We start from the raw sequence: 115,343 nt of genomic DNA on the forward strand, positions 1-115,343 counted from the left end.
CGCCGAATGAATGTCGGCAAAGGCCTTTTCCGACTCGTCCAGCAAAATCAGCAACAGCGGAATACCCATGCCGGCAGCCGCCAGGGCCAGCAGCAGGGCATTGACCTCGCCATTGGCAGCGAAGGCCAGGGTGTAAGCCACGCCCAGGCTCATCAGCCAGGTGTTGCCGATGAAGTAGCCCACTACCGTGCCGCCAAATACATGCTTGCCGTTGCGGGCGAAGCGCGAGTAGTCGGCAATCAGCGGCAACCACGACAGCGGCATGGCAATGACGATGTCGAAGCCTACCGCCAGCGACATCGAGCCGTCCCCGGCGCGGTTCCACAGATCAGCCAGGTCAGCTTTGGCGAACAGGTTCCAGGTCAGCCAGACGCAAGCACCCAGCAGCAACCAGATACCCCAGGCGCGCAGCACCTTGCGCACGAAGGCCAGTGGCCCGCTCACTGCCAGCAAGGTGGCCAGGGCACCGAAGCACAGGGTCCACAGCATCGGGCTGTTCCAGGCACTGTCTTCGCCGAAGGCGCGCGCACCCAGCAGGCTGGCGGCATCGCGCATGACAATGATCTCGAACGCGCCCCAGCCGACCAGTTGCAGCAGGTTGAGCAGCGCCGGCAGGCGCGCGCCGTGGCTGCCCAGGCTGAGTTTCAGGGTTCCCATGGCCGACAGGCCGGTGTCGCTGCCGATCACACCGGCAGCCCCCAGCAACAGCACGCCCACACCGGTGCCCAGTGCGATGGCCAGCACTGCGCCCGCCAGGCCCAGACCGGGTGCCAGCATGGCGCCGACCTGCAGCACCATCAGGCCGATGCCGAGGGAGAACCACAGCGAGAACAGGTCGCGGGCACCGAAGATGCGCTGGTGGGTGGGGACCGGGTGGTCGGGGGAGAACTGGCTGGGGGTGGTCATGCTTGTTGGCACTCGGCAAGGTATTGGATTGGACGCGGTCGGTGTAGGAGCGGCCTTGTGTCGCGAAAGGGCCGCATAGCGGCCCCGGCAAACTCAACTGCGAAGCTGAAAACCTGGGGCCGCTTTGCGGCCCATCGCGACACAAGGCCGCTCCTACAGGGGGCAGCGCTGCGACTTAGACTTTGTGGTACAGCTGGCTGCCTTCCTGGCGGAACCGCTCGGCCTGCTCGCGCATGCCTTCTTCGACCGACACGTCCACGGTCTCGATCCTGGCGGCGTATTCACGCACTTCCTGGGTGATCTTCATCGAGCAGAACTTCGGCCCGCACATCGAGCAGAAGTGCGCGACCTTGGCCGATTCCTTCGGCAGGGTCTCGTCGTGGAAGGCACGGGCAGTATCCGGGTCCAGGCCCAGGTTGAACTGGTCTTCCCAACGGAACTCGAAGCGCGCCTTGGACAAGGCGTTGTCACGAATCTGCGCGCCCGGGTGGCCCTTGGCAAGGTCGGCGGCGTGCGCGGCGATCTTGTAGGTGATGATGCCGGTTTTCACGTCGTCCTTGTTCGGCAGGCCCAGGTGCTCCTTGGGCGTGACGTAGCAGAGCATGGCGCAACCGAACCAGCCGATCATCGCCGCACCAATGCCCGAGGTGATGTGGTCGTAACCCGGTGCAATGTCGGTGGTCAGCGGGCCGAGGGTGTAGAACGGCGCCTCGTCGCAGCACTCCAGCTGCTTGTCCATGTTCTCCTTGATCAACTGCATCGGTACGTGGCCTGGGCCTTCGATCATGCACTGCACATCGTGCTTCCAGGCGATCTTGGTCAGCTCGCCGAGGGTTTCCAGCTCACCGAACTGCGCGGCGTCGTTGGCGTCGGCAATCGAGCCAGGGCGCAGGCCGTCACCCAGCGAGAAGCTGACGTCGTAGGCCTTCATGATTTCGCAGATCTCGTCGAAGTGCGTGTACAGGAAGTTTTCCTTGTGGTGCGCCAGGCACCACTTGGCCATGATCGAGCCACCACGGCTGACGATGCCGGTAACACGTTTGGCGGTCAGCGGCACATAGCGCAGCAGCACGCCGGCGTGGATGGTGAAGTAGTCCACGCCCTGTTCGGCCTGCTCGATCAGGGTGTCGCGGAACAGCTCCCAGGTCAGGTCTTCGGCCACGCCGTTGACCTTTTCCAGCGCCTGGTAGATTGGCACGGTACCGATCGGCACCGGCGAGTTGCGGATGATCCACTCGCGGGTTTCGTGGATGTGCTTGCCGGTGGACAGGTCCATGACCGTGTCCGAACCCCAGCGGATGCCCCAGGTCAGCTTGGCCACTTCTTCCTCGATCGAGGAACCCAGGGCGCTGTTGCCGATGTTGCCGTTGATCTTCACCAGGAAGTTGCGGCCGATGATCATCGGCTCCACTTCCGGGTGGTTGATGTTGGCCGGGATGATCGCGCGGCCACGGGCGATTTCCTGGCGGACGAATTCGGGGGTGATTTCTTTCGGGATGTTGGCGCCGAAGCTGTGGCCGGCGTGCTGCTCTTTCAGCAGGCCGGCGGCGCGGGCCTCTTGCAGCTTCATGTTTTCGCGGATGGCCACGTATTCCATCTCGGCGGTGATGATGCCCTGGCGGGCATAGTGCATCTGCGAGACGTTGGCGCCGGCCTTGGCGCGGCGCGGGTTGCGCACGTGGGCAAAGCGCAGCTTGGCCAGTTCGGCATCGTTCAGGCGCTGCTGGCCGAAATCGGAGCTCAGGCCGTCCAGGCGCTCGGTGTCACCACGGGCGTCGATCCACGCCGAACGCACATCGGCCAGGCCCTTGCGCACGTCGATGATCACGTTGGGGTCGGTGTACGGGCCAGAGGTGTCGTAGACCAGCACCGGGGCATTGGTTTCGCCACCGAAATCGGTCGGGGTGTCGTCCAGGCTGATTTCACGCATGGGCACGCGGATGTCCGGGCGCGAGCCTTCGACATACACCTTGCGCGAACGCGGGAACGGTTGCACGGACTGCTGATCGACTTGTGCCGATTCGCTGAGGTTGATCGCTTTTTCTTGTTTGGTCATCACAGGCTCTCCAGACGGCTTCCTAGCAGTGGAATGTCGGGGTGAACCTGAATGGCGCGGACGCACCCATGATGGGTGCAGTGCCGGATATGGGGGTGCCTGAAGCTGCATGCAGCTGCGACATTCCCGGACCTGGCACAAGAGGCTCCCCGGGAAGGCGAGCAATCTTGTTCCCTACGCAGGCGCTAACCTGATCAGGTTCAACGGGATCCGCACCTCTGCGATCTCAGCCTTTGCTTCAAGGCACCCCGACAAGAACATGCGCAGTCTAGACTGGAGTGGTCGGCAAAGCCAAGCGGGTAAATGCGCGGTTGATGAAAGGCACACCAGGCGATTGTTGCCGGGGGCGCATGGCACTACACTGGCCCGTCATCCGATACTCAACAGTTCAGTAATTAAATTTCGTACAAGGATTGCCTCTATGCTGCGCAAACTCTCACTGGCGATAGCCGTGTCTTGTGCGTCCAACGGAGTGGTCTGGGCAGCGGACGTGCCCCCGACAGTGAAGACCGACCTGGTCAGCGTCTACCAGGAAGCGGTGGACAACAACGCCGACCTGGCCGCCGCCCGCGCCGATTACGGCGCCCGCCGCGAAGTGGTGCCACAGGCCCGCGCCGGGTTGCTGCCCAACCTGTCGGCTGGCGCCGAGATGATGAACACCCGCACCAAGCTGGACGAGCCTTCCATCACCTCCAATCGCAGCGGTAACTCATGGAGCGCGACGCTGGCCCAGCCCATCTTCCGCGCCGACCGCTGGTTCCAGTTGCAGGCAGCCGAGGCTGTCAACGAACAGGCGGCGCTGGAGCTGTCGGCCACTGAACAGAACCTGATCCTGCAAACTGCGCAGAACTACTTCGCCGTGCTGCGTGCCCAGGACAACCTGGCCGCCACCAAGGCCGAAGAGGCCGCGTTCAAGCGCCAGCTCGACCAGTCCAACGAGCGTTTCGATGTGGGCCTGTCGGACAAGACCGACGTGCTGCAGTCCCAGGCCAGCTACGACACGGCCCGGGCCAACCGGATCATTGCCGAGCGCCAGGTACAGGATGCCTTTGAAGCACTGGTCACCCTGACCAACCGTGAATACACCTCGATTCAAGGTGTGGTGCACAGCCTGCCGGTGCAGGTGCCAACGCCCAACGACGCCAAGGCCTGGGTCGAAACTGCCGGGCGCCAGAACCTCAACCTGCTGGCCACCAACTACGCGGTGTCCGCCGCTGAAGAAACCCTGCGCCAGCGCAAGGCCGGCCATGCGCCAACCCTGGATGCAGTGGCCAAGTACCAGAAGGGTGACAACGACAGCCTCGGTTTCACCAACCCGGCGCCGCAGCAGAACGTGCGTTATGGTGGCGACGTCGAGCAGACCAGCGTCGGCCTGCAACTGAACATCCCGATCTACAGCGGCGGCCTGACCAGCTCGCAAGTACGCGAGGCTTACCAGCGCCTGAGCCAAAGCGAGCAGCAGCGCGAAAGCCTGCGCCGCCAGGTGGTGGAAAACACCCGCAACCTGCACCGCGCGGTGAACACCGACGTAGAACAGGTGCAGGCGCGCAAGCAGTCGATCATCTCCAACCAGAGTGCGTTGGAAGCCACTGAAATCGGTTACCAGGTGGGTACCCGCAACATCGTCGACGTGCTCGATGCCCAGCGCCAGCTGTACACCTCGGTGAGGGATTACAACAACAGCCGCTATGACTACATCCTCGACAACCTGAGCCTGAAGCAGGCGGCCGGCACCTTGAGCCCACAGGACCTGGCGGACCTCAAGCGCTACCTGAAGCCGGACTACAACCCGGACAAGGACTTCCTGCCACCGGACCTGGCGGCAGCCGCCGCCAAGAACTTCGAGCGTCGTCCTTGAACTCAGGGAGCACGCGGACAGTGTAGGAGCGGCCTTGTGTCGCGAAAGGGCCGCACAGCGGCCCCGGCAATCTTGCAGTTATGCGAAGATCCCGGGGGCGCTTCGCCCCCCTTTCGCGACACAAGGCCGCTCCTACAGGGATCGCATCGCTGCGAAGATCAGCGGATAAGCGCACCCAGCCCATCGAGCAAACGCTGCAATGCTCCCTGATTGGCCCGCATCACCGCCCTGCCCGCCTCACCCATGCGCTGCGCATCCTGAGGCAGCTCGACCAGCCTACGCACCGCCCCGGCCAACCCATCGGCATCGTCCACCTGCTGCAACGCCCCCGCCTCACGCAGCATCGCGCTGATCTCAAGGAAGTTGAACACATGCGGCCCCATCAGCACCGGCAACGCCAGCGCTGCCGGCTCCAGCGGGTTATGCCCACCCGTCGCCACCAGGCTGCCACCGACAAAGGCAATGTCGGCCAGCGCATACAGGAACAACAACTCACCCATCGTATCGCCAAGCAATACCTGGGTTTGCGCATCGACGGGCGTGCCAGCAGAGCGCCGCACGGTAGCGAATTGCTCGCTGCACAGCACATGTACCGCATTGAATCGCTCGGGATGGCGCGGCACCAGGATCAGCAACGCATCGCCATGCACCTGTAACAACTGCCGGTGCGCCTGCAAAATCAGCGCATCCTCGCCTTCATGGGTACTGGCCGCAATCCACACCGGGCGCTGCTCAGCCCCCCATTGCGCACGCAGTGCCTGGGCGCGCGGAAGCAGTTGCTCATCAATCTTCAGGTCGAACTTGATCGAACCGGTGACCTGCACGCACTCAGCGCGCGCGCCCAAATCACGGAAACGCTGGGCCTCGGTTTCGGTCTGCACGGCAATCAGGCTCATCTCCGCCAGCATTGGCCGTGTCAGCTTGGCAAAGCGCCCATAGCCACGGGCCGAGCGCTCGGACAACCGCGCATTGGCCAGCGCCACCGGGATGCCGCGTTTGGCACACTGGTGAATGTGATTGGGCCACAACTCGGTTTCCATGATGATGCCCAGCGTTGGCTGCACATGGTCGAGAAAACGCCCGGCCGCCCAGGGCAGGTCGTAGGGCAGGTAGCAATGCTGCACGCGCGGTTCGTCGGCGAACATGGCGCGAATGCGCTCTGAACCGGTCGGCGTCATGCAGGTAAGGGTAATTGGCAGGCCCGGGTAGGCCTTGAGCAAGGCACGCACCATCGGCGCTGCTGCGATGCTTTCGCCCACCGACACTGCGTGCACCCAAATGCCACCCTGGCGCATGGCCGGCAGCTTGAAGGCAAAGCGCTCGCCGATGCGTTGGCCATAGGCCGGCGCCTTGCGTGCGCGCAGGTACAGGCGCAGCGCAACCAGCGGCAGGCCCAGGTGAAACAGCAAGGTATAGAGTGTTCTGTTCATCGGTGTAGAGTGTACAAGGAATCGAAATGAAAGAGGCGTTTGCTAAATGTCAATTTGACGGACCTTCCCCTAACTCATCTGCACCGCCAGCACCTTCACCGCACCTGGCATTTCTGACAGTTTCGCATGACTGTGATCTCGGCTAAACATGCTCAAGCCCTCAATGGAGCATGACAAATGATCACCACTCTACCGTCCAAAGAGCTTACCACCCTCAAAAACACTTCATCGCCGCACAACTACACAATGTATGGTTACTGCCCCCCAAACAACATTTCGCCGCTACTAAAATATGCAGGCGAAGCCTGGCACCCGTCACTGCAATGCTATCTTCTGGGAAACGGCTATCGCGCTTACTCCCCCACACTTATGCGTTTCTTATCACCCGATCGATTGAGTCCATTTGGAAAAGGGGGCATAAACAGTTATTGCTACTGCAGTGGTGATCCAATCAACTATATAGACCCCACAGGAAGGGCGAGAAAGATGCGCCTATATTTAACAAGAAAACAGCAACAGCGCGAAAGAGCACGCGCCCTGCAGGAACAAGAAAGATTTGCAGCCGCCCGCGATAAAGTCTTTAGGCAACCGTCCAACATAGATGCAATAGTTTCGCATCTTCCTGGCGCAGACGGGGCAAATTTTATCGGCGCACTGCCGAGAGAGCTCAACAGGGACATTTCACTTCCCCTGCTCCATAGAGATATCAATACAATAAAAACGAGACAACAAGACGTAGACAAACTGAGCCCACTGGGATTCGAACTAGACTTTCAAGTTGCAACGCGCAACCTCAGAGTACCTGAGGCCCTCCACATATTATACGACGCATGCGATGAGATCCGAAAAGGCGCTATTTACAATAAAGATTTCATCACTAAGTGGTACCACGAAATGCGAAATCGCTACGATCCAAAAAAGAGATCAATCATTCCGCGTAGACATTCGCTCTGACCTCCAACTGCAGCATCTTAAAGCCGATACGCCTACCCGATCGCACGCAAGTGCTCTGCAAAGCGCTCGGCCAGCCACTGCGCAGCAGGCCCCAGTGGCTCATCACGGCGCCAGGCCAGTTCTGCCACCAGGGCCGGCGGGCGCCACTCGCTGTCCAGTTCGACCATGTGCGCCTGATACGTCGGGTACTGCACCACATGCCGCGGCAGCCAGGCCCAGCCCAGGCCGCGCATCAGCAGTTCGGCCATGGCGTAGAAACTGTCGGCACGCCACACCTGCGGGCTGACCGCTTCGCCACCGGGGTAACCGCTTTGCTGTGGCGTGATGAGGAGTTGCCGGTGGCGGGCCAGTTGCTGGCGGGTGACCCGGCCTTCACCTGCAAGCGGATGGCCGACGGCGCACACCGTGACCATCTCCACACTGCCCAGGGCGCGCCGCTCCAGTGATGCCGGCATGCTTTCGTGGTGGAAGAACAGGCCCAGGTCGGCGCGGCGCTCCACCAACTTGCGCGCCACATCACCTTGCGCACCACTGGCCAGTTGCACCTCCAGAAACGGAAAGCGGCTGGCCAGTTCGTCGAGGCTATCGATCACCGGCTGATAAGGCATGGCTTCGTCCTGCGCCACCCGCAGCAAAGCCTCCTGCCCGCGCATCAACGCAAGGGCGCGGCCATCCAGGCGTTCGCACTGGCGCAGCAGTTCGCGGGCATCTTCCAGCAATGCACTGCCGTTTTCGGTCAGCTTCGGCTGCCGGCCACTGCTGCGCTCGAACAGGGTGACCCCCAGGTCGGTTTCAAGCAGGGCAATCGCGCTGCTGATGGCCGACTGCGCCTTGCGCTGCTCGCGGGCCACGGCAGAAAACGAGCGCAGTTCAGCGACGCGCAGGAAGGTGCGCAGTTGCTCAAGGTTCCATTGCTCGGCCATCAACCTATCTCCCTTACTGATAGGTAATGACTTTACCCCATCCAGGTAGCGTCTAGAATGCCCGACCAGTTACCGGAGGATCCTGCCATGAATGCCTACACCTACCTCGCCATCGCCATCTGCGCCGAAGTCATTGCCACCGCTTCGATGAAAGCAGTGAAGGGCCTGAGCACGCCATTGCCGTTGCTGCTGATGGTGGTTGGCTATGGCATCGCGTTCTGGATGCTGACCCTGGTGGTGCGCAGCATTCCGGTGGGCATTGCCTATGCCATCTGGTCGGGGCTGGGGATCGTGCTGATCAGTGTGGCCGCGCTGGTGATCTACGGGCAGAAGCTGGATGTACCGGCGATGCTGGGTATGGCCATGATCGTGGGTGGCGTGGTGGTGATTCAGCTGTTCTCCAAGACTGCCGGGCATTGATGATTGCGTCGCGTCAGGGCGGCTGGGCGCTTGCCTTGATTTTTGTGGTGTTGCGTAGATCGAGCGCCGCCCGCGCGGCGCATCGCGAGCAAGCTCGCTCCTACATTTGTCTCGGGCCAGTAACGCCTGTTCCAGCGCGCGCGACCGCCTTGTTTGCCCAACACGATATCGAGGTGAACACCAAGGGGCTGCGCGCCTCTGCCTCAGGAATAACTGGCCCGAAACAAATGTAGGAGCGAGCTTGCTCGCGATGCGCCGCGCGGGCGGCGCTCGGTTTCAAAGGCGCTGAAGACCTCAAGGCATGCACCTGTTTCGCAAAACCCACACCTGCCCGACGCTGTATACTTGCCAGCTGTCCCAGTCTTCGAGGTACCGCCATGCCATCTGCCATTTCCACTGACGTGCTGATCGTCGGCGCCGGGGTCGCAGGCCTCTGGCTCAATGCCCGCCTGCGCCGCCTGGGGTATTCGACAGTGCTGGTGGAACGCGCCAGCCTTGGCGGCGAGCAGACCATCAAGTCTCAAGGCATCATTCACGGCGGTACCAAGTACGCCCTGCAAGGTGCCCTCACCGGTGCTTCGGAAGCCATCGCCGACATGCCGCGCCGCTGGCGCGAAGCCTTGAGCGGTAGCGGCGAGCTGAACCTGAGCAACACCCGTCTGCTGTCCGAGGCCCACTACCTGTGGTCGCCAGGCACCCTGGCCGGCAACCTCACCAGCTTCTTCGCGAGCAAGGCCGTGCGCGGCCGGGTCGACCAGGTAAAAGGCGAGCAACTGCCGCCCGCCCTGCAAGACCGCGCCTTCAAGGGCAAGGTCTATCGCCTGGCCGAACTGGTCATCGACGTACCAAGCCTGCTGGCCAACCTGGCCGACCTGGCGGGCAACAGCCTGCTGGCCGGGGAACGCATCGAGCCGCTGCGCGAAAGCGACGAACTGGTCGGCCTGCGCGTCGATGGCCGCGACATCCGCGCCCAGCGTATCGTGCTCAGCGCCGGTGCCGGCACCGAGAACCTGCTGCATGCCTTGGGCCTGAAGCAGCCGGCGATGCAAACCCGCCCGCTGCACATGGTCATGGCCAAGGGCCCTGACCTCAAGCCGCTGTATGCACACTGCCTGGGCGGCGGCCCCAAGCCACGGGTAACAGTGACGACTCACCCGGCTGCTGATGGCCAATGGGTCTGGTACCTGGGCGGTGATCTGGCCGAAGCCGATGGCGTGGCACGTGAGCCGGCAGCACAGATTGCGGCGGCGCAGAAGGAAATAGCCAACCTGTTGCCGTGGGTGGACCAAAGCCAGGTCCGTTGGGCCACCTTGCGCGTCGACCGCGCCGAACCCGCGCAATCCGGCCTGGTGCGCCCGGACAACGCCTTCCTCGCCGACCAGCAACGCCTGTTGGTGGGCTGGCCGACCAAGCTGGCCCTGGCGCCAGACTTCAGCGACCGGGTCATCAGCCACCTGGCGCGCGACGGCATCCGCCCACAGGCGCAAGCCGACCTGGCCGGCCTGCCACGACCACCGCTGGGTGTTCCTGCCTGGGAGCAACTGCTGCCATGACACTGCCCACCCTGCACGACTTCCACCGCCCGCTGGGCAGCACCGGTTTCAAGGTTTCACCGCTGGGCCTGGGTACGGTCAAACTGGGCCGCGATCAAGGCGTGAAGTACCCCACCGGCTTCACCATCCCCGGTGACGACGAAGCCCGCCTGCTGCTGGCCCAGGCCCGCGAGCTGGGCATCAACCTGATCGACACCGCCCCGGCGTATGGCCGCAGCGAAGAACGCCTCGGCCCCCTACTGCGCGGTCAACGCGACGAGTGGGTGATCGTGAGCAAGGTCGGTGAAGAATTCGACAACGGCCAGTCGCACTTCGACTTCAGTGCCGCCCACACCCGTCGCTCGGTGGAGCGCAGCCTGCGTCGCCTGGAGACCGACCGCATCGAACTGGTGCTGGTGCATTCCGACGGCAATGACCTGGCGATCCTCGAACAGCAGGAGGTCTACCAGACCCTGGCTCAGCTGAAGCAGGAGGGCAAGATCCTCGGCTTCGGCCTGTCCGGCAAGACCGTGGCCGGCGGCCTGAAAGCACTGGAACAGGGCGACTGCGCCATGGTCACCTACAACCTCAACGAGCAGGCAGAACGCCCGGTGCTGGACTACGCTGCCGAACACGGCAAGGCCATCCTGGTAAAGAAGGCCCTGGCCAGTGGACATGTCTGCCTGGCCCCGGGGGTTGACCCGGTGCAGGCCAGCTTCGAACTGCTGTTCGCCCACCCGGGCGTCAGCAGTGCTATCGTCGGCACCATCAACCCGCTGCACCTGGCCCACAATGTGGCCACCGTCGCCCGTATCCTGGGCCAGCATTGAGTTACCCCAGGCCCAAGGGCCTGGCGACTGACCCGACGCAAGGAGGAGCCTCGTGGCGCGAACGCTGATCCGTAAGAACCCGAGCAACTTCAAGACACTGCCGCTGCATGTCGAGGCCACGCCCGAAGGGCTGATTTATCAAAGTATCGGCATGCCGCTCAACTTTGCCCAGACCCAGCAACGGCGCAAGGCCATCCAGCTACCCGACACGCAGCACTTCGTGGCCGAACTGGCCAACCTGGGTGTGTCGGTGCGCCTTACCCTGCATTGGCAAAACCGTGATTACTGGGTGCTGGTGCGCCAGCGCCGGCAAGACCGGGGCGATGTGGTGCTGAAACTGATTTCCGGCTATGTACCGGCACAGGAGCTGAACCTGCCGTTGCACACGGCGGTGCAGGAAGTGGCTGAGGAATGCCTGCTGGAAACCCCGGAAGGCTGGCTGGGCGGGCGCTTCAACGATACCTGGCTGCCCGTGCCGTACGCCGCCGCCCTGCACTATCGCGAAACACCGCACTTCCTGCTGACCCCGCAGTCCGGCGCCGCCCGCCCCGTGCACTGCGGCAACCTGATGCTGCTGGAGCGGCCACGGGCCTATGTGCACTTGCCCACCGCCTCGCTGCAACTGATCTACGACATGCGCCTGCAGGTGCCCCGTGAAGCCAAGAAACTGAGCCTGTTCCATGTCGATGAGCGACTGGAGAGCGGCCAACTGGTGGCGCGACTCAACCGCAAACGGCCAGACCTGTACCTGATGCCGTTGAAGGACGGCCAACCGCTGGCGGAGCTGTATACGCTGAAAAAGGATGAGCTGGTGCCGGCGAGTACGCGTGGGCTGTACCTGGCAGAGAGCTTTGCCCGGCAGGAAGGCTGGGTGGTGAAGGACGAGCGAGTGCGCTGGAAGGACTGGGTGAAGCAACAGGGGTTGGTGGAGCCCAAGCCGTTGCGGGCATCGCACTTGCAGCGGTTTGGTGACAAAGCGCGGGCGCTGCTGGAGCGGGCGCGTACCTCACTGAACAAATGAAAATCCGGAGCCTGCGCGGCTCCTGTGGGAGCGGGTTCACCCGCGAACACCGGCGTAGCCGGTGCCATGCACCGAGTCGCATTCTTCGCGGGTGAACCCGCTCCCACAGAGGCCGCCAAAGCGGCCCTAGGCCCCATTCAGTTCTTGCGAATCTTCTCGACAATCGCCGTGGTCGAGCTGTTCTCGACCAGCCCCAGCACCTTCACGGTACCGCCATAGGCCTTGACGATATCGGCGCCCACCACCTGGTCGATGCCATAGTCCCCACCCTTGACCAGCACATCCGGCTTGACCTGGCTCAGCAGGTTTTCCGGCGTGCCCTCAGGGAAGCTGATCACCCAGTCCACCGCCCCCAGACCGGCCAGAACGGCCATGCGCCGGTCGACGCTGTTGATCGGCCGGCCAGGCCCTTTCAGGCGGCTGACCGAGGCATCGTCGTTGACCGCGACGATCAGGCGATCGCCCTGGGCCCGCGCCTGCTCAAGGTAGGTGACATGCCCGGCATGCAGAATGTCGAAGCAGCCATTGGTGAAGACGATTTTTTCTTTGTGCGCCCGCGCATCATCGATGGCCAGCAGCAGCTGCTCGAGGCCCAGCACACCGCGCTCGGAGCCTTCCTCACGCTGGATGGCCCGGCGCAGTTCGGGGGCGCTGATCGCCGCCGTACCCAGCTTGCCAACCACGATGCCTGCCGCCAGGTTGGCCAGCGCCACCGCGTGGGGCAGGTCCTCGCCAGCCGCAATAGCCGCCGCAAGGGTGGAGATGACAGTATCACCGGCACCGGTCACATCGAACACTTCACGCGCCCGCGCCGGCAGGTGCAGCGCTGGCTGCCCCGTGCGCAGCAGGGTCATGCCGTGTTCACCACGGGTGACCAACAAGGCGCCCAGGTCCAGGTCCTGCAGCAGTTGCACGCCTTTGGCAACCAGCTCGGCCTCATCGGCACAACGGCCAACGATGGTCTCGAACTCGCTGAGGTTCGGGGTAATCAGGCTGGCACCGCGGTAGATGGAAAAATCCTTGCCCTTGGGGTCGGCCAGCACCGGAATCCCCTTGGCTCGCGCCGCCTGGATCAGGCTCTGGTGGTTTTTCAGTGCGCCCTTGCCGTAGTCGGAAAGAACCAGCACCTTGACGCCTTCGAGCAAGCTGTCGACTTCCGCGCCCAGCGACAGCGGGTCGGTGGCGAACGGCTCTTCGAAATCGATACGCAGCAACTGCTGGTGACGGCTCATGACCCGCAGCTTGACGATGGTCGGCTGGTGCGCGATGCGCTGGAACACCGAACGCACACCGGCAGCCTGCAGGCTGTTGGCCAGGCTATCGGCAGCTTCATCTTGGCCGGTGACGCCGATCAGCGAAGCCGGCGCGCCCAGCGCAGCAATGTTCAAGGCAACGTTGGCCGCACCGCCTGGGCGATCTTCGATCTGATCGACCTTCACCACCGGCACTGGCGCTTCAGGCGAAATACGCGAAGTACCGCCATGCCAGTAGCGGTCGAGCATGACATCGCCGACCACCAGTACCGGGGCTTGATCGAAACGCGGCATGGACAACTTCATGGGCAACCCATATGGAAATAATGAACAGGGGCAGGATATTAGCACAGGGTAGACGACGGCTTTATGGCCAGATCGTCCCCGGAAAATTCCCGTGACAATCGGGGCCGTTAAGGCCCCGATCAGGGAGGCCTCAGGTGATATCGGCCTTGACCGGCTCATCCAGGCCCATGGCATGCAGGCGGGCATAATGGCCATTAGCCGCAAGCAGCTCGGCATGGGTGCCACGCTCCACCAGGCGCCCCTGGTCCATGACCAGGATCTGATCGGCCTTCTCGATGGTCGACAGGCGGTGGGCGATCACCAGCGTGGTGCGGCCTTGCATCACATGGTCCAGGGCGGCCTGGATGTGCCGCTCGGACTCGGTATCCAGTGCCGAAGTGGCTTCGTCGAGGATCAGCAGCGGTGCGTTTTTCAGCAGCGCCCGGGCAATCGCCAGGCGCTGGCGTTGGCCACCGGAAAGCAGCACGCCGTTCTCACCCACTTCGGTATCGAAGCCCTTCGGCAACCGGTCGACGAACTCCTTGGCGTAGGCGTCGGCTGCAGCGGCTTCGATATCTGCGCGCGGGGCGCCAGCCAGGTCGCCGTATGCGATGTTGTTGGCCACGGTGTCGTTGAACAGGGTGACGTGCTGAGTCACCTGCGAAACATGGCGGCGCAGGTTGCGCAGACGATAGTTCTCGATTTCCACGCCATCGAGCAGAATCTGCCCTTGGTCGTGGTGATAGAAGCGCGGGATCAGCGCGGCCAGGGTCGACTTGCCGCTGCCGGAACGGCCCACCAGGGCGATCATTTGCCCTGGCTCGGCGACAAAGCTGATGTCGCTTAGCACTTCGCGCTCGGTACCCGGGTAGGTGAAGCTCAGGTTGCGCACTTCCAGGCGCCCTTCCACCCGCTCCTTCTCGACAGTACCGGTGTCCAGCTCAGGTTCTTCGTCCAGTTGCTCGAAGATGCTTTCTGCACCGGCCAGGCCCTTCTGGATGGTCGAGCTGACTTCCGAAAGCTGGCGAATCGGCTTGGGCAGGAGGCCGGCGGCGGTGATATAGGCAACCAGGTCGCCAGCCGTGGACTCACCGCGCAGGAACAGTACCAGGAACATGAGCGCGGCCATGGCGCTGTAGATCACCAGCTGCAGCATCGGCGTGTAGAGCGAGCCGGTCTTGGTCATGCGCAATTGCTTGTCGGTGTTGCTCTGGCTGGCCTTGCTGAAACGCTGTTCTTCATAGGCCTCGCCACCAAAGCTGCGCACCACGCGGTAACCCTGGATGGTTTCCGAGGCAACGTGGGTGACATCACCCATGGCCACCTGGATCTTCTTGCTCTGTTTGCGGAACTTCTTGCTGGCAACGCTGACCATCACCGCAATTACCGGCAGGATGGCGACCATCACCAAGGTCAGGTGCCAGTTCATCCACAGCAGGTAGGCGAACAGGAACACCACGGTCAGGCCTTCGCGGATCACCACCTTGATGGCGTCGGTCGCCGCGCCGGTGACCATGGTCACGTTGAAGGTAATGCGCGAAATCAGGTGCCCGGAGTTATGGCTGTCGAAGTAGCGGTTGGGCAACACCAGCAGCTTGTTGAACAACTCCACCCGCAAGTCATGCACCAGGCACAAGGACACCTTGGCCAGGAAGTAGTTGCCGAGGAACGACCCCAGGCCCTGCCACGCGGCGATCAGGATGATCAGCAACGGCACCGCCTGCAGCAATTGCAGGTCGCGCAGGTAGGGCACGTTGGGGAACAACACCGCTTCGGGGTTGCTCAGCCCATCGACGAAGTATTTGAGGATGCCCGCCAGCATTGGCTGGGTCGAGGCAAAGATCACGAAACCGACAATGCTCAGCAGGAAAATGCCGACATAGGGTTTCACATAGCTCAGCAGCCGGAAGTAGATCTTCAGGCTGGAGGTGTGCTCCGCCGGTCGCGGTGTTTCGGCCATTATCGAGCTCGCTGTTCAGGTTGAACCGGAAATTTTACCACAGGCGCCATTTTCGGCACGCCCCCATGGCAGGATCATGGCAAGGCCGACAGGCAGCCAGCTGATGAACCACTCGGCGCGCGGCGTGCCGGTGAGGCTGGCGGCATCGAACTGCATGGCCAGGGTCGAGTACACCCAGAACCCCAGAAGGATCTTGCCAAACAGCGTGCCGCGCGCACGGACGATTTCGCCCAGGGTGAACAACCACACGATGACCCAGAGCAGCATGCCAGGGATCCCCATTTCCACAGCAACATGGGTGAACATGTTGTGGGTGTGGTCAAAGTGTTTACCCACGGCACTTACGTCGTAGGCAGCCCCCAGCCCCAGGCCGGTCCAGGGGTGTGCGGCAATCATATCGATGACGGCATTGAAGATTTCCGGCCGATAGGACGAACCACGCTTGGCGATCAGGTCGTATACGACGAAGAACGCCAGGCCGGTGGCAACCAGCGCCAGGATGGAAAACACCTGGCTGTGGCGATCGCGGAACCACAGCGGCGCGATCACCACGGTGATCACCAGTGCCAGAATCGCCCCGCGGCTCTGGCTGAGCATGGCAAACGCGCCCAGACAGACCAGCGCCGCCAGCCATAACAGCTGCATGCCACGCTGGCGCGGCGGCTCGTAAAGCAAGAAGAGCACCGCCGAGCCGATGACATAGGCCCCCAGAATCGGGTGCGAGATCTCGCCAATGCCTGCCAGACGGGCCAGCAACGATTTGCCCTGCAAACCGTAGAAATTGATGATCGAGACCAGCGCGGCGAGGGCCAACAGGCCGCTGCCAAGCAGCAACAGCTGACGAATGCGGGCCCCGCCTTGCTGCGCCAGCAGTGGGAATGCCAGCAGGAATACCAGAATGTAGACAAGGCGCTTGATCTCGCGCCCAGGGTCTTCTGCGGGCGACCAGGCCAGGCTCAGCCCGCACCACGCCAACAGCAGCAGCACACTCACCCACAGCGCCGGCTGGCGCCTCCAGGCTTGCACCAGCACTTCACGGGCAGACCACGCCAGTACCAGCGTTGGCAGCCACAAAAACAACACCAGCCCCTGCTGGTAAACCTTGTTGCTCGGTGCCAGGGCAATTGCCGCCAGGAACCAGACCAGACCCAAACCTAACCAGGCCCGTGCCCAGTTTTTTTGATACAACATCCTTTCCCCCGATGAATCTAAGACACCATCCATGGTGCAACAGCATTATTTTCGGCATTATTGCCGGTCATTTTGCTCGCCAGACGACAAGGCTCTATTCATGCAATGCTCCCGGCTCACCCAGGTCGACTTCGATCAGCTGACACAAGGCGCACAGGTGCTTGAGGCAGACAGCCATGGCGCCAAAGTCTACCTGCTCAAGGATGGAAATTTCCTCAAGGTTTTTCGTAGGAAGCGGCTGATTTCATCTGCACTGTTGCGCCCCTACTCGCAGCGCTTCGTCGATAACGCTGCGCGACTGGCACAACTGGGCATCCCTACGCTCGAGGTGATCAGCCAGCACAAGCTCGACCTGCCAGGCCGTACCGCCGTGCTGTATCGCCCGCTGCCCGGGCGCACCCTGCTGCAAATGTCGCGCGATGAAGGGTTCAGCTGGGATACCTACCTGCCGCAGCTGATTCAGCTGGTTCGCCAGCTGCACCACAGCGGCGTGTACTTCCGCTCGCTGCACCTGGGCAACGTGGTGGTTACCCCCGACCAGCGCCTGGGCCTGATCGACGTGGCCGACATGCGTTTCCTGCGCCCGCCGTTGTCGGCACGCATGATTCGTCGCAATGTGCAGCACATGGTGCGCTATATCGAGCGGGAGAACCTGGGTGACCGGTTCCCCCTCGCTGCGTTCGAGGCGGCCCTGCTGGCACGCTGAACGTCAGTTGCGCAGCAAGCTCTGCGAGCCATTGCAGAAGGCCTGCCAGGCTTGCTCCGGCGCCAGCGCCTGACGCTGCCGGGCGGCTAGCGCCTGGGCGTTGAGGGACGTGCATCGTTCGATTGCCTCGGCCCATGCCCCTTCATCGGCTACCGGCAGGTAACCGCCGGTATCCTGCAACTGTTCGCGAAACACTTGCAGGTCGCTGCACACCACCGGCACGTCGGCCATGACCGCCTCCTGCACCACCAGCCCCAGGCCTTCAGAGCGAGAAGGCACCAGTAGCCAATCGAACGCCCGATACAACTGCTGCAGGTCTTCACGGTGACCGCACAGGTGAACGCGCGCGGCCAGGCCCAGTGCATCGATACGCTCTTGCAGCACGGCGTGCAGAGGGCCTTCGCCAATAATGGCCAACTGCAGGTCCGGCTGATGTGTGCTGGCCCGGGCAAACGCCTCGATCAGCATCTCGAAGCCTTTGCTTTCCACCAACCGCCCTACCGCGCCCAGCATCACCCCGGTCGCAGCAGGCAACTGCAGCGCCTGCCTGGCCCTGTCACGGCTCAACAACGGCTCGACGAACGCTAACGGGTCAAGCGCCATGCGCAGGGTCTGCACCGGCCTGCCCAAGTCGTGCTCCAGCGATTCGGCCAGTGTATGCGACACCGCTGCGATGCTCAGGCGCTCGGCGGGGAACATACGCAACAAGCGTACATCGCTACTGTTCAGGCGCGTCTTGCCATGGAACAGCACCTTTGCCCGCACCTGGGGAATGTTCTGCAACAGCGGTAGCACCAGCCGCGCGACACCAATACCGTCGAGCAGCACGACCTCAGCCTTGGCCTCAGCCAGCGCCTTGCGCAAACGCAAGCGCAACCAGGGCCGCAACAGGCGCCACAGGTGCCGCCCTTTAAGCGCACGCAGTGGCATGTGCCACTCCCGGGTCGAGCCAAGACCGCAACACAACCCGCTTCCCAGCAGCAACCAGTTACTGATCCGGGCATCGGTACCTGCGTGCGACAGCACTTGGCGATGCACCTTGTGGATGGACATGTACGGCGTTCCACCCGCCCACATCATATTGACGATGTTCATGGGCCCTCTCCCGCTCATGTCAGGTGGGACAGCGACTTCATTGAACAAAAATGGTGATACCCATGCCGATCAAGGCACCCGTCACCAGCGTCAATGCCAGTTTGATCCGATCACGTTGACGGCGTTTGGCCTTGCGCTCCACTTCGATGGGCAAGGTCACGTGATTACCGAATCCAGTGTGCAATACTGCATCACCCTCCAAGGTGACCGCTGTCAGATTTAACTCAGCGTAGCGTCGGGAAAGCGCCTTCTCTCCAGCATAGGCGGCAAATGGCGCGCAGCGCTGGTAATCACTCAAACGCCGCAGACCGGGGTTGAGCGAAAACGCCTGCCATTCAGCCTTGTCGGACAGCAGCGGGTAGCAAGGCACACCCGCGATCACCTGCCGATCGCCCAAGTGGATGTAAGGGCTGTGGATGGCCAGGTCGTGAGCATGGCTGCGCAGCCATACCTGCAACAGGTTGGGGCTCACATCCAGAATGGCCTGCGAGTCTTCGACAAAGCCTTGGCGATAGAAATGCCAGTCGTCTTCGCAGTGGAAGATGTACGGCGTCTTGACGTGGCTGTAGGCCAGGTCGATAGACGGCAACTGGCCAAGCTTGGGCCGGTTAACGAACACCTTGCAGTGCGGTTTCCAGTGCTCTGGCACAGCGGCATGCACAGCATCGTCACCGGAGTCTTCGGTGATGAATACCTCGCGAATGGGCGCGGTGTTGTAGCGGTCGAAACTCTCAAGGGTATCTTTGAGCAGATCGAACCGCCCACAACTGGTCACGACGAGCGTGACGTCACTCTCATTTGAAAAGCGCACCGGACTCCCTCCGCATTGCGACAAACGGCCTTCAACAACCCGCTCCTGGGCGTGAAAGCTCTTATTTAGATGCCAAGCTTCAGGCGCAGCCGCTGCCATGCAGACAATGGCGGGTGGGGCCTGAGCGCCGGGCGCATGTGGTCGACGATGCTACGTCCAACTGCGGCGAAACTGAAACGCGAAACCGCCAGATGGCGGCCATTTTCTGCAATCTGCCGGGCCAGTTCAGGGTCTGCCCGCAAACGGCGGAGCTTTTCCTGAAGGGTCGGGATGTTGTCATAGAACACCACGTTGTGCATGTCCTGCAGGCCCAGCGCGCGGTTCTCTTCCTCGCCCTGGTCGTATGCCAGCAATACACAGCCACAGGCCATGGCTTCGAAATTCTTGATCATGTATTCGCCCATGCCGACGTCGGCACTGACGAAGAAACGGATACGGTTGAGCGTGTTGCAGTAGTCTTCGCCCGATTTGGTACGGGTAACCAGCAGGTTCTCGACCTGCCCCAATTCGTCCAGCAGCGCCTTGCGGCCGCTGTAGGCCACGCTGTTGACACTGCCGACGAAGGCCAGTTCGATGTCGCGCTCACGCCCTTGGTCGGCCAGCAGTTGCTCGTCATAGCCCTTGGGCACGAATACCGCATCGAAGCCTTCCTGGCGCAGGCGTTCGCTGACCATGTAGCCCGAGCTGATGACCCGCGCCCATGGCAGCTGCCGGTAATGGGCGCTGAACTTGCCGGTGTACTTGCACGGGATGTAGTTCTGGTAGGCATCGTGCTCGAGGATGACCAGGTTCGGCACGGTGCGGATGAAGGCCACCTGGCGAATCTCCTGCTTGAAGCGCAGGAAGAACACGATGCGGTCATAGCGCTCGACCTGCACTTCACGCTTGAAATAGCGTCGCAGGTTGCGCTGGTCATCGCTGGTCAGCCAGCGCAGGTCGCACTCGCAGTTGGCCGCGACGCCGTCGTACAGGCGGTCGAGAATAGCCCGCTGTTCCTTCTGTACCAGAAATAGGACTTTCATAACGTTCCTTGGGCGCTCTGCGCCATCGCGGTCAACCATGGGGCGTGCTTACAGTTCACGCCGCCAGAACAGTTCGTGCCTGCGCACGGCCTTGCGGAAGAACTCGTTCTCCCCGTAAGGCGAGGGCTGCCGCCCGGCCAGCCAGCGTTGCAGCAGGCGGCGCAAGCGGCGCTTGAAGGGGGCCGGTGGCTGCAAGTCGTGCATCATGCCCAGGGCCATGGCCTTGTCGCGCTGCGTGGCCAGGTCCAGCACCAGGCTGCAGGGTGCCCAGGCCTGGGCTGCGCTCAACTGCGGCGGCAAGGCCACGCCGTCGCCACTGTCGCCCATCGGCCAGCGGTCGTTGTCGTGCAGGTGATTGGCGTAGCACAACAAGGTTTGCGGCTGCCAGGCCAGGCCTTGCAGGGCCTCCAGCACGGCCGCCTGGGCGCAGATGTGGTCGGGGTGCGGGTCGAGTTGCGGGTGCGGCATCACCAACACTTCCGGCTTGGCCATTTCCAGCAAGGCCCGCAGGTCGGCCAGCAGGTTGCGCCAGGTTGGCACGCCATCGCGGTCGGCCGGCAGCGGGAACGGGTTGAACTGGCGGAACACGCGGATATCGGCCAGGTCAGCTTCACGGGAAGCAGCCGGCTGATCGGGCGCGGCCTGCATGGCAGGCAGTTGCAGGCAGAAGTAACCCAGCTGCACACAACGTGACTCCGGCACACCCGCCCAGCGCGGCACGGCGATGCTGTCCCAGGCACGCAAGCGGCCCTTCAGGCGGGCAGCCTCGGCTTTTTCCAGGCCCATCTGCTGGTAGTGTTCGGCTTCGATTTCGCCAGCTGTCAGGGTGACCACCCAGGTTTCGTCGGCTTGGCTGTAGAGGCCATATGCAGCCAGCTCGGCGTCATCGGCATGCGGCGCGATCACCATCACACGGCGACGTTGCAACTCGACAGCGGGGGTTATCCACAGGCGCGGCTGGCCTTGCAGCCGACAATGGCGACCGCGCAGGCGCAAGGTACCCGCTTGCAAGGGCACGGCCAGGCCGGTCAGGTTGAGAAAACGTACGCCATCGACACCACGCTCGAACGTTTGCCGGTCAGCCTGCTCAGCAGCGCCCAGCTCTACCCGAGGGTCGAGAAACCGCCCCAGCCAGGAGCTTTTTACCTGCAGCTCGAGCATGAGGGTTTCGTCACCCTGCAGCACGCAATCGGCCTGGAGCTGGCCATCGCGCAGGCTGGCTGGCACTTCCCGCGCCTGCTCACCGAAGTCGTAGGCGTAATCCTCGCCCGGGGCGTAGAACAGATGGTCGGCAAACCAGGCTTCGTGAGCCGCCCAGACCAACGGCAACAGCAGCAATGGCAGCCACCACCAGCTGAAAACACCCAAGGCGACCAACGCAACCAGGCCCGCCAGCAAGCCCAGGCGCTTGTTGCGCCGGTGGCGCTTGAGCAACTGCTGCTTGCGGCTCACGCCTGGTACACCGGCACAGGGTTGCACCAGCGGTCCTTGTACTCGCGGTCGGCACGGCCGAACGAGAACCGCAGTGGCTTGTTGCGCGCACGGGCGTCTTCCCAGGCAGCCTGGGTATTGAGGAAGCTCAGCACGCTGCCCGGGCTGAACGCCTTGGTTTCAGGGTCTACGCCGCCATTGATGTACTCGACGCTGATCCATTCCGGCGCTTCGACGCGGTACACCAGCTGGATGGCAATCGGCTTGCCATCCAGCAGCAGTACCGAGCCGATCAGCAGCGCTTGCAGGCGCTCCAGCACCTGGGCCATGTGCTCGGCACCGGTGGCCGGGAAGCCCCAGCGGCGCTGGAACAGGTCGCAGTACATGCTGGCGATTTCCTGCGCACTGAAGTCGCTGATCGGGCGTACCACGCCACCTGCTTCTTCCAGCAGGCGCAGTTCGCGGCGCTGGTTGTAGCGGAATTTCTTCGACAGGTCTTCAGGGGCGCGGGCCATGGCCAGCTGTTCCTTCTGCGCCTTGAGGCCGCTGAAGCGGCCCTGGTTCAGATCGGACAGGTAGCGCGCGGCATGGCGCAGCGGTGCAGCGGCATCGGCTGCCGCCGGCAGGATGATTTCGGCATTGCCCAGATCGAACAGGGCTTTCTTGCCGGCACGTTTGAGCACATCCTTGGACAGCGCCAGGTGACGACCCCAGGTCGGGATGGCGGCCTTCAGCTCACCCGCCTGATGCCAGCCCAGGTAGCGCACCGGGATCTGTGCCAGGTCTGCCAGCTGTTCGACCACCAGCGGATGAGTGGCAACACTGCCACCAAAGCGCGCCCATGCCTCGGCATAGGCCTTGGCGTCTATAACTTGCCAACCGCGTTCGCGGAAGGCCTGAATTCGATTGAGCATCAAGCCTGCCCCACCAGCGCGCGTACCTGCGGCAACTGCCAGAAGGCCTCACGCACCGCTTGGTCAGAGAAACGTTCACGCAGACGCTGCAGCATGTGCTCGGCACAGGCCTGGCGCTGCTCGCCGTCCAGCACGGCCAGATGCTTCAGCCCCTGCGCCAACTGTGCAGCATCGCCCAGCGGGAACAGCACACCCACACTCTCGACCACTTCGCGAGCCCCGCCGCATGCCGTGGCGAGCACCGGCACACCGGCGACCATGGCTTCGAGCAGGACCATGCCGAACGGCTCATGGTCAGAGCTCAGGGCAAACACGTCGAACGCCTGGAAATAGCGCCGTGCATCCGGCACCTGGCCCAGGAAGTCCACTTGCCCGGCAATGCCCAGCTCGGCGGCCTGGGCCTTGAGCTTGGCCTCCAGCCGGCCCTTGCCGAGAATCGCCAGACGCGCGCCGGCTGGCAGCCCTGGCAACGCCTGAGCAAAACCACGCAAGAGGGTTGCCTGGTCCTTGTCCGGGTGCAGGCGCCCGACATTGCCGACGATCCATGCCTGTGCATCCAGGCCCAAGGTCTGGCGTGCTTCGGCGCGCGGCACCAGTGCCGCTTGCAGGGCGTCGATATCGATGCGGTTGTACAGGGTCTGGATGCGTTCGGCCGGCCACTGCGGCAGGCAGCGGCGCATATCGTCACGCACGGCGTCCGACACGCCCAGCAGGCTCAGGCGCTTGCTGAACAGGTTGGCGAACAGGCGGCGGCCTTTGCGCTCGTAGTCGCCAAAGGCATGGTGCACGCCAATCACCGGCAGGCCGGTACCCAGCAGGGCCACGTAGATCGGCTTGAAGCGGTGGGCAATGCAGAACGCGAAATTGCGCTCGGCCGCGATCCGCCGCAAGGCACGGATGGCGCCGAGCTTCAGGCCACGCACGGCCTTGGAGCTGAACTCCAGGAACAGCACCTCGTCCGACGCGCAGCCCGCCGCTACCTGCGGGTCGGCAGCGCCGGTGAGGAACACCGTGGTGACCTGGTAGCCACGCCCCTGGAACAGGCTGGCGTACTGACGGGCGCAATCCAGGAAAGGCCCGTCATAGCCATGGCAGAACTGCAGGATGCGCGGTTCAGAGCGGCTGGTCATAGGCGGCAGCGCCGTCCTTCACGACCAGGATGTCTTCCATGATCAGGTACTGCAGGTCCGAGCCGAAGAACATGTTCAGGGCATCGGTCGGCGAGCAGATCATCGGCTCACCACGGCGGTTCAGCGAGGTGTTCAGCGACACGCCGTTGCCGGTCAGGTCTTCCAGCGCCTTCATCATGTCGTAGTAGCGTGGGTTGTACTCACGCTTGAGCACCTGGGCACGCGAAGTACCGTCCTCGTGGACCACTTCCGGCACACGGGTTTTCCACTCTTCAGCCACTTCGAAGGTGAAGGTCATGAACGGCGCCGGGTGGTCGACCTTGATCATCTGCGGGGCGACGGTGTCGAGCATCGACGGGCAGAACGGTCTCCAGCGTTCGCGGAACTTGATCTGGTGGTTGATGCGGTCAGCCACGCCTTCAACGCTCGGGCAGCCGATGATCGAACGGCCACCGAGGGCACGCGGGCCGAACTCCATGCGGCCCTGGAACCAGGCCACCGGGTTGCCGTCGACCATGATCCGGGCGATCTGCTGAGGCATGTTCTCCAGCTTGCGCCACTTCGGCTGGTTCGGGTGACGGGCGCAGGCCGCGATCACGTCTTCGTTGGAGTACGACGGGCCGAGGTAGACGTGTTCCATCTTCTCGACCGGTACGCCACGGGCGTGGGAAACATAGGCCGCGGCGCCAACGGCAGTACCGGCGTCGCCAGAGGCCGGCTGGACGAACAGCTCTTTCACATCCGGACGGGCGATGATCTTCTGGTTCAGTTTCACGTTCAGCGCGCAGCCGCCGGCGAAGGCCAGCTTGCCGGTTTCACGCAGGGTATCGCCCAGGTAATGGTCGATCATCTGCAGCGCCAGTTTCTCGAACAGCGCCTGCATGCTGGCCGCGTAATGGATGTACGGCTCGTCGGCGATGTCGCCTTCGCGCTTGGGGCCCAGCCATTCGATCAGCTTCGGCGAGAAGTAGAAGCCCTTGCCCTTCTCTTTATAGCGGCGCAGGCCGATAACGTTGGCATACTCGGTGTTGATCACCAGTTCGCCGTTTTCGAAGCTGGCCAGGCGCGAGAAGTCGTACTTGCTGGCGTCGCCATACGGCGCCATGCCCATGACCTTGAACTCGCCGTCGAGCATTTCGAAGCCGAGGAACTCGGTGATCGCGCCGTACAGGCCACCCAGGGAGTCCGGGTCGAAGAACTCCTTGATCTTGTGGATCTTGCCGTTTTCGCCATAGCCAAAGAAGGTGGTGGCGTACTCGCCTTTACCGTCGATGCCGAGGATGGCGGTTTTTTCCTTGAAGCCCGAGCAGTGGTAGGCACTGGAGGCGTGGGCCAAGTGGTGCTCGACCGGCTCGATCTTGACCTTTTTCGGGTCGAAGCCCAGCTGCTCCAGGCACCAGACGATCTTCTTGCGGTAGCGCTTGTAGCGACGGTTGCCCATCAGGATGGCGTCGAGTGCGCGATCCGGGGCGTACCAGTAGCGCTTGGCATAGTGCCAGCGCGCCTTGCCGAACAGGCTGATCGGGGCGAACGGGATGGCTACCACGTCGACGTCGGACGGCTTGATGCCTGCCTGTTCCAGGCAGAACTTCGCCGACTCGTAGGGCATGCGGTTCTTCGCATGCTTGTCACGCACGAAGCGCTCTTCTTCGGCGGCGGCAATCAGCTTGCCGTCAATGTACAGGGCCGCGGAAGGGTCATGGCTAAGGGCGCCGGACAGGCCAAGGATCGTCAATGCCAAGGGATTAGCCTCTTCATTCGGTAAAAATGCGCCAGCGGCCTCTTGGGCGGGTGGCGGCTAAAGGGCGGGATTATAACGCAAACATGTGCGCAACGCGGCAACCTGTACTGGCCTCATCGCCGGCAAGCCAGCTCCCACAGGTACTGCATCGCCCTTGAAGGCAGCGGTGTACCTGTGGGAGCTGGCTTGCCGGCGATGAGGCCGGTACAGGCAAGCACTATTATTCGGCGATCAGCCAGTCCATGCGGTAGCTGCCGTCGGTCTGCGCCAGCTCCTTGGCCAGCCACGGCAGCAGCTCCTTGAGCTCTTCTTCCAGCCCCCACGGCGGGTTGGCGATGGCCAGACCAGAGCCATTGAGCCCCTGCGGACTGTCCTGATGGTGCACATACAGCTCGACCCGCAGCAGTTTCGGCGCGCCGGTGCTGGTCAGGTCCTGGTAGTAGCGGGTCAGCGAGCGCTGGTCCTTGATCGGGTACCAGATGGCCGCAACAGTCTGGCGCATGCGGCCAATCGCCTCTTTCATGGCATTGGTGCAGCGCTTGAGCTCATCGGCCTGTTCGAACGGCGGGTCGATCAGCATGATCGCGCGTTTTTCCTGCACGGGCAGCAAGGCACGCGGCACATGCCAGCCTTCGCCCAGGTGCACGACCACGCGCGGGTCTTTTTTCATGTTCTCTTTAAGCAGCGGCCCGTCTTCGGGGTGCTTCTCGTTGAGCAGGGCACGGTCTTGCTGGCGCATCAGGCGGCGGGCCAGCTCGGGCGAGCCGGGGTAGTAGCGCAGCTCGCCGTCGGCGTTCAGGCGCTTGATGACGCGCAGGTAATCGGCAGCCATGGCAGGCAGATCGTCACGATTCCACAAGCGGGCAACGCCTTCCAGATACTCGCCGGTACGGGTTGCCTGGTCGCCCTGCAGGTCGTACAGACCAAGCCCTGCGTGGGTATCGATGTAGGCGAACGGCTGCTCCTTGCGCGCCATAAGGGCGATGAGGCGGGTCAGCACGATGTGTTTGAGGACGTCGGCGTGGTTGCCGGCGTGGAAGGCGTGACGATAGTTCATGGCAACTCCTGCGGGGGTGGCAAGTTTACCTTGCCTTGCAGGCGGAGTCAGGCCTTGCTGCTGATCGGTGGCGCCCGCGAAGCAGGCGCCGCCGATTCAACGGGTATTACTTGTCAGCGTGATAAGCCGCATCAGCGGTTTCGAAACGCTTGACCATCGACTGCGACGGGCTGCCCAGCTTGCTCACCAGCACAATGGCGATGCTGGCGAACAGGAAGCCCGGGATGATTTCGTACAACCCGAGGGTGTCGAAGTTCTTCCACAGGATCACGGTCAGCGCACCCACCACGATACCGGCCAGCGCGCCGTTACGGGTCATGCCTTTCCACAGTACCGAAATCAGCACTACCGGGCCGAAGGCCGCACCGAAGCCAGCCCAGGCGTAAGCCACCAGGCCCAGCACGCGGTTTTCCGGGTTGGCGGCCATGGCGATGGCGATCAGCGCAACGGCCAGTACCATCAGGCGGCCGACCCACACCAGCTCACCCTGCGAAGCGTTCTTGCGCAGGAAGGCTTTGTAGAAGTCTTCGGTCAGGGCACTGGAGCACACCAGCAGCTGGCAGCTCAGGGTGCTCATTACTGCCGCCAGAATGGCCGACAGCAACACACCGGCGATCCATGGGTTGAACAGGATCTTGGCCAGCTCGATGAACACACGCTCGTGGTTTTCAGTCACCGGACCCGCCAGGTCAGGGTGCGCCGAGAAGTAGGCGATACCGAAGAAGCCCACGGCACAGGTACCGGCCAGGCACAGGATCATCCAGGTCATGGAGATACGGCGAGCGTTGGCAATCGACTTCACCGAGTCGGCAGCCATGAAGCGCGCCAGGATGTGCGGCTGGCCGAAGTAGCCCAGGCCCCAGCCCATCAACGAGATGATGCCGACGAAGGTCGCGCCCTTGAGCATGTCGAAGTTGGCCGGGTTCACCGCGTCGATGGCGGCGAAGGTGGTGTCGAAGCCACCGGTCGAGATCAGCACGATCACCGGGGTGAGGATGAGCGCGAAGATCATCAGCGACGCTTGCACGGTGTCGGTCCAGCTCACTGCCAGGAAGCCACCCACGAAGGTGTAGGCAATCGTGGCCGCAGCACCTGCCCACAGGGCAGTTTCATACGGCATGCCGAAGGTGCTTTCGAACAGGCGGGCACCGGCAACGATGCCGGAGGCGCAGTAGATGGTGAAGAACACCAGGATGACGATGGCCGAGATGATCCGCAGCAGGCCGCTGTTGTCTTCGAAGCGGCTGGAGAAGTAATCCGGCAGGGTCAGTGCATCACCGTTGTGCTCGGTCTGCACGCGCAGGCGGCCGGCGACGAACAGCCAGTTCAGGTAGGCACCGACGGTAAGGCCGATGGCGATCCAGGCTTCGGAAAGACCAGAGAAGTAGATGGCGCCCGGCAGGCCCATGAGCAGCCAGCCGCTCATGTCGGAAGCGCCAGCGGAAAGCGCGGTCACCACGCTGCCCAGGCTACGACCGCCGAGGATGTAGTCGGAAAGGTTGTTGGTGGAGCGATAGGCGGCGAAGCCGATCAGCACCATTGCCGCGATGTAGATCACGAAGGTGATCGTTAGTGGGTTGCCCATACGTGTGCCCTGGCGTTTGTTTTTATCTCATGCACAACCGCAGCCATGGCGGTTGCACCCAGGCGGCGAATGCTATGCAACAACGCAAAGCGGGTGCAACCCTTTTTCATTTGCAAGTTGCACCTGCCCGTGCATTTTCCGATAAAGCTGCTTTTTTGCTCCTTTTTGGCGCATCAAGCCGTTTTTTTCAGAATAAAAAGCACCGAAAACGTCCCTTTCCATCGTGTGGAAATGACTGTCAGACGAGTTGCACCTTTTACACAAAAAATTCGGGTTGCACCTGGTTGCACCCGAATTGTCCTACAGATACTCTTGACGCCAGCTTAGGCCACAACCGTGGCAATAACGAGGATAAGAAATGGCGACTACCACCCTTGGGGTCAAACTCGACGACCCGACCCGTGAGCGACTCAAAGCAGCTGCGCAGTCCATTGACCGCACGCCGCACTGGTTGATCAAGCAAGCGATCTTCAACTACCTGGAGAAGCTCGAGGGTGGTGCCACCCTGACCGAACTCAACGGTCATGTCAGCAACCTGGCGGACGACGCCGGCGAAGTCCAGGCTGACCACAGCCACCAGTGCTTCCTCGAATTCGCCGAGAGCATCCTGCCGCAGTCGGTGCTGCGCTCGGCAATCACTGCCGCCTACCGCCGCCCCGAGCAGGAAGTGGTGCCGATGCTGCTGGAGCAGGCGCGCCTGAGCGCCCCGCTGGCAGAGGCCACCAACAAGCTGGCCGCCGGCATCGCCGAAAAACTGCGCAACCAGAAGAGCGCTGGCGGCCGTGCCGGTATCGTTCAGGGGTTGCTGCAGGAGTTCTCGCTGTCGTCCCAGGAAGGCGTAGCGCTGATGTGCCTGGCCGAAGCCTTGCTGCGCATCCCCGACAAGGGCACCCGCGACGCACTCATCCGCGACAAGATCAGCACCGGCAACTGGCAGCCGCACCTGGGCAACAGCCCGTCGCTGTTCGTCAACGCCGCCACCTGGGGCCTGCTGCTGACCGGCAAGCTGGTCAGCACCCACAATGAATCCGGCCTGACCTCCTCGCTCACCCGCATTATTGGTAAAAGCGGCGAGCCGATGATCCGCAAGGGCGTCGACATGGCCATGCGCCTGATGGGCGAGCAGTTCGTCACCGGTGAAACCATTGCCGAAGCCCTGGCCAACGCCAGCCGCTTCGAGGCCAAGGGCTTCCGCTATTCCTACGACATGCTCGGCGAAGCGGCACTGACCGAGCACGACGCACAGAAGTACCTGGCGTCCTACGAGCAGGCCATCCACTCGATCGGCAAGGCCTCCCATGGCCGTGGCATCTATGAAGGCCCGGGCATCTCCATCAAGCTGTCGGCGCTGCACCCGCGCTACAGCCGCGCCCAGTACGAGCGCGTGATGGAAGAGCTGTACCCGCGCCTGCTGTCGCTGACCCAGCTGGCCAAGCAGTACGACATCGGCCTGAACATCGACGCCGAAGAGGCCGACCGCCTGGAGCTGTCGCTCGACCTGCTCGAGCGCCTGTGCTTCGAACCGTCGCTGGCCGGCTGGAACGGTATCGGCTTTGTTATCCAGGCCTACCAGAAACGCTGCCCGTACGTGATCGACTACGTCATCGACCTGGCCAAGCGCAGCCGCCACCGCCTGATGATCCGCCTGGTAAAAGGCGCCTACTGGGACAGCGAGATCAAGCGCGCCCAGGTCGAAGGCCTGGAAGGCTACCCGGTCTACACCCGCAAGGTGTACACCGACGTGTCCTACGTGGCCTGCGCCCGCAAGCTGCTGGCCGTGCCGGAAGCCATCTACCCGCAGTTCGCCACCCACAACGCCCACACCCTGTCGGCCATTTACCACATTGCCGGGCAGAACTATTACCCGGGCCAGTACGAGTTCCAGTGCCTGCACGGCATGGGCGAGCCACTGTACGAGCAAGTGGTCGGCAAGGTTGCCGACGGCAAGCTGAACCGCCCGTGCCGCGTGTATGCACCGGTCGGCACCCACGAAACACTGCTGGCCTACCTGGTACGCCGCCTGCTGGAAAACGGCGCCAACACCTCGTTCGTCAACCGCATCGCCGACCACTCGATCTCCATCCAGGAACTGGTTGCCGACCCGGTCGCCAGCATCGAGCGCATGGGCACCCAGGAAGGCAGCATCGGCCTGCCGCACCCGCGTATCCCGCTGCCGCGTGATCTGTATGGCAGCGAGCGCGCCAACTCGGCCGGTATCGACATGGCCAACGAACACCGCCTGGCGTCGCTGTCCTGCGCCATGCTGGCCACCGCTCACAACGACTGGAAAGCCGCCCCGCTGCTGGCCTGCGCGGCCAGCCAAGGTGCCGCCGCACCGGTGCTGAACCCGGCAGACCACCGCGACGTGGTGGGCCATGTACAGGAAGCTACCGTCGCCGATGTCGACAACGCCATCCAGTGCGCACTGAATGCTGCACCGATCTGGCAGGCCACCCCGCCCGCCGAGCGCGCCGCCATTCTGGAGCGCACCGCCGACCTGATGGAGGCCGAAATCCAGCCGCTGATGGGCCTGCTCATCCGCGAGGCGGGCAAAACCTTCGCCAACGCCATCGCCGAAGTGCGTGAAGCCGTGGACTTCCTGCGTTACTACGCGGTGCAGGCCCGCAACGACTTCAGCAACGACGCCCACCGCCCACTGGGCCCGGTGGTATGTATCAGCCCGTGGAACTTCCCGCTGGCGATCTTCAGTGGCCAGGTGGCCGCTGCCCTGGCCGCCGGTAACCCGGTGCTGGCCAAGCCAGCCGAGCAAACCCCACTGATCGCAGCCCAGGCCGTGCGCCTGCTGCTGGAAGCCGGCATCCCTGAAGGCGTGCTGCAACTGCTGCCAGGTCGCGGTGAAACCGTCGGTGCCGGCCTGGTGGGTGATGAGCGCGTCAAAGGCGTGATGTTCACCGGCTCCACCGAGGTGGCCCGCCTGCTGCAGCGCAACGTCGCCGGCCGCCTGGACAACCAGGGCCGCCCGATCCCGCTGATCGCCGAAACCGGTGGCCAGAACGCCATGATCGTCGACTCCTCGGCACTGACCGAACAGGTGGTGATCGACGTGGTGTCCTCGGCCTTCGACAGTGCCGGCCAGCGTTGCTCGGCCCTGCGCGTGCTGTGCCTGCAGGAAGACTCCGCCGACCGCGTAATCGAAATGCTCAAGGGCGCCATGGCCGAAAGCCGCCTGGGCTGCCCGGACCGCCTGGCCGTGGACATTGGCCCGGTGATCGACGCCGAAGCCAAGGCCGGCATCGAGAAGCACATCCAGGGCATGCGCGAGAAAGGCCGCTCGGTCTATCAAGTGGCAATCGCCGATGCCGCCGAAATCAAGCGCGGCACCTTCGTGATGCCAACCTTGATCGAACTGGAAAGCTTCGACGAACTGAAGCGCGAAATCTTCGGCCCGGTGCTGCACGTTGTGCGCTACAACCGTCGCAACCTGGACCAGCTGATCGAGCAGATCAACAACTCCGGCTACGGCCTGACCCTCGGCGTGCACACCCGCATCGACGAGACCATCGCCAAAGTCGTGGAAACCGCCAACGCCGGCAACATGTACGTCAACCGCAACATCGTCGGTGCGGTGGTGGGTGTGCAGCCATTCGGTGGTGAAGGCCTGTCTGGTACCGGCCCGAAAGCCGGCGGTCCGCTGTACCTGTACCGCCTGCTGTCGACCCGCCCGGCCGACGCGATTGGCCGCCACTTCCAGCACCAGGATGGCGAAGGCAAGCCGGACCGTACCCTGCACGATCAGCTGATCAAGCCGCTGCACGGCCTGAAGGCCTGGGCAGAAAGCAACCAGCTGGCCGACCTGGCCGCGCTGTGCAGCCAGTTCGCCAGCCAGTCGCAGAGCGGCATCGCCCGCCTGCTGCCAGGCCCGACCGGCGAGCGCAACAGCTACACCATCCTGCCGCGCGAGCACGTGCTGTGCCTGGCCGACAACGAGGCCGACCTGCTGGCCCAGTTCGCTGCCGTGCTGGCGGTGGGCAGCTCGGCGGTATGGGCTGACGGCGAACCCGGCAAAGCCCTGCGCCAGCGCCTGCCGCGTGAGCTGCAGGCCAAGGTGAAGCTGGTGACGGACTGGAACAAGGATGAAGTGGCGTTCGACGCCGTGATCCACCATGGCGACTCGGACCAGCTGCGTGGCGTTTGCCAGCAGGTGGCCAAGCGCGCCGGGGCAATCGTCGGTGTACACGGGCTGTCCAGCGGGGATCACCAGATTGCACTGGAGCGCTTGGTGATCGAGCGGGCGGTGAGTGTGAACACCGCTGCTGCGGGCGGTAATGCCAGCTTGATGACCATTGGCTGAAGCTGAGGGTTGTTGATAAAGGAGAGCTTCGGCTCTCCTTTTTTATGGGCGCTTGGTTTGAAATGTCTGACGCCTTTATACAACCTGAAAGCAAGCCTTCACGGCCTCATCCCAACTCAGCATCATCCATCAGCGCTTTGGCCATCGCGCTCAAGTTGTGCGCAGCCCATCAACTCCGAGGACAGCTCGCGGGCATTACGGCAAGGCATGCCACACGAGACCAAGGCCCTACCCAGAGCACCGCAATGGCTTGAAGGGGGCTGGGAGTATGTTTGGGAAATGGACTACAAGACAGGGTAGAAATCTGAGATTTTCAGGTTTTTTGAAGGCGTTACACTGGCAAACCCAACGATCGGTTCATGAGGTTTATCATGATTGCCAACCTGTACGACCCACTGGAGGTCGGAATGACTACAAAGGCCCCAAACAAGTCCAAGGCTGATAACCCGTATATAGAATCTGCCCAGCGCATTCGACAATTGGCTGAGGTCTTCGAAAGATACCCCGCTGAGGCGAAAGCATTCCGTGCTCAGCTAGGCATGTTCACCGCCAAAGGTACTCTCAAGGCCAAGTACCGATAAATGTATCAGCTGCTTCCGTCACTCGTTCTTGGATTTCATGGCTGTGATCGTAAGACCGGCGAAGCCATTTTGGCAGGTGAGCCAATTGCACCCAGCGTCAATGAATACGACTGGCTCGGTGAAGGCGCCTATCTCTGGGAAAATAGCCCTGAGCGCGCACTCAGCTATGCGCAGTTGATAAAGCGATACAAACGAGGCCAAGGATCTATCAACGACCCATTCGTTGTCGGCGCAGTCATTGACCTGGGACTTTGCCTCAATTTGACAGAGGAAGGCGCATTGCAGGAGCTTGGGGCGGCTTACTGCCTCCTGACCGGTAGCACCGAAAGCCTTCCTGAGAACAAGCCCGGCTTCTCAGGCGACCCTGACAACTTGAAACGCTTCCTGGATTGCGCTGTATTCAAGGCCCTCCACTCCGCGAGAAAACACGTCGGACTAAAACCATACGAGTCGATTCGCTCGCCGTTTCTTGAAGGCGCCCCGCTCTATCCAGGCACGTCATTCCGGCAGCAAACCCACACTCAGCTCTGCGTACGCAGCACCAACTGCATCAAGGGATATTTCCGCCCATTGAATGCCGACGGCACGCTGTTCCAACCCTGAGGGAGGCGCCCTGTGCAGTTCGCACGAAATGAAGGAGCCTGTGGCTGAACATCATCTGAATCAATCATGGTAGCCAGCCCTTTCAGGGCACTCCTAGACTCGGCTCACGCCCGCCCAAGGACCGCCACCATGCCCGAGACCCTGCTCAGCTCCCGCAACCTCGCCTTCGAACTCTACGAAGTCCTCGACGCCGAAGCCCTCACTCAGCGCCCGCGCTTCGCCGAGCACAACCGCGAAACCTTCGACGCCGCGCTGACCACTGCCCGCACCATCGCCGAAAAATTCTTCGCCCCGCACAACCGCAAGGCTGATGAAAACGAGCCGCGCTATGTGGACGGCCGGGCCGAACTGATCCCGGAGGTGAAACCCGCGGTCGATGCCTTCCTCGAAGCCGGCTTCCTCAACGCCAACCGCGATTTCGAAGCCGGCGGCATGCAGCTGCCCAGCCTGGTCTCACAAGCCTGCTTCGCCCACTTCCAGGCCGCCAACGCCGGCACCACGGCCTACCCGTTCCTGACCATGGGCGCGGCCAACCTGATCGAGAGTTTTGGCACCGACGAGCAAAAGCGCCTGTTCCTGCAGCCGATGATCGAGGGCCGCTATTTCGGCACCATGGCGCTGACCGAGCCCCATGCCGGCTCGTCGCTGGCCGACATCCGCACCCGGGCAGAACCTGCCGGCGACGGCAGCTACCGGCTCAAGGGCAACAAGATCTTCATCTCCGGCGGCGATCACGAACTGTCCGACAACATCGTGCACATGGTGCTGGCCAAACTGCCGGATGCGCCGCCCGGGGTGAAAGGCATCTCGCTGTTCATCGTGCCGAAATACCGGGTGAACCAGGACGGCAGCCGTGGCCCACGCAATGATGTGCTGCTGGCCGGGTTGTTCCACAAGATGGGCTGGCGCGGCACCACCTCTACCGCGCTGAACTTCGGTGACAACGGCGAGTGCGTCGGCTACCTGGTCGGCCAGCCGCACCAAGGCCTGGCCTGCATGTTCCAGATGATGAACGAGGCACGCATCGGCGTCGGCATGGGCGCGGTGATGCTCGGTTACGCCGGTTACCTGTACTCGCTGGAATACGCCCGCCAGCGCCCGCAGGGTCGGCTGCCAGACAACAAAGACCCGCACAGCCCGGCCGTGCCGATCATCGAACACACCGATGTGAAACGCATGCTGCTGGCGCAGAAGGCCTACGTCGAAGGCGCCTTCGACCTGGGCCTGTACGCCGCTCGCCTGTTCGACGACACCCAGACCGCCAGCGAAGAAAGCACTCGCAAGCAGGCTCAGGAGCTGCTCGACCTGCTGACCCCGATCGTCAAATCCTGGCCCTCGGCCTTCTGCCTCAAGGCCAACGAACTGGCCATCCAGATTCTCGGCGGCCACGGCTACACCCGCGAATACCCGGTAGAACAGTACTACCGCGACAACCGCCTGAACCCGATTCACGAAGGCACCGAAGGCATCCAGTCGCTCGATTTGCTCGGCCGCAAGCTGGCGCAGAACAATGGCGCCGGCCTCAAGCAACTGATCCGCCTGATCGCCGGTACGGCCGAGCGCGCCAGCCATCACCCGAACCTCGACCCGCTACGCCAGCCGCTGGAGCAATTGGTCAACCGACTGCAAAGCGTGACCCTTGCCCTGCTCGGCGACCTGGCTCAGGGCAAAGTTGCTGGCGCCTTGGCCAACTCGGCCCTGTACCTCAAGGCGTTCGGCCACTGCGTGATCGGCTGGCGTTGGCTGGAACAGGCCATTCACGCCGAGCTTGGCCTGCTCAAGGGTAACGCCAGCGACCGCGACTTTTACCTTGGCAAGCTGCAGGCCGCGCGTTATTTCCTGACCTGGGAAGTACCGGGCTGCCATAATGAGCTGGCATTGCTGGAGGCGCGCGACGACACTTGCCTCACCATGCAGGACGAGTGGTTCTAAGGGGGAGCCACCATGTACACGGAGGCTTCCACATGTTCGATACCAGCGCCCTGCTGCGCCAGCGCTTTGCCGCGCTGCGCAGCACGGCCGAGTTGTTTTCCCTGCGCCATGTAAAACAGTCGCATCAGGCGCTGTCGGTTCGGCGCAACGTTGCCGAACCGCCCTTCTTCAGCCAGGACGAAGGCGCCATGCTCACTGTGCGGGTGAATGGCGTGGAGGCTTACGCGGCCACCGCCGACCTGTCCCAGGCTGGCCTGCAACGCGCATTGGAGCAGGCCGAGGCCCTGGCCCGGCAGATCACCCCGCACAGCCTGCTCGACCTGCGCGACCAACCCGTGACCAACGCCCGTCACGACCATGTTTCACCCAACTTCGACCAGCCAGTGCCCTCCCTGGCCGACTGCCTTGGCTTGCTTGCCGCCGAGTCGGCCAGCGTGCCCAAGGACAGCCGCCTGGTGGACTGGCAGGCGAGCCTGGGCCTGACCCTGGTCGAGCAAACCTACCTGAACTCGGCCGGTGCCGAACTGCGCCACGCCCAGCGCTTCCTGTTCCCGGGCCTGGGTGTCACCGCCAGCGATGGCCAGGACAGCCAGAGCCGCAGCCTGGGCCGCGATAACTTCGGCCAGCAGGGCGGGTTCGAAATCATCGAGCGTTGCGGGCTGGTGGGCGCCGCCCGGCAGGTTGCCGACGAGGCACTGCAGTTGCTGCTGGCACCCAACACCCCCAGCGGCCCACGCGACCTGCTGCTGATGCCAGACCAGATGATGCTGCAGATTCACGAGTCCATCGGCCACCCGCTGGAAATGGACCGCATCCTCGGTGACGAGCGCAATTACGCTGGCACCAGCTTCGTCAAAGCCAGTGATTTCGGCCATCTGCAGTACGGCTCCAGCCTGCTGAACGTGACCTTCGACCCTACCATCGGCGAAGAGCTGGCCAGCTACAGCTTCGATGACGACGGTACCCCGGCCAACAAACAGTTCCTGATCCGCGACGGCCTGCTGTTGCGCCCGCTGGGTGGCGCACTGTCGCAGTTCCGCTCGGGCCTGGACGGCGTGGCCAACAGCCGCGCCTGCGGCTGGAACCGAGCGCCTATCGACCGCATGGCCAACCTGAACATCGAGCCGGGCGACCAGAGCCTGGAGCAACTGGTGAAGGGCATCGAACACGGCATCCTGATGCGCACCAACCGCTCCTGGTCCATCGACGATGCACGCAACAAGTTCCAGTTCGGCTGCGAATGGGGCCAGCTGATCGAAAACGGCGAGCTCAAGGGCATCGTCAAGAACCCCAACTACCGCGGCATCTCCGCACAGTTCTGGCGCAACCTGTCGGCAGTAGGCGATCGCAGCACCTTCCAGGTACTCGGCACGCCCAACTGCGGCAAGGGCGAGCCCAACCAGGTGGTGCGGGTCGGCCATGCCTCGCCCGCCTGCGTATTCCGCCAGATCGACGTATTCGGAGGAGATGCCTGATGAAGAATGCTTTCGAAACCCTGGTCGGGGATGTGCGCGCCGCCCTGCAAGCAGACGAGCAGTTCACCCTCGGCTACAGCGCCGAACAGTCGCAATTCGTGCGTTTCAACCACGCCAAGGTGCGCCAGGCCGGCACTGTCAGCCAGGCCAGCGCGCAACTGCGGTTGGTCCGTGATGGCCGCCAGGCGGAACAGCAGGTGACCTTGAGTGGCGACGCGCAACTGGATCGCCAGCGCCTTGGCGATGCGCTGGAGCAACTGCGCCAGACCTTGCCACTGTTGGCCGTTGACCCTTATCTGCGGCTAGACGAAAGTGCCTGGCAAAGCCACAGCCTGCAGGCGCAGCCCCTGCCCGAACTGGACGAAGTACTGGCCCTGCTCGACCGCGAAGCAGGCGAGCTGGACCTGGTCGGTATCTACGCTGCCGGCCCGATCTGCCGGGGCTTTGCCAGTTCGTTCGGCGCCTTTGGCTGGCACCAGGCCAACAGCTTCAACTTCGACTGGAGCCTGTTCCATGAAAACGGCCAGGCGGTGAAGGCCAACTATGCCGGCCAGGTGTGGAACATCGATGACTTCACCGCGCGCCTGCGTCAGGCGCGAGAACAGTTGGGCTTCCTCGGCCGCCCGGCGATCACCCTCAAGCCCGGCAGCTACCGCGCCTACCTGGCCCCGGCGGCCATGGACGAAATCGCCGGCATGCTGTGCTGGGGCGGTTTTTCCGCGCAGGCGCTGGCCACCGGCAACAGCGCCTTGCAGCGTTTGTACAACGGTGATGCCCGGCTGAGCCCGCTGGTGAGTTTCTCCGAGCAGGTTAGCGGGTCGCTGAGCCCGGCGTTTTCCGATGAGGGGGCTCCACGCCTGGATGTGCCATTGATCCAGCAAGGTGAGGCTCGGCAGCGATTGATCAGTGCGCGCAGTGCGGCCGAATTCGAGTTGCTGGCCAATGGTGCCGACAGCTACGAGTCGCCGTGCGCACTGAGCCTGGCACCGGGCAACTTGGCGAGCGAGCACATTCTTGAGCGCCTGGGCACCGGGCTGTACATCAGCAACCTGTGGTACCTGAACTACTCTGACCTGCCGGCAGCGCGCATGACCGGGCTGACCCGGTTCGCGACCTTCTGGGTGGAAAACGGGCAGATCCAGGGGCCCGTGAGCACCATGCGTTTCGATGACAGCCTGTACAGCTTGCTTGGCAGCCAGCTGGAAGACCTGACCCGCGAGCGCGAGATGATCTTGTCGACCAGCACCTATGGACAGCGCAGTACCGGGTCGAGTCATTTGCCGGGGGCACTGGTCAAAGGCCTGACCCTGACACTGTGATAGGCATTAGCGGCCTCTTTGCGGGCAAGCCCGCTCCCACAGGGTATTCACCACCCTCAGATGTGGTGCAGTACCTGTGGGGGCGGGCTTGCCCGCGAAGAGGCCGGCACTGACAAACGAGGAAGTCATGCCCGAACGCCCACCGCTAGACCCCGTCACCGCCCGCTGGATCCCCTGGGTGGTGGCCATCGCCTTCTTCATGCAGTCCTTGGACGGCACCATCCTCAACACCGCGCTGCCGGCCATGGCCCGCTCGCTGGCCGAAGACCCGCTGCGCATGCAAGGCGTGATCATTGCCTACATGCTCACCGTGGCCCTGCTGATCCCCGCCTCGGGCTGGATCGCCGACCGTTTCGGCACCAAACGCATCTTCTTCAGCGCCATCCTGCTGTTCAGTTTCGGCTCGCTGCTGTGCGCCGCCGCCAACAGCCTGGGCTTTTTGATCTTCGCCCGCGTCGTGCAGGGCCTGGGCGGTGCCTTGATGCTGCCGGTCGGGCGCCTGGTGGTGCTGCGCGCCTACCCGCGCAGCGAGCTGGTGCGAATCATGAGTTTCATCACCATCCCCGGCCTGCTCGGCCCTTTGCTGGGCCCGACGGTCGGTGGCTGGCTGGTGGAAATCCTCAGCTGGCACTGGATCTTCCTGCTCAATCTGCCGGTTGGCCTGATCGGCTGCATTGCCGTGTGGAAGTTCATCCCGGACCTGCGCGGCGCCGAGCGCACCACGTTCGACGGCCCCGGTTTCCTGCTGTTTGGCGCCGCGATGGTACTGATCACCATCGCCATGGAAGGCCTGGGCGAGCTGCACCTGCCGCACTTGCGGGTGATGTTGCTGCTGTTCGCCGGCATGGCGTGCCTGGCCGCCTACTGGCTGCGTGCCGGGCGCGACCCGGAGCCTTTGTTCTCGCCCAGCCTGTTCCGCGTGCGCACTTTCGCCATCGGCATCCTCGGCAACCTGTTCGCGCGCCTGGGCAGTGGCGCCCTGCCGTTCCTGGTGCCGTTGCTACTGCAGGTCGCGCTGGGCTACTCACCGGCCCAGGCCGGCATGAGCATGATCCCGCTGGCGGCAGCGGCCATGCTGGCCAAGTCCGTTGCCCGCCCGCTGATCGAGCGCTTCGGTTACCGCATCATCCTCACCGGCAACACCCTGCTGCTGGGCCTGCTGCTGGCCAGCCTGGGGCTGGTCGACGAGCAGACGCCCTACGCCGTACTGCTGATCCAGTTGGGCTTGCTGGGGGCGGTCAACTCGATGCAGTTCACCGCGATGAACACCGTGACCCTGATCGACCTGGACGACGCCAGCGCCAGCAGCGGCAACAGCCTGCTGTCGGTGGTCGCGCAACTGGCCCTGAGCCTGGGTGTGGCCTGTGCCGGTGCCTTGCTGGGCGGCTTTACCGCAGCGGGCAGCGCCGAAGGCGTGGAGTCCACCTTGGGCGCCTTCCAGCTGACCTTCGTCACCATCGGCGTGATGGCCATGCTGGCGGCAGCGATCTTCCTGCAACTGGCGCCGACGGACGGAAGGCGTGCCCGTCGTCCGGAAGAACACATGGAGTCGTAGGGCGAATGGCCATGAGGCTGGTAGACTGTGCGGCATTTTTCGCTTCGCACCGCAGGCCAGCCTCGTGACCACCGAATCCACCGCCTTTGCCACTCTGCCGTTGTCCGCCGCCATGCTGGCGAATCTGGACGCCCTCGGCTATGCCTCGATGACGCCGATCCAGGCCCAGAGCCTGCCGGTCATCCTCAAGGGGCAGGACCTGATCGCCCAGGCCAAGACCGGCAGCGGCAAGACCGCCGCCTTCGGCATCGGCCTGCTGAACCCGATCAACCCGCGCTACTTCGGCTGCCAGGCGCTGGTGTTGTGCCCTACCCGCGAGCTTGCCGACCAGGTGGCCAAGGAGCTGCGCCGCCTGGCCCGCGCCGAGGACAACATCAAGATCCTCACCCTGTGCGGCGGCGTTTCGCTGGGCCCGCAAATCGCCTCGCTGGAGCACGGTGCGCACATCATCGTCGGCACCCCGGGGCGTATCCAGCAACACCTGGACAAGGGCACCCTGGTACTCGATGGCCTGAACACGCTGGTACTGGACGAAGCCGACCGCATGCTCGACATGGGCTTCTTCGACGCCATCGCCAGCATCATCGGCAAGGCCCCGTCGCGCCGTCAGACCTTGCTGTTCTCGGCGACCTACCCGGCCGGCATCAAGCAACTGGCCGCCGACTTCATGCGCAACCCGCAGCAGGTGAAGGTCGAAAGCCTGCACACCGACAACCAGATCGAACAGCGCTTCATCGAGATCGACCCGCAGCAGCGCCTGGAGGCCGTCACCCGTGTGCTCGGCCACTACCGCCCGCAGTCCTGCGTGGCGTTCTGCTTCACCAAGCAGCAGTGCGAGGACGTGGTTGCCCACCTGACCGCCAAGGGTATCGTCGCCCAGGCGCTGCATGGCGACCTGGAGCAGCGCGACCGCGACCAGGTGCTGACCATGTTCGCCAACCGCAGCAGCTCGGTGCTGGTGGCTACCGACGTGGCCGCGCGCGGTCTGGACATCGATGGCCTGGACATGGTCATCAACGTGGAGCTGGCGCGTGATGCCGAAATCCACGTACACCGTGTGGGCCGTACTGGCCGTGCGGGTGAAAAAGGTGTTGCAGTCAGCCTGGTGGCACCGGCCGAAGGCCACCGTGCCCAGGCCATCGAGGAGCTGCAGAAGAGCCCGCTGCGCTGGGACCAGCTGGACAGCCTGAAGAGCAAAGGCGGCGAGCCGCTGCTGCCGGTGATGAGCACCCTGTGCATTGCAGCCGGGCGCAAGGACAAGCTGCGCCCGGGCGATATTCTCGGGGCACTGACCGGTGATGCCGGCATCCCGGGCAAGCAGGTGGGCAAGATTGCCATCTTCGACTTCCAGGCGTTCGTTGCCGTGGAGCGGGCGCTGGCCAAGCAGGCCATGCAGCGGCTGAACAGCGGCAAGATCAAGGGCCGCGCCCTGAAAGTCCGCATCGTCTGACCTATTTTGGGGCCGCTTTGCGGCCCCGGCTATTCATGAGGTAACACCGTGCATTCCACCGACGTCATCATCCTCGGCGCCGGCGCCGCCGGCCTGATGTGCGCCCAGCTCAGCGCCCGTCGTGGCCGCCGGGTGCTGCTGCTCGACCACGCCAACAAGCCCGGCAAGAAGATCCTCATGTCCGGCGGTGGGCGCTGCAACTTCACCAACATGTACACCGAGCCGGCCAACTTCCTGTCGCAGAACGCGCACTTCTGCAAATCGGCCCTGGCCCGCTACACCCAGTGGGACTTCATCGAACTGGTGTGCAAGCACGGTGTGGCGTACCACGAGAAGAAGCTCGGCCAACTGTTCTGCGACAACAAGGCCAGCGACATCCTCGACATGCTGCTGGCCGAGTGCGACGAGGCTGGCGCCGAAATCCGCATGCACACCAGCATCGAACAGATCGAAAAGACCGAAACCGGCTACCTGCTGCAGACCAGCGGTGGCCAGTTCGCCTGCCAGTCGCTGGTGATCGCCACCGGCGGCCTGTCGATCCCGACCCTGGGTGCCACCGGTTTTGGCTACCAGGTGGCGCGCCAGTTTGGCCACACCCTGTTGCCGACCCGCGCCGGGCTGGTGCCGTTCACCATCACCGAGCCCCAACTCAAGGCACTGTGCACCGAGTTGTCCGGCACCTCGCTGGACTGCACCGCCAGCTGCAACGGCACCAGCTTCCGCGAGAACCTGCTGTTTACCCACCGCGGCCTGAGCGGCCCGGCGATTTTGCAGATTTCTTCGTTCTGGGAAGCCGGTGACACGGTGGAGATCAACCTGCTGCCGGACCGCGATGCACTCACCTGGCTGCAACAGATGCAAACCGAGCGCGCCAACGCCGAACTGAAGACCGTGCTGGGCGAGGTGTTCACCCGCAAGCTGGCCAACCTGCTGGCCGAGCAGTGGTTCGAGTCCAGGCCGATGAAGCAGTACACCCCAGCAGAGCTGGCACAGATCGCCGAAAAGCTGGCGAACTGGCAAGTGGTACCGGCCGGCACCGAAGGCTACCGCACCGCCGAAGTCACCCTGGGCGGCGTGGATACGCGCGAAGTGTCGTCCAAGACCATGGAATCGCTGAAAAGCCCGGGGCTGTACTTCATTGGCGAAGTGCTCGACGTCACCGGTCACCTGGGCGGTTTCAACTTCCAGTGGGCCTGGGCATCGGCCAACGCCGCAGCGCAGTTCGTGTAGAGTAGAATCCATTCAGCAGCACGGAACGCTTCTTGCTGGCCCGTGCTGCACTGCATTCTTCGCTTACTGCCTAGCAGGCCATCATGTCATCGAGCTCGTTCCGTCAGTCACTGCGTCGCCTGTGGGGCCAAGACAAGTTCAGCTACAGCATCCGGGTCACCATCGCCCTCACCGGCAGCCTGGCCCTGTGCTGGTACCAGAACGAGATGGCCCTGCTGATCCCCCTGTTCCTCGGCATCATCGCCAGTGCCCTGGCCGAAACCGACGACAGCTGGCAAGGCCGCCTCAGCGCCCTTGCCGTTACCCTCGTGTGTTTTGCCATCGCCGCGTTGGCGGTGGAGCTGCTGTTCCCCTACCCCTGGGTTTTCGTTGTTGCCTTGGCCTTGGCCGCATTCGGCCTGACCATGCTCGGTGCCTTGGGCGAACGCTACGGTGCGATCGCTTCAGCGACCTTGATCACAGCGGTTTACACCATGATCGGCGTGGACCAGCGCGGTGGCCAGGTGACGGACTTCTGGCACGAGCCTTTGCTGCTGGTGACGGGGGCGGCCTGGTACGGGCTGCTGTCGGTGCTATGGCAGGCACTGTTCTCCAACCAGCCGGTGCAGCAAAGCCTGGCCAAGCTGTTCTTTGAGCTGGGCAGCTACCTCAAGCTCAAGGCCAGCCTGTTCGAGCCGGTCCGCACCCTTGACGTCGAGGCCCGGCGCCTTGAGCTGGCGCAGCAAAACGGCAAGGTGGTGGCGGCGCTCAACGCAGCCAAGGAAATCATCCTGCACCGGGTCGGCAACAGCCAGCCGAACTCCAAGGTCAGCCGCTACCTCAAGCTGTATTTCCTGGCCCAGGACATCCACGAGCGGGTCAGTGCCTCGCACTACCCCTATAACGCCCTGACCGACGCGTTCTTCCACAGTGATGTGATGTTTCGCTGCCAGCGCCTGCTGCGCAAGCAGGGTTCGTCCTGCCAGGAACTGGCGCGCTCGATTCGCCTGCGCCAGCCGTTCGTGCTGGCCAGCGGTTATCCCGAAGCCCTCGAAGACCTCAACGCTTCGCTAGAGCACCTGCGCATCCAGAGCAACCCGGCCTGGCGTGGCCTGTTGCGTTCGCTGCGGGCACTGGCCGCCAACCTGGCAACACTGGACCGCCTGCTAAGCGCCGCCAGCAACCCGGACAGCCTGGCCGACGCCAGCGACAGCAGCCTGCTCGACCGCTCCCCACGCTCGCTTAAAGACGTGTGGACACGCCTGCGCACCCAGCTGACGCCGACCTCGCTGTTGTTCCGTCATGCCCTGCGCCTGCCGCTGGCGCTGTCGATCGGCTACGGCATGGTGCACCTGATCCACCCCACCCAAGGCTACTGGATCATCCTGACCACGTTGTTCGTGTGCCAGCCCAACTACGGCGCAACCCGGCGCAAGCTGGTACAGCGAATCTTCGGCACCGCCGTCGGCCTGACAGTAGGCTGGGCGTTGTTCGACCTGTTCCCCAACCCGGTCATCCAGTCGCTGTTCGCCGTGGTCGCCGGGGTGGTGTTCTTCGTCAACCGCACCACCCGCTACACCCTGGCCACGGCGGCGATCACCCTGATGGTACTGTTCTGCTTCAACCAGATCGGCGATGGCTATGGGCTGTTCCTGCCGCGCCTGTTCGATACCCTGGTGGGCAGCCTGATCGCCATCCTGGCGGTGTTCCTGTTCCTGCCTGACTGGCAAGGGCGGCGGCTGAACAAGGCACTGGCCAATACCCTGGCCTGCGCCAGCGTATACCTGCGCCAGATCATGCAGCAGTATGCCCACGGCAAGCGCGACGACCTGGCCTACCGCCTGGCCCGGCGCAATGCCCACAACGCCGACGCGGCGCTGTCCACCACCTTGGCCAACATGCTGATGGAGCCTGGGCATTTCCGTAAGGAAGCGGATGTGGGCTTCCGTTTCCTGGTGCTGTCGCACACCCTGCTCAGCTACCTCTCCGGGCTGGGTGCACACCGCGACACGGCGTTGCCGGCGGAGGTCCAGGAGCAGCTGATCGAAGGCGCCGGGCAAAGCCTGGCCAGCAGCCTGGACGAAATAGCCAATGGGCTGGCGGCGCGGTTACCGGTGGCGATTCACAGTGATGAAGAAGAGGCGCTGGCCAATGCCCTGGAGCAGATGCCGGAAGAGCTGGATGAGCATCAGCGGCTGGTGCAGACACAGTTGGCGCTGATTTGCCGGCAGCTGGGGCCATTGCGGACCTTGGCCGCCCATTTGATCAAGGAAGGTGCGCCTGCCTGAGAGCAGGCACAACCTTCAGAAACCATGCTGGCGCAGCAGCCGCGCATAACTGCCGTCCGCCTTCATCGCCGCAATCGCCTGCTCGAACCCCTCGACAATCCGCGCATGCCCCGGGTGTTTCAGGCTAACCAGAATATGCAGGGTGTTCTCCCCCAACGGCGGCTCCACCAGCATCACCCCATCGCGCACTTCCTGCGGCTCACGCTGCAAGTTGTAACGCGCCACATACTCATCCTCCACCGCCAGGTTCACCCGCCCGGCCGCCAGCATGCGCACCGCCGACGAAAAGTTGCGCACCGGCACCTTGTTCAACCGGGTATCACCATCGAACTCAGGTGAGTAGGCGTAATCACGCACCACAGCGATGCTGTAGGGGTACAAGTCTGACTGGTGCTGATAGCGGAATGGCTCGCCCGTGCGTTGCAGCAGGCGAATACGGTTAGTCAGGTAAGCGCTGGAAAACTGCCCGATACGGGCACGCGAGTCGTTTTGCCAGGCATTGATCAGCACGTCGTAACGCCCTTCACTCACCCCCAGCAACGCCCGGGCCCAAGGCGCTTCTTCGAACGTAGTGGCATAGCCCGCGCGGGCCAGCGCCGTGGTGACAATGCTGGTGGCCAAGCCCCCGCCCGGCATGCTGGTATCGGTGAACGGCGGCCAGCTGTCGGCCACCAGGCGCAGCTTGTCGTCAGCTGCGACGGGGGTTGCCAGCATCATTGCCAGTAATCCCAGAACACAAAGCAGTGGCCGCATGCTCACGTCCTTTCGCGATGGGGGGCACACACTGCCGATGAGATTACACAAAGCCGTCGCCGAGGGCAGCGGCCAATAGTGTCATTTAGCCTCTATTTTGGCCGAAGGGCACAGGCCATGCGATGATCGACGGCTCACTCAAGGAGTTCGCGCCTATGTCCATCGACTGGCTCTGCAAGCACCACACCGACCTCGGCAAGGACCAGCTCTACGCCATTCTGCAATTGCGCACGGAAGTGTTCGTGGTAGAGCAGCGCTGCGCCTACCAGGAAGTGGACGGCCAGGACCTGACGGGCGATACCCTGCACCTGATGGCCTGGCAGGATGACAAGCTGGTCGCCTACCTGCGCCTGCTCGACCCGCAGTCCCAGGGCGGGGATGTGGTGATCGGGCGAGTGGTGACTTCGCCGTCAGCGCGCGGGCTGAAGCTGGGGCATCCGTTGTTGCTCAAGGGGCTGGAGGCGGCTGAGCATTGCTGGCCAGGCGTACCGGTTTACCTGTCGGCACAGGCACATTTGCAAGGGTTCTATGCCCGCCACGGGTTTGCGGTGGTGGGAGAGGAATACCTTGAGGACGACATTCCGCATATCGGGATGCGCAAAGGTTGAGGTTGCCGGGGCCAGCCTGAGGCCCCGGAACTTCACGGGTAGCCCAGGACTTCGCGGATCTGCCGCAAGTGCTGGATGATCCACTGCTTGTCGATCGCCCCCCAGTCATGAATGCGGTAATGCCCGGCATGGTTGCGCGCGCCTTCCTGCTGCTCGAACTCGCAGACGATGTCCAGGTCGGCCAGGGCGGCGATGGTGTCCTGGGCCGTGCGCCGTGGCATCCCGGTGGCCTCCATCAACGCGGGTACGCTGGTCGCGGTCTGGCTGTCGATCAGCCAGGCCACGTACAAACGGCGGTAGAAGCTGCTCTTGGTCTTGCTCACTTCCATGCTGCGTGGTCCTTAAACGTTGCCCGGCAGCTCCCGATAAGTCAGGTAGACGCGCAGGTCGAATTCCAGTTGGTGGTAGTCCGGCTCCATGTGCTGGCAGAGCTGGTAGAACGCCTTGTTGTGATCGCGCTCGCGCAGGTGAGCCAGTTCGTGCACCACGATCATGCGCAAGAACTGTGGCGCGGCCTCCTTGAACAACGAGGCAATGCGGATTTCCTTTTTCGCCTTGAGCTTGCCGCCCTGCACCCGCGACACCGCCGTGTTCAGACCCAAGGCCCGATGGGTCAGGTCGAGGCGGTTGTCGAACAATACCTTGTCCAGACCCGGCGCGGTGCGCAGGTACTGCTGGCGCAGGTCCTGGGCATAGCCGTACAGCGCCTTGTCGCTTTGCACGTCATGGCGGTCGGGGTAGCGTCGCTGCAGGTACTCGCCCAGGCGGCCGCTGTCGATCATCTGCCGCACCTGCGCTTGCAGGTGCGGGGGGTAGGCTTGCAAGTAACGTAATACGGTCATGGCGCTGCATTCGGCGTAACGAATGCCGATTCTAGCCAATCATGGCCCAGGCCACGAGAAAATTGCCGGAAACCCGCTGGCGTCTGCTGCGATCATTGGGTAAGCCACCAGGAAGCCCTGCACATATTCACAGCCATTGGCCTTGAGCCAGGCCGCCTGAGCCGGGGTCTCCACCCCTTCGGCAATCACCGTGATGCGGTAGTCGGCACACAGGCCAATCACACTGCGGACCAAGGCCGCATCCACCGCCGAGTCGGGCAGGCGTGCCACCAGGTGGCGGTCAAGCTTGAGGGTATCGATTGGCAGGTCGCGCAGCATGCGCAATGAACAGTCACCCGCACCAAAGTCATCCAGCGCCACCCGCACCCCCAACTCGCGGAGGCGGTGTATCTGCTTCACGGCCGCATCGATGTTGTACATCAACGAGGTCTCCGCCACTTCCACCTCCAGCTGCGCCGGGTCCAGTTGGTAAAGCTGGATGACCCGCTGCAACTCTTCAACCAGGCTGGGCATGACGAACTGCGCACGGCTCAAACTGATGCCGAGTACCAGGTCTGCGGGGAAGCGTTCATACCAGGCCTGTCGCTGAGCGGCCCCCTGCCGATAAATCCAGCTGGCCAGTCGGTTGATCAGCCGCGCTTCCTCCAGCAACGGAATGAACAGCCCCGGCGGTACGTCGCCGACGCTGGGGTGCTGCCAGCGCAACAATGCTTCGAAACCACGTAGACGGCCATCGATGAACGACACCTGCGGCTGATAGACCAAGGTGAAGTCCTGCTGCTCGATAGCGGTGCGCACGCTGTCTTCAAGCATCAGGCGCGAACGTGCCCGGCCGTTGAGTTCCTGGTCATAGAAGCGGTACTGCTGGCGCCCGGCCTGCTTGGCGGCATACATCGCCGCATCGGCTGCACGCAACAGGCCTTCCACATTGGCGCCGCAGTCCGGGTAGGTGGCGATGCCGATGCTGACCCCAAGGCTCACATCGAGCCCTTCGATCTGGTGACTGATCGAAATACGCTCAAGCAGTTTCTCGGCATATCGCCCTGCCTGCTCGGGGTAAGGCAGGCTATCAAACAGCGCGGTAAATTCATCACCGCCCATCCGCGCCAGCAACGCCTCGCTACCCAGGCAGTCCTTGAGTTGCTCGCCTACCCAGCGCAGCACGCGGTCACCGGTTTCGTGGCCCAGCGAGTCGTTGATGCGCTTGAAGCCATCCAGGTCCATGTACATCAGCGCCTGCGCCTTGTCCGAGCGCTCGTTACGCAGCAGCGCACCTTCGGCGGCCTGGTAGAAACCCCGCCGGTTGAGCAACCCGGTGAGCGGGTCGGTAACAGCCTGGTACTCCAGCTGCTGGTGCAGGTTGCGCACCACCGACATGTCCAGCACCGTCACCACCATGGCCTGCTGGTCGGCCGGCAGCGGTGCACAGGACAGCGCCACCGGCACCAGCTCGCCCCCCAAAGTGCGCAACTGGGCATCGTGTACGCGGAAAATGCGCCGCCCCAGGTAGGCCTGGTAGAAGTCGGACTCACCCCACAGGCTGGCATTGGCCAGTTGCACCAGGTCAAGCAGGTGAGCGCCCTGCAATTGCTGCACCGGTGCCGCCAGCAAGCGCGAAATGGCCGGGTTGGCAAAACTGATGACACCTTGGGCATCTACCACCAGGATGCCCTCGGCAGCATTCTCCAGGATCGATGCATTGAATGCCCTGGCGGCCTCCAGCTCTCGGCTCAGACGTTGCAGCATGCGCCGGTTGCGCTGCTGTTCGAGCAAGGCCTGAACCTTGGGCTTGAGGATTTGCGGGTCGAACGGCTTGAACATGTAGTCGACGGCGCCGCTGGCGTAGCCTTTGAGCACGGCGGCTTCGGACTGTTCGTTGGCGGTGAGGAAGATAATCGGGGTCAGCCGGGTGCGTTGGCTGCCACGCATTAGCCGGGCGACTTCGAAACCGTCCATTTCCGGCATTTGCACATCCAGCAGGACCAGGTCGACATCGTGCTCGAGCAACGCGCTCAAGGCTTCCATCCCTGAGCTTGCCGTCAACACTTGCCAATCCTGCCGGGCCAGCAATGCCCGCATGCTGATGAGGTTCTCGGGGTAGTCGTCTACCACCAGAAGAACCGAGCTGCCATCCAGTGGCTGTGGTTGAGCTTGAGCGCCATCCATGCTGCTTCTCTGTTATGTGACCGACTTCAAAATACGGTTGGATCCATTAATACTCTAGACCCGAGGCCGTAACGCGCAATGCAATCAGAACGCTATCAGTGGCTCAACTGTACGGTAGCCGACTAACGGTCAGTCTGCCGGGTTTATGTGCAGGTTCTGTCGCCCATAAAAAAACCCGCATCGCTGCGGGTTTTTCATGCTGCCGGTCGATCAGTTGACCTTGGCGGCCAGCTCACCTTTCAGGTAGCGCTGGTACATGCCTTCCAGGGAGATCGGCTTGATCTTGGAGGCATTGCCGGCGGTGCCGAAGGCTTCGTAACGGGCGATGCACACGTCGCGCATGGCCTTGACGGTTTCACCGAAGAACTTGCGTGGGTCGAACTCGCTCGGGTTGGTCGCCATCAGGCGGCGCATGGCACCGGTGGACGCCAGACGCAGGTCGGTGTCGATGTTGACCTTGCGTACGCCGTACTTGATGCCTTCGACGATCTCTTCAACCGGTACACCGTAGGTTTCCTTGATGTCGCCGCCGTACTGGTTGATGATCGCCAGCCACTCTTGCGGTACCGAGGAAGAACCGTGCATCACCAGGTGGGTGTTGGGGATGCGCTTGTGGATTTCCTTGATGCGGTCGATGGCCAGCACGTCACCGGTAGGTGGCTTGGTGAACTTGTAGGCACCGTGGCTGGTACCGATGGCAATCGCCAGGGCGTCGACCTGGGTCTTCTTGACGAAGTCGGCAGCCTCTTCCGGGTCGGTCAGCATCTGGCTGTGGTCCAGCACGCCTTCGGCGCCGATGCCGTCTTCTTCACCGGCCATGCCGGTTTCCAGCGAACCCAGGCAACCCAGCTCGCCTTCTACCGAAACGCCGCAGGCGTGTGCCATGGCAACGGTCTGCTGGGTAACGCGGACGTTGTACTCGTAGTCGGTCGGGGTCTTGCCGTCTTCACCCAGCGAGCCGTCCATCATCACCGAGCTGAAGCCCAGCTGGATCGAGCGCTGGCAGACGTCAGGGCTGGTGCCGTGGTCCTGGTGCATGCACACCGGGATGTGCGGGAATTCTTCGATGGCCGCCAGGATCAGGTGGCGCAGGAACGGGGCGCCAGCGTATTTGCGGGCACCGGCCGAAGCCTGGACGATCACCGGGGAGTCGGTCTTGTCGGCCGCTTCCATGATGGCGCGCATCTGCTCGAGGTTGTTGACGTTGAAAGCTGGTACGCCGTAACCGAACTCGGCGGCGTGGTCCAGCATCTGGCGCATGCTAATGAGTGCCATTGTGTATCTCTCTCCCGACAAGCGTCGTATGTTTCGTGCAAGCCTGCCGCAGGGGCGGTTGCTGTTCAAGTAGTGTGGGCCACCCTAGCGGCCCGGCCAGTCACGGTGCCTTGCAGCCCCGCCCAATCAGATCGTTGGTTGCCACCCAGTACACCAGGCCTTCTTCGCCCTTGGTGTGGAAGGCCAGCATGCCATCGCTGTACAGCGCACCCGAGGCACCCGGCTCGGACTTGAGCCGGTAGACCTGGTCGCCGCCACCAAGGCGCACGTCGACCTGATCGCGTTGTGCATCGGCGAAGCGCCACAGCACTTCGGCCTGGGTGTCACAGACCCAACGGGTCCAGTTGTCTGCCGGGGCGGGTTGCGCCGGCTGCAGCAGTGAGCATCCTGCCAGTGTCGCCAGGGCCGTCACGGCCAAAAGCGCTTTCATTACATATCCTCTAGATGACCACACAGCGGTCGCTTGGTTGCCTGAGCCGACGAAACGCCGGGCTCAAGGGCAACCCGGCGCCTTGCGCTGGTGGTCTTCGTCGTACTTTTCCAGGCCTTCCGGGCCCACGCGCTTGCTGATGACCGGTACGGTTTCGGCCTGCCATTCGGACTGATAGCAACCGCCCTTGGGCGAATGCGCCGGATCGGCATCAGAAGCCGGGCTGCCAGAGCAGGCGCTCAGCAGGCCGGCCAGCATCATCACAGGCAATTGCTTGACCATCAGGCCACTCCCTTTGCCAAGCGCCGACGTCATCAGGCCTTGGCCCGCTCTTCCAGGATTGCCACGGCGGGCAGGACCTTGCCCTCGACGAACTCGAGGAAGGCACCACCACCGGTAGAAATGTAGGAGATATCCTTGCTGACGCCATATTTGTCGATGGCTGCCAGGGTGTCACCGCCACCGGCGATGGAGAACGCGGCGCTGTCGGCGATGGCCTTGGCCAGTACCTGGGTGCCGTTGCCGAACTGGTCGAACTCGAACACGCCGACCGGGCCGTTCCACAGGATGGTCTTCGACGACTTCAGCAGCTCGGCGAAGTTGGCCGCGGTTTGCGGGCCGATGTCCAGGATCATGTCATCGGCTGCCACGTCGGCGATGGCCTTGACGGTAGCTTCGGCGGTTTCGGCGAATTCCTTGGCCACCACCACGTCTACTGGCAGTGGCACGCTGACCTTGGCGGCGATGGCCTTGGCGGTGTCGACCAGGTCAGGCTCGTACAGCGACTTGCCCACCGGGTGGCCAGCAGCGGCCAGGAAGGTGTTGGCGATGCCGCCACCGACGATCAGCTGATCGCACACGGCGCTCAGGCTGTTCAGCACGTCCAGCTTGGTGGACACCTTGGAACCGGCAACGATGGCCGCCATCGGCTTGGCAGGCGCCTTCAGGGCTTTGCCCAGAGCGTCCAGCTCGGCAGCCAGCAGCGGGCCGGCAGCAGCGACCTTGGCGAACTTGGCCACACCATGGGTCGAACCTTCGGCGCGGTGAGCGGTGCCGAACGCGTCCATGACGAACACGTCGCACAGGGCAGCGTACTTCTGCGCCAGTTCGTCAGTGTTCTTTTTCTCGCCCTTGTTGAAGCGCACGTTCTCGAACAGCACCAGGTCACCGGCCTGTACCGCGACACCGTCCAGGTAGTCGGCAACCAGCGGCACGTCGCGGCCCAGGGCCTTGCTCAGGTAGTCGGCAACCGGCTTGAGGCTGTTCTCGGCAGAGAACTCGCCTTCGGTCGGGCGGCCCAGGTGCGAGCAGACCATTACCGCCGCGCCCTTTTCCAGGGCCAGCTTGATGGTCGGCAGCGCTGCCAGGATACGCGCATCGCTGGCTACCACACCGTCCTTCACAGGTACGTTGAGGTCTTCGCGGATCAGTACGCGCTTACCTTGCAGGTCGAGGTCGGTCATCTTCAACACGGTCATGAATGCAGTCCTTCAGGGCTGTTTGTTGCGGGTTGGGTGAACGACGTGCAGAAAGTGTTCGGCAACGTCGAGCATTCGGTTGGCAAAACCCCATTCGTTGTCGAACCAGGCCAGCAGGTTCACCAGGCGGGGGCCGGAAACACGAGTCTGGCTGGCATCGACGATCGCCGAATGCGGGTCATGGTTGAAATCACAGCTGGCGTGCGGCAGCTCGGTGTAGGCCAGCAAGCCTTTGAGCGGGCCTTCCAGTGCGGCCTCGCGCAATACCCGGTTGACCTCGGCCGCGCTGGTGTCGCGGGCGGTCTGCAGGGTGATGTCCAGGCACGAGACGTTGACGGTGGGCACGCGTACCGCTTTGGCCTGGATTCGTCCGGCAAGTTCCGGCAGCAGGCGCTCGATGCCACGCGCCAGACCAGTGGACACCGGGATCACCGACTGGAAGGCCGAACGCGTGCGGCGCAGGTCTTCGTGGTGGTAGGCGTCGATCACCGGCTGGTCGTTCATCGCCGAGTGAATGGTGGTGATCTGCACGTATTCGATGCCGAACGCCTGGTCCAGTACCCGCAGCAGCGGCACACCGCAGTTGGTGGTACACGAGGCGTTGGACACCAGGCGCTCGCTGCCGGTCAGGCAGGCCTGGTTGATGCCGTAGACCACCGTGGCGTCAACGTCGGCTTCGCTGGCCATGGGCTGCGAGAACAGTACCCGGGGCGCACCGGCGTCGAGGAAACGCTGGCCATCGGCGCGGGTGTTATAGGCACCGGAGCATTCCAGCACCAGGTCGATGCCGAGCGCGGCCCAGTCGATACCTTCAGGGGTAGCACTGCGCATTACCTTCACGCAGTCGCCATTGATATGCAGACAATCGCCATCGACCTTCACCTCACCGGGGAAACGCCCGTGGGTGGAGTCGAAGCGAGTCAGGTATTCCAGGCTGGCCTGATCGGCCAGGTCGTTCAGCGCGACGATCTCGAAACCGGCCTTCGCCCCCCGCTCGAACAGCGCGCGCAGGACACAGCGGCCGATACGGCCATAACCGTTGAGTGCAACTTTGTAGGGACGCAGGTGGGGCATAGGTAGCTCTTGAACTCCGGCAGTTGAACGGGGCCGCTGCGCGGCCCATTCGCGGCACAAGGCCGCTCCCACAGGGGACGGCATACGCAATACCCTGTGGGAGCGGCCTTGTGCCGCGAACGAGGGCCAAAGGCCCTCGCCTTCCTTGTATCAGTCTTCCAGCAGCTCTTCGGCAGTACCCAGGATGTTTTCCAGGGTGAAGCCGAATTCTTCGAACAATGCCGAAGCCGGCGCCGACTCACCGTAGGTGGTCATGCCGATGATACGGCCTTCCAGGCCGACGTACTTGTACCAGAAGTCGGCGTGGGCCGCTTCGATGGCGATACGCGCACCCACTTCCAGCGGCAGTACAGACTGCTTGTAGGCAGCGTCCTGAGCGTCGAACACGCTGGTGCACGGCATGGAAACCACGCGCACCTTGCGGCCTTGCTCGGTCAGCTTGTCGAACGCCTGAACGGCCAGGCCCACTTCGGAACCGGTGGCGATCAGGATCAGCTCCGGCTCGCCAGCGCAGTCCTTGAGCACGTAGCCACCACGGCTGATGTCGGCGATCTGCTGAGCGTCGCGTGCCTGGTGCTGCAGGTTCTGGCGCGAGAAGATCAGCGCCGAAGGGCCGTCCTTGCGCTCCAGGGCGTTTTTCCAGGACACGGCGGATTCCACCGCGTCGGCCGGGCGCCAGGTGTCCAGGTTCGGCGTGCTGCGCAGGCTGGTCAGTTGCTCGATTGGCTGGTGAGTCGGGCCGTCTTCACCCAGGCCGATGGAGTCGTGGGTGTAGACGTGGATCACACGCTGCTTCATCAGAGCGGACATGCGCACGGCGTTGCGTGCGTATTCCATGAACATCAGGAAGGTCGCGCCGTAAGGCACCAGGCCACCGTGCAGGGCAACACCGTTCATGATGGCGGTCATGCCGAACTCGCGCACGCCGTAGAACACGTAGTTGCCGCTGGCGTCATTGGCTTCGACGCCTTTGCAGCCCTTCCACAGGGTCAGGTTGGAGCCTGCCAGGTCAGCCGAACCACCCAGGAACTCGGGCAGCAGTGGGCCAAAGGCGTTCAGGGCGTTCTGGCTGGCCTTGCGGCTGGCAATGGTTTCGCCCTTGGCGGCCACTTCGTTGATGTAGGCCTGGGCCTTCTCGCTGAAGTCGGCCGGCAGCTCGCCGCTGTCACGGCGCTTGAATTCGGCAGCCAGTTCCGGGAAGGCCTTGGCGTAGGCGTCGAAACGCTGGTTCCAGTCGGCTTCAGCCTTGGCACCGGCGGCCTTGGCGTCCCACTCGGCATAGATGTCGGCCGGGATTTCGAACGGGCCGTGGTTCCAGTTCAGTTCCTTGCGGGCCAGGGCGATTTCGTCGTTGCCCAGCGGGGCACCGTGGCAGTCTTCTTTACCCTGCTTGTTCGGCGAACCGAAACCGATGATAGTCTTGCAGCAGATCAGGGTCGGACGGTCGCTCTTGCGCGCCGTCTCGATGGCCATCTTGATTTCTTCGGCATCGTGGCCGTCGACGTTGCGGATCACCTGCCAGTTGTACGCTTCGAAGCGCGCCGGGGTGTTGTCGGTGAACCAGCCGTGCACCTCACCGTCGATGGAGATGCCGTTGTCGTCGTAGAAGGCGATCAGCTTGTTCAAGCCCAGTGTGCCGGCCAGCGAGGCGACTTCATGGGAAATACCTTCCATCATGCAGCCATCGCCCAGGAACACGTAGGTGTTGTGGTCGACGATGGTGTGGCCGTCACGGTTGAACTGGGCAGCCAGCACTTTTTCGGCCAGGGCGAAGCCCACGGCGTTGGCGATACCCTGCCCCAGCGGGCCGGTGGTGGTCTCGACGCCTGGGGTGTAGCCGTATTCCGGGTGGCCCGGGGTGCGGCTGTGCAGCTGGCGGAAGCCTTTGATGTCATCGATGGTGACGTCGTAGCCGGTCAGGTGCAGCAGCGAGTAGATCAACATCGAGCCGTGGCCGTTGGACAGCACGAAGCGGTCACGGTCGGCGAAATCAGGGTTGCTCGGGTTGTGCTTCAGGTAGTCACGCCACAGTACTTCGGCGATATCCGCCATGCCCATGGGGGCACCTGGGTGGCCGCTATTAGCCTTTTGCACGGCATCCATGCTGAGGGCGCGAATGGCGTTGGCACGTTCACGACGGCTGGGCATCGCTGGTCTCCTGGGGGGTTTGAATAGGTGGTGTCACGAAAAAAGGCGGCTATTTTCGCCCACTGGGGGGGCTTGGGGCAATGACGTATGGTCGCACTCGGGGGATTTTCCTGTGATTAGCCTTCAATTCGGGGCAAAACCGGGATAACCGCCCCGCCCATCAGTCAATATCAAAACTTTTTGATATTGGCCTTGCTAGGGCTTCGATGCCTGTCTAGACTGCCGCCCCATGAACCTCCGTGCGCAATCGATCCCCGAGCAACGTGAAGCATTGGCCGCCCTGTGCAAAGCCAGTGGCGACGCGCTGCGCCTGAACGTATTGCGCGCCCTGGCCAACGACTCGTTCGGCGTGCTGGAACTGGCGCAGATCTTCGACATCGGCCAGTCGGGCATGAGCCACCACCTGAAGGTGCTGGCCCAGGCCGAACTGGTAGCCACCCGTCGCGAAGGCAACGCCATCTTCTACCGCCGCGCCCTGCCTGACGGCCTGCGCCTGGGTGGCCGGCTGCACGCGGCGCTGCTTGAAGAAGTGGATGACATGGCCCTGCCGCCTGACGTGCAAGCGCGGATCGCCCAGGTGCAACAACGCCGCGCGGCCACCAGCCAGGACTTCTTCCTGCGTGTGGAAGAAAAATTCCGCGCCCAGCAAGACCTGATCGCCGGCCTGCCGCAATACCGCGAGAGCCTGCTGACACTGCTCGACAAGCTCAATTTCGACCCGGCTGCCAGCGCCTTGGAAGTTGGCCCCGGCGACGGCGGCTTCCTGCCAGACCTGGCCCGGCGCTTTGCCCACGTCACCGCCCTGGACAACAGCCCGACCATGCTTGAGCTGGCGCGCCAGGTGTGCCAACGCGAAGGGCTTCACAACGTCAACCTGCAGTTGGCCGATGCACTGGGTGCAACGGATGTGGCCGCCGACTGCGTTGTGCTGAACATGGTGCTGCACCATTTCAGCGACCCGGCCCTGGCCTTGCGCCAGCTGGCCAAACGGGTAAAGGCAGGCGGCAGCCTGCTGGTCACCGAACTGTGCAGCCATGACCAGGGGTGGGCGCGCGAAGCCTGCGGCGACCTGTGGCTTGGCTTCGAACAGGACGACCTGGCCCGCTGGGCCAACGCTGCCGGGCTGGCCCACGGGGACAGCCTGTACGTAGGCTTGCGTAACGGTTTCCAGATCCAGGTCCGCCATTTCCAGCGGACGGCTGGCGACATACACCATCGGTAAATTTCAGGAACCTTCGAGATGAGCGAATACTCCCTTTTCACCTCCGAGTCCGTGTCCGAAGGGCATCCGGACAAGATCGCCGACCAGATTTCGGACGCAGTCCTCGATGCCATCATCGCCCAGGACAAATACGCCCGCGTAGCCTGCGAAACCCTGGTCAAGACCGGTGTCGCCATCATCGCCGGCGAAGTCACCACTTCGGCCTGGGTCGACCTGGAAGACTTGGTGCGTAAAGTCATCATCGACATCGGCTACAACAGCTCCGACGTCGGCTTCGACGGCGCCACCTGCGCCGTGATGAACATCATCGGCAAGCAGTCGGTGGACATCGCCCAGGGCGTGGACCGCTCCAAGCCTGAAGACCAGGGCGCTGGCGACCAGGGCCTGATGTTCGGCTATGCCAGCAACGAAACCGAAGTGCTGATGCCGGCACCGATCTGCTTCTCGCACCGCCTGGTCGAGCGCCAGGCCGAAGCGCGCAAATCCGGCCTGCTGCCATGGCTGCGCCCGGACGCCAAGTCGCAAGTCACCTGCCGCTACGAAAACGGCAAAGTGGTCGGTATCGACGCCGTGGTGCTGTCGACCCAGCACAACCCTGAGGTTTCGCAGAAAGACCTGCAAGAAGCCGTGATGGAGCTGATCGTCAAGCACACCCTGCCTGCCGAGCTGCTGCACAAGGGCACCCAGTACCACATCAACCCGACCGGCAACTTCATCATCGGTGGCCCGGTGGGTGACTGTGGCCTGACCGGCCGCAAGATCATCGTCGACTCCTACGGCGGCATGGCCCGCCACGGTGGTGGCGCGTTCTCCGGCAAGGACCCGTCCAAGGTTGACCGTTCCGCTGCCTACGCCGGCCGCTACGTAGCCAAGAACATCGTTGCCGCCGGCCTGGCCGAGCGTTGCGAGATCCAGGTGTCGTACGCCATTGGCGTGGCCCAGCCGACCTCCATCTCGATCAACACCTTCGGCACCGGCAAGGTTTCCGACGACAAGATCATCCAGCTGGTGCGCGAGTGCTTCGACCTGCGTCCGTACGCCATCACCACCATGCTCGACCTGCTGCACCCGATGTACCAGGAAACCGCTGCCTACGGCCACTTCGGTCGCACCCCGCAGCAGAAGACTGTCGGCGACGACACCTTCACCACCTTCACCTGGGAGCGCACTGACCGCGCCCAGTCGCTGCGTGACGCTGCCGGCCTGTAAGTTTCCTACAGCGCCAGGCGAAAGCCCCTGCCGAGCAATCGGCAGGGGCTTTTTTGTGACATATCGGCTGACAATCCTGCGCCAGCAATCACCTGCGAACCTGCCTAGGCTGGGGACTCCTACACGCCACGCAAGGATGCTGGCCATGCCTTACTTTCTGCTGTTCACCCTGCTGCTGTTGCTGCAGGCCCCACTGGCCCGGGCCGAACAGTGCCCCGACTGGACGCCACAACAGGTCGACACCGAAGTCGCACAACTGCGGGCCACACTTGCCCGCTGGGATGACCATTACCATCGCCAAGGCATCGCGCTGGTGGCCGACGAACTGTATGACCAGAGCCGCCAGCGCCTGGACCACCTTCAGCAGTGCTTTGGCCTCGGCGACACCCCGCCACCCTTGGCCAGCGCGCGTGGCCCGATCAATCACCCGGTGCCACATACCGGCGTCGACAAGCTGCCAGACCGGCAGGCCGTGGCAGGCTGGCTGGCGGGCAAAAGCGACATATGGGTACAGCCAAAGGTCGACGGTGTTGCGGTTTCCCTGATCTATCGAAACGGCAATCTGGTACAGCTGATAAGCCGTGGCGACGGTGTACAAGGGCACGACTGGAGCCGGCACATCCCCCAACTCGGCAACATCACCCGGCAGTTACCCCAGGAACTCGACCTTCAATTGCAGGGTGAGCTTTACCTGCGCCTGGACCAGCATGTGCAAGCCCGGGCAGGCAGCGCCAACGCTCGCGGCACCGTGGCCGGGCTGCTCGCACGCAAACAGCTGACAACTGAACAAGGCGCCGGCATCGGCCTGTTCGTCTGGGACTGGCCGCACGGCCCCAGCCAGCAGGCTGAGCGCCTCAAGCAGCTGGCGCAACTGGGCTTTCCGGAAAGCCTGCGCTACAGCATCGCCATCGGCACCACGGACGAGGCCGCCCATTGGCGCGACCACTGGTACCGCTCTGCCCTGCCCTTCGCCACCGATGGTGTGGTGCTGCGCCAAGGCAGTCGGCCGCCCGCAGCGCGCTGGCAGGCCAAGGCGCCTTACTGGATCGCGGCCTGGAAGTACCCCTACGCGCAGGCGTTGGCCGAAGTGCGTGACGTACGCTTCCGGGTCGGCCGCACCGGCAGGGTTACGCCGGTGCTGCACCTGCTGCCGGTAACCTTGGATGACAGGCGAATCACCCAAGTAAGCCTGGGCTCGCTGGCGCGCTGGCACAGCCTCGACATCCGACCCGGTGACCAGGTGGCCGTCAGCCTGGCCGGGTTGACCATCCCGCGTCTGGAGCAGGTGGTGCATCGCGCGGTCGAACGCCAGGCGGTCAGCGCGCCGGCACCCGACCGTTATCACGCCCACAGTTGCTGGCAGGCCGGCGAGGGCTGTGAGGAGCAGTTCATTGCCCGCCTGACGTGGCTCAGCGGCAAACACGGGCTGGCCTTGCCACGCACCGGGCCTGGCACCTGGCGCCGGCTGGTGGACGCCGGGCTAGTGACATCGATGGCCGACTGGTTGTACCTGGATGCCGAGCGCCTGGGCCAGGTGGCAGGCATCAGTGATGCGACCTCTGCGCAGTTGTTGAGCAGCTTCGACACAGCCCGCTCACGGCCTTTTGCCCAGTGGTTGCGCGGGCTGGGTACACCCCTACCGTCGAGCCTGCAGCTGGCAGGCGACTGGCCAGGGCTGGAAAAGCGCGGCAGCCGTGAATGGCAAGCCTTGGCCGGGATTGGCGAAAAGCGTGGGCAGCAACTGGCGGCGTTTTTTGCTGCCAATGAGGTTCAAGCCCTTGCCGCAGAGCTGGCCCTGGCAGGGATCAATGGGTTCCAGAACGGCAGCGAACCCATCGAGCAATGATTTTTTACCAATTTACTTGCAGGGAAACCCTGAGATCGCACCAGAAAAAGCCGACAAGGGTTTCTAAATGGGCAAAACCAAGGCAGGATTTCCACCAACTTTTGCTGCCCCGCCCCGTCCAGGAGGCTTTTCATGAAACGTATTTCGACCTTTTTGCTGCTTGCGACACTTGGCCTGGCCGCAGGCACCGCACAGGCTGCCCAGCCGGATGCCGGCCTGACCGGCTGCGCCGCCAAGCGCAGCGCCATCGAAAACCAGCTGAAGATTGCCCGTGACCATGGCAACAGCGACCAGGTTGCCGGGTTGGAGGAAGCCCTGCGCGGGGTGGACAACTGCACCGACGCCAGCCTGCGCAAGGAACGTGAGCAGAAGGTGCTCGACGCCCGCCATGAAGTGGCGCAACGGGAAAAGGATTTGAAGAAGGCCGAGAAGAAAGGCGACGCCGAGAAGATCAACAAGCGTAAAGACAAGCTGGCCGAGTCGCGTAAAGAATTGCAGGAAGCGGTGGACGATCTGGATCGCTGAGACCAGCAGCAAACGCGGTCAATGTAGGAGCGGCCTTGTGTCGCGATAGGGCCGCGCAGCGGCCCCGGCGATTCATACATCAAGGCTGAAATCCTGGGGCCGCTGCGCGCCCCTATCGCGACACAAGGCCGCTCCTACACAAAGCAGCCCATGCCATCAGTGATTGCGGAATTCGGTATGACAGGCCTTGCACGCCGCTTCGACCTTGTCCATCGGCGCCTTCAACTGCGCGGCATCCAGCGGCTGACTGCGGGTTACGCCGACCAGTTCGCCGGTAACGCCCTCCAGCTGCCGGGCCAGGTCATGAAAGCGCGCCTGGCGCTCCCATACTTCGGCGCGGGCGGCGCTGTCGCCGCCATCGCGTACCTGTGGAAAGTGCTGCCAGGGCTGATGTGCAAGGCTGTCCAGCTTCAGCGCACCGTCGGCAAACTTGACCCCGTCGAACGGCAACCGGCCACGCAGCATGCCGCCCAGGTCTTCGCTGGTCTTGAGCATGTCCTTGAAGATCACTTTGCGCTGGCCCAGTGGCGAGTTCGGGTCAACCCGGTCACACCCCCCCAGGGCCAGTGCTGCCAGCAGAACAACGGTCAATCGCTTCAACATCACGGTCACTTCGGCCTACGCAAATGGGCGGCCAGTATCGCTGCCCACAGGCCAAAGACCAATAGCCACATAAAATACAGGGGCGAATATTCATGTTCGCCCATGACAGGAATGCACTCATGAAATCTGCCCTGCGCCACCTGGCCTGGACACTCCCTGTACTGGCGTTGCTGGCCGGCTGCAATGGCGGCGAGAACGCCAAGCCCGAGCCCCACGCCATTGCCACCTATGCCCCGGCCACCTGGAAAGACCTGCCGGCGGTCAGCGATGAAGACCTGTTGGCCGGCTTTTACGCCTGGCGCAGCGGCTGCGAGAAGCTCAAGCGCGACCCCGTGTGGGCTGCCACCTGTGAAGCGGCCGGGAGCGCCACGGCAAGCGCCGCGCAAGTGCGCACCTTTCTGGAGCAGAACCTGGAGGTGTACGGCCTGCGCTCTGCCGAGAACAACGCCAACGGCCTGATCACCGGCTACTACGAGCCGGTCTACCCCGGCAGCCTGAAGCAGTCGTCGACCAACCATGTGGCGGTTTATGGCATTCCTGAGGACATGATCGTGGTCGACCTGGCCAGCGTGTACCCCGAGCTGAAGGGCAAACGCCTGCGCGGTCGCCTCGATGGCCGGGTACTCAAGCCTTACGACACTGCCGAGGTGATCAACCGTGACGGCGTCAAGGCGCCAGTGCTGGCCTGGCTGACCGACCCGATGGACCTGCAGTTCCTGCAGATCCAGGGCTCTGGCCGCGTCCAGCTGGAGGACGGCCGGCAACTGCGCCTGGGCTACGCCGACCAGAACGGCCACCCCTACCGGCCAATCGGCCGCTGGCTGGTGGAACAGGGCCAGCTGAAAAAAGAAGAGGTGAGCATGGGCGCCATTCACGCCTGGGCCCAGGCCAACCCGCAGCGCGTGCCGGAACTGTTGGCCAGCAACCCCAGCTACGTGTTCTTCAGCACCCGCCCGGACAGCAACGAAGGCCCGCGCGGGTCGCTGAATGTGCCACTGACTGCCGGCTACAGCGTGGCCATCGACCGCAAGGTGATACCGCTGGGCAGCTTGCTGTGGCTGTCCACGACTCGCCCGGATGGCTCGCCTGTGGTGCGCCCGGTGGGCGCGCAGGACACTGGCGGGGCGATTGCTGGCGAGGTGCGTGCGGACCTGTTCTGGGGTACCGGGCCGCAAGCCGGCGAGCTGGCCGGGAACATGAAGCAGCAGGGGCAAATCTGGATGCTGTGGCCCAAGGGGCAACCACTGCCAGAAGTGCCCAAAGTGCCTTGATCGGCGCTGGATTCTTCGCGGGCTTGCCCGCGAAGAAGGCAACTCGGTTTCAGATGGAAACCACAAAGAACGACACGATCAGCGCCAACCCGGCAAACCACACCAGCGACCTCAAGGCAGCCCAGTCCGCCAGGTAGCAGATGATGTAAAGCAGCCGGCTGGTGATATACATCACCCCCAGCACATCCTGCGTCACCTGCTCGGCATTGCCGACAATGTCGGCCACCAAAACCGCTGCGGCAAACGCCGGAAACGCCTCGTAGCCGTTCTGCTGCGCAGCGTGCGCACGACGCGGCAGGCCGGACAGGGTATCGAGGAAGGCGCGCGGGTCATGGTTGTCCTTGAGACCAAAGCGGCCACTGCTCACCTTGGCGATCAAGGCACACAGCGGGTTCAACAGCAGCGCGATCAAAATGCACCACAGGGCAACGGTCATGCTCAGGACTCCTTGTTCGAAAATGGGTTAGAGCTTCATCACCAGCATGCCTGCCAGGACCAGCCCGCAAGCTAGGAGTCTTGGCCCGCCAAAAGGTTCTTTGAGGTAGCGCATGCCCAGCAACACCACCAGGATCACGCTCAACTCGCGCAACGCAGCTGCCTCGGCCACCGACCCCAGGTGCATGGCCCACAACACCAGGGCATAACTGAACAATACGCAAAAACCCACCGCCAGCCCCAGGCGCCATTGCGTTCGCCAGAACAGCATAAACGGCGCGCGCCGAGCCACGCTGGCCACCAGCGGAAATTGCCAGGCGCTGAGCAAGGTCAACCACACCAGGTAGTCCCAAGGCTTGCCCCACAAGCGCACGGCCTGGCCATCGAACCAGGTGTAGCAGCCGATGCACAGGCCAATCAGGGCAACCACCGGCAGCATCGACCAAGGCAGCCGGTCGCCACCACCGCCCTGCCACAACAGGCAGGCCATGCCACACGGGATCAACAGGATGCCGATGATCTGCTGCTGGCTCAGCGACTCCCCGGCAAAGGCCAGGGTCAGCCCCAGCACCACCAGCGGCGACAACCCGCGCATCAGAGGATAGACCAGCCCCAGGTCGCCCACGCGATAAGCCTGGATCAGCAAGTAGCGGTACAACTGCTCGGCGAGTGCCGACGCGATCAACCAAGGCCAGATTTCAGCGGGCGGCACATCGACGAACGCCACGGCCAGCACCGCGAAAGCGAGTGCAACCGTGTCCATGCTGGCGATTACCAGCAGGCGCTCGCCGCTGAATTTGATCAGGGTATTCCAGGTCGCATGCAGCAGGGCGGCGACCAGCACCAGGGATGTTGCCAACACGCCTTCTTATCCTTGCAGGGTTGTAAGGGGTCGAATATAGGGCATTCCGGGGAGCCGCCGCGCCCCCGGCATGGGAACGATTTCAGGGAATCCGGTCAAACCCTGTGTCCCGAACCCCGCGCCAGGTCATCAAAGAACTGCCCGAGCCATTCGGGTAACGACTTGGAAGCCACTGTTACAGGATTCGGGATGCTTGAATTAGTTGCCGCGTTTATCTGCCTCACCACCCTTCTTACCTACGTCAATTACCGCTTCATCGGCCTGCCCCCCGCCATCGGCGTGATGGTCACGGCATTGCTGTTCTCCCTGATGCTGCAGGGCCTGAGCCTGATCGGCTTCCCTGGCCTGGAAGAACGCGTCGAAGGCTTGATGAACCAGATCGATTTCAACGACCTGCTGATGCACTGGATGCTGGCCTTCCTGCTGTTTGCCGGCGCACTGCACGTCAACCTCAGCGACCTGCGCAGCTACCGTTGGCCCATTGGCCTGCTGGCGACCTTGGGCGTGCTGATCGCCACCGTGGTTATCGGCTACCTGTCGCACTGGGTATTCGCGATGTTCGGCTGGCAGGTGCCGTTGATCTACTGCCTGCTGTTCGGTGCGCTGATTTCGCCCACCGACCCGATTGCCGTGCTGGGCGCGCTGCGTACCGCCAACGCCTCCAAACCGCTGAAAACCACTATCGTTGGCGAGTCGCTGTTCAACGATGGCACGGCGGTAGTGGTGTTCACCGTACTGCTGGGCATCATCCAGCTGGGTGAAACACCGAGCATGACCGACACCGCCATCCTGTTCGCCCGGGAGGCCATCGGTGGCGTGGTGTTCGGCGGCCTGATCGGCTACGCCACCTACCGCATGATCAAAAGTGTCGAGCAGTACCAGGTCGAGGTCATGCTGACCCTGGCACTGGTCATTGGTGGCTCGGCCATGTGCTACGAGCTGCACGTCTCGGCGCCGATCGCCATGGTGGTGGCCGGCCTGATCATCGGTAACCTGGGGCGCAACCTGGCGATGAATGACATGACCCGTCGCTACATGGACGGTTTCTGGGAGTTGATCGATGACATGCTCAACGCCTTGTTGTTCGCGTTGATCGGCCTGGAATTGTTGCTGCTGCCGTTCAACTGGATGCACCTGGCGGCCGGCGGCGTGCTGGCGCTGGCGGTGCTGCTGTCGCGGTTGCTGACCGTGGCCCCGGCCATTGTGCTGCTGCGGCGCTGGCGCCTGGTGCCGAAAGGCACGGTGCGGGTGCTGACCTGGGGTGGCTTGCGGGGTGGGGTGTCGGTGGCCCTGGCGCTGTCGTTGCCTTTGGGCGAGGAGCGTGACCTGCTGCTGTCGATCACCTACATCGTGGTGCTGTCGTCGATTCTGGTGCAGGGGTTGAGCATCGGTCGGGTGGTGCGCAAGGTCAGCGCCCAGCCTTGAGATTCCGGGGCCGCTTTGCGGCCCCAAAAATCGTCATTCCACTGCAGAATCCGGGAACTGGTCCTGAATGTACTTGATCTCGGTACGCCCATGCGGCGCCGGCAGGCCGTCTTCACCCAGGTTGACAAAGACCATCTTGTCGACCGTGAGGATGGCCTTGCGGCTGATCTTGTTGCGCACTTCACACTTGAGCGTGATCGAGGTGCGACCAAACTCGGTGGCGGTGATGCCCAGCTCGATGATGTCGCCCTGGCGCGAAGCGCTGACGAAGTTGATTTCCGAAATGTACTTGGTCACCACGCGCTGGTTGCCCAGCTGGACGATGGCGTAGATCGCCGCCTCTTCGTCGATCCAGCGCAACAGGCTGCCACCGAACAGGGTGCCATTGGGGTTGAGGTCTTCGGGTTTAACCCACTTGCGGGTGTGAAAGTTCATCTGTACTCCTGACCTGCTTGGCTAACGTAGAGCAATGATGGCAGAGCGGCCGCCATCGCTCCATTGAACATCGACTATCGTCGCGATTAATCGACAGAAAACCTTGGGCAAGCGGGCGGGGGCGGCTATAATCTGCGCCGCTTCACATGGTTGCCCACAGCGGTGCCATGCCCGCCACCTGTCCGAGGGGCGCTGCAGCAGGCTAGGCCTGTCAGGCTCGGATGGGGCGTTGCTCGCTCTTGCGGGCGCTTAACGCACAACGGCGCCCATTCGCACACTACGAATGGAGGCTCTCATGAGCGCTGCAAACATGCCTGCTGGTTTTACCGATTACAAAGTCGCCGACATCTCCCTGGCCGCCTGGGGCCGTCGCGAAACCATCATTGCCGAATCGGAAATGCCTGCGCTGATGGGCCTGCGTCGCAAGTACCTGACCGAGCAGCCGCTCAAGGGTGCGAAGATCCTGGGCTGCATCCACATGACCATCCAGACCGCCGTGCTGATCGAAACCCTGGTAGCCCTGGGTGCCGAAGTGCGCTGGTCGTCCTGCAACATCTTCTCCACTCAAGACCAGGCCGCTGCCTCCATCGCCGCCGCCGGTATTCCGGTATTCGCCTGGAAAGGTGAAACCGAAGAAGAGTACGAGTGGTGCCTGGAGCAGACCATCCTGAAAGATGGCCAGCCTTGGGACGCCAACATGATCCTCGACGACGGCGGCGACCTGACCGAGCTGCTGCACAAGAAGTACCCACAGGTACTGGACCGCGTGCACGGTGTGACCGAAGAGACCACCACCGGTGTGCACCGCCTGCTGGACATGCTGGCCAAGGGTGAGCTGAAAGTGCCGGCCATCAACGTCAACGACTCGGTCACCAAGAGCAAGAACGACAACAAGTACGGCTGCCGTCACAGCCTGAACGACGCCATCAAGCGCGGCACCGACCACCTGCTGTCGGGCAAGCAAGCCCTGGTGATCGGCTATGGTGACGTGGGCAAGGGCTCGGCCCAGTCCCTGCGCCAGGAAGGCATGATCGTGAAGGTCACCGAAGTTGACCCGATCTGCGCCATGCAAGCCTGCATGGACGGCTTCGAGCTGGTCTCGCCGTTCATCGACGGTATCAACGATGGCACCGAAGCCAGCATCGACAAGGCCCTGCTGGGCAAGATCGACCTGATCGTCACCACCACCGGTAACGTCAACGTCTGCGACGCCAACATGCTCAAGGCCCTGAAGAAGCGTGCCGTGGTCTGCAACATCGGCCACTTCGATAACGAAATCGACACCGCCTTCATGCGCAAGAACTGGGCCTGGGAAGAGGTCAAGCCGCAGGTACACAAGATCCACCGTACCGGCGCTGGCAGCTTCGACCCACAGAACGACGACTACCTGATCCTGCTGGCCGAAGGCCGCCTGGTCAACCTGGGTAACGCCACTGGCCACCCAAGCCGCATCATGGACGGTTCGTTCGCCAACCAGGTACTGGCACAGATCTTCCTGTTCGGGCAGAAGTACGCCGACCTGTCGGCCGAGAAGAAAGCCGAGCGCCTGACCGTTGAAGTATTGCCGAAGAAGCTCGACGAAGAAGTGGCCCTGGAAATGGTCCGCGGCTTCGGCGGCGTGGTCACCCAGTTGACCAAGCAACAAGCCGACTACATCGGTGTGACCGTCGAAGGCCCGTTCAAGCCGCACGCCTACCGCTACTAAGCGGCAAGCTTGAAGCTTCAAGCGGCAAGCAAAGGCAGCGCGTGCCGTTGCCGCTTGCAGCTCTCGCTTCAAGGATCTTGAATGATGCCCAAGCCAGATCGGCCATCACCGATCTGGCTTTTACTTGCAGCTTGCCGCTAGAAGCTTGCTGCTTGAGGAACGAGTGATGTCACAAGAACGCCGCTACAGTTTCGAGTTCTTCCCCACCAAGACCGACGCCGGTCACGAAAAGCTGATGGGCGTCGCCCGTCAGCTGGCCAGCTACAACCCGGACTTCTTCTCCTGCACCTACGGCGCCGGTGGCTCCACCCGCGACCGCACGCTGAACACCGTGCTGCAGCTGGAAAGCGAAGTGAAGGTACCTGCCGCGCCGCACCTGTCGTGCGTGGGCGACTCCAAGGACGACCTGCGCGCCCTGCTGGCCGAGTACAAGGCTGCCGGCATCAAGCGCATCGTCGCCCTGCGTGGCGACCTGCCGTCGGGCATGGGCATGGCCAGTGGCGAACTGCGCTACGCCAGCGACCTGGTCGAGTTCATCCGCCAGGAAACCGCTGATCACTTCCACCTGGAAGTGGCCGCCTACCCTGAGATGCACCCGCAGGCGCGCAACTTCGAGGCCGACCTGGCCAACTTCGTGCACAAGGTCAAGGCCGGTGCCGACAGCGCCATCACCCAGTACTTCTTCAACGCCGACAGCTACTTCTACTTCGTCGAGCGCGCACAGAAGCTGGGCGTGGACATCCCGGTGGTGCCTGGCATCATGCCAATCACCAACTACAGCAAGCTGGCCCGCTTCTCCGACGCCTGTGGCGCCGAGATCCCGCGCTGGATCCGCAAGCAGCTGGAAGCCTATGCCGACGACACCGCCAGCATCCAGGCCTTCGGCGAAGAAGTGATCACCCGCATGTGCGAACAGCTGCTGCAAGGCGGCGCACCGGGCCTGCACTTCTACACCTTGAACCAGGCCGAACCGAGCCTGGCGATCTGGAACAACCTCAAGCTGCCGCGCTGAAATCTTTTGGCAAAGTCTGCTTAAGAAATGATTAAGGCTTTGGTCATAGACTAAAGCCTTATTCATTTTCGGGTTATACAGGTCTTGCCTGCCATGCAGCATCCCCAGCCACCGCGTCCACAGCTTGTCTACCTGGCTTTTGGCCCGGCAACCTATCACCAGGAAGCCTGCTTCAGCATCGTCAGCGCCCTTGCCCACCTGGGTACGGCACGTGAAGCCATGGACATCCAGGTGTACACCGACAACCCGCAGCCCTATGCCAAACTGCCTGTCAGCATCCACCTGCTGGACGAAGCCACGCGCCAGGCATGGAACGCCCCTCACGGTTATCACTTTCGCAGCAAGCACGTGCTGTTGCGCCAGGTGCTGGAGCAACACCCGCTGGCGGTGCTGATCGACACCGACACCTTTTTCCGCACATCGCCACTGCAACTGTTCGCCCGCGTGGCCCCGGGCAAGCTGCTGTGCAATGCCATCGGCCCGCGCTACGGCGCGAACCAGAAGTGCCTGCTGTACAAGAACCTGCTGGCCATTTTGCAAGGCCGAGGCCTGGCCGACTGCCAGATGCCACTGATCAACTCCGGCGTGATCGGCCTCACGGCCGAGGACGCCAGCACACTGGACAGTTCCATCGCCATGATGGACGAGTTCTACCCCCTGGCCCGCGAGGCCTATACCCTCGAAGAGTTCTGCCTGGCGGTGGCGGCCTATCGCCAGCTGGAGCTGGCAGAGTGCACCGATGTCATCCACCACTACTGGAGCCGCAAGGCGCAATTTCGCGCCAAGATCCAGGCCTGGCTGCGCAAGCACGGCCACGACCCGCTGGGCCAGGCGGCACTGGCTGACGTCAAGCTGGTCAACGACCAGCTACCCCGGCCACCCGCGCTGCACCGCCTGGGCTACAAGGCGTTGAGCATGACCCTGCCCAGACACGAGCGCCAGTTCGCCCGCGAGTTGCTCTATGGCTGCTACCCCTACCCCAATGAGTTCGACCGCGCCTGCGCACCGGCCTGGTGGGACAAGGCCCTGGAAAACCTCAACGCCCGCTGCGGCCAGCTGCAGCCCGAGCAACTGCGCCAGTGCTTGCGCCACCCGGGGCTGCGGCTGTCGCTGGGTGAGCGGCGCAAGGAAATCGAGACACATTTGCTGAGGTCCTCCCACATTTGAGTGGGCCGGCACAGGAGAACACCACCCCCTCTGGCCTAGAACAGGCCGAGCGCGTAATCTCCGGCCATGCCACTCGTCGCCCGCCTGTTCTGCACCCTGCTGCTCGCCTGCCTGAGCCCGTCGGCCTTGGGCGAGCGTCTGCGCCTGGTGTCCGATGACTGGGCACCCTACATCTACCAGCAGAGTGGCCAACCCCAAGGCATCGACTACGAAGTCACCACCGAGGTGTTCAAACGCCTCGGCGTCGAGGTGGAATGGCAGTTCCTTCCATGGAAGCGCTGCCTGGCAATGATCGAGCAAGGCCTGGCCGACGGGATTCTGGACATCTTCCAGACCGAAGCCCGGCGCCCCTACCTGGTCTATGCCCCCGAGCCCTTGTCGCAAGTCGAATTCGTGTTGTTCCAGGCGCGCGCACGCCGCCACCCTGTGACCGGCCCGGACGACCTCACAGGCCTCACCATCGGCACCTCGCCCGGCTATGCCTACGGCGCCGCGTTCAACGAGGCCACACATTTCCGTCGGGAAGCCGCCCCCACCCAGGAAGCCAACTTCGGCAAGCTGCTGCTGGGCCGTATCGACCTGGCAATCACTGATCGCAAGGTTGGTCATTACCTGCTCCGGCAACTGGGCCTGGAACAGCAAGTAGAGGCGCTGCCACTGCTGATCAACCGCCAGGCCCAGTACCTGGGGCTGGTACGCAAACCCGGGCGTGAGGCATTGGCCCTGGCCTTTGCCGAAGAACTGCAGCGTTTCAAACAGGAACCGGCCTTTGCCGCCATCAGCCAGCGCTACACAGGCGACATCGGAAACATTCTCAACGCCGTTGAGCAGCAGGAAAGCAGCACAGCGCGATAGCTCTGTTATACTCGGGCCTTCCCGCCCGGCTCACGCCCGGACGCTCGGCCTCGCAACAGGCATCCCGATCGGCACCGACGCCCCTTCGCGTCCACCCTCCGTTTCCCGGATGTGCAGTGAAAGCCCAGCTGGACCGGACGCGATCGCATCCCACCGATGCCCGTCGCGCCAGGCAGAACATCCCAACGGGCCCAGCCCACACGAGAACAGGATCGCCCATGTCCTTTGCTTCCCTCGGTCTCTCCGAGGCTCTTGTCCGCGCTATCGAGGCTGCGGGCTATACCCAGCCGACCCCCGTGCAACAGCGGGCCATTCCCGCCGTGTTGCAAGGCCGTGACCTGATGGTTGCCGCACAGACAGGTACTGGTAAAACCGGCGGTTTCGCCCTGCCGATTCTCGAGCGCCTGTTCCCGGCCGGCCACCCCGACAAGTCGCAACGTCACGGCCCGCGCCAGCCGCGCGTACTGGTCCTGACCCCGACCCGCGAACTGGCAGCCCAGGTGCACGACAGCTTCAAGGTGTATGCCCGCGACCTGCCACTGGTCAGCGCCTGCATCTTCGGCGGCGTTGGCATGAACCCGCAGATCCAGGCCATCGCCAAAGGCGTTGACGTGCTGGTTGCCTGCCCGGGCCGCCTGCTCGACCTGGCCGGCCAAGGCAAGGTTGACCTGGCCCACGTGGAAATCCTGGTACTCGACGAAGCCGACCGCATGCTCGACATGGGCTTCATCCACGACGTCAAGAAGGTACTGGCCCGCCTGCCGGCCAAGCGCCAGAACCTGCTGTTCTCGGCCACCTTCTCCAAGGACATCACCGACCTCGCCGACAAGCTTCTGCATAACCCGGAGCGTATCGAGGTCACCCCGCCGAACACCACGGTCGAACGTATCGAACAACGCGTGTACCGCCTGCCTGCCAGCCACAAGCGCGCGCTGCTGGCACACCTGATTACCCTGGGTGCCTGGGAACAGGTGCTGGTGTTCACCCGTACCAAGCACGGCGCCAACCGCCTGGCCGAGTACCTGGAAAAGCACGGCCTGACCGCCGCTGCGATCCACGGCAACAAGAGCCAGAACGCCCGCACCAAGGCGCTGGCCGACTTCAAGGCCAACAGCGTGCGCGTGCTGGTTGCCACCGACATCGCCGCCCGCGGCCTGGACATCGACCAACTGCCTCATGTGGTCAACTTCGAGCTGCCCAATGTCGAGGAAGATTACGTTCACCGCATTGGCCGTACCGGCCGTGCCGGTCGTTCGGGCGAGGCGATTTCCATGGTCGCGCCGGATGAAGAGAAGCTGCTCAAGAGCATCGAGCGGGTGACCAAGCAGCGCATCCCGGATGGCGACCTGATGGGCTTCGATGCCAGCCAGGTAGAAGCCGAAAAGCCCGAAGTGCGCGAGCGCCCGCAAAACAACGGCCGCGGTGGCCGTAACCAGCAGGCCCGTGGCGAAGGCGGCAAAGACGCCAACGGCGGCCGCAAGGACAAAGGCAAGGATAAAGGCAAGGCCAAGCAGCAGTCTGCGGAGAAGCCGGCCGACAAGGAAAATAGCGGCGACAAGCAACAACAGCCGCGCAAGCCGCGTGACAAGAAGCCGCGCCAGCAGCAACAGCAGCAGGCCAGCAACAGCAGCGTGCCGAAAGCGCCAGCCGACCGTGACCCGGAAGAGTTCCTGGACGACGATATCGACAACTTCGGTAACCGCGCTGACTACGTCAGCCCCTACCAAGGCAAGAACCAGGGCCGCAACCGCCGCCCAGGTGGTGGTGCGGGCCAAGGTCAGGGCCAAGGCAATGGCCAGCGCAGCAATGCCGGTGGCCAGGGCCAGGCCCGCAGTGGTGGCCAGCAGCGCAGCGGTAGCGGCGGCGGCGAAAAACGCCCGCCTCGCGCCAACAACGGTGGCGGTGCCCGTCGCGATGGCGGCGGCGCAGGCCGTGGCCGCCCTGCCCGTGACGATGCCGCCCGGCAAGAGCCGGCCGTGCGCAACCCGCGCCAGCCGGAAAAACAGCCGGTGATCATCCGCAAGGAATCCAAGCTCGACCGTTACCCAACGCCTGAGCAGCTGGATGATTTGCCAAGCCGCCCGCGCGGTGAGCGCCCAGCCTTGTTGACCCGAAAAGGCTAAGAAACGAAAACGCCGCCCAATGGGCGGCGTTTTTTATTGCCGAAGCATCACTTACTTCTGCTTCACGCCTTCAACACTGATATCCAGGTCCAGGGTCTGCGAGGTAGCACCCGGGCCTTTGATACCGAAGTCGTTCAGGTTCAGGGTGGTGGTGGCGTTAAAGCCAGCACGCTCGCCGCCCCATGGGTCCTTGCCTTCACCGTTGAAGGTAGCCTTGAAGGTGACCGGCTTGGTCACGCCGTGCATGGTCAGGTCGCCGGTCACGTCAGCCGTCTTGTCGCCAGTCGACTTGACGCTGGTGGAGACAAACTTGGCTTCCGGGTACTTCTTCACGTCGAGGAAATCGGCACTGGCGATGTGCTTGTCACGCTCGGCGTGGTTCGACCACAGGCTGGCGGTTTTCAGGTCGACGTTGATCTTGCTGGCTTCAGGCTTGGCGCTGTCCCAAGTGAAGTTACCGTCGAAGTCCTTGAAGGTACCGTGGATGAAGCTGTAGCCCAGGTGGCTGATTTTCCAGTCAACGAACGCGTGCTGGCCTTCCTTGTCGATCTTGTACTCGGCAGCCATGGCCTGGCCAGCGGAGAGCAGTGCGGTACCGAGCGCCAGAGCGGCAAAAGTCTTTTTCAACATCCTGTTCCTTCCTATGCAATTGAGGTTGAGGGTCAAGCTTTGCGGCCCAGCATGCGGGTCAGGGTCGCGTCACGGTCGATGAAATGGTGCTTGAGCGCTGCCAAGGCATGCAGCACGGCAAAAATGACCAGGCCCCAGGCCAGCCACAGGTGAATCACACCTGCCACGTCTGCCTGATCGGGCAAGTCGCTGATCAATGCCGGCACTTCGAACAGGCCGAACACCGGAATGCCGACGCCGTCGGCGGTGGAAATCAGGTAACCGGCCGCCATCACCGCAAACAGCCCAAGGTACAGGGCCAGGTGCCCCAGCTTGGCCGCCAGGCGGGTGAAGGCGCCATGGTTGGCCGGCGCCGGAGGTGGCGGGCTGACGAAACGCCAGACTACGCGCAGCAGCATCACCGCCAACAGCACCAGGCCGATGCTCTTGTGCAGGTCCGGGCCGGCCTTGCGCCAAGGGCTGTAATAGTCGAGGCCGACCATCCACAAGCCCAGACCAAACAGGCCGAAGACTGCCAGCGCCACACCCCAGTGCAGGATGATGCTGACCACGCCGTAGCGAGAAGATGAATTACGCAGTTGCATGTTGGCGTGTTTCCCCGTGAAAGCTGTGCACAGACTAACGCGAAATGTATCGAAGAAAAGCGGAAAAAATTGCTTCGGATTATCGAGAAATCCGATATTTATTCTGTAACCTTCCCATTAAGGAAACATTAACGATAGCCGGAGCGCTCAGGGTTGCCAGTGCCGGCCCTATCGCCGGCACTGGCAATAAATCAACCCGCCTTGGCCTGGGTATTGGCCACAGGTTTCTTGGTCGGTTCGGACTTGGCAGTCGCCTTCTTGGTCTCGGCAGGCTTGTGCGCAGGTTTGTGCGCCGGCGCATGCTTGGCCGGAGCCGCCTTGGTCGCTGCTGGCTTGGCAGCCGCCTCCTTGACCACAGGTGCAGGCGCAACCGGGGCCGGCGCGGCTTGTGGAGCTGGCACAGGTGCCGGCGCCACTTCCTCAGCCTTGGCGATCGGCTCGGCCTTCACTTGCGGCTTGTCCGCCCCGCCAAACAGGCGCTTGAAGAAGCCCGGCTTGTCCTGCTTGGCCTCTTCGACCTTTTTCGGCTCCTCTTTCACTGGCGCCTTGTCAGCCTTGTCGGACGAACCACCGAACAGATTGGAGAAGAAACCGCCCTTGCTTTCCTTGGCGGCCACCGCACCGGCTGCCGCAGCCGCCGCAACCGGCGCCGCTTTGGCCGGGTCGAACGACTTGCCGGCCAACAGGTCCTGCACCTGGCTGGCCGCACGCTGGCCGCTGCGCAACGCGCCTTCCAGGGTGCCAGGGTACAGGGCATCGGTATGCTCACCGGCAAAGGTGATGCGTTGCACCGGGCGCTCCCACAAGCGCCAGTACTTGCTGATCTGCCCCGGGCCATAAGCCAGGTAGGCGCCGCCGGTGCCGGCGTCGGTGCTGTAGCGCTTGAGCTCGTAACCGGTAAATGCACCACGGGCCTGTGGGTAGAACGCATGCAGGCGGATCAGCACCTGGTCGACCATCTGCTTGTCGCCAAATGCCTGCAGCAGGCGGGCGTTGTCGCCGGACAGGTTGATCACCACGTTGGCGCCGCCCTTGAGCGCAGGCTCGATCCACAGCATGCCGAGGCCGGCGTTACTGAAAATTTCGCCCGACATGCGTGCGCGGCTTTCCCACACCGGCTTCTTGAACTTGAGCATCAGCTGGTCGCGCCAGCCATAGTTGGTGCCCTTCAACGCTGCCAGGTGCTGGTTGTCCAGGCCCGGGGTCATCTGAATCTTGGCCAGGGCACGCAGCGGCACGGCCATGACCAGGTAATCGGCCTGGTAGCCGACGCTGCCGACTTTTACCGTTACCCCGTCCTTGTCCTGGACGATGGCGGTGACCGGCGAGCTGGTCTTGATGGTTTTCAGCTGTTTGACGAAAGCCTGGGCCAGTACCGGGCTGCCACCCGGCAGGCGTGCGGCACGCAGGTCGCGGTCGCTGACGCCACGGTACACGCGGTTCTGCTGGGCGAAGTACAGCAGCGACAGGCGCGACGGCTCATCGTAGCGGGTACGGATCTGCTGGTTGACCAACTGACGGGCCGTGGCCGGCAGCTGCAACTTGTCGAGCCAGGTGGAGACGTTGATCTGGTCGAGGGCAAACAATGTGCTGGTTGCCTGCGGGTTCAGCGGGTCGTCGATGGAGCGGGCCAGGTCGTCGAGGGTTTTCTCGTAGCGCTTGAGTGCTTCGGCGGTAGCAGGCTGCTTGGTGGCCAGGTCGGTGGCGCTGAAATACTCGCCGTCGATCAGGTAACCGGGGGTACGCACGAACTCCGGCGCTGGCAGTGTTTCAAGCTTGAAACGGTCCAGGTACTGGTTGAGCACCGGCTGCGCCTTGGCGTTGCCGATCCATTCGCTGGTGGCCAGGCCCGAACGCCCGCCCATGCCCGATTTGGCTTCCAGCAGGGTCACCTGCCAGCCTTTGTTCTGCAGCTCGTAGGCTGCTGTCAGGCCTGCCAGGCCGCCGCCCACTACGATTGCCGTGGGCGTCTTGTCCTTTGCCAGCGCGGCGCCGCTGGACACACCAATCAATACCAACGCGCACAGGCGCACCCAAGCAGCAGCCATGTCGGCGAACTCCGAGTCAGAGGTTACAGATACGGGAAGAGGCAGGAATGCCCCGAGAGAGATGCGTTAAGAATACGTCACCTCCGCCAACCCTGCCAGCGCAGTGACATCAAGTGCTTTTGGCAACTGACATTTTTGCCAGTAGCCCTGTTACACAGCGGCAGGTAAAACTGACGAAGGTGGCCAGAGCCCCGCCAGGAGGGCACGAACATGATCTTCGAGGAGCACTTTCAACACGTCGAACGGCAGTTTTTGTGGCACAAGCAAACGCTTAGAACAGCCTCTGGCCTGAGTATCCGCTCCAACAGCACCTCATGGACCGGCTTTCATGAAGCGTTCAAGGGCGATGACGGCACCGAACTGGTCATTGATGAGCACAGCGATGTGGAGATTACCTTCGCTCAGGAAGTCGAGTGCCTGCGGCTTGAGTACTATGTGGTCAGCGATTTCCTCTGTGACGACCTGCACATGCTGTTCGATGCCGAGAATAATGACTACGACCTGATTGCTCCGGCGCCGCGCCACTTCTACTGGCTCACCCTGGAAGGCCACGGCATCCGTGACCTGCGCCCCGGGCCTATTGCCACGTCTCCCTATCATCAGGTGATCGATGGGCCTTTCCGGCGGCTGACCATCTCCACCTCGCAGGCAGGGACCGTACACATCCGCAAGCTTGAATGGACCGGCACCCACCGCCATTGAACGCCGCGGTTGTCCTGCCCTGCGGCATTGCTTAGGCTTACGCGGTCGAACCACGCCGCAAAGCCAGGAGAAGTGCCCATGGGCCTCAATGAACAGTGGATGCAACGCGACCTCAAGGTCCTGTGGCACCCCTGCACCCAGATGAAAGACCACGAGCAGCTGCCGCTGATCCCGATCAAGCGCGGCGAAGGCGTGTGGCTGGAGGACTTCGAAGGCAAGCGCTACCTGGACGCGGTGAGCAGCTGGTGGGTGAACGTGTTCGGCCATGCCAACCCGCGCATCAACCAGCGCATCAAGGACCAGGTCGACCAGCTGGAACATGTGATTCTGGCCGGTTTCAGCCACCAGCCTGTGATCGAGCTGTCCGAGCGCCTGGTGGCCATGACCCCGGCCGGGCTCGACCGGGTGTTCTATGCCGACAATGGCTCATCGTGCATCGAAGTGGCGCTGAAGATGAGCTTCCATTACTGGCAGAACGTCGGCAAGCCAGGCAAGAAGCGCTTCGTTACCCTGACCAACAGCTACCACGGCGAAACCATTGCCGCCATGTCGGTGGGCGATGTGCCGTTGTTCACCGAAACCTACAAGGCGCTGCTGCTGGACACCCTCAAGGTGCCCAGCCCCGACTGCTACCTGCGCCCCGAAGGCATGAGCTGGGAAGAGCACTCGCGCAACATGTTCCAGGCCATGGAACAGACCCTGGCCGAGCATCACGCCTCCATCAGCGCCGTGATCGTCGAGCCACTGATCCAGGGCGCTGGCGGCATGCGCATGTACCACCCGGTGTACCTCAAGCTGCTGCGTGAAGCCTGCGACCGCTACGACGTGCACCTGATCCACGACGAGATCGCCGTGGGCTTTGGCCGCACCGGTACGATGTTCGCGTGTGAACAGGCGGGCATCCGCCCGGACTTCCTGTGCCTGTCCAAGGCCCTGACCGGTGGTTACCTGCCGTTGGCCGCCTGCCTGACTACCGACAAGGTGTACCAGGCGTTCTACGACGACTACCCGACCCTGCGCGCGTTCCTGCACTCGCACAGCTACACCGGCAACCCGCTGGCGTGTGCTGCGGCGCTGGCGACCCTCGATATTTTTGAGCAGGACAACGTGATCGAGGCCAACAAGGCCTTGGCTACGCGCATGGCAACGGCGACTGCACACCTGGCCGACCATGCCCACGTTGCCGAAATTCGCCAGACCGGCATGGCTCTGGCCATCGAGATGGTCAAGGACAAGGCAGGAAAAGTTGCCTACCCGTGGCAGGAGCGGCGTGGCCTGAAAGTATTCGAGCATGCCCTGACGCGCGGCGCCCTGCTGCGCCCGCTGGGCAGCGTGGTGTACTTCCTGCCGCCCTACGTGATCACACCCGAGCAGATCGACTTCCTGGCGGAAGTGGCCAGTGAAGGTATCGACATTGCTACCCGGGAAAGCGTCAGCGTTGCCGTGCCGGCCAACTTCCACCCCGACTTCCGCGACCCGGGCTAGGCCAGAAAGCCCGCGCCGACCCCCTGTAGGAGCGGCCTTGTGTCGCGAAAGGGCTGCGAAGCAGCCCCAGGATTTCAGTGGCGATGCATGAATTGCTGGGGCCGCTGCGCGGCCCTTTCGCGACACAAGGCCGCTCCTACAAAGGGCGAGTTAACCTTTTAAACGAGCACCCCATGAGACTGTCCCGCTTCTTCATCGACGCCCCCCTGAGCCTTGGCGAGCACGACCTGCCCGAAGCCCAGGCCCACTACATCGGCCGCGTACTGCGCATGGCCCCCGGCGACGCCGTGCAGCTGTTCGACGGCAGCGGCCAGGAATACCTCGGCCAGTTGCTCGAAGTGGGCAAGAAAACCGTCCGCGTCAACCTCGACCAGGCACTGCCTGGCCAGGCCGATTCGCCACTGCATGTACACCTCGGCCAGGGCCTGTCCCGTGGCGAGCGCATGGACTGGGCGATCCAGAAAGCCACCGAACTGGGCGCCAACGAAATCACCCCGATCGTCAGCGAGCGCTGCGAAGTGCGGCTGAAGGACGAACGCGCCGACAAGCGACTGGCCCACTGGCGCCAGGTGGCCATCAGCGCCTGTGAACAATGCGGCCGCTCGACCTTGCCCGTCATCCACCCACCGGTCACCCTGGCCGAGTGGCTGAACAGCACCAAGGCCGAGCTGAAACTGGTGCTGCACCCGGTGGCCGAACCGCTCACCAGCCACGACAAGCCTGCCAACCTGGCCTTCCTGATCGGCCCCGAAGGCGGCCTGAGCGAAGCCGAAGTCGAGCAGGCCAAAGCATCCGGCTTCCATGCCGCACGCCTCGGCCCAAGGGTGCTGCGCACCGAGACCGCGCCAGTGGTGGCGCTGTCGGTGGCACAACAGCTTTGGGGCGATTTTTAACTAGCGTACGTAGAACGACACCGCCACGAAGTGCATGAGGCTGCCGGCGATCACGAACAAGTGCCAGATGCCGTGCCCGTGGCGCAAGCGGCTGTCGAGGGCGAAGAAGATGATGCCGACGGTGTAGAACACCCCGCCGGCAGCCAGCCAGGCAAAACCGGCAGTGCCCAGCGAGTGGAGCAATGGCTTGACCGCTACCAGCACGATCCAGCCCATCACCGCATAGATGATAATCGACAGAACCCGCGCCTCGGAGCGCGGTTTGATTTCTTGCAACATCCCGATCACCGCCAGCCCCCAGACCACGCCAAACAGGCTCCAACCCCAGGGGCCGCGCAGGCTGACCATGCAGAAGGGTGTGTAGCTGCCGGCGATCAGCAGGTAGATCGACAGGTGATCGAGCTTGCGCATGATCACCTTCGCCCGCCCGCGGGTGCTGTGGTAGAGGGTCGAGATGCTGTAGAGCAACAGCAGGGTACTGCCGTAGATAGAGAAACTGACGATCTTCCAGGGATCACCCTGCAGGCCTGCGACCACGATCAGCCAGATGGCACCGATACAGGCCAGGACAGCACCGACCAGGTGGGTCCAGGCGTTGAAGCGTTCACCGTAATACATGCAAACACAGACCTCCCCCAACAGCTGTAAGTTTCAAGCGGCAAGCAGCAAGTGAATCGCGATAGCATTGATGTCACCGCTCTGGCTTGCAACTTTCCGCTTGCAGCTTACAGCTCTCCTGGTTGCAGTTCCGCGTCACGCACCAGCCTTTCCAGCCCGGCCAGGTCCGGCACCCGCGCCACTTGCTCACCCACCTGCACCGCCGCCAGCTCCAGGCGCCCCAGCGCCACATCCACATAATTCAGCTGGCTGTCGAGCTTGCACGAGCGCGGAATGTCCTGCAGCAACAGCGCCAAATAACGCAGCCCGGTGTCGCCCAGGGCATTGAGCACCACAACCCGCGCCCGCTCGCCGCACGGCGTCTCGCCCCCACACGCCGCTTCGAACCCGATCAGCGGCAGGCGCTGCTGTCGCCAGTCGATCCAGCCCAGGTGCCAGGCCGGCTCACCGCGTTGGCACACCAAATTGCGCTGGCCGCTCAACTCGGCCACTGCCACGTTGGGCAACACCAGGGTGCGGTCGCCCAAGGGCAGCAACAGCCCGGTCAGGCTGCTGCGCTGGCCGGCAATCAGTTCAAGCATGGGGCTGGCTCCAGTGTGCAATGCTCTGCAGCAACAACGACTCCTGATACGGCTTGCCCAGGTATTCGTTGACGCCGATGGCCATGGCGCGGTCGCGGTGCTTCTGCCCGGTACGCGAGGTAATCATGATGATCGGCAGGTCTTTCAGCCGCGCGTCACGGCGAATGCGGGTGGCCACCTCGAAGCCGTCCATGCGCGGCATCTCGATATCCAGCAGCAACACGTCCGGGCGGTGCTCTTCCAGCAAGGCCATGGCATCGACCCCGTCCTTGGCCGTCAGCACGCTCATGCCGTGGCGTTCCAGCAAGCGGCTGGTGACCTTGCGCACAGTCACCGAGTCGTCCACCACCATCACCAACAATGCGCGGCGCGGCACCGGGCCGAGCAACTGGCGCGGGCTGCCGCCACCGGGCAAACGGGCCAGGCGCCGCTGCTGGCCGCGCAGTTGGCCAAGCAGGTCGAGAATCAGCACGACCCGGCCATCGCCCAGCAGCGTCGCCCCCGACAGCCCGGCAACGGCAGCAAACTGCGGCCCCAGGCTCTTCACCACGATTTCGCGGCTAGGCGACAAGTTGTCGGCCTGGATTGCGAACGACTGCTCCTTCGAATGCACCAGCAGCACCGGCAACGGCACGCTTTGTCCCAACAGCGCGGGGCGCGGCAGGCCTTGCAGCAACTCGCCCAGGTAGCGCAGCTCGTATTCGTGGCCAGCGTACACGTAGCGCGGCGAGTCCAGCTGATAGCACGCCGCCAGCTCTGCCGGCGGCACGCGGACAATGCCTTCGATGGTGTTCAGCGGGATGGCGTACTGCTCTTCGCCCAGATGCACCATCAGCGCACGGTTGATCGATACGGTGAACGGCAGGCGGATCAAAAAACGCGCGCCCTTGCCCTGAGCCGACTCGATGCTCATCGAGCCCCCCAGTTGCTTGACCTCCTCGTGCACCACGTCCATGCCCAGGCCGCGCCCGGAGATCTGGGTGATCTTCTCGGCGGTGGAAAAACCCGGGCGCAGGATGAACTGCAGGATCTCGTGATCGCTCAACTGCGCCTGCGGGTCCAGCAAGCCGCGCTTGATGGCCTTGCGCCGCACCGCTTCAAGCGGAACGCCAGCGCCGTCGTCGGTCATTTCGATCACGATATCGGCGCCTTCGTGCAGCAAGTTCAGGTGGATGGTGCCCTGCTCCGGTTTGCCGGCGGCCAGGCGTGCTTCGCGGCTTTCCAGGCCATGGTCGACGGCGTTGCGCAGCATGTGCTCAAGCGGTGCCACCATGCGCTCAAGCACACTGCGGTCCAGTTCACCTTCGGCGTTGCCGACCACCAGTTCTACCTGCTTGCCCAACTCGCTGGCCACCTGCCGCACCACGCGCTGCAAGCGCGGCACAAGGCGCTCGAACGGCACCATCAAGGTCGCGGTCAAGCCTTCCTGCAACTGGCTGTTCACCCGCGCCTGCTGCTGCAGCAGGCTGTAGGCCTCCTGGGCACGCTGAGCCAGGGTTTCCTTCAGGTCGAGCAAGTCCGAGGCGGACTCGAACAAGGCCCGCGACAACTGCTGCAACTGTGAATGGCGGTCCATTTCCAGCGGGTCGAAATCGTCATAGGCATCGCCTTCGAACTGCTGGCGACTGGAGATTCGCCCTTGGGTCTCGATGTCCAGGCGCAACAGCTGGTCGCGCATGCGCTCAAGGGTGGTTTCCATCTCGTTGAGGGTGAACTGTGCATCGTTGACTTGCTGCTCGATGCGCCCACGAATGATCGAATGCTCACCCGCCAGGTTACCCAGGTCGTCGAGCAACTCGGCATCGACCTTGACCATATCGCCTGGCGCCCGCTCTGGCGCTGCTGTCGGTACCTCGCTGGCGGCGGCTTCGACCGGCCCTTGGCCGGCAGCACTGTCGGTCAGGGCCGCGCTGCTGAAGTTACGGATATAGTCGATCAGCGCCGTGGCGGCATGCAGTGGCTGCCCCAGGCGCACGGCATCGAGCATGTGCGCCAGGCGGTCGTGGCAGTTCTGCAACAGTGCGAACAAAGGCGCGCTCGGCGGCAAGCGGCCGGCAGCCAGCAGTTCGTACAGAAACTCCAGTTCGTGAGCCAGGTCACCGATGGGGGCAATTTCGACCATGCGCGCCACACCCTTAAGGGTGTGCAGGTCGCGCATCAGGTTGTCTACCTCGACGCTGCTGCGCGGGTCGGCCTGCCAGCGCGCCAAGGCTGCGGCGGCGCTTTCGACGATGTCCGAGCTTTCTTCAAGGAACACTTCCAGCAGCTCTTCGCCTGGGCTTTCCGGTTCCTCAACCAGAGGCTCGGTCACGTCAGGCAGCTGCGGCTGATGGGGCAGCCCCAGGCCCAGGGTATCGGCCACGTCCATGTCCGGGTGCAACGGCGTGACCGTGTCGATGCCCACCAGGCCAGTGGCCTCTGGCGCCAAGGCTTGGTCCAGCAGGTTGCGCAGGCCGTCGACCGTTTCTGACCGTGGCGCGATGTCCTGCCCGGCCGCCACTTCATCGAGCATGTCCAGCAGGGCTTCATGGGCGCGCCGGGCGTGGGCGAAGAAGCGCGCATTGGCAGGCAAGCTGCCCTCTTCCACAGCGCCATACAGGTCCAGCAAGGCCTCGCACACATCATCCATCTGCCACAAGTCGGCCAGGTGCGCGGCGTGGCCGAGGGTGGTCAGCTGGTCGAGCAGGGTGTCCAGCGCATCACGCTGCCCAGGCTGTTGCTGCCAGCGCGACAGCAACGACTCGGCATCGAGCAGGATATCCATGGCCTGGGCCAGGAAGCTGGCGACCAACTGCGGGTCGCGCTTGCCGCGCCGGACATGCTGCGGGTCGTCATGCAAGCTGGCCAGGCGTGCATCTACGGCCTGGCCAACCTGTTCGATCAGCTCCGCAGCACCAGGGATGGCGGCCAACGGCGTGCTGTCGAGTTGCGCCAGGCCCAGGTGAAACAGCGAACGTGCGGCTTCCAGCCATTCGATCTCGGCCATTTGCAGGGGCAGTTGGTGGCCCTTGTATTCCCGGGCCAGGCGGTCGAAGGCGGTGGCCAGCTCGGCGACCGGCATCACCCCGGCCATGGCAGCACTGCCCTTGAGCGTATGCAGGGCGCGCTGCAGGCCATCGCTGACCGGCGTATCGTGGCCGTCTGCGCCCTGCAGAAATGCATCGAGGCTGGCCAGGTGGCCTTGCGCCTCTGTGCGGAAAATATCCAGCAGCTGCGGGTCGAGGCCATCGATATCGGCAGCACCCGGTGCGTCGTTTTCTGCCAGGGCATGCAGGTGCCCAGCCAACTGTTCGATTTCGGTCAGTTGCGGCAACTGGCCAGCCGCAAAATCGGCCAGCAAATCGGGTAAGTGGACGAACACTTGCTGCAGGGCCACCACGCCTTCCGGGCTCAGCACCCTACGGCCCTCCAGCACCCGGTTCAGCAGGTGCTCGGCGCCCCAGGCCAGCTCGGCCACCGCTTCGGCATGCACCATGCGGCCGCTGCCCTTGAGCGTATGCAGCGCACGGCGCACTTCCCCCAGCGCCTCGCGCTGCTGGTTGTCGGCACGCCAGCGCAGCCAGTGCCGCTCGATCTCCGGCAGCAACTCGCCGGCTTCATCGAGAAACACCTCGCGCAGCTCGTCATCGATGCCGTCGCCATTGGCATCCAGGCCTGCACGGGTGTCGGCCTGCGCACAATACACGCCCAGCGCTGCCAGGCTTGCACGGGCCATGTCGATGAACGGCTGGGCATCCGCCAGCGGGTCGGCCACCCGCCATTGCAGGTAGCATTCGGCGGCACTCATGGCCTCACCCAGGTGGGCCAGCTCATCGGCGGGCGGCTCTACATCCAGGTGCTGCAACCAGCGCTGCACATAGCTGGCGCAGCCGGCGAACAGCTCGGCTACGGCGGGCAGCATCAACATGGCCAGCGCGCCGCGAATCTGCTGCAACAGCCCCGGCAATGGTTGCAGGCGTTGGCGCGGCCAGTCGGACTCCAGGTAGTCGCCGATCAGGTCCTTGGCCTGCTGCAGTACGTTCAGCGATTCGTTCAGCACCAGCTGGCGTATCTCGGCCAGGTCCGAGCCTGGCAGCCCGCCCTGCCCGTTTTCTTCCAGCGGGCCGACCATGCCGTTCAGCGAAGCCTCCACGTACAGCAAGGCGCCCGCCACATCCATCAGTACCGCGTCGTCCACCACGCGCTCGCCCTGGGCCAGGGCCTGCAGCGCCAGCACCTGGTCGATGATGACCCGCCGTGGTTGCTGGAAGCCCAGCACAGCCAGGGTATCGGCCACATGGCGCAGCGGCGCCAGCAGGGCATCGAGCTGCTCGCTGTGCTGGCGGTCGCTGCGCACGAACTGGTCCAGGCGCTCCTTGATGCGCATCAGGTCGTCGCACAACGCGGTCACCACCGAGCGCAGGGCATCGCGGCCCGGCCCGGCCTGCAATTGTTCACGCCAATTGCCCAGCGACAGGTCAAGGTTGGCCAGGTCGTCAGACCCGGCAAAACGCTGTGCTGCACCGCTGATCAGGCTGGCTTGGGCCAAGGGCTCGATACCTCGGCAGGCACGTAGCTGATTGAGCAGCGGCAGCATCACCAAGGGCAGGTCGTGGCGGGCACCGCGCAAGCGCTCAAGGTACGAGGGCAATTGCTCCAGGCCACGAAACAACGCCCCCAGGCAATCGCCCCGTGGGCTGACCTGGCCGTCGGCCAGCGCCTTGGCGAACAGTTCCAACTCTTCGGCCAGGCGCGTCGCACCGCGCAGTTCAAGCATGCGCAGGCAACCCTGTACCTGATGCAGGTTGTCGACCACGAAGGCCAGCATCGACAGGTCGCCCGGTTCGCCGGCAAAACGCTCCAGCGCCTGGCGCGCCTGGCCCAGGCAGTCGAGGATGGCAGCCTTGGTCCAGGCCAGCGCTACCGTGTCGTGGCGCTCGGGACTTACAACAGCAGAAGCCATGGGCACTCCTCAGCGCGGCGCATCGGTGGGGCTTTGCGCAGGTGGCGGCAGGGTGAAACCGGACACCGAACGGCGCATCTCGCTGGCCATGCGGGCCAAGTGGCGGATGCTGTCGGCGGTGGCACCGGAGCCGGCGGAGGTTTGCGCGGTAATCTGCTGGATCACCGCCATGGTGTGGGAAATCTGCCCGGCCGACGAGGTCTGCAACTGGGCAGCGTCAGAGATGCTGTGGATAAGATCGGCCAGGTTCTGCGATACCCCTTCGATCTCGGCCAGCGCCACCCCGGCATCCTGCGCCAGGCGAGCGCCACGCACCACTTCGGCGGTGGTCTGCTCCATGGAGATGACTGCCTCGTTGGTGTCGGCCTGAATGGTACGCACCAGCGCCTCGATCTGCCGGGTGGCCGACGACGAGCGCTCTGCCAGACGCTGCACTTCGTCGGCAACCACGGCAAAACCACGGCCAGCCTCGCCGGCCAGCGAGGCCTGGATCGCCGCGTTGAGGGCAAGAATGTTGGTCTGGTCGGCAATGTCGTCGATCAGGCTGACGATGTCGCCGATTTCCTGGGAAGACTCGCCCAGGCGCTTGATCCGTTTGGCGGTGTCCTGGATCTGCTCACGAATGTTGTCCATGCCGTTGATGGTGTTATGCACCACCTCGTTACCCTTGTTGGCGATGGCCACCGAGCGCTCGGCCACCTTGGCCGACTCGTAGGCATGCGCCGAAACCCGGTCGATCGACTCGACCATGTCGCCGACCGCCTCGGAGGCCTCGCTGATCTGCTCGGCCTGGTGCTCGGAAGCCTTGGCCAGCTGGCGGGCGGTGTTCTGGGTGTCCTGCACGGCAGCGGCAACCTGCACGGCGCTGTGGTTGATGGTAGCGACCAGGTCGCGCAGCTGGTCCACGGAATAGTTGATCGAGTCGGCAATGGCGCCAGTGAAGTCTTCGGTCACCGATACGGTCACGGTCAGGTCGCCGTCGGCCAGCTCTTCGATTTCATCCAGCAGACGCATGATTGCCTGCTGGTTGCGTTCGTTCTTTTCTGCCGTTTCGCGCAGCTGGCGGTTGGTGGTGCGCACCATGACCAGGCCGATGAGGATGATCGAGGCCAGCGCCAGCAGGCCCAGGGCATAGCCGCCAACGGTATCGAGGGTGCGTCCACCGGCCAGGTTCTCGAAACCGTTGGCCAGGTGTGACGCCTCGTCCAGCAGGGTTTGCGACAGGCTGAAAATGTTGCCCGCGGCCTCACGCACGCGGAACAGTTCGGGCGAGGTTTCGAGAATTTCGTCGACCGAGCCCGCGACGAACTGGAACAGCTCGGCGATTTCGGCCAGGCGCGCACGGGCATCGGCGTCCTCGACACGGGTTACCTGGATGGCCGCGTTACCACTGAGCATCCCCTCCAGCACCTGGCCAAAGCGCCCGGCATCGCGGCCAAAGGCATCCGCCGCCTGAGCGGCGGTATCGTCACCCGCCAGCACGGTGTTGACCGAACCGAGGATGCGCTCGGCCAGCAACAGCTGGCGCTGCGCCACCGCCACCTGGTTGGCCGGAGCGCCGCTTTGCAGCAGGATCTCGACCACTTTTTCGTATTCCACCTGCAACTGCGGCACGGTTTCGGCCAGCGTCGCCGCCACTTGGTGTAGCGACAGCACGGTCTGCTCACTGGCCAGGATGGTGTCGGTGTTCTTGCGCAGGTTTTCCCAGTCGCGGCGTACCGCCTCCATCTCGTCTCGCACCGTAGGCGGCGCAGCCGGCAACCCGGTGGACTTGTCACCCTGGCGCAGGTAGCCCCAGCGCCGCTCGAAGTCGTTGCGTGCATCCGACAGCAGCTTGAAGGCCAGGGCCTTGCCGGCGGCGGCTTCGGTGGCGTTCTTGGCAATGCGCTGAGACAGCACGCGCAGCTCGCCGGCATGGCCGATGTACTGCTTGTCGTAGTTGGACTGGGTGTTCAGGTAGGCAAAGTTGGCGAACAGCAGGATGATCGACAGGATCAGGATCAGAAACAGCACGGTGATCTGCGCGATGCTGCGGGTACGTGGGGTCACGGTGGTGGCTGTGACGGGGGCGGCAGGCTTGTTCACGTTCGCAGGTCCTATAACGCCACATCAAGAAAGCCCGGCGCCTGGGCCAGGGCGAAGGGGCTGAAGATTGCCCAGTTGCGTTCACGCGGGAAGTGCCCCTGCACGAAGCGTGCAGCGGCGCGGATCAATGGCTGCGGCGGCGACAGCTGCAGGCTGTCGAGGGCGAAGTGCTGCAGGCCAAGTACCTCGTCCACCAGCAAACCGACGAACAGGTCGTCGTGGTCCAGCACCAGCACCCGCCGCTGCTTCCCCGGAGCGGCGTGGCCCAGGCCGAAGAAACTGCTCAGGTCCATCACCGGCAACAGCCGGCCACGCAGATTGGCAACCCCGCATACCCACGGTTGCACACCCGGGACGCGGCTGCTGCGCGGTTCGCGCAGTACCTCGGCCACCTCACCCATGGGCGCGACGAACCACTGCCCGGCAATGCGAAAGCCGATACCGCTCCACTGTTGCAGGCGGTTGTCCTGCGGGGGCTGGTCGGCGACCAGCAGGCGGCAGCGCCGGTCGATGTCCAGCAACAACTCGAAGGCGGTCAGCGACGCGCCTTGCGGGCGGGTGGTCAAGCCCCCAGCACTTCTTTGAGCTTGGCGATCAGCGCGTCTTCTTCCACCGGTTTGGTCAGGAAGTCACGGGCGCCCTGGCGCGTGGCCCAGATGCGGTCGGTTTCCTGGTCCTTGGTGGTGACCACGATCACGGGGATGGCGGCGGTTTCCGGGTCCTTGCTGAGCTGGCGGGTGGCCTGAAAGCCGTTCATGCCGGGCATGACGATGTCCATCAGCACCGCGTCGGGCTTGTCCTGCCGGGCCAGGGCCACGCCATCGGCACCGTTGCTGGCCTTGAGCACCTGGTAGCCGTGTTTTTCCAGCCACTCGGTCAAGCGGTACATCTCTGTCGGCGAGTCGTCGACAATCAGAACTCGGGCCATGCTGTTTCCCCATCAGGAAAGTAAGACCGTGCCATGGCGGGGCACGGTCAGGGTGCGGGTTGTTGGGTTGCGGCAAAACCGGGCACGTGGGCGCGGATCGCATCGAGCAGTTCTTCTTTGCTGAACGGCTTGGTCAGAAACTGATCAGAACCGACCACCCGGCCGCGGGCTTTGTCGAACAGGCCGTCGCGCGACGACAGCAGGATGACCGGCGTGTCCTTGAAAGCACTGTTGTGCTTTATCACGGCGCAGGTCTGGTAGCCGTCCAGGCGCGGCATCAGCACATCGACGAAGATGATGCCGGGCTGGTGGTCGACGATCTTGGCCAAGGCATCGAAGCCATCGCTGGCGGTGATCACCTCGCAGCCCGCTTCACCGAGCAACATCTGTGCGGTGCGGCGGATCGTGCGGGAATCGTCGATCACCATCACCTTCAGGGGTTGTTCCATAGACGCCTACCAATAGGAATGAAGCTGCAAGTTGCAAGCGGCAAGCTACAAGAGCAGCAGATTGGCGCATGGATGCTCTTTTCTTGAGGCTTGTAGCTTAAGGCTTGCAGCTGCATTTTTAGCACACTCCGGGTGGCCATTCCATCTGCGCCGCCCCTTGACCGGCGGCGTTTGCGGCGCCACCCTGAGCCACTTTTCTTTCGAGCCATCGCGGCACCTGCCGCCAAGAGGAACCACCCCATGAGCGTACGCCTCGGCATTGTCATGGACCCCATCGCGTCCATCTCCTACAAGAAGGACAGCTCGCTGGCCATGCTGCTGGCCGCCCAGGCACGCGGCTGGAGCCTGTTCTACATGGAACAGCAAGACCTGTACCAGGGCGAAAGCAAGGCCCGCGCCCGCATGCGCCCGCTGAAGGTGTTTGCCGACCCGGCGCACTGGTTCGAACTGGGCGAAGAGCAGGACAGCCCCCTGGCCGAGCTGGACGTGATCCTGATGCGCAAGGATCCGCCGTTCGACATGGAATTCGTCTACAGCACCTACCTGCTGGAACAGGCCGAAAATGATGGCGTGCTGGTGGTCAACCGCCCGCAAAGCCTGCGCGACTGCAACGAGAAGATGTTCGCCACGCTGTTCCCGCAGTGCACCACCCCTACCCTGGTCAGCCGCCGCCCGGACATCATTCGTGAATTTGCGGCCAAGCATGCCGATGTGATTCTCAAGCCGCTGGACGGCATGGGCGGTACATCGATCTTCCGCCACCGGGCTGGCGACCCCAACCTGTCGGTGATCCTGGAAACCCTGACCGCGCTGGGCACCCAGCAGATCATGGCCCAGGCCTACCTGCCGGCCATCAAGGACGGCGACAAGCGCATCCTGATGATCGACGGCGAGCCGGTGGACTACTGCCTGGCGCGCATCCCGGCCAGTGGCGAAACCCGTGGCAACCTGGCCGCCGGCGGCCGTGGCGAAGCCCGCCCGTTGACCGACCGCGACCGCTGGATTGCCGCCCAGGTCGGCCCGACCCTGCGCGAAAAGGGCCTGCTGTTCGTGGGCCTGGACGTGATTGGCGAGCACCTCACCGAAATCAACGTCACCAGCCCTACCTGCATCCGCGAAATCGATGCCGCCTACAACACCGACATCGGTGGCAAGCTGATGGATGCCATTGATCGCAAGCTGAAGGCGCGCTGACAGCCAACGCGAAGCAAACGCGTAGAGTGGGGTATGATGCCGGTCCTATTCGACTGAGCTGCTGCCCCGCCCTGCGGTTGCTGGATACCTGATGACGCTGCCCGCTGACATCCCCGCCACCCTGCTGCCTCCCCGTGTTCGCCCGGTGGACCGGCTTGGCTTTACCCTGTTCCTGGCTGCCCTGGTGCACCTGGCGCTGATCCTTGGCGTCGGCTTCAGCGTGGTCAAGCCTGCCGAAATCCGCCACACCATGGACATCACCCTGGCCACCTTCAAGAGCGAGAAACCGCCCGAGAAGGCCGATTTCCAGGCCCAGGACAACCAGCAGGGCAGCGGCACGCTGGACAAGAAAGCGGTGCCTACAACCACTGAATTGGCGCCGTTCCAGGACAGCAAGATCAACAAGATCACCCCACCGCCTGCCGCCAAGCCCGAGGTGGTGCCGCCCCCTACCCCACAAAAGTCGGCGGTAGTGACCACAGCGCCCAAGCCGCAGAAGGTCGAGCCCAAACCCAAGGAAAGCAAGCCACAGCCCAAGCCGGCGGCGCCAGCGCCAGACTTCGACAGCTCGCAGCTGTCCAGCCAGATCGCCAGCCTGGAGGCGGAGCTGTCCAACGAACAGCAGATGTACGCCAAGCGGCCGAAGATTCACCGCCTCAATGCTGCATCGACCATGCGCGACAAGGGCGCCTGGTACAAAGAAGAGTGGCGCAAGAAGGTCGAGCGGGTGGGCAACCTGAACTACCCCGACGAAGCGCGCCGGCAACAGATCTACGGCAATTTGCGGATGATGGTGTCGATCAACCGCGATGGTTCGTTGTATGAGGTGCTGGTGCTGGAATCGTCCGGGCAGGCGGTGCTGGACCAGGCGGCGCAACGTATTGTGCGACTGGCGGCGCCTTTTGCGCCGTTTACCGGGGATCTGGCCGAGTTTGACCGGCTGGAGATCATTCGGACCTGGCGCTTTGCCCGTGGGGACCGTTTGTCCAGTAACTGAGTGATGGCCTGGGCGTTAGGCTTGAGATGTGCAGTGGCGCGGATATCGAGCGCCGCCCATGCGGCGCATCGCGAGCAAGCTCGCTCCTACATTTGTTTCGGGCCAGTAACGTCTGCGCCAACGCGCGCGACCGCCTTGTTTGTTCCACGCGATACCGAGGTGGACGCCAAGTGGCCGCGCGCCTGCGCCTCAGGAAAAATTGGCCCGAAACAAATGTAGGAGCGAGCTTGCTCGCGATGCGCCGCGCGGGCGGCGCTCGATCTCACAGGCGCCAAAACCCTCAAGACAGGCGCCAACCAAACGACACAATCCGCACCTTGTCAGCCTCGCCACCTGGCGCCACACTATCCCCCATGAAAACCCTCGCCCCGAGCTACCTCAAGCACCAGTTCCTGATCGCCATGCCGCACATGGCCGATCCGAACTTCGCCCAGACCCTCACGTACATCGTCGAGCACAACGAGCATGGCGCCATGGGGCTGGTGGTCAACCGGCCGCAGGAGCTGAGCCTGGCCGACATCCTCGAGCAGCTGCGCCCGGATGAAACACCACCGGCCAGCACCTTGCAGGTGCCGATCTACCAGGGTGGCCCGGTGCAGACCGACCGCGGCTTCGTGTTGCACAGCAGCGAGTGCAGCTTCCAGGCCACCGTGGCGCTGGACGGGCTGGCGCTGACCACGTCGCAGGACATCTTGCTGGCCATCGCTGCCGGGGTAGGCCCGAAACAAAGCCTGATCACCCTCGGTTATGCCGGCTGGGAAGCCGGCCAGCTGGAAGCCGAGCTGGCCGACAACGCCTGGCTCAACTGCCCGTTCGACCCGGAAATCATCTTTGGCCTGGCCAGCGACCTGCGCCTGGACGCGGCCGCCGCCAGCCTGGGGATCAACCTGAACCTGCTGACCAGCCAGGCGGGCCACGCCTGATGGCCGAACTACGCCTGCTGCTGGGCTTCGACTACGGCAGCAAACAGATCGGCGTGGCCGTTGGCCAGGTGATCACCGGCCAGGCCCGCGAACTGTGCACCCTCAAGGCACAAAACGGCGTACCGGACTGGGCTCAGGTGGAAAAGCTCATCAATGAGTGGAAACCCGACGCCATCGTCGTCGGCCTGCCGCTGAACATGGACGGCACGCCCAGCGAAATGAGCGCCCGCGCCGAAAAGTTCGCCCGCCGCCTGAACGGCCGCTTCAACCTGCCCGTGCATACCCACGACGAGCGCCTGACCACCTTCGAGGCCAAAGGCGAGCGCATGGCCCGTGGTGGCCAGCGCGGCAGCTACCGCGACAACCCGGTCGATGCCATCGCCGCCGCCCTGTTGCTACAAGGCTGGCTGGAGGCCAATACCTGATCATCTTTGCCGCCGGGCCCGCCCGGCGCACCCTTCCGAGGAGCCCGCAATGAGCCTACCCAATCCCGCCGAGCTGATCCGGCAGATGGCTGTCGACCTTCGCGCCCACCTGGCCCGCCGCAACATCAGCGAGCCACGTTACATCGGCATCCGCACCGGCGGTGTCTGGGTTGCCCAGGCCCTGCAGGAAGCCATGGGTGATACCAGCCCCATGGGCACCCTGGACGTTTCGTTCTACCGCGACGACTTCAGCCAGAACGGCCTGCACCCGCAAGTGCGCCCGTCCGAGCTGCCATTCGAAGTGGAAGGCCAGCACCTGGTGCTGGTAGATGACGTGCTGATGAGCGGTCGCACCGTACGCGCTGCACTCAACGAACTGTTCGATTATGGCCGCCCGGCCAGCGTCACCCTGGTCTGCCTGCTGGACCTGGATGCCGGCGAACTGCCGATCCGCCCGAATGTGCTGGGTGCCACCCTGTCGCTGGCCACCCATGAACGGGTAAAATTGACCGGACCCGCACCGCTCGCCCTCGAGCGCCAGGACCTCGCCTCCGCTTCCGCCCTTTAAGAGTCCCCCGCGATGACGCCATTCGACGCCAAGCGCCCGCTGCAGCTCAATGATCAGGGCCAGCTGCGCCACTTCCTCTCGCTGGACGGTTTGCCCCGCGAACTGCTCACCGAAATCCTCGACACCGCCGACTCCTTCCTGGAAGTCGGTGCCCGGGCCGTGAAAAAAGTCCCGTTGCTGCGCGGCAAGACCGTGTGCAACGTGTTCTTCGAGAACTCCACCCGTACCCGTACCACTTTCGAGCTGGCGGCCCAGCGCCTGTCGGCCGACGTGATCAGCCTGAACGTGTCGACCTCCTCGACCAGCAAGGGCGAGACCCTGTTCGACACCCTGCGCAACCTCGAAGCCATGGCCGCCGACATGTTCGTCGTGCGCCACTCCGACTCCGGCGCCGCACACTTCATCGCCGAGCACGTGTGCCCGGATGTTGCCGTGATCAACGGCGGTGACGGCCGCCATGCGCACCCGACCCAGGGCATGCTCGACATGCTCACCATCCGCCGCCACAAGGGCAGCTTCGAGAACCTGTCGGTGGCCATCGTCGGCGACATCCTGCACTCGCGCGTGGCCCGCTCCGACATGCTGGCGCTCAAGGCGCTGGGTTGCCCGGACATCCGCGTGATCGGCCCGAAAACCCTGATCCCGATCGGCATCGAGCAGTACGGCGTGAAGGTGTACACCGACCTCGCCGAAGGCCTGAAAGACGTCGACGTGGTGATCATGCTGCGCCTGCAGCGCGAGCGCATGGCGGGTGGTTTGCTGCCCAGCGAAGGCGAGTTCTACCGCCTGTTCGGCCTGACCACCCCACGCCTGGCCGGGGCCAAGCCCGACGCCATCGTCATGCACCCGGGCCCGATCAACCGGGGCGTGGAAATCGAGTCGGCGGTGGCCGACGGCAAGCACTCGGTGATCCTCAACCAGGTCACCTACGGCATCGCCGTGCGCATGGCCGTGCTGTCCATGGCCATGAGCGGGCAGAACGCGCAACGTCAATTCGACCAGGAGAACGCCCAGTGACCCTCAGTATTCTCGGCGCCCGGGTCATCGACCCCAAGACAGGCCTGGACCAGGTGACCGACCTGCACCTGGACGGTGGCCGCATTGCCGCCATCGGCACCGCCCCGGCCGGCTTCAGCGCCAGCCGCACGATCCAGGCCGATGGTCTGGTTGCCGCGCCTGGCCTGGTCGACCTTGGCGTGTCCCTGCGCGAGCCGGGCTACAGCCGCAAAGGCAACATCGCCAGTGAAACCCGCGCGGCCGTGGCGGGTGGTGTCACCAGCCTGTGCTGCCCGCCGCAAACCAAGCCGGTACTGGACACCTCGGCCGTGGCCGAGCTGATCCTGGACCGCGCCCGCGAAGCCGCCAACAGCAAGGTCTACCCGATCGGCGCCCTGACCAAGGGCCTGGAAGGCGAGCAACTGGCCGAGCTGGTAGCCCTGCGCGACACCGGTTGCGTGGCCTTCGGCAACGGCCTGAAGGAAATCCCCAACAACCGTACCCTGGCCCGCGCCCTGGAATACGCCGCCACCTTCGACCTGACCGTGGTGTTCCACTCCCAGGACCGTGACCTGTCCCAGGGCGGCCTGGCCCATGAAGGGGCCATGGCCAGCTTCCTCGGCCTGCCGGGCATCCCGGAAACCGCCGAAACCGTTGCCCTGGCGCGCAACCTGCTGCTGGTGGAACAGACCGGCGTGCGTGCGCACTTCACCCAGATCACCAGCGCCCGTGGCGCACGGTTGATCGCCCAGGCCCAGGCCCTCGGACTGCCGGTAACCGCTGATGTGGCGCTGTACCAGCTGATCCTCACCGATGAGTCGCTGCGCGAGTTCTCCAGCCTGTACCACGTGCAGCCGCCACTGCGCACCGCTGCGGACCGCGACGGCCTGCGAGAGGCGGTGAAGTCGGGCGTGATCCAGGCGATTTCCAGCCACCACCAGCCGCACGAACGCGACGCCAAGCTGGCCCCGTTCGGCGCCACCGAGCCGGGCATCAGCAGCGTTGAATTGCTGCTGCCACTGGCCATGACGCTGGTGCAGGACGGCCTGCTCGACCTGCCGACCCTGCTGGCCCGCCTGAGCAGCGGCCCGGCTGCCGCCCTGCGCCTGCCGGCTGGCGAGCTGAAGGTGGGTGGCGCGGCCGACCTGGTGCTGTTCGACCCGCAAGCCTCCACCGTTGCCGGCGAGCAATGGTTCTCGCGCGGCGAGAACTGCCCGTTCATCGGCCACTGCCTGCCGGGCGCGGTGCGTTATACCTTGGTCGATGGGCATGTCTGCCACGAGGCCTGATCACCAGCTGTAAGCCTCAAGCTGCAAGCCACAAGAAAAAGCAGGCATGATGCCGGCGCGCTTTTTCTTGCAGCTTGCAGCTTGCAGCTCGTCGCCAATGGTTGAAATCCTTCCCCCCACCCCCATATGAGTCTGCATCAGGCACTTTCGCCCCGCTGCGTGGAGACTCTCCCCTTGACCACCATCGTTTCTGTCCGCCGTAACGGCAAAGTCGTCATGGGTGGCGACGGCCAGGTATCCCTCGGCAACACCGTGATGAAAGGCAACGCAAAAAAAGTGCGCCGCCTGTACCACGGCCAGGTCATTGCGGGCTTCGCCGGTGCCACCGCCGACGCCTTCACCCTGTTCGAACGCTTTGAAGGCCAACTGGAAAAACACCAGGGCCACCTGGTACGTGCCGCCGTCGAGCTGGCCAAGGAATGGCGTACCGACCGTTCCCTGAGCCGCCTGGAAGCCATGCTGGCCGTGGCCAACAAGGACGCTTCCCTGATCATCACCGGTAACGGCGACGTGGTCGAACCCGAAGACGGCCTGATCGCCATGGGCTCCGGTGGCGCCTACGCCCAGGCCGCAGCCCGCGCCCTGCTGAACAAGACCGACCTCTCGGCCCGTGAAATCGCCGAAACCGCCCTGAACATCGCCGGTGACATCTGCGTGTTCACCAACCACAACCTGACCATCGAGGAGCAGGACCTGGCCGATTAATCAGTTGTTCTGGCGTCCCGCTGCGAGCGGGATTTTTCCACGCTGATTCATCCGCCCAAGGACCGTATTGACCATGTCCATGACCCCCCGCGAGATCGTCCACGAACTCAACCGCCACATCATCGGCCAGGACGACGCCAAACGCGCCGTGGCCATTGCCCTGCGCAACCGCTGGCGCCGGATGCAGCTGCCTGCCGAGCTGCGTGCCGAAGTGACCCCGAAGAACATCCTGATGATCGGCCCTACCGGCGTCGGCAAAACCGAAATCGCCCGTCGCCTGGCCAAGCTGGCCAACGCGCCATTCCTCAAGGTGGAAGCGACCAAGTTCACCGAAGTGGGCTACGTGGGCCGAGACGTCGAGTCGATCATCCGTGACTTGGCCGATGCCGCGCTGAAGATGCTGCGCGAGCAGGAAATCATCCGCGTGCGCCACCGCGCCGAAGATGCCGCCGAAGACCGCATCCTCGATGCCCTGCTGCCGCAGGCACGGGTGAGCAGCTTCGCCGAGGAAGCCGCACAGACCAGCACCGATTCCAACACCCGCCAGCTGTTCCGCAAGCGCCTGCGTGAGGGCCAGCTGGACGACAAGGAAATTGAAATCGAAGTGGCCGATGCCGTGGGCGTCGAAATTGCCGCGCCACCCGGCATGGAAGAAATGACCAACCAGCTGCAAAGCCTGTTTGCCAACATGGGCAAAGGCAAGCGCAAGGCGCGCAAGCTGAAGGTGAAAGAAGCGCTGAAGATGGTGCGCGATGAAGAAGCGAGCCGCCTGGTCAACGAGGAAGAGCTCAAGGCCAAGGCCCTGGAAGCGGTCGAACAGCATGGCATCGTGTTCATCGACGAAATCGACAAGGTTGCCAAGCGCGGCAACGTTGGTGGCGCTGACGTGTCCCGTGAAGGCGTACAGCGCGACCTGCTGCCGCTGATCGAAGGCTGCACCGTCAACACCAAGCTGGGCATGGTCAAGACCGACCACATTCTGTTCATTGCCTCGGGTGCATTCCACCTGAGCAAGCCAAGCGACCTGGTGCCCGAGCTGCAAGGCCGTCTGCCGATTCGCGTGGAACTGAAGGCACTGACCCCGGAAGACTTCGAGCGCATCCTGCAAGAGCCGCATGCCTCGCTGACCGAGCAGTACCAGGCCCTGTTGAAAACCGAAGGCCTGAACATCGCGTTCCAGGCGGACGGTATCAAGCGCCTGGCCGAAATTGCCTACCAGGTGAACGAGAAGACCGAGAACATCGGTGCCCGTCGTCTGCACACCCTGCTTGAGCGTTTGCTTGAAGAGGTGTCGTTCAGCGCTGGCGACCTGGCCAGCACCCACGACGAAACGCCGATCCAGATCGACGCGGCGTATGTGAACAGCCACCTGGGTGAACTGGCGCAGAACGAAGACCTGTCGCGTTATATCCTGTAAGCGGCAAGCCTGAAGCTGCAAGCGACAAGCTGTTTAGCGTCGCTTGCAGCACCGCGCCACATGATTTTTCCACCATGGCTTGAATATCATTTCTTGTAGCTTGAAGCTTGGAGCTTGTCGCTCAGAAGAGATTCCAGCCATGGCCCGCCTGCCCACCGCCATCAACCTGCACAAAGCCTCGAAAACCCTCACCCTCACCTACGCCCCCGGCGAGGCCTACACCTTGCCCGCCGAATTCCTGCGCGTGCACTCCCCCTCCGCCGAGGTCCAGGGCCACGGCAACCCCATCCTGCAATTTGGCAAGATCAACGTCGGCCTCGTCGGCCTGGAACCTGCCGGCCAATATGCACTGAAACTGACCTTCGACGACGGCCATGACAGCGGCCTGTTCACCTGGGAGTACCTTGAACAGCTGTGCCTGCGCCAGGAACAGTTGTGGGCCGAGTACCTCGACGAACTGCACAAGGCCGGGAAATCCCGCGACCCGGCCGAATCGGTCGTGAAACTCATGCTCTAGCGCAAGGGCTGCAGGGTTTAGAGCGCATTTTCTAAATTCATCTGTTTGAATGACTTACAGACAGCCCAGTGAAGGGCTGTCTTGCGCATTACATGAAAGTCGGGTAACCAATGGGTGTGGCAAGTTCCCTGCATCATTTTGCAGGCAGTCAGACCCCCCGCAGCACCGCTGTTCCTTATCACTGGTCACCCGAGTAGCAGTACCGGGCTCAGGGCTGTGCTCCTGTCACAGCAACCGGTACTCGTCTCAGGACAACGGAGCGTCGTAGATGAGTAACAAGAACAACGATGAGCTGCAGCGGCAGGCCTCGGACAATACCCTGGGGCTGAACCCGGTCATCGGCATTCGCCGCAAGGACCTGTTGAGCTCGGCACGTACCGTGCTGCGCCAGGCCGTGCGCCAACCGCTGCACAGCGCCAAACATGTGGCCCACTTTGGCCTGGAGCTGAAGAACGTGCTGCTGGGCAAGTCCAGCCTGGCCCCGGAAAGCGACGACCGTCGCTTCAATGACCCGGCCTGGAGCAACAACCCGCTGTACCGCCGCTACCTGCAAACCTACCTGGCCTGGCGCAAGGAGCTGCAGGACTGGATTGGCAGCAGCGACCTGTCACCGCAAGACATCAGCCGCGGCCAGTTCGTCATCAACCTGATGACCGAAGCCATGGCACCGACCAACACCCTGTCCAACCCGGCAGCGGTCAAACGCTTCTTCGAAACCGGCGGCAAGAGCCTGCTCGACGGCCTGTCCAACCTGGCCAAGGACATGGTCAACAACGGCGGCATGCCCAGCCAGGTGAACATGGACGCCTTCGAAGTGGGCAAGAACCTGGGCACCAGTGAAGGTGCCGTGGTGTACCGCAACGATGTACTGGAGCTGATCCAGTACAGCCCCATCACCGAACAGGTGCATGCCCGCCCGCTGCTGGTGGTGCCACCGCAGATCAACAAGTTCTACGTGTTCGACCTGAGCCCGGAGAAGAGCCTGGCGCGCTACTGCCTGCGCTCGCAGCAGCAAACCTTCATCATCAGCTGGCGCAACCCGACCAAGGCCCAGCGTGAGTGGGGCCTGTCCACTTACATCGATGCACTCAAGGAAGCGGTCGATGCCGTGCTGGCCATTACCGGCAGCAAGGACCTGAACATGCTCGGTGCCTGCTCCGGCGGCATCACCTGCACCGCACTGGTAGGCCACTATGCCGCCCTCGGTGAGAACAAGGTCAACGCCCTGACCCTGCTGGTCAGCGTGCTGGACACCACCATGGATACCCAGGTTGCGCTGTTCGTCGACGAGCAGACCCTGGAGTCTGCCAAGCGCCATTCCTACCAGACCGGCGTACTGGAAGGCAGCGACATGGCCAAGGTGTTCGCCTGGATGCGCCCCAACGACCTGATCTGGAACTACTGGGTCAACAACTACCTGCTCGGCAACGAGCCGCCGGTGTTCGACATCCTGTTCTGGAACAACGACACCACGCGCCTGCCGGCCGCCTTCCACGGCGACCTGATCGAAATGTTCAAGAGCAACCCGCTGACCCGCCCGGACGCCCTTGAAGTGTGCGGCACCCCGATCGACCTGAAGAAAGTGCAGTGCGACATCTTCAGCGTTGCCGGCACCGCCGACCACATCACCCCGTGGCAATCGTGCTACCGCTCGGCGCACCTGTTCGGCGGCAAGATCGAGTTCGTGCTGTCCAACAGTGGCCATATCCAGAGCATCCTCAACCCGCCAGGCAACCCCAAGGCACGCTTCATGACCGGTGCCGATCGCCCGGGTGACCCGGTGGCCTGGCAGGAAAACGCCACCAAGCACGCCGACTCCTGGTGGCTGCACTGGCAGAGCTGGCTGAGTGAACGTGCCGGGGAGCTTAAAAAGGCGCCGACCCGCCTGGGCAACCGCGCCTATGCCGCTGGCGAAGCCTCACCGGGTACCTACGTTCACGAGCGTTGAGTGGCCTTGCCGTGGCCGCCACCGGCGCGCCACGGTGCTTTTTTCACCGAAGAGTCGAACGCATGCCGGAACCCTACATCTTCAGGACCGTCGAACTGGACGACCAATCCATTCGCACCGCCGTCCGCCCGGGCAAGCCGCACCTGACACCGTTGCTGATTTTCAACGGCATCGGCGCCAACCTGGAGCTGGTGTTCCCGTTCATCGAAGCGCTGGACCCGGACCTTGAGGTCATCGCCTTCGATGTGCCCGGGGTGGGTGGTTCGTCCACACCGCGTCATCCCTATCGCTTTCCGGGGCTGGCCAAGCTGACCGCGCGCATGCTCGATTACCTGGACTACGGCCAGGTCAGCGCCATCGGCGTGTCCTGGGGCGGCGCCCTGGCCCAGCAGTTTGCCCATGACTACCCGGAGCGCTGCAAGAAACTGGTGTTGGCAGCCACTGCCGCCGGCGCGGTCATGGTGCCGGGCAAGCCCAAAGTGTTGTGGATGATGGCCAGCCCCAGGCGTTACGTGCAGCCCTCCCATGTCATCCGCATCGCGCCGATGATCTATGGCGGCGCTTTCCGTCGCGACCCGGACCTGGCCATGCACCACGCGTCCAAGGTCCGCTCTGGCGGCAAGATGGGTTACTACTGGCAACTGTTCGCAGGCCTTGGCTGGACCAGCATCCACTGGCTGCACAAGATCCACCAGCCGACCTTGGTGCTGGCCGGTGACGACGACCCGCTTATTCCGCTGATCAACATGCGCCTGCTGGCCTGGCGGATTCCCAACGCCCAGCTACACATAATCGACGATGGCCACCTGTTCCTGATTACCCGGGCCGAGGCCGTCGCACCGATCATCATGAAGTTTCTCCAGGAAGAACGTCAGCGCGCGGTCATGCACCCGCGCCCCGCCTCCGGCGGTTGATTGTCGCTGCCCGGAAAACGGGTAAGACGAGGGAGTGTTGCCATGACAGACAAACCGGCCAAAGGAACGAAAACGCTCCCCGCCACCAGCATGAACGTACAAAACGCCATACTCGGCTTGCGCGGGCGCGACCTGGTGTCGACCCTGCGCAGGGTGGGCCGCCACGGCTTGACCAACCCGCTGCATACGGCGCGCCACCTGCTGGCACTCGGCGGCCAGCTGGGACGCGTGATGCTGGGTGACTCGCCTTACCAGCCCAACCCCCGCGACGCCCGCTTCAGCGACCCGACCTGGAGCCAGAACCCGTTTTACCGCCGTGGCCTGCAGGCCTACCTGGCCTGGCAGAAGCAGACCCGCCAATGGATCGACGAAAGCCATCTGGACGACGATGACCGGGCCCGCGCGCACTTTTTGTTTGGCTTGATCAATGACGCCCTGGCGCCGAGCAACTCGCTGCTCAACCCGCTGGCGGTAAAGGAACTGCTCAATACCGGCGGGCAAAGCCTGGTGCGTGGCGTGGCCCACCTGCTCGACGACCTGCGCCATAACGACGGCCTGCCACGCCAGGTGGACGAACGCGCCTTCGAGGTGGGTGGCAACCTGGCGGCGACAGCTGGCGCAGTGGTGTTTCGCAACGAGCTGCTGGAGCTGATCCAGTACAAGCCGATGAGTGAAAAGCAGCACGCCCGGCCCTTGCTGGTGGTGCCGCCACAAATCAACAAGTTCTATATCTTCGACTTGCAGGCGAACAACAGCTTCGTCCAGTACATGCTCAAGAACGGCCTGCAGGTGTTCATGGTCAGCTGGCGCAACCCCGACCCGCGCCACCGCGAGTGGGGGCTGTCCTCGTATGTGCAGGCCCTGGAAGAAGCGCTCAACGCCTGCCGCAGCATCAGTGGCAACCGCGACCCCAACCTGATGGGCGCCTGCGCCGGCGGGCTGACCATGGCCGCGCTGCAGGGGCATCTGCAGGCCAAGCGCCAACTGCGCAGAGTGCGTAGCGCCACGTACCTGGTCAGCCTGCTGGACAGCAAGTTCGACAGCCCGGCCAGCCTGTTCGCCGACGAGCAGACCGTCGAGGCCGCCAAGCGCCGCTCGTATCAACGGGGGGTGCTGGACGGCGGCGAGGTGGCCAGGATTTTCGCCTGGATGCGCCCCAACGACCTGATCTGGAATTACTGGGTCAACAACTACCTGCTGGGCAAGGCGCCGCCCGCGTTCGATATCCTCTACTGGAACGCCGACAACACGCGCCTGCCGGCAGCCCTGCACGGCGACTTGCTGGACTTCTTCAAGCACAACCCGCTGACCCACCCCGCAGGCCTTGAAGTGTGCGGCACGCCCATCGACCTCAAGCAGGTCGACCTAGACAGTTTCACCGTGGCCGGCAGCAACGACCACATCACCCCGTGGGATGCCGTGTATCGCTCGGCCTTGCTGCTCGGTGGCGACCGACGCTTCGTGCTGGCCAATAGCGGACACATCCAGAGCATCATCAACCCGCCGGGCAACCCCAAGGCTTACTACCTGGAAAACCCCAAGCTTTCGGGCGACCCGCGCGCCTGGTTCTACGAAGCCAAACGCAGCGACGGCAGCTGGTGGCCCCTGTGGCTGGAATGGATCACGCCACGTTCCGGCCCGCTCAAGGCACCCCGTACCGAACTGGGCAACAGCACGTATCCACCGCTCGGCCCGGCGCCAGGCACCTATGTCCTGACCCGATGAGCCTGACGACTGGATGAAGACCCGCGACCGTATCCTCGAATGCGCCCTGCAACTGTTCAACCAGCAGGGCGAACCGAACGTTTCCACGTTGGAGATTGCCAACGAACTGGGCATCAGCCCGGGCAACCTGTATTACCACTTCCATGGTAAGGAGCCGTTGGTGCTGGGCCTGTTCGAGCGCTTTGAAGAAGCGCTGATGCCCCTGCTCGACCCACCGCTGGAGGTGCGCCTGGATGCCGAGGATTACTGGCTGTTCCTGCACCTGATCGTCGAGCACATGGCCCAGTACCGCTTCCTGTTCCAGGACCTGTCCAACCTGACCGGGCGCCTGCCCAAGCTGGCGCGCGGCATGCGCAGCCTGATCAACGCGCTCAAGCGTACACTGGCGGCGTTGCTGGCCAGCCTCAAGGGCCAGGGGCTGGTGGAGAGTGAGACCCAGGCGCTGGGACAGTTGGTGGAGCAGATCACCCTGACGCTGATGTTCTCGCTGGATTACCAGCGGGTACTGGGGCGCGAGGGGGATGTGGGGATTGTGGTGTATCAGGTGATGATGCTGGTGGCGCCGCATTTGCAGGCGCAGGCGCGAGCGGCGGCGGAGCAGTTGGCGGTGCGGTATCTGGAGGGATAGAAACAACGCACTGACAAAACCGTCAATGTAGGAGCGGCCTTGTGTCGCGAAAGGGCCGCAAAGCGGCCCCGCGATTTCAGCATCAATGCAAAGATCCCGGGGCTGCTTTGCAGCCCTTTCGCGACACAAGGCCGCTCCTACACTGACCGCGTTAGCCAGTTGAGTAGTACGCTTGCTTTCAGATCAGGGTACCGGTGCCCGTTGGTGCCGACGGCGTGCTGCTGACCGGGGCGGCGGCAGGTGCCGGTGCGGCGGTAGCGGCCGGGGCGGCGCTGGCCGTAGGGGCTGCGGGCTTGGCGGCTGCCGGTTTGGCCGGAGCTTTTTTCACCGCAGGCTTTTTCGCCACAGCAGGCTTGGCCGCTGCCGGTTTGGCTGCGGGCTTGGCAGCCGCCACCTTGGCCGCAGGCTTGGCAGCCGGTTTTGCCGCTGCGGTTTTAGCTGCCGGCTTGGCCGCCGCCGTTTTCGCCGCAGGTTTAGCTGCCGCTTTGGCCAGTGGCTTGGCCGCCGCCTTGCTCGCAGCCGGTTTGGCAGCAGCGGTGCGCGACGAAATCGGCGTAACCGAAGCACCGGTCAGCTTCTCGATCTGCTTGGTCAGGCTGTCCACCTGCTGGTGCAGGGCCTTGATCTCGTTGCGGCTCGGCACACCCAGGCGCGAGATGGCACTGTTCAGGCGCTTGTCGAAAGCCTCTTCGAGTTCGCTCCATTTGCCCAATGCACGGTCCTTCACGCCAGACACGCGCGAAGTGGTGGAGGACTTGGCGGTTTCGGCCACGTCTTCAGCGGTTTTCTTCGCCTGCTTCTCGGCCTTCTCGCCATCCTTCACCAGCGAGTCGAACAGCTTCGGGCCGTCCTGGTCGATTTTCGAATAGATACCCAGCCCCGCCAGCCAGATCTTGCGGGAGTATTTCTCGATCCCGCCGACCCAGGAGCTGCCTTCTTTTTCGGTGTTCTTCTTGCCAGCCATCCTGCTCTCCTTATGGTTTGTGCGCGACGCGCTCAAGCAGCTCGTGCAACTGTTCAAGCTTGATCGACAGCGCCTCAACGTCATGTTTAGACGGAATGCCAAGGCGATTCAAGGCGCGTCCCACCCGTGCGTCGAAAGCTTTTTCGATCTTGTCGAGTTGAATTTCTACCTTGCCGCGTACGCGACTGACTTCTTCAGCCGCTTCGTCGATCTGGTTGTTGGCAGCATCGAGCTCTTTGTCGATGCGTTTCTTGCCACGCTTCTCGACGCCTTCGCCGGCCTTGACCAGCTCATGGAAATAGTCGGAGCCTTCCTGACCCACGCGTGCGTAAGCGCCAATGCCAGCCAGCCAGATCTTGCGCGCGTAGCCGCGCACCTCGCCCAGCGTGCCCGGGGCGTCGTCCTTTTTCTTCACAGTCACTTTGGCCATGCTCTGTACCTCATGCTCATGAGTGGAGGAGAAACCGCCCATGGAGGTTGGGCTTGAGCATAAGGTAGGGAGAAAAATTAGAAACCTCACCCTAAGTGCACCCCACAACCTGCGTGAAGCAATTAATTACCGCCCCTGCCACACGCATGCGCCCTAGCGTTTCATCCCCGCTACTGGAGCTGAAGCGTGATGAATTCGTCCCTCACCACCACATTCAGGCAACTGGTCGCCAACCAGTTCGCCAAACGCCCGACCCTGCACGAGGTCGTTGCCAAAGCCGGCTTCGCAACGCTTGTCGACCGCTACCCCTGGATACCCCTCAACCACCCGCAACTGACGTCACTTGAGCCGTTCCGGGTCATACAGGCGCTCGATAAAGGGCCTGCAACTTCTGCCTTTGTGCAGACGCTACTCGAACACTTCCTGAGCGGAAAAAGCCTCGCGTTCACAGCGGCGGACGTGCTCAGCATCGCGCCTCCAGAACCCTTTCTGGCCCAGGCAGCAGGCGCCAACCCAGGCAACAGGCCGGCGATCGGTATCAACCTGGAAAACCTCAACGCCGACCTGGACCAATTGCTTGTCGCCCTGCCGCAAGCGTTCCAGCAGGCACAAGCCGGTTTCTGGGCGGCAAGCGATGCCACGTCGGGGCTTTCGCGCCTGCACTGGCTGGCACACACCCTGAAGGCCGCGTTGCTTGCAGGCATCGAACGGCAAGGCTTGCCTGCGCAGGCTAAACGCGCGCTGTACAGCACAATCGACGGCAGCCAGGCAGGGTTTGCCCTCCATGCGCTGCAAATCACCCTGGACGACCACGCCGCAAGGACACTGCCCGATCTGTTGATCACTGGCGAGCCCAACCTGGTGTTGTGGTGCATGCCCTCTGGCGATGTACGTAGCTACCAGAGCCTGACAGCCTTCGCCGAAGCATTGGGCCAGGCGCTGGCGGAGCGCTATCAGTTCAGCCGGCTGAGTTGGGCAAAGCAACCTCTGGAAACAGACCCTTTTCACCACCAGGCCTGCGCGTTGCTCAACGACATCCTGGACAAGCTCGGCCGCCTGCAGCTGTCCACGATAACGACTGTTCAAGCCCTCGAAGAAGCCTTCAGCCTGGCAAGCGACCCTGCTGACAGCTTTTTCGAGCTGCCTGTACTCGACGCAGCCTTGCCTGCGATCGCACCACCCGGCTGGCTGGCACGAACCGATGCCAGCGGCCATTTGCTGTATGCCGATGCGCTGCTTGATCTTGCCGCAAGCCAGGCCCGGTCACAGAACCAGCAATCGTTCGAGGCCATCGAAGACCTGCAGCGTTACACCACGCGACGCCTGCGTGAGCGGATGCAACTGGACCATCCCGGCCATTCGGTGCCCGATCCAGAGCAACTGCTTGTGGAGATTTCAGTGGTGGTACCACTGTCCTCTGCTGGCCCCGCGCAACTGGATTATCTGAAAAGCATGAGCCTGACCGAGCTGGCCATTGCACGCCTGCACACCGATGCCAATGAAGTCGCGTCCGGCCTCGTCGACAGCAGCGCAAGGCCACTCGACAGCTGGTTAACCCTTGACTACATCGAGCGATTGATTGCCAACGTGGATGTCGGGGGCCGGTACCCCAGTTATGTCGCAGAACAGCTGCAGACCAGTACCCTGAAGGCCGCGCGCATCGAGCAACATGCCAGCCAATGGCGCCACACGCTAAGGTTCGCCGCACTCAGGGCCAGGCTCGAAGGGAAGCTGTGCGCACTGGCCTGCCAAGCCATTGTCGACTTCTGCCAGAACCGGCAGACGCCGCCCGCTTCACTGGGTATTGCACCCTTGGCGTTTCTGCCGGCACCTGGCGCCAGTGCAGGCAACGAGGTACACGGCGCGTTCCTGATCGAAGTACCTGCCAGCCAGTCCTGGGTGCTGTACTGCCCGTTGCTCGTCGATGACGCCCTGGTGGAGTTCGCAAACCAGGATGCCCTGATGGCGAGGGTCCGCGCTGATCAGGTGTTGCAGCAGCATCTGCTGGCCTGGATGGACGATGACGCGCGGGCCATTTACCAGAACGGAGGGTTCGAACGCCCTCACCTGCATCCTCGCCTATCGTCGCTGGCGCACTTGCTGAGTGCACAAACAGCCTGGGTCGATAGCGCTCTGGAGCGCCTGCGCGTTCCCGTGCGCCCACTGCACCAACCCTGGCCGGAAAACCTGAACACCCCCCTGTTCGAAACGCACATTCAGACGATGCTGCTCATGGCATCCCGGCAAAGCGTGTCAAACGCACAACAACGCTGGGCATTGGCCGTGCAGCTTGCCTGGCTGGTATTCAACACCGCCACCCCACTGCTGCGCGGCCCGGCAGCGGCGGTGGCATGGCTGGTCGCTACCCTTGCAACCCTCAAGAACGACTTGCCTGCCTTGCTACAGGGCAGCGCAGTGGAAAAAGCGCTCGCGGCTGCCGACCTGCTGGGCAACCTGGCGATGGCGCTGACCCCGGCTGCCACTGGCCCCGCGCAGGGCTTGCCCAGGTCACCAGCGCTGCACACCCCAGCCCTGGAACACCCGACGAACACGCCCTCCACCCCGTCGATAACGCCCGAAGCGCCCAAGGCGGCTGACTGGGTTACCGTCGAGCACCCGCAAAGCCAGGGTCACGTTCGCGTGACCAGCTGGCACAACAGCCAGCGCCTGGGCAACCTGCCCCCTGAGCTTCGCCTGCAATTGAGCCAGTTGCGCGCAAGGGTTTCATTGCAAGGCCATACCCCACAGCCACAAGGGCGCCTGCGCGGGGTGTACCCACTTGAAAACCGGCTTTACGTAACCCTGCAGGGCGATGCATACGAAGTTCAGGAAACCTGGGGGGGTATCCAGATCATCGGGCCTGACGACAGCCAAACGCAATGGCAGTCACAGTGGGCGGGCGCGCCGGACGGCTATTACATCGTGGGTCGCGAGCGGCGCACAGGCCCTTGGCTGACACGCTGGAACGACGAATGGGTACTCAACCTCAACCTGGCGGGCGGCATGCCAAAAACACGAGAGGCCATCAACCAGCAAAACCGCCAGCAATACGAAACACTGCAAGCGACCACCCAGGCGAACATGGCCGAACTGGCTCGGCTTGAGCCCATCGTTGCGCGTAACCGCGCGCAGTTGCGGGACTTCGACGCCCTGTCGGAGCGTTTTGGCCTCGCGTTCAGTGCTTTACCCGACCCGGACGTTCACAAGCTGCCAGAAGCCCTTGGGCAGCAGTACGCGGAACTGATCAGGCTACGCAGCAAGCATCGGCCACAACTGGCGGCCGACTCGCTGTTCTGCGAAAGACAAACAGCCATGCTGCAAGCCAACGTCTCGACCTTCCGGCAGATGCTGGAGCCGCGATTTTCAAGATACGACCGTGCTGGCACGGTTACACAGCGTCTCAGCGAATGGACCGAGGCCTCACTCGACGCCGACATCCACCTCTATCGGCGCTTACTTGTGCTGTTCGACCACGAAGAACTGGAAGCACAGACGGCTGGCCTGCGCAGCTTTCCTGAAACCGAAGCGCAGAAGCAACGCCACTCGGCATACCGGGCATCGATCCAGGATTCGCTGAAAAACTGCCGGCGCCTGCTGGAGGTCAGCGAGCGATTGGACAAGACCTTGCCAGAAGCACTCAACGATCACCGCGTCGACTACCGCGACAAAAAAGCCAAAATAGAACGGGTCATCAGGCTACGCCCCTATTCTTCGCTGATCGTCCGCGCGCAAATCCTCGCCGACCAGGCCTACCTGACGCTGGACAAAACCTTGCTCAGCCCCGATGCCGCCGCCAACCTGCTGCCCTTGCAAGCCAGCCTCAGCAGCCAGGACCTGACCACGACGCTGTGGAGCCATGATGGCCTGGCAGCGGCCAACCTGCCTGCCGATCAACAGGTCGAGGTACTGAACAACGCCGTGCGCGAGTACCGTTCAGCCATCGGCAGGGCCCAGTACCTGCAGTCCCTCACGACACCCGCCCTCGACCGCACCCTGCTCGATGCCTACATCGACACGGTAGGCAGCCTGGAGCGCATGGCTCAACGGGAACTGAGTGCCGTGTTGACGAGTACGGAGCGTGGTACCGCACCACCGGTGCAGGTGCTGACCCACCGTGTCCGGGCGGCCAGGCACACACTGATACGCACTTCACGCGGGCGCTCGGTGCTGGTGGAGCGCGACCAGGAAGGGGCGCGTGCGGTCCAGCACAACCCGATCACCCAGCAGCCCGCGGGCACTTACGAGCGGCGCAATGACCAGTGGTTTGAAGTGGCGAACGAGCATCGGCCGGCAACACAGGACTCCACGCAATTGCGCCACCGGGCCAAAAGCCTGCTGGCACAAAAGGACGCGCGAATCGCCCTGGCAGCACGCTACTCAAGCGAGCCGAACAGCCTGATGGACCTGCTGGACTGGCAAATACAGGACATGCGCGAGGTTGAACAACAGCTGGGCAGCGCCAATGACCACGCCAGCACGGCATTGAGCGCGCAACTGCACGACGCCATTGCCACGGTAACCACCGAAAAGCAGCGGCTGCTAACCGATGCCTACCTTGACACCCGCCACCCCGATAGCAGCGCGCTACGTTACCTGTATCAGCAAAAGCGGATTCAGATCACCCTGACCAAGGCCCGAAAACCCCTTCGCAACGCCAACGATTACCTCGACGTCTATCAGATCAAGGATGTGCAGGCGCCAAACCACGTGCTCTGGGAGGCGCACTTCCACTACCACAGCGCCGATGCCGCGCCCCGTGATTTCGCCAAGGCCCACCTGAAGCTCTGGGAACCCCGCCCCGAGCGAGAACGCGAGCGTGAGGCGCGGCTGGAAAAGGCGAACACTGCGGCTGAACGGATCGAGATCTATCGGGGTGACCTGCGCCTGGCTCAGGTGGAGGGGATAATACCGTTCCCCGCTGCCTGACGGTCGTCGTCAACCAGACAAGGCCCTGGTATCAGACCAGGGCTTTGTCCAGCGCCCGCTCGATTTCACCCTTGATCGTGCCGCTCATCATCGACAGCATCATGCCCAGCTTCAGCTCCACACGAATGCTGTCCTCGCCAATGTGCACGCTGCCGTTGGCACCACTGCGGGCCACATCGACCCGGTCACCGTGCCAGGTGGCCTTCAGGTCGTATTCGCGGCTGAGCTTGTCGACCAGGGCTTCGGCCTTGGCACGGGCGGCATCGCGGCCGAGGGAGTGTTTGCGTTCGACGCTGATCTGGGTCATGCGGGTGTTCCTGAAGATGTAGACATAATCGGCATTATGCCCGCCCCTGCCCACTGGCACACCCCGCCAAGACAAATCCGCCCGTTCGCCCTAGAATGGCGGTAATTTTTTCCGGTGAAGCGATATGAACGACCAGCGCAAAGGCGAACACGCCGAACCCACCACCCATTTCGGCTACCAGGACGTCCCTGAAAGCCAGAAGGCGAAGAAAGTCGCCGAAGTGTTCCACTCGGTGGCCGCCAAGTACGACCTGATGAACGACGTGCTGTCCGGCGGCATGCACCGCCTGTGGAAGCGCTTTACCATCGAGCTGTCGGGCGTGCGCAGCGGCAACCGCGTGCTGGATATCGCCGGCGGTACCGGCGACCTGGCCGCCAAGTTCTCGCGCCTTGTAGGCCCGACCGGCCAGGTGGTACTGGCCGACATCAACGATTCGATGCTCAAGGTCGGCCGTGACCGCCTGCTCGACCGTGGCGTGGCCGGCAACATCGAGTTCGTCCAGGCCGACGCTGAGAAGCTGCCGTTCCCGGACAACCATTTCGACTGCGTGACCATCGCCTTCGGCCTGCGCAACGTTACCCACAAGGACGAAGCCATCCGTTCGATGCTGCGCGTGCTCAAGCCCGGCGGCCGCCTGTTGATCCTGGAGTTCTCCAAGCCGACCAACAAGCTGATGTCCAAGGCCTACGACGCCTACTCGTTCGCCTTCATGCCACTGGCCGGCAAGCTGATCACCAACGACTCGGAAAGCTACCGTTACCTGGCCGAATCGATCCGCATGCACCCGGACCAGGAAACCCTGAAGAGCATGATGGTCGAGGCCGGTTTCGACCGCGTCACCTACCACAACATGACCAGCGGCATTGTTGCCGTGCACCGGGGGATCAAGCCCTGATGCTGCTGGCCGGGCTGCTCGCCAGCGCCGAACATGGCCTGAACCGCATCCTGCGCATGGACAGCACGGCCCTGCCGCGCCTGGCCGCGCTGGAAGGCAAGGTCATCGAGATCGACTGCCGCCAACCGGCCCTGCAGGTGTTCATCCTGCCCGATGAAGAGGGCCTGATGCTCGCCGCCCATTGGCAGGGCGAGGTCGACTGCAGCCTGCGCGCCCCGGCTGGCAGCCTGGCGCAACTGGCCCTGGCCAAAGACAAGACCGCCGTGCTGCACAGCCCGCAGGTGGAGCTGCATGGCAACAGCGCCGTGCTGCTAGACCTGTTCGGCGTGTTGCAAGACCTTGAGCTGGACTGGGAGCACGAGCTGCAACGCTGGCTTGGCCCGGTCGCCACGGCCATGCTGGCCGGCCATATCCGCCTGCGTGCACGCTGGACCCGCCAGGGCCTGGCGCGCTTCAGCCAGAACCTGTCCGAGTACCTGGCCGAAGAGTCCCGCACCCTGGTGGGCAAGCGCGAAGCCGAAGCCGCCTTCAGCGAACTCGATGCCCTGAAGCTCGACACTGAACGCCTCGAGGCGCGCCTCAAGCGCCTCTCCCGATCCCTTGATACCAGCGATAACGCATGAAGCTGCTCGCCGTCCGCCGTCTTTTTCGCATCCAGCGTGTGGTGATCCGCTACCGTCTCGATGACCTGCTGTTCGACCTGCCGCTGCCCTGGTGGCTGATGAGCCTGCGCCTGCTGATGCCGTGGCGCTGGCTGCCGCGCAAGCCGTCCGAGCTGAGCCGTGGCGCGCGCCTGCGCCTGGCATTGCAGGACCTGGGGCCGATCTTCATCAAGTTCGGCCAGTTGCTGTCCACCCGTCGCGACCTGCTGCCCAACGACATCGCCGATGAGCTGATGCTGTTGCAGGACCGCGTGCCGCCGTTCGACCCCAAGCAGGCCGTGGCCTTGATCGAGGCACAGCTGGGCGCCCCGGTGGCGCAGCTGTTCAGCCGCTTCGACGTGGAGCCACTGGCCTCGGCCTCGGTGGCCCAGGTACATGCTGCACGTCTCAAAACCGGCGAAGAAGTGGTGGTCAAGGTCGTGCGCCCGGGCCTGAAGCCGGTCATTGCCCAGGACCTGGCCTGGCTGTTCCTGATCGCCAAGGCCGCCGAACGCGCCTCGGCCGATGCCCGCCGCCTGCACCCGGTGGAAATCGTTGGCGACTACGAAAAAACCATTTACGACGAGCTCGACCTGCTGCGCGAAGCGGCCAACGCCAGCCAGCTGCGGCGCAACTTCGAAGGCTCCGAGCTGATGTACGTGCCCCAGGTGTACTGGGACCTGTGCCGCCCCAAGGTGCTGGTGATGGAGCGCATCTACGGCGTGCCGGTGACCGACATGGCCACCCTGGCCGACCAGCGCACCGACATGAAACTGCTGGCCGAGCGTGGCGTGGAAGTGTTCTTCACCCAGGTGTTCCGCGACAGCTTCTTCCATGCCGACATGCACCCCGGCAACATCTTCGTCAGCACCGTAAAACCGTGGAGCCCGCAGTACATCGCTATCGACTGCGGCATTGTCGGCAGCCTCACCGCCGAGGACCAGGACTACCTGGCGCGCAACCTGATTGCCTTCTTCAAGCGTGACTACCGCCGTGTCGCCCAGTTGCACATCGACTCGGGCTGGGTACCGGCCCACACCAAGGTCAACGAGTTCGAAGCGGCGATCCGCACCGTGTGCGAGCCGATCTTCGAAAAACCGTTAAAGGATATTTCCTTCGGCCAGGTGCTGATGCGCCTGTTCCAGACCGCGCGGCGCTTCAACATGGAAGTGCAGCCGCAGCTGGTGCTGCTGCAAAAGACCCTGCTCAACATCGAAGGCCTGGGCCGCCAGTTGTACCCCGACCTGGACCTGTGGAGCACCGCCAAGCCATTCCTCGAACGCTGGATGCGCGACCGCTACAGCCCCAAGGCTGTGTTCGGCAACATCCACAGCCAGGTCGAGCAACTGCCGCACCTGGCCGACATGGCCCGCGACCTGCTCGAACGCCTGTCACAGCCGCACCTGCAAGATCCGCAACTGCCGGAACGGCGCCGCCAGGGCGACCGCTGGGCACTGCGCCTGCTGGGCGCCGGCCTGCTCGGTGGGGGTGCGGTACTGGCCGCTGGCGCCGCCGAAGCCGCCAGCCTGGCCGCCCCGGCCGCGTGGCCGGCCTGGCTGATGCTGGCCGCAGGCCTTTACCTGATCGTACGCCAATAGCCAGCCGCGCCCGTGGCTGGCACACTAGCGCAAAGGGCCCGGTACAGGAGCGGGCCCGTTTTGGAGTCGACGATGAAAGACTGGCTGGACGAGATCAAGTGGAACAGCGATGGCCTGGTACCGGCAATCGCCCAGGACCACAAGACCGGACGCGTGCTGATGATGGCCTGGATGAACCGCGAATCGCTGGCGCTTACCGCCGCCGAGCAACGCGCCATCTACTGGTCGCGTTCGCGTGGCAAGCTGTGGCGCAAGGGCGAGGAATCCGGGCATGTGCAAAAGCTGCATGAGCTGCGCCTGGACTGCGACGCCGACGTGATCATCCTGATGGTCGAGCAACTGGGCCATATCGCCTGCCATACCGGCCGTGAAAGCTGCTTCTACCGCGTTTACGAAGACGGCCAGTGGAAAATCGTCGACCCGGTCCTGAAGGACCCGGATGCCATCTACAGCGCAGGACACTGACATGAGCGACACCCTCAACCGCCTGGCCGAAGTGCTTGAAGAACGCAAGCAAGCGGCGCCTGACAGCTCCTACGTGGCCAGCCTGTACCACAAGGGCCTGAACAAGATCCTTGAAAAGCTCGGCGAAGAATCGGTCGAGACCATCATCGCGGCCAAAGATGCTGCCGTGAGCAAGGATTACAGCGATGTCATCTACGAAACCGCCGACCTGTGGTTTCATAGCCTGGTGATGCTCAGCGCGCTGGGACAGCATCCACAAGCCGTGCTCGATGAGCTGGAGCGCCGTTTCGGGCTGTCCGGGCACGATGAAAAGGCCGCGCGACAGCCTTCGGCTTGAGCACAACGCATTCTAGGAGAGCACCATGGGTATTTTTGACTGGAAACACTGGATCGTCCTGCTGGTCGTCGTGGTCCTGGTGTTCGGCACCAAAAAGCTGAAAAACTTCGGCAGCGACCTGGGCGAGTCGATCAAGGGCTTCCGCAAAGCCATGAACGACGAAGAGAACAAGCCGGCCGAGCAAACCCCGCCGCCTGCCCAACCTGTTCCGCCGGTGCAGAACACTGCACAGCAGAGCCAAGGCCACACCATCGAAGGCCAGGCCCAGCCGGTCCAAGAGCCACAGCGGAAAGACTGACCCATGTTCGGCATCAGTTTCAGCGAGCTGCTGCTCGTCGGCCTGGTCGCTCTGCTGGTGCTCGGCCCCGAGCGCCTGCCGGGTGCCGCGCGCACGGCTGGCCTGTGGATCGGCCGGCTCAAGCGCAGCTTCAACAGCATCAAGATGGAAGTGGAGCGCGAAATCGGCGCCGACGACATCCGCCGCCAGCTGCACAACGAGCACATCCTGCAGATGGAAGAGGAAGCCAAGCGCATCCTCAACCCGATGACGCCACCCGCACAGCCGCCGGTTACCACGGCCAGCGTGCAGCCACCTGCCGGGCTGGAAGCCAGGCCGGTCGAGCCGCCTGCCGCCCCGGCCACGCCTTCTGAACCGCCTCAACCGCCGCGAGCCCCATGAGCGAGATCCCGGAACACGACCAGCCGATGCCGCTGGTTTCGCACCTGACCGAACTGCGCACCCGCCTGCTGCGGTGCGTTGCCGTCATTTTCCTGATCTTTGCCGGGCTGTTCTCCTTCGCCCAGCAGATCTACACACTGGTCTCGGCGCCGCTGCGCGAGCACTTGCCGGCCAATGCGACGATGATCGCCACCGACGTGGCCTCACCGTTCCTCACGCCGTTCAAGCTGACCATGATCGTGTCGCTGTTCCTGGCGATTCCGTTCATCCTGCAGCAGATCTGGGGCTTTATCGCACCCGGGCTGTATCGCCATGAAAAGCGCATCGCCATTCCACTGCTGGTGTCGAGCATCTTCCTGTTCTATGCCGGCATGGCGTTCGCCTATTTCCTGGTGTTCCCGCTGATCTTCGGCTTCTTCGCCAGCGCCACGCCGGAAGGTGTGTCGATGATGACCGACATCGCCAGCTACCTCGACTTCGTGATGACGCTGTTCTTCGCCTTTGGCGTGGCCTTCGAAATCCCGGTGGCGGTGGTGCTGCTGGTGTGGATCGGCGTGGTCGATGTGAAGTACCTGAAGAAAATCCGCCCCTACGTGATCATCGGCTGCTTCGTGGTCGGCATGGTACTCACCCCGCCGGATATCTTCTCCCAGACCCTGCTGGCCGTGCCCATGTGGCTGCTGTTCGAGGTGGGTGTGCTGTGCGGCAGCATGATCCGCAAACGCAGCGCCCATGACGAAACCGCCGACGACCATAACGACCAGCCACCTGCGACCCAACCGTGAACCTGTTGCTTCTTGAAGAGGCCGACTTCGTTTCGGCCGACCGCGTCGTTCTCGCTGACCGGCGCTTCACCCACATGCAGGACATCCACCGCGTGGCGGTAGGCGACAGCCTGCGCGTGGGCCGTATCAACGGCCTGATGGGCAAGGCCACGGTGCTGCGCCTGGAAAAGCACGAAGCCGAGCTGGAAGTTGCGTTTGACCAGCCCCCACCGGCCAAGCTACCGCTGACCCTGGTGCTGGCGGTGCCACGGCCGAAAATGCTACGTCGGCTGTTCCAGACCGTGGCCACCCTCGGCGTGCCACGCCTGATCCTGGTGAACAGCTACAAGGTCGAGAAGAGCTTCTGGCAAACGCCCTTCCTGCAGCCCGAGAGCATGCGCGAAAACCTGATCCTTGGCCTGGAACAGGCGCGCGACACCGTGCTGCCCGAAGTCATCATCGAAAAACGCTTCAAGCCCTTCGTCGAAGACCGCCTGCCCGCCATCGCGGCTGGCACCTTGGGCCTGGTTGGCCATCCCGGCCCCTACCCCGCCTGCCCCCGTGCCGTGGAGCAACCCGTTACCCTGGCCATCGGCCCCGAAGGCGGCTGGATCCCCTACGAAGTCGACCTGCTGGGCAAGGCCGGGCTGGCACCGGTGCAGCTGGGTGACCGCATCTTGCGGGTCGAAACCGCGGTAACCGCGCTGCTTTCGCGTATTTTCTGACGCAAACGCCGTTTTTTCACCCATCAAGTTTCCCTCTCCCAGGCCGATGCCTTGGCAATACAACAACTATTTGTACTGCCAAGTCGCCAGGGAGTCGTACATGTATCAATGGTTAGC

The 115,343-nt window shown here is 63.4% G+C and carries 99 protein-coding genes, 1 pseudogene and 2 riboswitches (1 of these 102 only partly in view); of the genes and pseudogenes, 56 read left to right on the forward strand and 44 right to left on the reverse strand.

The features are described from left to right. Together cytX and thiC are read right to left on the reverse strand one after the other, a co-directional pair. Window positions 1-906, reverse strand: the 5' portion of a protein-coding gene (gene cytX, locus QQ992_RS25550; RefSeq protein WP_286111517.1) for a putative hydroxymethylpyrimidine transporter CytX. The gene continues 378 nt to the left of window position 1, outside the view; 906 of the gene's 1,284 nt are visible here — the first part of the coding sequence; its start codon is at window positions 904-906; the stop codon falls past the left edge of the window. Window positions 907-1,081: 175 nt separating this feature from the next. Beyond that, complete coding sequence (thiC, locus tag QQ992_RS25555; RefSeq protein ID WP_016712346.1) at window positions 1,082-2,962, reverse strand: phosphomethylpyrimidine synthase ThiC; 1,881 nt, start codon at window positions 2,960-2,962, stop codon at window positions 1,082-1,084. 154 nt (window positions 2,963-3,116) lie between these two features. After that, a riboswitch (TPP riboswitch) is annotated at window positions 3,117-3,223 on the reverse strand. Between the two features lie 160 nt (window positions 3,224-3,383). Here thiC and QQ992_RS25560 point away from each other — a divergent pair. After that, window positions 3,384-4,820 (forward strand): TolC family outer membrane protein, encoded by a 1,437-nt coding sequence (locus tag QQ992_RS25560; protein WP_105946330.1) that lies wholly within the window; start codon window positions 3,384-3,386, stop codon window positions 4,818-4,820. Window positions 4,821-4,978: 158 nt separating this feature from the next. Here QQ992_RS25560 and waaA read toward each other — a convergent pair whose 3' ends face one another. After that, entirely contained in the window at window positions 4,979-6,250 is a 1,272-nt protein-coding gene (gene waaA / locus QQ992_RS25565) for a lipid IV(A) 3-deoxy-D-manno-octulosonic acid transferase (RefSeq protein WP_286111520.1), read from the reverse strand. A gap of 177 nt (window positions 6,251-6,427) precedes the next feature. Between waaA and QQ992_RS28195 the strand changes: the two genes are divergently transcribed. Beyond that, complete coding sequence (locus QQ992_RS28195) at window positions 6,428-7,204, forward strand: RHS repeat-associated core domain-containing protein (protein ID WP_433963100.1); 777 nt, start codon at window positions 6,428-6,430, stop codon at window positions 7,202-7,204. A gap of 32 nt (window positions 7,205-7,236) precedes the next feature. On the opposite strand, the gene QQ992_RS25575 is transcribed toward QQ992_RS28195, so the two are convergent. After that, on the reverse strand, window positions 7,237-8,127 hold the full coding sequence (locus QQ992_RS25575; protein ID WP_286111521.1) for a LysR family transcriptional regulator: 891 nt from the start codon (window positions 8,125-8,127) through the stop codon (window positions 7,237-7,239). Between the two features lie 87 nt (window positions 8,128-8,214). Between QQ992_RS25575 and QQ992_RS25580 the strand changes: the two genes are divergently transcribed. The 4 genes from QQ992_RS25580 (at window position 8,215) to QQ992_RS25595 (ending at window position 11,930) form a co-directional block, all read left to right on the forward strand. After that, complete coding sequence (locus QQ992_RS25580) at window positions 8,215-8,547, forward strand: DMT family transporter (RefSeq protein WP_008095055.1); 333 nt, start codon at window positions 8,215-8,217, stop codon at window positions 8,545-8,547. 377 nt (window positions 8,548-8,924) lie between these two features. Next, entirely contained in the window at window positions 8,925-10,100 is a 1,176-nt protein-coding gene (locus QQ992_RS25585; RefSeq protein WP_286111522.1) for an NAD(P)/FAD-dependent oxidoreductase, read from the forward strand. Beyond that, on the forward strand, window positions 10,097-10,909 hold the full coding sequence (locus tag QQ992_RS25590) for an aldo/keto reductase (protein WP_286111523.1): 813 nt from the start codon (window positions 10,097-10,099) through the stop codon (window positions 10,907-10,909). Before QQ992_RS25585 ends, QQ992_RS25590 begins: the two co-directional genes overlap by 4 nt. Window positions 10,910-10,961: 52 nt before the next feature. Then, window positions 10,962-11,930: a hypothetical protein gene (locus QQ992_RS25595; RefSeq protein WP_019097687.1), complete on the forward strand. Its 969-nt coding sequence runs from the start codon at window positions 10,962-10,964 to the stop codon at window positions 11,928-11,930. Between the two features lie 137 nt (window positions 11,931-12,067). Here QQ992_RS25595 and hldE read toward each other — a convergent pair whose 3' ends face one another. The 3 genes from hldE to QQ992_RS25610 form a co-directional block, all read right to left on the reverse strand. Continuing rightward, window positions 12,068-13,489 carry a bifunctional D-glycero-beta-D-manno-heptose-7-phosphate kinase/D-glycero-beta-D-manno-heptose 1-phosphate adenylyltransferase HldE gene (gene hldE, locus QQ992_RS25600; RefSeq protein ID WP_019097686.1) on the reverse strand — a complete coding sequence of 474 codons (1,422 nt, stop codon included), beginning with the start codon at window positions 13,487-13,489 and terminating at the stop codon, window positions 12,068-12,070. A 130-nt stretch (window positions 13,490-13,619) separates the two neighbouring features. Beyond that, window positions 13,620-15,428, reverse strand: coding sequence for a lipid A export permease/ATP-binding protein MsbA (gene msbA, locus QQ992_RS25605; protein WP_286111524.1), 1,809 nt, complete (start codon window positions 15,426-15,428; stop codon window positions 13,620-13,622). A gap of 15 nt (window positions 15,429-15,443) precedes the next feature. Further along, window positions 15,444-16,619, reverse strand: coding sequence for an O-antigen ligase family protein (locus QQ992_RS25610; protein WP_286111525.1), 1,176 nt, complete (start codon window positions 16,617-16,619; stop codon window positions 15,444-15,446). A 100-nt stretch (window positions 16,620-16,719) separates the two neighbouring features. Between QQ992_RS25610 and QQ992_RS25615 the strand changes: the two genes are divergently transcribed. Then, a complete protein-coding gene (locus QQ992_RS25615) occupies window positions 16,720-17,325 on the forward strand; it encodes a serine/threonine-protein kinase (protein ID WP_016712356.1) in 606 nt (201 codons plus the stop codon). 3 nt (window positions 17,326-17,328) lie between these two features. Here QQ992_RS25615 and QQ992_RS25620 read toward each other — a convergent pair whose 3' ends face one another. The 9 genes from QQ992_RS25620 to putP form a co-directional block, all read right to left on the reverse strand. Further along, on the reverse strand, window positions 17,329-18,420 hold the full coding sequence (locus QQ992_RS25620; RefSeq protein ID WP_286111526.1) for a glycosyltransferase: 1,092 nt from the start codon (window positions 18,418-18,420) through the stop codon (window positions 17,329-17,331). Window positions 18,421-18,457: 37 nt separating this feature from the next. Continuing rightward, window positions 18,458-19,231 (reverse strand): glycosyltransferase family 2 protein, encoded by a 774-nt coding sequence (locus QQ992_RS25625; protein ID WP_286111527.1) that lies wholly within the window; start codon window positions 19,229-19,231, stop codon window positions 18,458-18,460. 65 nt (window positions 19,232-19,296) lie between these two features. Then, window positions 19,297-20,253: a glycosyltransferase family protein gene (locus tag QQ992_RS25630; protein WP_016712359.1), complete on the reverse strand. Its 957-nt coding sequence runs from the start codon at window positions 20,251-20,253 to the stop codon at window positions 19,297-19,299. A 48-nt stretch (window positions 20,254-20,301) separates the two neighbouring features. Further along, complete coding sequence (locus tag QQ992_RS25635) at window positions 20,302-21,705, reverse strand: PIG-L deacetylase family protein (protein ID WP_286111528.1); 1,404 nt, start codon at window positions 21,703-21,705, stop codon at window positions 20,302-20,304. Beyond that, on the reverse strand, window positions 21,702-22,598 hold the full coding sequence (locus QQ992_RS25640; protein ID WP_016712361.1) for an antimicrobial resistance protein Mig-14: 897 nt from the start codon (window positions 22,596-22,598) through the stop codon (window positions 21,702-21,704). Before QQ992_RS25640 ends, QQ992_RS25635 begins: the two co-directional genes overlap by 4 nt. Further along, on the reverse strand, window positions 22,598-23,728 hold the full coding sequence (locus QQ992_RS25645) for a glycosyltransferase (protein ID WP_286111529.1): 1,131 nt from the start codon (window positions 23,726-23,728) through the stop codon (window positions 22,598-22,600). The genes QQ992_RS25640 and QQ992_RS25645 overlap by 1 nt, the downstream gene beginning before the upstream one ends. Further along, window positions 23,712-25,469, reverse strand: coding sequence for a carbamoyltransferase family protein (locus tag QQ992_RS25650; protein WP_286111530.1), 1,758 nt, complete (start codon window positions 25,467-25,469; stop codon window positions 23,712-23,714). The genes QQ992_RS25645 and QQ992_RS25650 overlap by 17 nt, the downstream gene beginning before the upstream one ends. Window positions 25,470-25,689: 220 nt before the next feature. After that, on the reverse strand, window positions 25,690-26,526 hold the full coding sequence (locus QQ992_RS25655) for a 23S rRNA (adenine(2030)-N(6))-methyltransferase RlmJ (protein WP_286111532.1): 837 nt from the start codon (window positions 26,524-26,526) through the stop codon (window positions 25,690-25,692). A gap of 106 nt (window positions 26,527-26,632) precedes the next feature. Further along, entirely contained in the window at window positions 26,633-28,111 is a 1,479-nt protein-coding gene (gene putP, locus QQ992_RS25660; RefSeq protein WP_119371631.1) for a sodium/proline symporter PutP, read from the reverse strand. Between the two features lie 358 nt (window positions 28,112-28,469). On the opposite strand from putP, the gene putA reads away from it, so the two are divergent. After that, the gene (gene putA / locus QQ992_RS25665) at window positions 28,470-32,423 is read left to right on the forward strand and encodes a trifunctional transcriptional regulator/proline dehydrogenase/L-glutamate gamma-semialdehyde dehydrogenase (RefSeq protein WP_286111533.1); all 3,954 of its coding nucleotides are present in this window, start codon (window positions 28,470-28,472) and stop codon (window positions 32,421-32,423) included. A gap of 106 nt (window positions 32,424-32,529) precedes the next feature. Here the strand turns inward: putA and QQ992_RS28200 are convergent. Further along, window positions 32,530-32,635: pseudogene (locus QQ992_RS28200) on the reverse strand (DUF3077 domain-containing protein); the annotation flags it as partial. Window positions 32,636-32,794: 159 nt separating this feature from the next. On the opposite strand from QQ992_RS28200, the gene QQ992_RS25670 reads away from it, so the two are divergent. The 9 genes from QQ992_RS25670 (at window position 32,795) to yccS (ending at window position 44,835) form a co-directional block, all read left to right on the forward strand. Then, window positions 32,795-33,004 carry a hypothetical protein gene (locus tag QQ992_RS25670; RefSeq protein WP_286111535.1) on the forward strand — a complete coding sequence of 70 codons (210 nt, stop codon included), beginning with the start codon at window positions 32,795-32,797 and terminating at the stop codon, window positions 33,002-33,004. Continuing rightward, a complete protein-coding gene (locus QQ992_RS25675) occupies window positions 33,005-33,607 on the forward strand; it encodes a hypothetical protein (RefSeq protein WP_286111536.1) in 603 nt (200 codons plus the stop codon). 129 nt (window positions 33,608-33,736) lie between these two features. Then, the gene (locus tag QQ992_RS25680; protein ID WP_286111537.1) at window positions 33,737-35,539 is read left to right on the forward strand and encodes an acyl-CoA dehydrogenase; all 1,803 of its coding nucleotides are present in this window, start codon (window positions 33,737-33,739) and stop codon (window positions 35,537-35,539) included. A 32-nt stretch (window positions 35,540-35,571) separates the two neighbouring features. After that, window positions 35,572-37,014: a TldD/PmbA family protein gene (locus QQ992_RS25685; RefSeq protein WP_286111538.1), complete on the forward strand. Its 1,443-nt coding sequence runs from the start codon at window positions 35,572-35,574 to the stop codon at window positions 37,012-37,014. Continuing rightward, the gene (locus tag QQ992_RS25690) at window positions 37,014-38,333 is read left to right on the forward strand and encodes a TldD/PmbA family protein (RefSeq protein ID WP_286111539.1); all 1,320 of its coding nucleotides are present in this window, start codon (window positions 37,014-37,016) and stop codon (window positions 38,331-38,333) included. The genes QQ992_RS25685 and QQ992_RS25690 overlap by 1 nt, the downstream gene beginning before the upstream one ends. Before the next feature lie 127 nt (window positions 38,334-38,460). After that, entirely contained in the window at window positions 38,461-39,888 is a 1,428-nt protein-coding gene (mdtD, locus tag QQ992_RS25695) for a multidrug transporter subunit MdtD (protein ID WP_286111540.1), read from the forward strand. Window positions 39,889-40,000: 112 nt separating this feature from the next. Next, window positions 40,001-41,338 (forward strand): ATP-dependent RNA helicase DbpA, encoded by a 1,338-nt coding sequence (gene dbpA / locus QQ992_RS25700; RefSeq protein ID WP_286114001.1) that lies wholly within the window; start codon window positions 40,001-40,003, stop codon window positions 41,336-41,338. A 48-nt stretch (window positions 41,339-41,386) separates the two neighbouring features. Then, window positions 41,387-42,568 carry a BaiN/RdsA family NAD(P)/FAD-dependent oxidoreductase gene (locus QQ992_RS25705; protein WP_016712376.1) on the forward strand — a complete coding sequence of 394 codons (1,182 nt, stop codon included), beginning with the start codon at window positions 41,387-41,389 and terminating at the stop codon, window positions 42,566-42,568. An 83-nt stretch (window positions 42,569-42,651) separates the two neighbouring features. Further along, window positions 42,652-44,835, forward strand: a complete 2,184-nt coding sequence (gene yccS / locus QQ992_RS25710) for a YccS family putative transporter (RefSeq protein WP_110740854.1) — start codon at window positions 42,652-42,654, stop codon at window positions 44,833-44,835. A 15-nt stretch (window positions 44,836-44,850) separates the two neighbouring features. On the opposite strand, the gene QQ992_RS25715 is transcribed toward yccS, so the two are convergent. Beyond that, window positions 44,851-45,588, reverse strand: coding sequence for a substrate-binding periplasmic protein (locus QQ992_RS25715; protein ID WP_286111543.1), 738 nt, complete (start codon window positions 45,586-45,588; stop codon window positions 44,851-44,853). Window positions 45,589-45,743: 155 nt separating this feature from the next. Between QQ992_RS25715 and QQ992_RS25720 the strand changes: the two genes are divergently transcribed. Next, complete coding sequence (locus tag QQ992_RS25720) at window positions 45,744-46,196, forward strand: GNAT family N-acetyltransferase (protein WP_105946356.1); 453 nt, start codon at window positions 45,744-45,746, stop codon at window positions 46,194-46,196. A gap of 32 nt (window positions 46,197-46,228) precedes the next feature. On the opposite strand, the gene QQ992_RS25725 is transcribed toward QQ992_RS25720, so the two are convergent. The 9 genes from QQ992_RS25725 to tkt form a co-directional block, all read right to left on the reverse strand. After that, the gene (locus tag QQ992_RS25725; RefSeq protein ID WP_016395304.1) at window positions 46,229-46,525 is read right to left on the reverse strand and encodes a winged helix-turn-helix domain-containing protein; all 297 of its coding nucleotides are present in this window, start codon (window positions 46,523-46,525) and stop codon (window positions 46,229-46,231) included. A gap of 12 nt (window positions 46,526-46,537) precedes the next feature. After that, window positions 46,538-47,038, reverse strand: a complete 501-nt coding sequence (locus QQ992_RS25730) for a M48 metallopeptidase family protein (RefSeq protein WP_060500996.1) — start codon at window positions 47,036-47,038, stop codon at window positions 46,538-46,540. A gap of 39 nt (window positions 47,039-47,077) precedes the next feature. Further along, on the reverse strand, window positions 47,078-49,204 hold the full coding sequence (locus QQ992_RS25735) for a putative bifunctional diguanylate cyclase/phosphodiesterase (protein WP_110740856.1): 2,127 nt from the start codon (window positions 49,202-49,204) through the stop codon (window positions 47,078-47,080). 210 nt (window positions 49,205-49,414) lie between these two features. Further along, window positions 49,415-50,479 (reverse strand): class II fructose-bisphosphate aldolase, encoded by a 1,065-nt coding sequence (gene fba / locus QQ992_RS25740; protein WP_012274520.1) that lies wholly within the window; start codon window positions 50,477-50,479, stop codon window positions 49,415-49,417. Between the two features lie 100 nt (window positions 50,480-50,579). Continuing rightward, entirely contained in the window at window positions 50,580-50,909 is a 330-nt protein-coding gene (locus QQ992_RS25745) for an MliC family protein (protein WP_012274521.1), read from the reverse strand. 63 nt (window positions 50,910-50,972) lie between these two features. Beyond that, window positions 50,973-51,224 carry a hypothetical protein gene (locus QQ992_RS25750; protein ID WP_019097664.1) on the reverse strand — a complete coding sequence of 84 codons (252 nt, stop codon included), beginning with the start codon at window positions 51,222-51,224 and terminating at the stop codon, window positions 50,973-50,975. Next, the gene (locus QQ992_RS25755) at window positions 51,224-52,387 is read right to left on the reverse strand and encodes a phosphoglycerate kinase (protein ID WP_286111546.1); all 1,164 of its coding nucleotides are present in this window, start codon (window positions 52,385-52,387) and stop codon (window positions 51,224-51,226) included. Before QQ992_RS25755 ends, QQ992_RS25750 begins: the two co-directional genes overlap by 1 nt. A gap of 12 nt (window positions 52,388-52,399) precedes the next feature. Next, window positions 52,400-53,461 (reverse strand): erythrose-4-phosphate dehydrogenase, encoded by a 1,062-nt coding sequence (epd, locus tag QQ992_RS25760; RefSeq protein ID WP_012274524.1) that lies wholly within the window; start codon window positions 53,459-53,461, stop codon window positions 52,400-52,402. 150 nt (window positions 53,462-53,611) lie between these two features. After that, window positions 53,612-55,609 (reverse strand): transketolase, encoded by a 1,998-nt coding sequence (gene tkt, locus QQ992_RS25765; protein WP_286111549.1) that lies wholly within the window; start codon window positions 55,607-55,609, stop codon window positions 53,612-53,614. Between the two features lie 229 nt (window positions 55,610-55,838). Between tkt and QQ992_RS25770 the strand changes: the two genes are divergently transcribed. From QQ992_RS25770 to QQ992_RS25785, 4 genes are all read left to right on the forward strand, one after another. Continuing rightward, on the forward strand, window positions 55,839-56,831 hold the full coding sequence (locus tag QQ992_RS25770) for an ArsR/SmtB family transcription factor (protein ID WP_119371646.1): 993 nt from the start codon (window positions 55,839-55,841) through the stop codon (window positions 56,829-56,831). Between the two features lie 18 nt (window positions 56,832-56,849). Then, window positions 56,850-58,040 carry a methionine adenosyltransferase gene (metK, locus tag QQ992_RS25775; protein WP_003249375.1) on the forward strand — a complete coding sequence of 397 codons (1,191 nt, stop codon included), beginning with the start codon at window positions 56,850-56,852 and terminating at the stop codon, window positions 58,038-58,040. Between the two features lie 145 nt (window positions 58,041-58,185). Beyond that, window positions 58,186-59,886, forward strand: coding sequence for an NAD-dependent DNA ligase LigB (gene ligB / locus QQ992_RS25780; protein ID WP_286111550.1), 1,701 nt, complete (start codon window positions 58,186-58,188; stop codon window positions 59,884-59,886). A gap of 132 nt (window positions 59,887-60,018) precedes the next feature. Next, on the forward strand, window positions 60,019-60,411 hold the full coding sequence (locus tag QQ992_RS25785; RefSeq protein WP_286111551.1) for a DUF1090 domain-containing protein: 393 nt from the start codon (window positions 60,019-60,021) through the stop codon (window positions 60,409-60,411). 156 nt (window positions 60,412-60,567) lie between these two features. Here QQ992_RS25785 and QQ992_RS25790 read toward each other — a convergent pair whose 3' ends face one another. Beyond that, window positions 60,568-61,014: a c-type cytochrome gene (locus QQ992_RS25790; RefSeq protein WP_286111552.1), complete on the reverse strand. Its 447-nt coding sequence runs from the start codon at window positions 61,012-61,014 to the stop codon at window positions 60,568-60,570. 119 nt (window positions 61,015-61,133) lie between these two features. Here QQ992_RS25790 and mltA point away from each other — a divergent pair, with 119 nt between their 5' ends. Further along, window positions 61,134-62,285 carry a murein transglycosylase A gene (gene mltA, locus QQ992_RS25795; RefSeq protein WP_016712393.1) on the forward strand — a complete coding sequence of 384 codons (1,152 nt, stop codon included), beginning with the start codon at window positions 61,134-61,136 and terminating at the stop codon, window positions 62,283-62,285. A 49-nt stretch (window positions 62,286-62,334) separates the two neighbouring features. On the opposite strand, the gene QQ992_RS25800 is transcribed toward mltA, so the two are convergent. Beyond that, the gene (locus QQ992_RS25800) at window positions 62,335-62,721 is read right to left on the reverse strand and encodes an MAPEG family protein (protein WP_119371649.1); all 387 of its coding nucleotides are present in this window, start codon (window positions 62,719-62,721) and stop codon (window positions 62,335-62,337) included. Window positions 62,722-62,748: 27 nt separating this feature from the next. Further along, on the reverse strand, window positions 62,749-63,582 hold the full coding sequence (locus QQ992_RS25805; protein WP_286111553.1) for an EamA family transporter: 834 nt from the start codon (window positions 63,580-63,582) through the stop codon (window positions 62,749-62,751). 189 nt (window positions 63,583-63,771) lie between these two features. On the opposite strand from QQ992_RS25805, the gene QQ992_RS25810 reads away from it, so the two are divergent. Then, window positions 63,772-65,007 (forward strand): cation:proton antiporter, encoded by a 1,236-nt coding sequence (locus QQ992_RS25810; RefSeq protein ID WP_286111554.1) that lies wholly within the window; start codon window positions 63,772-63,774, stop codon window positions 65,005-65,007. A gap of 33 nt (window positions 65,008-65,040) precedes the next feature. Here QQ992_RS25810 and QQ992_RS25815 read toward each other — a convergent pair whose 3' ends face one another. Continuing rightward, on the reverse strand, window positions 65,041-65,442 hold the full coding sequence (locus tag QQ992_RS25815) for an acyl-CoA thioesterase (protein ID WP_016712397.1): 402 nt from the start codon (window positions 65,440-65,442) through the stop codon (window positions 65,041-65,043). A gap of 178 nt (window positions 65,443-65,620) precedes the next feature. Then, window positions 65,621-65,717: riboswitch (S-adenosyl-L-homocysteine riboswitch) on the forward strand. 20 nt (window positions 65,718-65,737) lie between these two features. On the opposite strand from QQ992_RS25815, the gene ahcY reads away from it, so the two are divergent. From ahcY to rhlE2, 5 genes are all read left to right on the forward strand, one after another. After that, a complete protein-coding gene (gene ahcY / locus QQ992_RS25820; protein ID WP_286111555.1) occupies window positions 65,738-67,147 on the forward strand; it encodes an adenosylhomocysteinase in 1,410 nt (469 codons plus the stop codon). Between the two features lie 166 nt (window positions 67,148-67,313). Beyond that, window positions 67,314-68,159: a methylenetetrahydrofolate reductase [NAD(P)H] gene (metF, locus tag QQ992_RS25825; RefSeq protein WP_016712399.1), complete on the forward strand. Its 846-nt coding sequence runs from the start codon at window positions 67,314-67,316 to the stop codon at window positions 68,157-68,159. A gap of 93 nt (window positions 68,160-68,252) precedes the next feature. Continuing rightward, window positions 68,253-69,326: a macro domain-containing protein gene (locus QQ992_RS25830; protein WP_286111556.1), complete on the forward strand. Its 1,074-nt coding sequence runs from the start codon at window positions 68,253-68,255 to the stop codon at window positions 69,324-69,326. Window positions 69,327-69,392: 66 nt separating this feature from the next. After that, window positions 69,393-70,181, forward strand: a complete 789-nt coding sequence (locus QQ992_RS25835; protein ID WP_286111557.1) for a substrate-binding periplasmic protein — start codon at window positions 69,393-69,395, stop codon at window positions 70,179-70,181. Window positions 70,182-70,399: 218 nt separating this feature from the next. Then, window positions 70,400-72,304, forward strand: coding sequence for an RNA helicase RhlE2 (gene rhlE2, locus QQ992_RS25840; protein ID WP_286111558.1), 1,905 nt, complete (start codon window positions 70,400-70,402; stop codon window positions 72,302-72,304). 51 nt (window positions 72,305-72,355) lie between these two features. Here rhlE2 and QQ992_RS25845 read toward each other — a convergent pair whose 3' ends face one another. The 3 genes from QQ992_RS25845 to QQ992_RS25855 all read right to left on the reverse strand — a co-directional run bounded on the left by QQ992_RS25845 (window position 72,356) and on the right by QQ992_RS25855 (window position 75,566). After that, the gene (locus QQ992_RS25845) at window positions 72,356-72,934 is read right to left on the reverse strand and encodes a YceI family protein (RefSeq protein WP_025340897.1); all 579 of its coding nucleotides are present in this window, start codon (window positions 72,932-72,934) and stop codon (window positions 72,356-72,358) included. Between the two features lie 32 nt (window positions 72,935-72,966). Continuing rightward, complete coding sequence (locus QQ992_RS25850) at window positions 72,967-73,518, reverse strand: cytochrome b (RefSeq protein WP_019096619.1); 552 nt, start codon at window positions 73,516-73,518, stop codon at window positions 72,967-72,969. Between the two features lie 191 nt (window positions 73,519-73,709). Further along, window positions 73,710-75,566 (reverse strand): flavin monoamine oxidase family protein, encoded by a 1,857-nt coding sequence (locus QQ992_RS25855; protein WP_286111559.1) that lies wholly within the window; start codon window positions 75,564-75,566, stop codon window positions 73,710-73,712. A gap of 210 nt (window positions 75,567-75,776) precedes the next feature. Here QQ992_RS25855 and QQ992_RS25860 point away from each other — a divergent pair, with 210 nt between their 5' ends. The 3 genes from QQ992_RS25860 to QQ992_RS25870 all read left to right on the forward strand — a co-directional run bounded on the left by QQ992_RS25860 (window position 75,777) and on the right by QQ992_RS25870 (window position 78,646). Then, window positions 75,777-76,268 (forward strand): hypothetical protein, encoded by a 492-nt coding sequence (locus tag QQ992_RS25860; protein WP_286111561.1) that lies wholly within the window; start codon window positions 75,777-75,779, stop codon window positions 76,266-76,268. A 78-nt stretch (window positions 76,269-76,346) separates the two neighbouring features. Further along, complete coding sequence (locus QQ992_RS25865) at window positions 76,347-77,753, forward strand: adenosylmethionine--8-amino-7-oxononanoate transaminase (protein WP_286111563.1); 1,407 nt, start codon at window positions 76,347-76,349, stop codon at window positions 77,751-77,753. A 173-nt stretch (window positions 77,754-77,926) separates the two neighbouring features. After that, complete coding sequence (locus QQ992_RS25870) at window positions 77,927-78,646, forward strand: 16S rRNA (uracil(1498)-N(3))-methyltransferase (protein ID WP_286111564.1); 720 nt, start codon at window positions 77,927-77,929, stop codon at window positions 78,644-78,646. Here the strand turns inward: QQ992_RS25870 and trhA are convergent, their stop codons facing one another. The 7 genes from trhA to QQ992_RS25905 form a co-directional block, all read right to left on the reverse strand. Further along, window positions 78,647-79,264 carry a PAQR family membrane homeostasis protein TrhA gene (gene trhA / locus QQ992_RS25875; protein ID WP_286111565.1) on the reverse strand — a complete coding sequence of 206 codons (618 nt, stop codon included), beginning with the start codon at window positions 79,262-79,264 and terminating at the stop codon, window positions 78,647-78,649. A gap of 107 nt (window positions 79,265-79,371) precedes the next feature. Further along, window positions 79,372-79,845, reverse strand: a complete 474-nt coding sequence (locus QQ992_RS25880) for a chemotaxis protein CheW (protein WP_119371659.1) — start codon at window positions 79,843-79,845, stop codon at window positions 79,372-79,374. Further along, complete coding sequence (locus QQ992_RS25885; protein WP_286111567.1) at window positions 79,838-84,787, reverse strand: hybrid sensor histidine kinase/response regulator; 4,950 nt, start codon at window positions 84,785-84,787, stop codon at window positions 79,838-79,840. The genes QQ992_RS25880 and QQ992_RS25885 overlap by 8 nt, the downstream gene beginning before the upstream one ends. A 9-nt stretch (window positions 84,788-84,796) precedes the next feature. Further along, window positions 84,797-86,836 (reverse strand): methyl-accepting chemotaxis protein, encoded by a 2,040-nt coding sequence (locus QQ992_RS25890; protein WP_223623663.1) that lies wholly within the window; start codon window positions 86,834-86,836, stop codon window positions 84,797-84,799. Window positions 86,837-86,883: 47 nt separating this feature from the next. Then, window positions 86,884-87,438: a chemotaxis protein CheW gene (locus tag QQ992_RS25895; protein WP_012274550.1), complete on the reverse strand. Its 555-nt coding sequence runs from the start codon at window positions 87,436-87,438 to the stop codon at window positions 86,884-86,886. Next, window positions 87,435-87,800: a twitching motility response regulator PilH gene (gene pilH, locus QQ992_RS25900; protein WP_016712413.1), complete on the reverse strand. Its 366-nt coding sequence runs from the start codon at window positions 87,798-87,800 to the stop codon at window positions 87,435-87,437. The genes QQ992_RS25895 and pilH overlap by 4 nt, the downstream gene beginning before the upstream one ends. A 47-nt stretch (window positions 87,801-87,847) precedes the next feature. Then, entirely contained in the window at window positions 87,848-88,249 is a 402-nt protein-coding gene (locus QQ992_RS25905; RefSeq protein ID WP_060501047.1) for a response regulator, read from the reverse strand. Window positions 88,250-88,489: 240 nt separating this feature from the next. Here QQ992_RS25905 and gshB point away from each other — a divergent pair, with 240 nt between their 5' ends. From gshB to QQ992_RS25975, 14 genes are all read left to right on the forward strand, one after another. Next, window positions 88,490-89,443 (forward strand): glutathione synthase, encoded by a 954-nt coding sequence (gene gshB, locus QQ992_RS25910; RefSeq protein WP_286111568.1) that lies wholly within the window; start codon window positions 88,490-88,492, stop codon window positions 89,441-89,443. A gap of 91 nt (window positions 89,444-89,534) precedes the next feature. Then, the gene (locus QQ992_RS25915) at window positions 89,535-90,440 is read left to right on the forward strand and encodes an energy transducer TonB (protein ID WP_286111569.1); all 906 of its coding nucleotides are present in this window, start codon (window positions 89,535-89,537) and stop codon (window positions 90,438-90,440) included. 353 nt (window positions 90,441-90,793) lie between these two features. Continuing rightward, complete coding sequence (locus QQ992_RS25920; RefSeq protein ID WP_286111570.1) at window positions 90,794-91,363, forward strand: YqgE/AlgH family protein; 570 nt, start codon at window positions 90,794-90,796, stop codon at window positions 91,361-91,363. Continuing rightward, on the forward strand, window positions 91,363-91,788 hold the full coding sequence (ruvX, locus tag QQ992_RS25925) for a Holliday junction resolvase RuvX (protein ID WP_016489546.1): 426 nt from the start codon (window positions 91,363-91,365) through the stop codon (window positions 91,786-91,788). The genes QQ992_RS25920 and ruvX overlap by 1 nt, the downstream gene beginning before the upstream one ends. A 49-nt stretch (window positions 91,789-91,837) precedes the next feature. Beyond that, window positions 91,838-92,356, forward strand: a complete 519-nt coding sequence (gene pyrR / locus QQ992_RS25930) for a bifunctional pyr operon transcriptional regulator/uracil phosphoribosyltransferase PyrR (protein WP_286111571.1) — start codon at window positions 91,838-91,840, stop codon at window positions 92,354-92,356. A gap of 12 nt (window positions 92,357-92,368) precedes the next feature. Then, on the forward strand, window positions 92,369-93,373 hold the full coding sequence (locus tag QQ992_RS25935) for an aspartate carbamoyltransferase catalytic subunit (protein WP_286111572.1): 1,005 nt from the start codon (window positions 92,369-92,371) through the stop codon (window positions 93,371-93,373). Further along, complete coding sequence (locus QQ992_RS25940; RefSeq protein ID WP_286111573.1) at window positions 93,370-94,641, forward strand: dihydroorotase; 1,272 nt, start codon at window positions 93,370-93,372, stop codon at window positions 94,639-94,641. The genes QQ992_RS25935 and QQ992_RS25940 overlap by 4 nt, the downstream gene beginning before the upstream one ends. A 174-nt stretch (window positions 94,642-94,815) precedes the next feature. Then, complete coding sequence (gene hslV, locus QQ992_RS25945) at window positions 94,816-95,346, forward strand: ATP-dependent protease subunit HslV (protein WP_003249309.1); 531 nt, start codon at window positions 94,816-94,818, stop codon at window positions 95,344-95,346. Window positions 95,347-95,419: 73 nt separating this feature from the next. Further along, a complete protein-coding gene (gene hslU / locus QQ992_RS25950; RefSeq protein WP_060500589.1) occupies window positions 95,420-96,763 on the forward strand; it encodes an ATP-dependent protease ATPase subunit HslU in 1,344 nt (447 codons plus the stop codon). 139 nt (window positions 96,764-96,902) lie between these two features. After that, on the forward strand, window positions 96,903-97,280 hold the full coding sequence (locus QQ992_RS25955; protein ID WP_286111574.1) for a gamma-butyrobetaine hydroxylase family protein: 378 nt from the start codon (window positions 96,903-96,905) through the stop codon (window positions 97,278-97,280). 268 nt (window positions 97,281-97,548) lie between these two features. After that, window positions 97,549-99,228, forward strand: coding sequence for a class II poly(R)-hydroxyalkanoic acid synthase (gene phaC, locus QQ992_RS25960; protein ID WP_286111575.1), 1,680 nt, complete (start codon window positions 97,549-97,551; stop codon window positions 99,226-99,228). 62 nt (window positions 99,229-99,290) lie between these two features. Further along, the gene (gene phaZ, locus QQ992_RS25965; protein WP_105946385.1) at window positions 99,291-100,142 is read left to right on the forward strand and encodes a poly(3-hydroxyalkanoate) depolymerase; all 852 of its coding nucleotides are present in this window, start codon (window positions 99,291-99,293) and stop codon (window positions 100,140-100,142) included. A 42-nt stretch (window positions 100,143-100,184) separates the two neighbouring features. After that, entirely contained in the window at window positions 100,185-101,867 is a 1,683-nt protein-coding gene (phaC, locus tag QQ992_RS25970; RefSeq protein WP_286111576.1) for a class II poly(R)-hydroxyalkanoic acid synthase, read from the forward strand. 13 nt (window positions 101,868-101,880) lie between these two features. Further along, entirely contained in the window at window positions 101,881-102,495 is a 615-nt protein-coding gene (locus QQ992_RS25975; RefSeq protein ID WP_016712425.1) for a TetR/AcrR family transcriptional regulator, read from the forward strand. 178 nt (window positions 102,496-102,673) lie between these two features. On the opposite strand, the gene QQ992_RS25980 is transcribed toward QQ992_RS25975, so the two are convergent. Beyond that, window positions 102,674-103,459, reverse strand: coding sequence for a phasin family protein (locus QQ992_RS25980; protein WP_286111579.1), 786 nt, complete (start codon window positions 103,457-103,459; stop codon window positions 102,674-102,676). A 10-nt stretch (window positions 103,460-103,469) separates the two neighbouring features. Further along, window positions 103,470-103,889, reverse strand: coding sequence for a phasin family protein (locus QQ992_RS25985; protein ID WP_284353185.1), 420 nt, complete (start codon window positions 103,887-103,889; stop codon window positions 103,470-103,472). 189 nt (window positions 103,890-104,078) lie between these two features. On the opposite strand from QQ992_RS25985, the gene QQ992_RS25990 reads away from it, so the two are divergent. Beyond that, window positions 104,079-108,815: a DUF6543 domain-containing protein gene (locus QQ992_RS25990; RefSeq protein ID WP_286111582.1), complete on the forward strand. Its 4,737-nt coding sequence runs from the start codon at window positions 104,079-104,081 to the stop codon at window positions 108,813-108,815. Between the two features lie 31 nt (window positions 108,816-108,846). Here the strand turns inward: QQ992_RS25990 and QQ992_RS25995 are convergent, their stop codons facing one another. Beyond that, entirely contained in the window at window positions 108,847-109,122 is a 276-nt protein-coding gene (locus tag QQ992_RS25995; protein WP_119371671.1) for a polyhydroxyalkanoic acid system family protein, read from the reverse strand. 124 nt (window positions 109,123-109,246) lie between these two features. On the opposite strand from QQ992_RS25995, the gene ubiE reads away from it, so the two are divergent. From ubiE to QQ992_RS26040, 9 genes are all read left to right on the forward strand, one after another. Next, on the forward strand, window positions 109,247-110,017 hold the full coding sequence (gene ubiE / locus QQ992_RS26000; RefSeq protein WP_016712431.1) for a bifunctional demethylmenaquinone methyltransferase/2-methoxy-6-polyprenyl-1,4-benzoquinol methylase UbiE: 771 nt from the start codon (window positions 109,247-109,249) through the stop codon (window positions 110,015-110,017). Then, on the forward strand, window positions 110,017-110,640 hold the full coding sequence (locus tag QQ992_RS26005; protein WP_286111585.1) for a ubiquinone biosynthesis accessory factor UbiJ: 624 nt from the start codon (window positions 110,017-110,019) through the stop codon (window positions 110,638-110,640). The genes ubiE and QQ992_RS26005 overlap by 1 nt, the downstream gene beginning before the upstream one ends. Further along, on the forward strand, window positions 110,637-112,256 hold the full coding sequence (gene ubiB, locus QQ992_RS26010) for a ubiquinone biosynthesis regulatory protein kinase UbiB (protein WP_110740874.1): 1,620 nt from the start codon (window positions 110,637-110,639) through the stop codon (window positions 112,254-112,256). The genes QQ992_RS26005 and ubiB overlap by 4 nt, the downstream gene beginning before the upstream one ends. Window positions 112,257-112,328: 72 nt before the next feature. Beyond that, entirely contained in the window at window positions 112,329-112,721 is a 393-nt protein-coding gene (hisI, locus tag QQ992_RS26015) for a phosphoribosyl-AMP cyclohydrolase (protein ID WP_003249284.1), read from the forward strand. Window position 112,722: 1 nt separating this feature from the next. Beyond that, window positions 112,723-113,058 carry a phosphoribosyl-ATP diphosphatase gene (locus tag QQ992_RS26020; protein WP_013974545.1) on the forward strand — a complete coding sequence of 112 codons (336 nt, stop codon included), beginning with the start codon at window positions 112,723-112,725 and terminating at the stop codon, window positions 113,056-113,058. A gap of 25 nt (window positions 113,059-113,083) precedes the next feature. Then, on the forward strand, window positions 113,084-113,356 hold the full coding sequence (locus tag QQ992_RS26025; RefSeq protein WP_105946391.1) for a twin-arginine translocase TatA/TatE family subunit: 273 nt from the start codon (window positions 113,084-113,086) through the stop codon (window positions 113,354-113,356). Window positions 113,357-113,359: 3 nt separating this feature from the next. Then, window positions 113,360-113,737, forward strand: coding sequence for a Sec-independent protein translocase protein TatB (tatB, locus tag QQ992_RS26030; RefSeq protein WP_060500613.1), 378 nt, complete (start codon window positions 113,360-113,362; stop codon window positions 113,735-113,737). Next, entirely contained in the window at window positions 113,734-114,522 is a 789-nt protein-coding gene (gene tatC / locus QQ992_RS26035) for a twin-arginine translocase subunit TatC (protein ID WP_016712436.1), read from the forward strand. Before tatB ends, tatC begins: the two co-directional genes overlap by 4 nt. Next, window positions 114,519-115,226: a 16S rRNA (uracil(1498)-N(3))-methyltransferase gene (locus tag QQ992_RS26040; RefSeq protein WP_286111586.1), complete on the forward strand. Its 708-nt coding sequence runs from the start codon at window positions 114,519-114,521 to the stop codon at window positions 115,224-115,226. Before tatC ends, QQ992_RS26040 begins: the two co-directional genes overlap by 4 nt. The last annotated feature ends 117 nt before the right edge of the window (window positions 115,227-115,343 follow it).

Source organism: Pseudomonas kurunegalensis (assembly GCF_030291635.1).
Taxonomy (GTDB): Bacteria; Pseudomonadota; Gammaproteobacteria; order Pseudomonadales; family Pseudomonadaceae; genus Aquipseudomonas; species Aquipseudomonas monteilii.

Excerpts from the sequence above, each read along its gene's own strand:
- QQ992_RS25745 (WP_012274521.1), bottom strand. The coding sequence starts at position 50,909 with ATGAAAGCGCTTTTGGCCGTGACGGCCCTGGCGACACTGGCAGGATGC.
- QQ992_RS25905 (WP_060501047.1), bottom strand. The coding sequence starts at position 88,249 with ATGGAACAACCCCTGAAGGTGATGGTGATCGACGATTCCCGCACGATC.
- tatC (WP_016712436.1), top strand. The coding sequence starts at position 113,734 with ATGAGCGAGATCCCGGAACACGACCAGCCGATGCCGCTGGTTTCGCAC.
- yccS (WP_110740854.1), top strand. The coding sequence starts at position 42,652 with ATGTCATCGAGCTCGTTCCGTCAGTCACTGCGTCGCCTGTGGGGCCAA.
- QQ992_RS25585 (WP_286111522.1), top strand. The coding sequence starts at position 8,925 with ATGCCATCTGCCATTTCCACTGACGTGCTGATCGTCGGCGCCGGGGTC.
- thiC (WP_016712346.1), bottom strand. The coding sequence starts at position 2,962 with ATGACCAAACAAGAAAAAGCGATCAACCTCAGCGAATCGGCACAAGTC.
- epd (WP_012274524.1), bottom strand. The coding sequence starts at position 53,461 with ATGCCCCACCTGCGTCCCTACAAAGTTGCACTCAACGGTTATGGCCGT.
- QQ992_RS25575 (WP_286111521.1), bottom strand. The coding sequence starts at position 8,127 with ATGGCCGAGCAATGGAACCTTGAGCAACTGCGCACCTTCCTGCGCGTC.
- waaA (WP_286111520.1), bottom strand. The coding sequence starts at position 6,250 with ATGAACAGAACACTCTATACCTTGCTGTTTCACCTGGGCCTGCCGCTG.
- QQ992_RS25995 (WP_119371671.1), bottom strand. The coding sequence starts at position 109,122 with ATGACCCAGATCAGCGTCGAACGCAAACACTCCCTCGGCCGCGATGCC.
- QQ992_RS25590 (WP_286111523.1), top strand. The coding sequence starts at position 10,097 with ATGACACTGCCCACCCTGCACGACTTCCACCGCCCGCTGGGCAGCACC.
- hisI (WP_003249284.1), top strand. The coding sequence starts at position 112,329 with ATGAAAGACTGGCTGGACGAGATCAAGTGGAACAGCGATGGCCTGGTA.
- QQ992_RS25980 (WP_286111579.1), bottom strand. The coding sequence starts at position 103,459 with ATGGCTGGCAAGAAGAACACCGAAAAAGAAGGCAGCTCCTGGGTCGGC.
- QQ992_RS26020 (WP_013974545.1), top strand. The coding sequence starts at position 112,723 with ATGAGCGACACCCTCAACCGCCTGGCCGAAGTGCTTGAAGAACGCAAG.
- QQ992_RS25715 (WP_286111543.1), bottom strand. The coding sequence starts at position 45,588 with ATGCGGCCACTGCTTTGTGTTCTGGGATTACTGGCAATGATGCTGGCA.
- QQ992_RS25655 (WP_286111532.1), bottom strand. The coding sequence starts at position 26,526 with ATGAACTATCGTCACGCCTTCCACGCCGGCAACCACGCCGACGTCCTC.
- QQ992_RS25860 (WP_286111561.1), top strand. The coding sequence starts at position 75,777 with ATGATCTTCGAGGAGCACTTTCAACACGTCGAACGGCAGTTTTTGTGG.
- hldE (WP_019097686.1), bottom strand. The coding sequence starts at position 13,489 with ATGAAGTTGTCCATGCCGCGTTTCGATCAAGCCCCGGTACTGGTGGTC.
- msbA (WP_286111524.1), bottom strand. The coding sequence starts at position 15,428 with ATGGCCGAAACACCGCGACCGGCGGAGCACACCTCCAGCCTGAAGATC.
- QQ992_RS26005 (WP_286111585.1), top strand. The coding sequence starts at position 110,017 with ATGCTGCTGGCCGGGCTGCTCGCCAGCGCCGAACATGGCCTGAACCGC.
- phaZ (WP_105946385.1), top strand. The coding sequence starts at position 99,291 with ATGCCGGAACCCTACATCTTCAGGACCGTCGAACTGGACGACCAATCC.
- putP (WP_119371631.1), bottom strand. The coding sequence starts at position 28,111 with ATGGGCAACCCACTAACGATCACCTTCGTGATCTACATCGCGGCAATG.
- pilH (WP_016712413.1), bottom strand. The coding sequence starts at position 87,800 with ATGGCCCGAGTTCTGATTGTCGACGACTCGCCGACAGAGATGTACCGC.
- QQ992_RS25865 (WP_286111563.1), top strand. The coding sequence starts at position 76,347 with ATGGGCCTCAATGAACAGTGGATGCAACGCGACCTCAAGGTCCTGTGG.
- QQ992_RS25920 (WP_286111570.1), top strand. The coding sequence starts at position 90,794 with ATGAAAACCCTCGCCCCGAGCTACCTCAAGCACCAGTTCCTGATCGCC.
- QQ992_RS25850 (WP_019096619.1), bottom strand. The coding sequence starts at position 73,518 with ATGCAACTGCGTAATTCATCTTCTCGCTACGGCGTGGTCAGCATCATC.
- hslU (WP_060500589.1), top strand. The coding sequence starts at position 95,420 with ATGTCCATGACCCCCCGCGAGATCGTCCACGAACTCAACCGCCACATC.
- tkt (WP_286111549.1), bottom strand. The coding sequence starts at position 55,609 with ATGCCCAGCCGTCGTGAACGTGCCAACGCCATTCGCGCCCTCAGCATG.
- QQ992_RS25985 (WP_284353185.1), bottom strand. The coding sequence starts at position 103,889 with ATGGCCAAAGTGACTGTGAAGAAAAAGGACGACGCCCCGGGCACGCTG.
- QQ992_RS25670 (WP_286111535.1), top strand. The coding sequence starts at position 32,795 with ATGATTGCCAACCTGTACGACCCACTGGAGGTCGGAATGACTACAAAG.
- phaC (WP_286111575.1), top strand. The coding sequence starts at position 97,549 with ATGAGTAACAAGAACAACGATGAGCTGCAGCGGCAGGCCTCGGACAAT.
- QQ992_RS25975 (WP_016712425.1), top strand. The coding sequence starts at position 101,881 with ATGAAGACCCGCGACCGTATCCTCGAATGCGCCCTGCAACTGTTCAAC.
- QQ992_RS25645 (WP_286111529.1), bottom strand. The coding sequence starts at position 23,728 with ATGACCAGCCGCTCTGAACCGCGCATCCTGCAGTTCTGCCATGGCTAT.
- ruvX (WP_016489546.1), top strand. The coding sequence starts at position 91,363 with ATGGCCGAACTACGCCTGCTGCTGGGCTTCGACTACGGCAGCAAACAG.
- dbpA (WP_286114001.1), top strand. The coding sequence starts at position 40,001 with ATGCTGGCGAATCTGGACGCCCTCGGCTATGCCTCGATGACGCCGATC.
- QQ992_RS25785 (WP_286111551.1), top strand. The coding sequence starts at position 60,019 with ATGAAACGTATTTCGACCTTTTTGCTGCTTGCGACACTTGGCCTGGCC.
- QQ992_RS25800 (WP_119371649.1), bottom strand. The coding sequence starts at position 62,721 with ATGACCGTTGCCCTGTGGTGCATTTTGATCGCGCTGCTGTTGAACCCG.
- putA (WP_286111533.1), top strand. The coding sequence starts at position 28,470 with ATGGCGACTACCACCCTTGGGGTCAAACTCGACGACCCGACCCGTGAG.
- tatB (WP_060500613.1), top strand. The coding sequence starts at position 113,360 with ATGTTCGGCATCAGTTTCAGCGAGCTGCTGCTCGTCGGCCTGGTCGCT.
- gshB (WP_286111568.1), top strand. The coding sequence starts at position 88,490 with ATGAGCGTACGCCTCGGCATTGTCATGGACCCCATCGCGTCCATCTCC.
- QQ992_RS25735 (WP_110740856.1), bottom strand. The coding sequence starts at position 49,204 with ATGGATGGCGCTCAAGCTCAACCACAGCCACTGGATGGCAGCTCGGTT.
- QQ992_RS25955 (WP_286111574.1), top strand. The coding sequence starts at position 96,903 with ATGGCCCGCCTGCCCACCGCCATCAACCTGCACAAAGCCTCGAAAACC.
- ahcY (WP_286111555.1), top strand. The coding sequence starts at position 65,738 with ATGAGCGCTGCAAACATGCCTGCTGGTTTTACCGATTACAAAGTCGCC.
- QQ992_RS25680 (WP_286111537.1), top strand. The coding sequence starts at position 33,737 with ATGCCCGAGACCCTGCTCAGCTCCCGCAACCTCGCCTTCGAACTCTAC.
- phaC (WP_286111576.1), top strand. The coding sequence starts at position 100,185 with ATGACAGACAAACCGGCCAAAGGAACGAAAACGCTCCCCGCCACCAGC.
- QQ992_RS25880 (WP_119371659.1), bottom strand. The coding sequence starts at position 79,845 with ATGCTTGAACTGATTGCCGGCCAGCGCAGCAGCCTGACCGGGCTGTTG.
- QQ992_RS25730 (WP_060500996.1), bottom strand. The coding sequence starts at position 47,038 with ATGACCGTATTACGTTACTTGCAAGCCTACCCCCCGCACCTGCAAGCG.
- QQ992_RS25725 (WP_016395304.1), bottom strand. The coding sequence starts at position 46,525 with ATGGAAGTGAGCAAGACCAAGAGCAGCTTCTACCGCCGTTTGTACGTG.
- QQ992_RS25870 (WP_286111564.1), top strand. The coding sequence starts at position 77,927 with ATGAGACTGTCCCGCTTCTTCATCGACGCCCCCCTGAGCCTTGGCGAG.
- QQ992_RS25620 (WP_286111526.1), bottom strand. The coding sequence starts at position 18,420 with ATGAACATCGTCAATATGATGTGGGCGGGTGGAACGCCGTACATGTCC.
- QQ992_RS25750 (WP_019097664.1), bottom strand. The coding sequence starts at position 51,224 with ATGACGTCGGCGCTTGGCAAAGGGAGTGGCCTGATGGTCAAGCAATTG.
- QQ992_RS25685 (WP_286111538.1), top strand. The coding sequence starts at position 35,572 with ATGTTCGATACCAGCGCCCTGCTGCGCCAGCGCTTTGCCGCGCTGCGC.
- QQ992_RS25770 (WP_119371646.1), top strand. The coding sequence starts at position 55,839 with ATGAACCTCCGTGCGCAATCGATCCCCGAGCAACGTGAAGCATTGGCC.
- QQ992_RS25755 (WP_286111546.1), bottom strand. The coding sequence starts at position 52,387 with ATGACCGTGTTGAAGATGACCGACCTCGACCTGCAAGGTAAGCGCGTA.
- QQ992_RS25915 (WP_286111569.1), top strand. The coding sequence starts at position 89,535 with ATGACGCTGCCCGCTGACATCCCCGCCACCCTGCTGCCTCCCCGTGTT.
- fba (WP_012274520.1), bottom strand. The coding sequence starts at position 50,479 with ATGGCACTCATTAGCATGCGCCAGATGCTGGACCACGCCGCCGAGTTC.
- QQ992_RS25855 (WP_286111559.1), bottom strand. The coding sequence starts at position 75,566 with ATGGCTGCTGCTTGGGTGCGCCTGTGCGCGTTGGTATTGATTGGTGTG.
- QQ992_RS25720 (WP_105946356.1), top strand. The coding sequence starts at position 45,744 with ATGTCCATCGACTGGCTCTGCAAGCACCACACCGACCTCGGCAAGGAC.
- ligB (WP_286111550.1), top strand. The coding sequence starts at position 58,186 with ATGCCTTACTTTCTGCTGTTCACCCTGCTGCTGTTGCTGCAGGCCCCA.
- QQ992_RS25690 (WP_286111539.1), top strand. The coding sequence starts at position 37,014 with ATGAAGAATGCTTTCGAAACCCTGGTCGGGGATGTGCGCGCCGCCCTG.
- QQ992_RS25990 (WP_286111582.1), top strand. The coding sequence starts at position 104,079 with ATGAATTCGTCCCTCACCACCACATTCAGGCAACTGGTCGCCAACCAG.
- metF (WP_016712399.1), top strand. The coding sequence starts at position 67,314 with ATGTCACAAGAACGCCGCTACAGTTTCGAGTTCTTCCCCACCAAGACC.
- QQ992_RS25885 (WP_286111567.1), bottom strand. The coding sequence starts at position 84,787 with ATGGCTTCTGCTGTTGTAAGTCCCGAGCGCCACGACACGGTAGCGCTG.
- QQ992_RS26025 (WP_105946391.1), top strand. The coding sequence starts at position 113,084 with ATGGGTATTTTTGACTGGAAACACTGGATCGTCCTGCTGGTCGTCGTG.
- rhlE2 (WP_286111558.1), top strand. The coding sequence starts at position 70,400 with ATGTCCTTTGCTTCCCTCGGTCTCTCCGAGGCTCTTGTCCGCGCTATC.
- QQ992_RS25560 (WP_105946330.1), top strand. The coding sequence starts at position 3,384 with ATGCTGCGCAAACTCTCACTGGCGATAGCCGTGTCTTGTGCGTCCAAC.
- QQ992_RS25580 (WP_008095055.1), top strand. The coding sequence starts at position 8,215 with ATGAATGCCTACACCTACCTCGCCATCGCCATCTGCGCCGAAGTCATT.
- QQ992_RS25830 (WP_286111556.1), top strand. The coding sequence starts at position 68,253 with ATGCAGCATCCCCAGCCACCGCGTCCACAGCTTGTCTACCTGGCTTTT.
- ubiB (WP_110740874.1), top strand. The coding sequence starts at position 110,637 with ATGAAGCTGCTCGCCGTCCGCCGTCTTTTTCGCATCCAGCGTGTGGTG.
- trhA (WP_286111565.1), bottom strand. The coding sequence starts at position 79,264 with ATGTATTACGGTGAACGCTTCAACGCCTGGACCCACCTGGTCGGTGCT.
- pyrR (WP_286111571.1), top strand. The coding sequence starts at position 91,838 with ATGAGCCTACCCAATCCCGCCGAGCTGATCCGGCAGATGGCTGTCGAC.
- QQ992_RS25615 (WP_016712356.1), top strand. The coding sequence starts at position 16,720 with ATGCAATGCTCCCGGCTCACCCAGGTCGACTTCGATCAGCTGACACAA.
- QQ992_RS25845 (WP_025340897.1), bottom strand. The coding sequence starts at position 72,934 with ATGTTGAAAAAGACTTTTGCCGCTCTGGCGCTCGGTACCGCACTGCTC.
- QQ992_RS25675 (WP_286111536.1), top strand. The coding sequence starts at position 33,005 with ATGTATCAGCTGCTTCCGTCACTCGTTCTTGGATTTCATGGCTGTGAT.
- metK (WP_003249375.1), top strand. The coding sequence starts at position 56,850 with ATGAGCGAATACTCCCTTTTCACCTCCGAGTCCGTGTCCGAAGGGCAT.
- QQ992_RS25815 (WP_016712397.1), bottom strand. The coding sequence starts at position 65,442 with ATGAACTTTCACACCCGCAAGTGGGTTAAACCCGAAGACCTCAACCCC.
- mdtD (WP_286111540.1), top strand. The coding sequence starts at position 38,461 with ATGCCCGAACGCCCACCGCTAGACCCCGTCACCGCCCGCTGGATCCCC.
- QQ992_RS28195 (WP_433963100.1), top strand. The coding sequence starts at position 6,428 with ATGATCACCACTCTACCGTCCAAAGAGCTTACCACCCTCAAAAACACT.
- QQ992_RS25640 (WP_016712361.1), bottom strand. The coding sequence starts at position 22,598 with ATGCTCAATCGAATTCAGGCCTTCCGCGAACGCGGTTGGCAAGTTATA.
- QQ992_RS25935 (WP_286111572.1), top strand. The coding sequence starts at position 92,369 with ATGACGCCATTCGACGCCAAGCGCCCGCTGCAGCTCAATGATCAGGGC.
- QQ992_RS25835 (WP_286111557.1), top strand. The coding sequence starts at position 69,393 with ATGCCACTCGTCGCCCGCCTGTTCTGCACCCTGCTGCTCGCCTGCCTG.
- QQ992_RS25610 (WP_286111525.1), bottom strand. The coding sequence starts at position 16,619 with ATGTTGTATCAAAAAAACTGGGCACGGGCCTGGTTAGGTTTGGGTCTG.
- ubiE (WP_016712431.1), top strand. The coding sequence starts at position 109,247 with ATGAACGACCAGCGCAAAGGCGAACACGCCGAACCCACCACCCATTTC.
- QQ992_RS25810 (WP_286111554.1), top strand. The coding sequence starts at position 63,772 with ATGCTTGAATTAGTTGCCGCGTTTATCTGCCTCACCACCCTTCTTACC.
- QQ992_RS25630 (WP_016712359.1), bottom strand. The coding sequence starts at position 20,253 with ATGAAAGTCCTATTTCTGGTACAGAAGGAACAGCGGGCTATTCTCGAC.
- QQ992_RS25790 (WP_286111552.1), bottom strand. The coding sequence starts at position 61,014 with ATGTTGAAGCGATTGACCGTTGTTCTGCTGGCAGCACTGGCCCTGGGG.
- mltA (WP_016712393.1), top strand. The coding sequence starts at position 61,134 with ATGAAATCTGCCCTGCGCCACCTGGCCTGGACACTCCCTGTACTGGCG.